Genomic DNA, 115,343 nt, shown 5'->3' with positions numbered 1-115,343 from the left:
CTGGCCGCCCATATCGGCCACATACATATGGTCCGCAAACCCATCGTTATCCCTATCAATAACTGAAATTCGCCCTGGAACGCTGTATGTCATATTCGTTAAGTTTAAATCCGCATCTTCATTACTTGCATGCCACAAAAGGCTGCCAGTATCAGCGTCGAACATAAACACAGCATTGCCAACGACATCATTTGCTCGAATAGCACGATCATCTTGTGCGTCATCGTAGCCACCGCCAACAATCATGACATTTTTAACTTGTCCGCCCATGTTCACTTTAGTGATTGTTGGTCTCGACCACGTCTGGCCCAACTTTGTCAGCGTCCCCGCCCCGCCTTCAATTTTGAATTTCAGCGTGGGTGAGGTCTTTTGCGTCACATCAAAGACATAATAATTACGTCCCCCCCTGCGCATACCAACATAAAGGTACTTGTTGTCTCCAACTGTTCTTAGAATCATGTCACCATCTAAGCCATATTTGTGCTCTAGCGATGATGTGTCTTTATAAAAATGATGTAGATTCTGCAGCAATGTTTTAGGCATGATGGCAAAGTTCTCTTCGCCTGTTGAAGTGTCGAATGAATGCAACATTCCTTGGTTGGTGGCGACAAAAATGGCCGAGTCGTCAGTACCGTAGTTAACAATTATAGGCTGAGAGTGAATGGGATCGCCCATTTGAGAGCGATAGTCAGTTGTACTTCCATCGCCGTTACTGTCTTTTACGTCCACGCCTCGAGTCCACTTTAAGATGGCATCTCTTAGTGCATTCGCGTCAGTTTCATCCTGAATGGCAAGGTCAGCATTCGTTATATTCGTATTGTTTTCGTGTAATTCATTGGCACTTCTTACAATGCTACCCGTATCATTGAACACGTATATATTTCGGTTCCCGCCCAAGCGACTGGCTGCTCCACCTTCACTCACCTCGCTGCCGTCAGCAAGGGTTGACCAATAGCTGTGTGCATTTTCAGCGAAGAATCCCGTAACGCTATCCACCGCATTTAGGCTGTTTTTATCGAGAATTTCATCACCACTTAAGCGATAACGTTTAAGGTTCCCAGGCCAAATCGCCCCTTCGCTCGGCTTAAACAATGCGAAGTATAATTCATCTCTATGGGTTAGACGGTTTAGCTGGTTAACCGCCACACCAGGCGACACAAAGGTTGCATTAATATCTTTTACAGAACGCAAAATAGTATTAAACGCCTCGAGCAAATCCGTACTGTTATCAGCCTGATAGAAACCACCACCACTTTGCAAAGCAAGCTGATTAAGGAAGTTGTTGGCGTTATTGTTCGCCGCAAACCCGATGGTGTGTGTAATAACCCTTGGGCCTATTACTGACGTTGACGCTTCACTGATATTTCTCACTAAATCTAGGCCGCACTTCTCACCGCTACTTCCGGTACAGCTTTTACCAAGTAACGTCTGAATTTTCGAAACACTGTGGTTGTTGTTCGCTTCACCGTCGGACAATAAAACAATGTGGTTGTTCGTTTGGCACTGTAGGTCAGACACTGGCGAAATGTAACTTGCCGGCGTTGGGATCTGCTCAGTGATACAGTCGCTGTCTGACAAGTTGTCTTCCGAGCAGCCCGAAGGCAAAATTGAATCTGCACCTATGTAAGAGCTTCTGTGGCTCACACGAGTACTTCTTCGCACAGAGCTGCTAACGTCACTTTCCCCACGTTTTCGCCCATAATCTACGTCTCTACCGCCATAATAGTTAGCCGCTTCCAACAATGTGTCTACTATAGGGGTTAGACCGTTGGCGCTAAGCTCATCTATTTTACTGATTAAATGTTCACGGACCGTTGCTGAAGCGCCAGGTGTCGCCGAGCCGTTAAACTTCACAATAAGCTTCGGTGCTTTAGATGGCGAGTTGTTATACGTATGCGCACCGCGGTACGACACAAAATCATCAAGAACAAATGCCATATCGTTACCTGACTGCCACCCTGAACGATCAACAATTTGCTTAACAATGTTGCTCACGTCAGGCGTACGGTAGGTATAATTGTTGTAAAAATCAGGCATGGACCAAGTAATACCCGATGTTTTAGGCAAATTTCGTAAGCGGTTACGACGGTCTGGATGAAAATCAGACGCATCATCATCAGCTACGCCCCTAATGCGCATGCTCGGGTTACCATAGGTCACCGTACTGTAAGCAGTAAACTCAAGATACGCTTCTGTTACTACCGCCCCTTGAGGAATGTTCACATTGCGAAATCGAACGCCTATGTAATCATTGTAAGATGGGTGGAAGGTCAGTTCACTGCCGGTATTCGGGTAGCCGTTTACGTTCTCTTCCAAGTTATCTCGTGAACTGGCTACTTGATAAATTGCTTCGCCTTGAACACAGCCCGTAGCGGTAGAGTCATCATAAGTTACCACCAACTGTGGCGCACCACTTTGGCCTACGTCACTGGCTCTTACCTCACGAGAGCTTGCTGAATCGGTGCTAGAGCCTTCTATTAAAATATTAAGGTTCTTGCCGCCACACCATGCCGATAAATCGACGACTTCTTGAATGACTGCACTTATATCAGGTGTGGTTATCACCTCGCCTGAGGCGGGAAAGCTATTATCGGTTGCCCACTCAACGTTAGCCGCGGTCTTCGTTCGCGCACTCAAATTGTTCGAAGACGAAGCAAAGGCTGTACTTGATGCCGATGCTTCAGCTGATATGACAAGGGATGTACCCGCCACATTGAATTTTTCTGAAGTAAACCTAATACTGGCATTAACGATTGTCGCGCCTTGAGGTATGTTTAACTCGGTAAAACGCAGACCAGAGGTTACGGTTTGGGTACCGCTGCTTAATACAAGGTCATTGCTGTCAGTGGTAACGCTACCGTCTATTTCATGTGCGTCGTGATCGTCGTCGTTGGTTGAAATGATAATTTCAGGTCTTACCGCTTCATCTATATTGCGAACCGGATAGAGGATTGGGCCACCGTAATCCGAAAAACGCATCAAACCTGCGTTAATATTGGTCGCCGAACCGAGCGCTTCTTTTAGTGCATTCTGTACGCGCAACATTCGAGTTTGGCTGGTGTTATCGTACGATCCCATACTTCCCGATGAGTCCATGATAAACAGCACATTCGGGTTATAGGTTACGGCGTTATTTGCGTTGCCTAGGTAAATATCGAGGTCGTCACCAAACGCAGAGAAACCGATACAGCTAAATAGTGTAATAGAGGCAAGGTAAGTCGAGAGTTTCTTCATATTAATACCTATTGAGACGCAGGGCCAAATACAGAGGCAGCCAAGCTGTTCGCCACAACAGAAGATTTACCCGCCACTTTCCCACATCCTCTGATAATGAATACATGGCAATTGACGTTGCTTCCACCAATCACGTTACTCGAGCCTCGACAAGCCTGCTCTCTGATAAACGCAGTGCGCGACCAACTCTTTGACGAGGCCTCACTTTGATACGTGCCATCCACCACATGTCTGTCACCAACAGCAAGGCCGCCTTCAGTCATATATCTGTCAGTCCACTCCCCGTCATCGAAACAGCTCATTGAATCTGCTTCAGGGTCAAACACGTTACCCTGCCGAGCTTCCGAGAGCGGGTCTGTCTTGTTCGGATCGGTAAGTAAGGTTTCATCTTCAGATTCAAAGAAAACGCCCGCGATCGCCGCTTCAGCAGCATCAAAAGCCAAACCACTTTGCTGCATAGACACTGCCATTTTAGACTGAGACAAGCTACTGGTTACCGCGCTTACCCCTAAAACAGTGATTGAAAGCAACACAAGAAGTGCGAATACCATCACTAAGCCTTGTTGTTTCATCGCGAACTCCTGACAAAATTTTTCATATTTCGAAGTGCCAACGTTTTTGAGAACACTTGATAATAATGGGCCGTGTCCATCGTTTTAGATGCTTCGTTTAACAGCGCATATTTCTGAGACTGTGTTTGTCTCACTTCATTTTGATAGCTTTTAAGCATTAGCGCCCAGCGCAGTGACACAACTTGTTGATTAAGCGCCCTTAAATCTTCAATTTCATCTGCGGTTACATACGAAACAGCTTGCCCTTGAGAATTGGTAATGCTGCTTGAAACGCCGAACTGCACTTGGAAACTTTCGACGTTATCGAGCAATGTTACGGTAAGGGGCGACACTGTCTGCACCTTTAGGCCACGAAGTACCCGACCATCATATCCTGTGCACTTAAGTGTACTGCCGCTTACAAAGTAGTGATTAACAACGTGAAACTCGAGACCGCCATAGCCGTGCTGGTTTCCAGTACAATCTTCGTCACTTAGTAGACTCACAACCAGCTTATCACTGCCGCCACTAGAGGTTTGTATACTGCCTAGTGTCGCGTTGGTAGCGAAATCCCCTGCTACAGCGATGGGGTGATTTTCCACATAGGCCGCTTCGGCAACGATATCAACGGATGTATCCACATCCGCGACTATCTGATCATAACGGCCGACTTCATAGAATTCTGCTGAGAGGCGAGCCATGATAAAGCGGCCTGACTCTTGTACTTGAGCCACGGCCTGATTGAGCTTATTCGTCACGCTACTACTGACGAGCACTTGAATAATCGCGCCTGATATCACTAACCCCAGCGTTAACGTAATCATTAACTCGACAAGGGAGAAACCCTGCTGTGGGCGGTGGCGACGTGCATTCATAATGTAATGTCCTTAAACACACATGCGTTACTGTCACCTTCAGATTCGTTACATCGCGCATTAAGGGTATAGGTCTGATTTCCCGAAGAAGCGACAGGCCACGTCAACAACACTTCTACACGAGAACCTGCACTACAGCTGTAAATATCTGCCGTATTGTTGTCGTCACACGATACCGACACTTTAGTTTGAGGATTGGTTTGTACCGCTGAACACGATAGCGCCCAACCATCGTACTCAGCCATCTGTGCTTCAGTACAGGCCTGGCCTTCGCAATTTGGGATCCCTGCCGGCCTTGCCAGACAGTAGCAGTGATAAGGATGAGACGAGCCAGAACAACTTAACGTGGCAAAATTATAGGTATCGCTAGAGAAGTACGCATTGTTGACTACCATGCCGTCTCCCACTGTTGCTGGGCGAGCGGCGGCTCTCAATCGTTCTGCAACTTGTGCTGCCACCATTTCGGCCTGAGTTCGGCTTATTGCGTCTTTATTGGCAAAAGAGCCCGTAAACTGGAGCGCAGCAACACCCAGTAAGCCCACAGCTAATATAAATAAGGTGATTAAGATCTCTATAAGACCTGCACCGCGTTGTGCGCGAATATGACTTCCCTTCACTCGCTTCATTATCACCTTTTCAGCAATCATCTTTTTTTGCCATATACCTAACATTCAAATTGGTGTTATCACCAATGTAGTATAGTAAGACAAAAGCGTATAACACTGGGTATCAATGGTTATTAAAACGTATAATTTTCTGTGACCTGTTCTAGCAAGCAAGTACAAGGCAGACTGTTCAACCATTTTATCTTTAAAGTAGCAGGCTCTAAATGGTTAGCGTGCAATAACACCGCTTTACAATGTACGTTTACGGCATAAAAGGTGCTACCTTAAAGCCGAACCGTGTAGCCTGTTCATGTTAAAATACCCAGTTCTAAAGGTATTATTATCCATTCGCAACTTGTTGAATTTCCAGTAGACAAAAGCATAAAAAAACACCGCAACTAAGTGCGGTGTTTTTTTATTTTGATAGTGCGGATAAATTAAACGACCTGTTTAACACGCAGCTCTTTAGGTACAGCAAATTCCACATTCTCTTCGCGTCCAGCACGCTCAGAAGCTGAAACAGCACCCCACGCTTTGAGCTTGTTTACCACACCTTGCACTAACACTTCCGGTGCAGACGCGCCTGCAGTAACGCCAATATGCTCTACACCTTCTAGCCATTCCTCTTGAATGCAATTAGCGTCAGCAATCAAATACGCTTTTGCGCCAATTTTTTCAGCCAACTCGCGAAGACGGTTCGAGTTTGAGCTATTCTGTGCCCCAACAACCAGTAAAACCTGACAATCTTGGGCTAGGTCACGCACCGCGTCTTGGCGATTCTGCGTGGCATAGCAAATGTCGTCTTTTCTCGGACCATTGATTTTGGGGAACTTAGCGCGAAGTGCATCAATAACATCGGCGGTATCATCAACAGACAGCGTAGTTTGGCTGCAATAATAAAGGTTGGTCGGATCTTTAACTTCAAGCGTTGCCACATCAGCTTCAGATTCAACTAAATAAATACCGCCATCTTCATTGCTGTACTGCCCCATGGTGCCCTCTACTTCAGGGTGACCAGCATGACCAATCAAGATACATTCAGTGCCCGTTTTGCTAGCGCGGGTAACTTCCATATGTACTTTCGTCACTAAGGGGCACGTGGCATCAAAGACCTTTAAACCGCGATTTTCCGCTTCTTTTCTTACCGCTTGCGATACGCCATGGGCAGAAAATATTACTATGCTGTCGTCTGGTACTTCGTGAAGCTCATCAACAAATAGCGCACCACGCTCACGTAGCCCATCTACCACAAATTTATTGTGTACCACTTCGTGGCGTACATAAATGGGCGGCTCGAACATTTCAAGCGCGCGTTCAACGATGGTGATAGCTCTATCAACGCCCGCGCAGAAGCCACGAGGGTTAGCTAAATGAATTTGCATAACTAGTTTCCACCTTGTGCTGACACGCCAGGTTTAACATCAATAATTTCAACGTCAAAGATAACCGTTTGCCCTGCTAGCGGGTGATTGAAGTCTACCGTAACAGAATCTCCAGCAGCACTTCGAATAATCCCCGGAATTTCTGAACCGTCAGGCTGAGCAAACGCTAAAATCATGCCTTCCTCAACCTGTAAATCTGCACCAAAGCGGCTTCTATCCATATAGTGAATATTATTCGGATCAGACTGGCCGAATGCATCTTCAGGGCCTAATTTAAATGACTTTTTGTCACCTTTTTTAAGCCCAAGTAAACACGCTTCAAAATTCGGCGTAAGGCTACCGTCACCCATCACCATTTTGGCAGGTTTGTTGTTTACACGAGTACTGTCAGCGGCAGAGCCATCTTCTAGCTTTAAATCAAAGTGAAGAATAACTTCGTTGTCAGCACCAATTATCAATGAGTCTGTCATAACCTTTCCGAATACTACTTAATGGTTTCGCTATTGTCCGCGGCACTGGCTCGCGCGTCTGCACCGTTCCCTTCACTTTTTTTGTCGCCATTTTTAAACATGTCGATAATAAGTAAGGCAGCGCCTATAAATATTGCGCTGTCAGCAATGTTAAACGCTGGCCAGTGGTAATTGTTTACGTAAAAATCTAAAAAGTCGATGACATAACCATGGACTAAACGGTCGTAAACATTGCCTAATGCACCACCTAGAATAAAGGCAAACGCTACGGGCAGCATTTTTTGCGAACGGGGTGACTGCTTCAGCCACCACAAAATCACTACACTTACAACAACAGCAATGGCAGTAAAGAACCAGCGCTGCCAGCCACCTGCATTTTCTAAAAAACTAAATGCGGCGCCGTAATTATGTACGTAAGTAAAGTTAAAAAACGGCAATACCTGTATCGACTGATACAACGACATGCTGTCGATAACCGTGTACTTACTCCATTGGTCGAGGATAAACGCAATTGCGCTTATCCACAAAAAACGCAAGCCTGTATCGCGAAAAAGCTTAAGCATAGTGGCGTTCTTCTCCATCACCATCAATGTTTGTCACACAGCGACCACAAAGCTCTTCGTGGCCTTCATGTGAGCCCACATCTTCACGGTGATGCCAGCAGCGAACACACTTTTCACCGCTTGCTTTATTAACGCTCAACCATAAACCTTCTACGTCTGTGGCTTTCGCATCAGACGGTGCACTGTCAACTTTCGTTAGCGTAACGCCTGATGTAATAAGTACGAAGCGTAGCTCGTCTTCAAGCTTTGCAAGTACGTTGTACAACGACTCGGTAGCATAAAGCGAAATACTCGCTTCTAGTGAGCCACCTAGCTCGCCATCTTTACGCGCCTGTTCCATCGCCTGGTTTGCGGCATCTTTTACGCTTAGCACTTGATGCCATAGGGCATCGTTAAACGTATCGCTTTGCGTGAAGTTGTTAAACCCTTCGTACCAGGTTTCAGTAAATACAAACTCGCTGCGCTCACCTGGTAGCGTTTCCCAGATTTCTTGTGCAGTAAAACTGGTAATAGGCGCCATCCAGCGAACCAAAGCTTCGATGATGTGGTACATCGCCGTTTGGCATGAACGACGGGCTAGCCCATCTGCTTTAGCGGTGTACTGGCGGTCTTTAATCACGTCTAAGTAGAATGAGCCCAGCTCGATTGAACAGAAGTGCGTAAGCTTCTGTGACACTACCAGCAAGTCGTAGTTGTCATACGCATCGATAAGCTCTTCTTGAAGTGCCTTAGCACGAGCAACAATCCAGCGGTCGAGCGCGACCATATCTTCTTCTGCAACCGCATCTTCAACAGCGAAACCATTCAGGTTCGCAAGCAAGAAACGTGCGGTGTTACGTACGCGGCGATAGCCATCTGCAGCACGCTTTAAAATTTCATCCGATACCGCAATTTCACCGCGATAATCAGTAGATGCCACCCATAAACGAAGGATGTCTGCGCCTAATTTGTTAGTCACTTCCTGAGGTGCCACAACGTTACCTACCGACTTCGACATTTTTCTGCCGTGGGCATCTACCGTAAAGCCGTGTGTTAGCACTTCTTTATAAGGCGCGTGACCGTGCATGGCAGTTGATGACATAAGCGAAGACATAAACCAACCGCGATGCTGGTCAGAACCTTCAAGATATAAATCGGCAGAGGCCGGAATGTCATCGCGACGATCGACAACGAAGTAATGCGTTACGCCTGAGTCAAACCAAACGTCTAGGGTATCTGTCACTTTTTCATAGTTGTCTAATTCGCTACCAAGCAGGGCTGCATCATCAAGATCCCACCACGCTTGAATACCTTTAGCTTCAACTTCTTGTGCAACCTTTTCCATTAACGCCGCAGACTCTGGGTGGATTTCACCGGTAAGTTTGTGCACATACAAAGGAATAGGCACGCCCCACGTACGTTGACGTGAGATACACCAGTCTGGACGACCTTCAACCATTTTCTCAATGCGGTTTTGGCCCCAATCTGGGATCCACTTGGTTTGCTTAATTTGTTCAAGTGATTCAGCGCGAAGGCCTTTTTTATCCATGCTTACAAACCACTGAGGCGTAGCGCGGAAAATAATTGGCGTTTTGTGGCGCCAGCAATGCGGGTAGCTGTGCTCGTATTTTACGTTTAGGACAAGGTTGCCCTTCTCTTTAACCGTTTCGATAATTTCATCGTTGGCTTTAAATACAAACTGACCTGCAAACAGCGGTGTGTTTTCAAGGTACACGCCATTGTTGCCTACCGGATTGTACACTTCGATATCGTATTGCTTGCCCACGTTAAAGTCGTCAACACCATGAGCTGGCGCTGTGTGTACACAACCTGTACCAGATTCAGTCGTAACGTGGTCGCCTAGAATTAACGGAACTTCAAGGTCTAAGAATGGGTGATTGACGTTAAGCTTATCAAGCGCAGCACCAGTACAGGTTGCCACTTCACGGAAATCTTCAACGCCGTAACGGTTCATGCAGCTTTCAAGCAGGTCCTGCGCTACCACTAGCCATTCATTTGAAGGCTGAACTTCAACAATCGCATAGGTAAGCTCTGGGTGTAAGCTGATTGCACGGTTGGCTGGCAGTGTCCACGGTGTGGTAGTCCAAATAACTACACCTGCTTTGTGTGTGGTTAAATCACCTTCAGGCACACCAAACGCTTCTGCAATAGCGGCCACATCAGCCACTGGGAACTTAACGTCGATTGCCGGTGATACTTTGTCTTTGTATTCAACTTCTGCTTCAGCAAGTGCTGAACCACAATCTGTACACCAGTGAACAGGTTTGAAGCCCTTTTCTAAGTGACCAGAGTCTACAATTTTACTTAATGCACGAATGATGTCGGCTTCAGATTTGAAGTCCATTGTTTTGTATGGGTTATCCCACTCACCAAACACACCTAAGCGTTTAAAGTCAGCCATTTGGCCGTCAATTTGCTTTTGTGCATATTCGCGACACTTTTGACGAAATTCAGCCGCCGTAACTTTCTTACCTGGCTTACCAACTTTCTTTTCTACCATCAATTCTATCGGCAAACCGTGGCAGTCCCACCCAGGAACGTACGGAGAATCGAAGTCAGAAAGGTTTTTCGACTTTACAATAATGTCTTTAAGAATTTTGTTAACCGCGTGACCAATGTGAATATCGCCATTTGCATAAGGAGGGCCATCGTGAAGAATAAACGGCTTTTTGCCTTTTTTCGCTTCACGAATTTTGCTGTATACCCCTTTTTCCTGCCAGTCTTTAAGCATTTTCGGCTCGCGCTGAGCAAGGTTACCGCGCATCGGGAACGCAGTTTCTGGAAGGTTCAGTGTGGCTTTGTAATCACTCATAAAATTGTATTATCCGGTTACCTTAATTTTCACCCAATGCACTAACACATTGTGAAGGCGATATTCATTTTGCGATGTTCAAATTAAAACGCTGAATGTAAAAGGTTCAACGTAAAACTGTGTGTCGTTCTTACTAGCGCAAGGCTGACGTTATATGTTCTAGCACAGTGACTTACTTACGCGTTTCGCGAACAAGGATCCACGCTTAAAAAATCAAGCTCAATAAAATTAATACGCGCAGAAACTTCTCGTGACTTTATCACGTTTAACTATGCTAATAACAGACGCGCTTGTGCTGCATCTGCTTGAATTTGATCTTTCAACGCCTCAAAAGAATCAAATTTAATTTCATCTCTTATTTTTGCCATCGGAAACACCGTAATAGGCTTGCCGTATAGGTCAGATGACAAATCAAAAATATGGACTTCCAGCTGGTTTCTTACCCCGTTAACAGTAGGGCGGGTGCCAATGTTCGCAACGCCGTTATAGTGTTTTCCATCTACGTCGACACGAACTGCGAACACGCCGTGAATTGGCGTTTTTTGACGTTTTAGCATGACATTCGCGGTGGGAAAACCAATGGTGCGACCTTTTTTCTCGCCGTGAACCACCCTACCGTGAATAGCAAACGGGCGCCCTAGCATTTCGGTAGACAAACCGAAGTCGCTGTCAGCCAACGCTTCTCGCACCGCGGTAGAGCTTATTCGATGGGCATGCATGGTAAAACTGTGGGTGCTTACTACTTCGAAACCGTATTGGCGACCTGCCGCCTCGAGCATTTCGAAATCCCCTTTGCGGCCATTGCCAAAACGGAAATCGTCGCCAACAACAAGAAATTTAACACCCAGTTTGTCCACCAATAAATCGTGAACGAAGGTATCGGCACTTTGCTTAGCAAACTCCGCGTTAAATCGCACAGCAAGCAGTCTGTCGACACCTTGTTGGCGCAGCAACTCGTACTTTTCGCGAAGAGGGCTTATACGCGCTGGCGCTTTGTCAGGCATAAAGACTTCTTCAGGCTGAGGTTCGAACACCATTACGGTGGCAGGAAGTGATAGCGATTTCGCTTTTTCAAGCACGTTAGCCAACACAGCTTGATGACCACGGTGTACGCCGTCGAACTTGCCAATAGTGAGCACACACCCTTTATGGTGCGGTTTTACATTGTTTAGCCCGCGGATAAATTCCACTGTTAGCCACTACCTTTTAACTGCTAGAAAATCAAAGCTCGCGATTATAGCCGACCGCGAGCACAATACCAAGCACACGGGCCATTCTGACTCCATGCGCTATTTCGCATCTATTGAATACTAATCGCCGCCGCTTCTGAAATGTCTGGGTCGCATGCCCAGCACCACCATGGTGGTCACAAACAATATAACCGACAGCGAAATGGTTATTCCTACCTCTACCATTTGGGCGGAAAGAGACAATTCAAAGAAAGCTAAGCCTTGATCGCGATAATAAATAAGCCCGCCCATGGCAGCACTTGCAATAACCACACGGGCAATAAACAAAACCGATGTGCGGCTTAACGCAAATACACCTTGTCTATGCAGTGTTATATAAAGCAAAGCGGCGTTAAGCGTAGCTGACATACTGGTAGCGACAGCAAGCCCTACATAACCAAACGGAATCGCTAAAATAAGGTTAAACACCATGTTTGCGACCATACACCAAATACCAAATTTCACTGGCGTCTTGGTGTCTTGGCGGGAGTAAAACCCTGGCGCGAGAATTTTTACCAGCATAAAGCTGAGCAAGCCAAACGAGTACGCGGTAAGCGAGTAAGACGCCATAATAGCGGTTTCAGCAGTAAACGCGCCGCGCTGAAAAATAACGGTCAAAATAGGCCTTGCCATCACGCCAAGTCCCACTGCAGCAGGTATGCCCAATAAACACACCATGCGAAACGCCCAATCGATATTCGCAGCAAACGCTTTGGGGTTATTACTGACGTGGTTTCGGGATAGCGTAGGTAAAATGACTGTTGCGATGGCAATACCAAACAACCCTAGGGGAAATTCAAGCAGCCTGTCTGAATAGTATAACCAGCTAATAGAACCGGTAACTAAAAAGCTGGCGATGAAGGTATCAAACAACAAATTGATTTGCCCTACTGACACACCGAATAAGGCAGGGATCATCAGGGTGCGTACTTTTACCACGTTTTCGTCATGCCAGCCCCACTTTGGCTTTACCAAGAGCCCTGCCCTGAACAAAAACGGTAGTTGAAACAAGAACTGTACGATACCGCCGATAAACACACCCCACGCTAGCGCGTATGCGGGTTGCTCCAGCGTAGGTGCTAAGTATATTGCGCATGCAATAATGCACACGTTAAGTAAAACAGGGGTAAAGGCAGCAACCGCAAACTTATTGAGCGTATTGAGTATCGCCCCTGCCAACCCAGTCAGAGAGATAAACGCCAAATAAGGAAAGGTAATTTTTAACATGGTCGACGCGAGCACAAACTTATCTCCGGCCTCGTCCCCTTCGAGCCACGCCACAAACCAGCCTGTACCAAATAAAGCCGCCAAAACAGGAGATGCTATTACCCCTATAATAGAAACTACAAAAACAATAGCGCCTAATGTACCGCTGACTTTTGCAACGAACTCTCTAAGCTGCTTTTTATCGTCGTTCTCGTGGACTTCGGTTAATACCGGAATAAACGCTTGTGCAAATGCACCTTCAGCGAATAGACGACGAAGAAAATTAGGAATTTTGTTAGCAAAGAAAAATACGTCAGCGGCTGCTCCATCGCCCATAAGCTTGGCAACAACAACATCACGTACCAAGCCTAATACTCGCGAGACCAAGGTCATAATACTGACGATAAGACCAGATTTTATTAACTTCCGTGACACGTCACACTTCCAATAAGAGGTAAAGAATAGGCTGAATAGCATCAGCCATTTGAAAGATAGTCAAAGGCGTCTGCTAACCGCAAAGCGGCAACGCTAGGTTGCAAGCGAGCCATAATAACTAAAGGCTATCGCAGGCGAAACGATTTCTTCAAAATAGTTGTGCATCTTTAACAACTTTCTTGTTATAATCCGCGCCCGGTATGGGGTGCTGTCGTTTATGCATGTCTATCGCTAAAATGTCTTGAAAGAATATCACTACGAATCTCTTTCAAAAAATGTCGCAGAGAAATGTCGCAAAGAATGTGCAACGTGTTGAGCATACTTTGTGTTCAATAGCTTGCGCGTTTTAACGCGGAACGATTTAAGTTTTAAATCGTTTGACATTTGGGCGTTTGGTAGGCACAATCCGCACCCTCGTTTTTGACATGAATTTATTTTGGGAGTTACACCTTGGCTAACATTAAGTCTGCTAAGAAGCGTGCAATCCAAGCCGAAAAGCGTCGTCAGCACAACGCTAGCCGTCGTTCAATGACTCGTACAAGCATCAAGAAAGTTATCGCTGCAATTGCAAGCGGTGACAAAGAAGCGGCACAAGCTGCACTTACTGCTGCTACTCCAGTACTTGACAGAATGGCTACTAAAGGCTTGATTCACAAGAACAAAGCTGCTCGTCATAAGAGCCGTCTAGCTGCACAAATCAAAGCACTAGGTTAATCTTTACGATTAGTAGTTAAAAAAGCGCCCTTCGGCGCTTTTTTTGTATCTGTAATCGACGCTAATTAGCATGGGTTACTGATTTTAAATTTAGACTTACAGGCATAAAGCCCACCACTAGGCGAGCTTTGTCACTAGATAAAAAATCTTTGCGGTGTATTCCTCCCCCAGCTATCCACTTATCAGCTCATCTTCCTTATTGAGCTTGCCGGTGCGATACGCATGATCCAGTGAAGGATGGCCCACGGCCAGCTTGGCACAAACGCATTCGCTTTTTCTTTATTGATTGCATTGACCATCGCGCGACAGCCCACATCGGTATCAACAATAAACGGTACTTTCTCTACTTTTTCGTTTATTTCGCTGCGAATAAAACCGGGGTGAATACAGGTGACATTAATCGGCGTATTCATTACATCCATTCGAATGCCTTCGGTCATTGATGTAAGCCCTGCTTTTGTTGCCGCGTATACAGTCATGGCGCGCCTAAACCCGCGCACCGCACTGATGGACGAAATCGTCACAAGATGACCATTATTTTGCGCCCTGAAGATGGCCATTGCCGCCTCACATTGCGCTAGCGCCGACACAAAGTTAGTCACCGCCGTTTGCTTGTTAGCGTGGAAATACCCAGTGCCAATTGACGCGCCCTTGCCCATTCCTGCGTTCACAATAACTCTATCAAGAGTTCCCATGTCATCTTTGAATGCGTCAAACACTTCAAACACCGCATCGTGATCATTGACATCCAGCGAGCGAATATACACGTCAATGTTTGGGTTAATTGAATGCAATTCGTCTTTCAATTTTTCTAAATTCTCAAAGCGTCTTGCGCATAGGGCTAGGTTACAACCCTGTTTGGCAAACTCAATCGCCATTCCCTTGCCTAGGCCTGAACTCGCGCCTGTGATCAGAATATTGCGTCTTGTTGTCATTATCGTTTTCCTGATGCTTTTATGGCCTTATTACAACGCCACATTAAGTAATGAATGAAGATCCAAAAGTTTTTAAACGCTGGATTATTGGTTTGCTTGTGGTGGTATCGATAGTAGATTTGCTGGGCAATACCGGCTAAACGGAAAAGCCCGTATACCTCGTAAAAGGTAAAATCATCTACATCTATTTCCATCTCTTTGCAGTAGTACGCAACCACCTGCTTTCGAGTTAGCATACCGGGTAAGTGAGTAGGCTGGCGGCGCGTTGATTGGGCCAAAAAGTCATCATCCGCTTGTACCCAATACGCCAAGGTATTACCCAAGTCCATAAGCGGGTCCCCCAAGGTCGCCAGTTCCCAGTCCAACACACCAATAATTTGCGTATAGTTATCTGGCTTTAACACCACGTTGTCGAATCGGAAGTCATTGTGGGTAATACAAATGCGTTCATTAGCGGGCATGTGGTTTTCTAGCCAGCGCATTATTTTTTTACCCGAGGGGACATTCCAGGTTTTTGCTTTACTATAGCGTTCGCTCCACCCGCTTATTTGGCGTTCTATATAGCCAGCACCTTTACCTAAGTGCTCAAGCCCCGCTTTCTTATAATCCACTTTATGAAGCTCGATTAAGCTATCAAGTACATTAGTGCAGAGTTGTTTGGTTTGCTGCTCAGACGTGTTTAAGCCTTTGGGTAAGTTCTTACGAGGTATCACGCCGGTAAACTTCTCCATTACGTAAAACTCTGTGCCTATAACGCTCTCGTCTTCACAAAGTCCAAGCATTTCTGGCACATAGCGGTAAACAGGTTTTAACGCATGCTGTAATCGGTACTCCCGCCCCATATCGTGAGCACCTTTCGCTTTAGTACCTGCTGGTGCCCGACGCAAAATTAACGACGTTTTTTCGCTCTGGTTTTGTTTACTGCCTTGATAGTCCAAGCAGTACGTCCAATTAGACGCGCCCCCAGAATACTGGGTGACTTGAGGCAAGCTATCGCTACTTTGTATCGTGGCCTTCAATGATGGACTCGAGGCACTAATATTTTCCTTAAGCCAATTGTGTACAGCGCTGACGTCTAGCTCTTCGCCAGCACGTACGCTGTCAGCTTTATCTACGACCTGTTGTTGCATATCTCATTCTTCTTGTATTTCTGTTTCAAAGGGCCTATTCAAAGTGCTAACTCACAATCTTTGGCTAGAAGATACTTCTGTTTGTGCCTGTACAAGAGCAGCTCGACAATTATCTTCAGATAGCTTGGCGACAAACAAAGGTGAGCGCGTTTCCGTTTTACCTAATTTTGCTTTTCCATTGCACGCTTCATCATCTTCGTTTGATTGAGCATATTTTTGATATAGCGCTGGGTTGGCAGCAGCTTCTTTAACAGGAAAGCGCGTTTACCCAGTTTATGGGTAAGAATAAGAAACTGCTTTTTATCGACTTGCTGAAATATGGACTCAGCCACGTCTTCTTTCGTCATGTCTGCTTTAGCAAAGAATTTATTGAGCATCTTGTGCGACGCTGGGTTGCTGCTTCGCATCGACTCATCTAAATTCGTTTTGAAGAAGCTTGGACAAACTACACTAACGTCAATATTGTCAGGTGCTAATTCCAACTTCATGGTTTCAGAAAACGACACGACAGCGGCTTTAACCGCGTTATAACTTCCCATGTAAGGGATAGGCGTTAGCCCCGCTTGTGATGCAATATTAATGAAATAGCCACCGCCTTGCTCTCGCATTATAGGTAAGAGGGCACGACTGACTCGCACCATGCCTAACACATTAATATCAAACACCCACTGCCACTGCTCAATGCTCTCATCTAAAAGACTGCCACCAGAAGCAACACCCGCATTGTTAAACACGGTGTCAACACCGCCCCAGCGAGTTTCCAAGGTGTTCGCTAACGTTTGAACATCATTTTCAGAGGTTATATCGCAATGGATGTAAAACGCATTGGCACCTTGGGCGGATAGCGTATTTACTGTTTCTTCACCTCTTTCTTGGTTAATGTCGGCAATGCAAATATCTAAGCCCTCGTCTTTGCCTGCCCACTTTTCCGCCCACTTAAGGGCAATGGCCTGACCTAAGCCGGTAGCGCCACCGGTAATCAATACGCGCATGATGTGTTTCCTAACTGTTCTTGTTTCATTATTCTTGTATCGGCGTTTATGTTTAGTTGCGCTTTATTGTGTTGAGCGCTAATCAGTACTTCACTATTCTCTTTAATTGACCGCCTTATCAATCCAATCAAACTGATTCCGTCTTTTGCAGTGGCACTGATGGCTGTTCGTTACGCATTTTTCGCTTTGCCCACAGGGCCAATAGTGCGGGCCCGATGTACATTGCTATGCCATATACACCAGGTGCAATCGCGTAATCAGGCGCATCTAAAAAGGTAATACATATCAGCATTGCAAGCGCCGCGTTTTGCACGCCTATTTCAATGGCCAGCGTGAGCGAGTCTTTAAATGCTAGGTTTGAAAGCTTAGCAAGCCCGAGTCCTAACAATACCGATGATAAATTTAACGTTAAGCAAACCAAAAACGCGCTTTCAAAGGACGCGGCTAAATTGTTTCTTTCTGAAACCAGCACGCCCACAATCATAAGCAACATGAAGTACATAGAAAACTGCCGGAAGAAGCTTTCAGTTTTAGTGGCAAACCTGCTGTTAAAGCGACGAATGGTCATGCCTAAAATGACCGGTACAATTGATATACCAACCAGCCCGATCACTGTTTGAATAATAGAAAAGTCTGGCGCGTTTTCTTTTACAAAGTAATCAAGAGCAAATTGAATGATAAAGGGCGTTGAGAAAACGCAAGCGATGGTAGAAATAGCGGTTAAGCTTACTGAAAGGGCCAGATTTGCTTTTGCAATGTGGCTGATTAAATTACTGGTCGTTCCGCCTGGGCATGCCGCTAAAACCATGACACCAACCGCAATATAATCGGGTAGACCAAAAACAAAGCACAGTCCTAGCGCTAACATAGGCAGCAATATAATTTGCCCTATAAAACCCGTTATTACTGCTTTAGGTGCTTTAAGTAGTCGGGCAAAGTCTGCAAGGGTTAGCGTTAGCCCCATACCAAACATAACAAATGCCAACGCTAGAGGTAACAACACCTCGGTAAGTACAGATGCCTGCATGCACACGCCCCTTACAAAAGAAGCCTCTATAAAAGAAACCTTTTATTAACATTTAAGCCAGTGTACCCTGTTTAATAATAAATAAAAATGATGCCTTATTATGGAAACCCATAAATGATATGCATGGAAAATTAGACCTAAATTTGTTTGTTGTGCTGCGCGCGGTCTACGATCAGGGCAGCATTACGAAAGCCGCCAACGCACTGCATATTACTCAGCCTGCGGTGAGTCACGCCTTAGGTCGCCTGCGAGAGAAATTTGATGATCCGCTGTTTATTCGTCATGGACGACAAGTCGTGCCTACCCCATTTTGCCAAGGCATTATTGCATCGGTTGTGAAATCAATAGAAACCCTTGAAAGTACGTTAAAAGGTAAAGTGGGCTTTGATATAAGTGATAAACCCCGTCAGGTGAACCTTGGCTTGAGAGATATTTTAGAATCTATATTTTTTCCCGTGCTTATTCCTCAGCTTGTTAAACATACTCCCAATATCACGGTGAATAGTAGACAGGTTACCTGGCCCGAGCTTGCTCCCGCGTTAGCCGCTAAAGATCTTGATATCGTAATTGACGCATTAGTTCCCACCAGCCGTGACATTCGTTCACAGTTTATCTGCGAAGAAACGTTTGTCGTGGTATGCGCGCCTAGCAATAGCTACGTAGATAACCCGAGTATCAAGAGCTACTCAGTTGCACAGCATGCGCTTGTATCTTTAAAAGACTCTAAATTAGATACGGTAGATCTAGCCCTTGCTCAGCACAATTTACATCGCAACATCGCATTGCAGTGTGAACACTACTTTGCCGCCGTTAACGTAGTTAGCCAATGCGATCTTTTGCTGACCATGCCAACGCGATTCGCCCAACAATTCAGTAATAAATTCGATATCGAAATTCTGCCCCTTCCATTTGACGTCCCCCCACTCCCCGTGCACATGTACTGGCACAAACACGCTGATGAGGATTTAGTGAATGTATGGATGCGGGATAAACTCTTAGAAGTGGTAAATAAGTTGGAACTATAAAAAAGCCGATACATTTGTATCGGCTAACATTTATATAAAAAGGCTAATATTAAAGAATGGGAAGCGTTAACTTTCCGGATGCATTTTCACCAGCTTTCGTTTGATATTCATAACTAAAAGTCACACTAACTGGGCTTTCAGCGGTATTATCCTCTAAATATAGGCCAGTACTATCTCTGTAGATGTACTCACCGTCGGCAACTGTAGACCCACGTAGATAAGATATACCAGACTGATTAGAGATACTTTCATTTTGAGCTACATTTATTGCAAGCATACGCTGCATAAAAATGTTTTCATCTCGAACTAGCTCATAGCTGTTAACAAACGCGTATTGATTTCCATATTCAGTGTAACTTTCAAAATTAATAATAAGGTAATTAAGCGACTCGACTGATGTTGGCAGCAAGATACTCACTGAATTCCCATAATTATTTGCTGAATTTGAAACCCCTGCAGTATTTTCACTAACGATAACTGAACCATTAGAATAGAAATTACTGTTATCTAATTTTAGCGCGTTTATATCGAACTCTGCCGTTTCATCTGTGGGAGTAGTGAATGAATAATCGTCACCATAGACATTTGCTGAAACGCCACCAGAAATTGGGGAAACTTCTCCAACTGCAAAACGGTAATTAGTATTAGTTAGTAATTCTGTAGCTGGGGTAAACGTGTGCTTAACACCGCTTAATCCAACACTCTGGCTTAGCTCTACATTCGCCTCTTCGCTTAAAATATAAGTGTAACCGTTAGGAACACTATCATCAGCAGACTCGTTTCCGCGAACAATTGAAACCTGGTCATAAGTTAGGCTGACCTCGTCCAATTCTATATCCACAGCTTCGCTGTAATACACAGAATAAGCAAAACTAGACGGGTTAATATTCGTAGTAATAACTTCGACAGTTGCTAGGGGCTCAACTTCAGTGGGAACTAGTACTAAATTAATCACCTCAGAATCGGCTACTGTGTAATAGTTATTTGATTCAAACCCACTCGTATTAACGTTAATTGAAGTTTCTCCCGTGGCGTAACGTGTTGAACGACTGAGGTTAACACTGCCCGTCGAGTAAGTGATATCACCTACCTGGAAAGAAGACATTTCAAACGAGATACCACCATCAAAAGGAATGACCAACTCATAAGAGCCACTTTCTTCGTCATATTCAGAAATATACGTCTCATCAAACATATCCATCATGAACTCAGCGCCAGCGATAGGCTCGCCCATATTGTCGATAAGGCTAATTACAACAGTTTTCTCCTCTGCAGCCTCACCCTCGTATTGACTAAGGCTAATTTCCTCTTCCGTAAACTCACTTGCATCGTAAATAAACAGTGTATCACCTGATATATTTACATTGCCGTTGTTGGTGAAATCGAAGTCAGCTTCACCGTCGCTATCTATGTCGATATTCGCGCGCAACGTAACGTTCAAGTCTCGCGGCAAAGTGATTTGATAAGTTTGTGTTTCGTCATTGAATTCGCTTTCATGGGCAAAGTCAAACACGCTGCTAGTAGATGAACCGGAATAAGAGAAACCGACAAAGCTAAGCCCGCTTATCGCTTCCCCACTTTCTGCGTCCGTAACGCTAAACGTCACTTCAACTGGCGCAGAAACCCCAATAATACCAATGTCATCGTAACCTTCGCCTGCACTCACAGGGCCGGTAGTTATGAAAAATGCGCGCTCAAGATAGCTTTCATCAGTGGATGAAACTACAACGGTCAGGTCTGCGCTTGCTGGTAACCCTTCTAAGTTGAAACCGCCATTCTCTGAGGTTACACCTTCAGCAATCACTGTATTCCCTTGATAAACAGCGACATTCAAGCCCACTAAAGGAATATCAGTGCGAGTATCAACCACCGCGCCTGCCAGCGTAACCGAAGTTTGATTATTTTCGATTTGCTCTGCAAGGAGGTTATTTTGTTCAGTAAGTACAGCATTTTGTTGATTAAGCGCGTCAACAACTCCGTCATTACTATCGTCGTCAACTTCAATACACCCTGTAAGAGCGAGGGATACAAACAGTGGGATCGGGGCGAGCTTTTTATTTATTTTCATGAGTGGCCTCTTAGTTTTTACGTTACATCACAATAGAAACTAAGGACGAAGAGAGAACGAGAGGATATTAATAACGGTCTGAATACTGAGACTGAACTACCTTGTACGTTACGAAACTTCATCCTTGAAATACCAGAGTATCCGATACGAATTTAATTTGCATGTAATTTATAACGATAATTCTCGCCCTTTCCTTATACTTTAGGTTAAGTTTGTAACACAATAGTCAAGCAAGCGTCACGGTAGTGTCAATTAGCAAACCTATAGTGATGGTCCAAGGCATCGCTTTGGAAAACCGCTATGAAAAAGACACACTATCGTACGCTTTGGCTTTCAGATATCCATTTGGGAAATCGCGACTGCAAAGCTGAATACTTACTTTCCTTTCTGGATAGCATAACCGTAGATACCCTCTATTTGGTGGGTGATATTGTTGATATGTGGCAAATGACCAAGCAATTTCGCTGGCCACAGGCGCACAATCAAGTCATGCACAAATTCATGCAAATGAGCCAAGACGGCACGCGTGTGGTGTACTTACCCGGCAACCACGATGAACCAATTCAGTCTTATTCTGGTATGGCTTTCGGTGATATAGAAATAGAGCGAGAGTTGGTTCACACCACAGCACAAGGGAAGCGTTATTTAGTCTTACATGGCGATCAGTTCGATGGCGATGTAACTATGGGCAAATTCCATGCGTGGATTGGCGATAAAGGTTACGACCTTTTGCTTTTTCTAAATAGAGAGTTTAATCGCCTACGCGCGTGGCGCAAGCGAGAATACTGGTCACTTGCGGGCTATATTAAAAAACACATTAAAGGAGCGAATGAAGCCATCGCCCGTTATCGAGAAGCATGCTGCAGGCGCGCCGATGAAATGGGGCTCGACGGTGTTGTGTGTGGCCATATTCATCACCCTGAAAGCAGCTTTGAAAACGGCATTCACTACATTAATGATGGGGACTGGATAGAAAACTGCAGTGCACTGTCAGAAGACGTGAACGGTAACTTATCTCTTATTCATTACCTTGATTCATTAGAGTCAGCCACCGTAACACCAATTACAACCAAAACCTCTCGCTCAGAAGCAGCATAGCTGGCATTACACAAATGGGGCTGTAACGGCCCCTGACTTTTGCTATTCACCAAGCAACAGGTGAATTCCAACCCCATCCATCAAGGTTAGGGCCTGCTGACCTGTGCCCCACATCATAGGTTAACAGGTCATAGTTACAACTTTTTAACACTGTCAAATAACTGCCATGAAACTGTGTGAAAAGCGTCACATTGCCCTGCTATTGTTCGCCAAAACCGGAAGAGAAACAGGTTCTATGTTTACTGTAAACGACGTACTGAACAAGCATTACCCTCAAGTAGCAAATAACCCCATTCTATTTAAGTCGCTGTCTTTCGTATTAAGGCACCTTCTTCACGAACGTGAAATTACCGAATTTGGTGAAACCTATCCGCATTACGAAGATATCGATTTCGTAGAGCAAGTGCTTGAATATTTTAATATCAGCTACTCCACGCGCGATGTAGAAAAAGAACGCATTCCAAGTGAAGGCAGAGTGGTGATTATTGCTAACCATCCGATTGGCTCACTCGACGCACTTGCGCTTATAAAGCTGGTTAGTGAAGTACGTCACGACTTGAAAGTGGTCGCCAATGAAATGCTTATGGCCATTGAACCGCTTCACGATATGCTGTTACCTGTAAACAATATGCAGGGAGGCACACCAAAACAGCATTTATCGGCAATTCAAAAACACCTTAACAGCGACGGCGCCATATTGATTTTTCCTGCCGGTGAAGTTTCTCGATTACGCCCGCAAGGTGTTCGCGACACCAGATGGCACACAGGTTTTTTACGCATTGCAAAGCAAGCAAAAGCACCCATATTGCCGGTTTATATAGACGCGAAAAATAGCCCGCTTTTTTACGGCGTGTCCATGGTGTACAAGCCATTAGCCACCGCGCTGCTCGTCAAAGAGATGTTCAAACAGCGTAAGAAGCATTTACCTATGCGCATTGGCGAACTTATTCCATTTGAAGCGTACCAGCAAACCAATATACCCCTAAAAGAGCAGGTAAAGCTGTTTAAGCGCCATCTGTATCGCATTGGCAGTAACAAGAAAGGCGTATTTGAAACCCAGGCTTCTATTGCCATGCCAGAAGACAGAAAAGAACTGGCCCGCGCTATGCGAGACTGCGAACATTTAGGTGAAACTGGCGACGGAAAATCTATTTACCTATACCAACACAAAAGCTGTTCACCGATTATGCGAGAGATTGGCCGCCTGCGCGAAGTGGCGTTTCGAGCCGTGGGCGAAGGTACCAACAAACGTAGAGACATCGATCAGTACGACTCCCACTATTATCACCTTGTACTTTGGGATGACAACGATTTAGAAATTGTGGGTGCCTACCGCTTTGGCGATGCTGAGCTTTTGACAGCGCCAGACCACCCTACCGGACTCTACTCTGCCACCTTATTTAATTACGGTAAGGACAACGATAAACTCTTCAAAGAAGGCTTAGAGCTAGGGCGAAGCTTTGTCCAGCCTCGCTATTGGGGAAAGCGTAGTTTAGATTATTTGTGGTTTGGTATCGGGGCATTTTTAAGCCGCTACCCAAAGTATCGCTATCTGTTTGGTGCGGTGTCACTCAGTAATGCCTACCCTGAACCCGCTAAAGATTTATTGGTACAATTCTATTCCACGTACTTCCCTGCCAAGTTTGGCGAAGCGACCTGCAAGCGACCTTATCAAATGGCGAACGACGCGTTACATCAATTTACAGGTAACGATTATAAGGCTGAATTTACCCAGCTAAAACACTTACTGGCTAACATGGGCGTAAACGTACCAACACTGTACAAGCAATACTCTGAAGTGGCTAAAGACGGCGGGGTGGCATTTTTAGGCTTTAATGTCGACCCAGATTTTAACGACTGTATCGACGGACTGGTGGTGGTTGACATGCAAACACTTACTGAGAAAAAGCGCAAACGCTATCTAACCGATATTCAGCTTAAAGCCACAGCCTAAGCGAAGAGGGAGCTTCTGACAAACGCTCCCTTTCTCATTCTACGGCCTTCCGCTTTACTGAAAATTTCAGAAGTCGTTATCGCTCGCCAACATACTTAAGAATGTCGGTATAAATATCTTCAAGAGTGAGCAAATCAGACACATGAATGTGTTCGTTTATTTGGTGAATGGTGGTGTTTGGCACACCCACTTCAACCACTTGTGTGTGCTCACTAGCAAAAAAACGCCCGTCAGAAGTACCACCAGATGTACTGATAACAGGGTAACGCCCTGTAGCGCCCTTTATCGCTTTTTCTACGCAGGCAATTAAGCAATGCTCCGCATTACTCTTAGGCTTGCTCAAGTAAGCTTCACAGGGTCTTGAAAAGCTAACTTTGGCTTCTGTATCAATGCTATTGATAATACTGCGCAGCAATACCGATAAACTGTTTTGATTAAACTGCCACGAATATCTGACATTAAACTCTATACGAACAGCACTAGGCACTATGTTATCTGTGAAGCTTCCCGTGTCCATGTGTGTTATTTGAAGCGTAGTACCAGGGAAATCATCACTCCCCTTGTCAAATGGGTACTGTGTTAGCGCATTAATCACGTTACTCGCTTTATGGATAGCATTTACCGCTGTCTTTGGATAAGCCACGTGACCTTGCTTTCCTGCAATATGGATAGTGCCGGAAAGTGAGCCCCTGCGGCCAATCTTAATTGTATCGCCGGTTGATGCAGATGCAGAAGGTTCACCGACTAGGCACATATCAAGCTGGACATTTTTAGATGCCAAATATTCAGCTATCCATTTAGAGCCCCACTCCGCCTCCCCTTCTTCATCACTGGTGATTAGCCACCAGAAAGAGACCTTTTCCTTATCTAACGAGGCAATGGTTCGCTCTGTTGCCGCTAGCATGGCTGCGATGCCTGTTTTCATATCGGCAGCACCACGTCCATATAATTTATTTTTGCTAATTACGGGACTAAAAGGCGGTGACTTCCACTTATCAAGAGGACCTGGGGGCACAACATCAGTATGGCCGCTAAATGCAAAGTGATTCGTGCCCTGCCCCCACCTGGCGATGAGGTTGCTCACTCCATTAATTGTGTATTTCTCACAAAAGAAACCGAGCTTTTCGAGCTTGTATATCAGGTAACTTTGGCAACCAGCGTCCTGTGGGGTAATCGACGCTCTTGCCATAAGCACTTCGGCAAAATAAATACTGCGAGCTGGCGCTATGGAAGGTAAAGGCTGAATTGACATGCATAAGAAACCTTTATGAAACGTGGGTCTATTACACAAATGTAAAGTGACACGGCAATAACAGATTTACGACAATGCCATGACAGCCGACAAAGTAACCTGAAGCTAAAAATAATAAAGGGTGATAACAAGGAAGGCGACAATGGGTGAGTTGGCGACTGGGACTGGCTCGTTAAGATTTGTCTAAATCGACGCGCGTTGTTATAACTAGAACATAACTTAAAGAAAGGCATTACTGTGTTAAAAATCATTGTTTTAATACCCCTTATTTTGTCACTACTCTGGTTTGGCTATTTACAAGCCAACAAATACACTCTGGAGCAAGGCAAGCAAGGGTTTCTGTACATATTCGTGTTATCTGGTGTTATTGCGGCATTTTATACACTGATGCTGTTCTTAACGAACTAACGCACTTCAAACAAACACCCCACCACTGTGTTGTATAAAAAAAGCCAGCATCTATGAAAGAGGCTGGCTTTTTAGTAATTACCGGTGTCACTGCTAGTCGCAGCGACAGCTTTTACGCAGCAGTGCTTATAGCGTCTGTGAGATAGTCACTTCTGCATTTGCGCGAAGCGCATCAATATATTGTTGATAAACGCGCTGGCCTTGTACCTGAGCAAGGCGCTGCTTCAGGCTTTCACCCAACTCATTCTCAAGCTCTGGTGCTGCGTTAACGTTTTCAAGCATAACAACAGCAACGTCACCGTTTACCGTTGTTGCAACATCAACTTTATCTTCGCCTTCAAGGGCAAGAGAGAAAAGCGTGTCAACGAGTGCACGTGCAAGTGTACCGCCCGCTCTCGGAACAGCAGCTGCTGTCTCCCAAGACACAGACTTTTCAGCTAGCTCGCTTTCAACGCTTTCTCCAGCACGCACTTTTTGTGCGATATCAAACGCCCAAGCTTCTGCAGCTTCTTTTGACTTTTCAGCCTTAACAGAGGCTTCGATGCCTTCGCGTACTTCTTCAAGAGATTGAGTACGCTGAGGCTGATGCTCAATAACACGCGCAACAACAACGGTTTCGTCGTCTAGTTCTATAATATCGCTATTAAGCCCTTCATCAATAAGTTCAGAAGAGAAAGCAACGTCTAGTAAACCAGGGAAGCTTAGATCAGCGGGTGCGGTGTTGCGACTAAATACCACTGACTCTTGCACAGGCAAATCAACCGCGTTCGCTGCATCTTCTAACGTATCAGGTACTTCAAACGCAATTTCAGCTAACGTATTTTGAAGCTCAAAGTACTTTTCCATAGCTGCGTCATAAAGAAGCGTATCGCGAATCTCACCCGCTACTTCATCGAAAGATTTAACTTGTGCTTCTTTTAAGTCTGTTAACTTGATGATGTGAAAACCAAACTCGGTTTCAACTACGTCGGATACATCACCAACATTTTGTAAAGCAAAAGCTGCTTCATCAAACGCTGGGTCCATCATTTCTGGTGTAATGAAGTCTAAGTCACCACCGTTTTCGGCAGAGAATGTGTCATCAGAGTTTGCTTCTGCAAGAGCCGCAAAGTCTGCACCGTTGTCGAGTTCTGCTTTTAATGATTCTGCTTTTGCTTTCGCTGCATCGGCATCATCGCCCGCTTCGATAAGAATATGAGAAACACGGCGCTCTTCTTCTTTGCCGTAGCTTCCCAGGTTATTTTCGTAGTACGTGCGAACCGCTTCTTCATCAACCGAAACGCGATCTTTCAAGTCATCGACACTTAACTTAACGTAAGCAAGTTTAACCTGCTCGTCAGTATCGAAAGAGGCGATGTTGTTATTATAAAAAGCTTCAACATCCGCATCTGTCACTTCGATTGAGCCGGCAAACTCATCAGAGCTCACTAGCACGTATTTCGCATCACGAGTTTGGCGCTGTAGCGCATTCGCTTGCTGTACTTCACCGTCCAACGCAAATGAAGAATTCGTTAGCGCTGCAGCCAACTGGTTTTGTGTCATTTGAACGCGCAGATAATCGCGGAAATCGGCTACTTGAAAACCGTTTTGACGAAGAATGGCTTGGAAACGTTCGTTATCGAACTGACCTCCAAACTGGAATTCAGGCATTTGTGTTATGGTTTCGCGAATTTGTTTATCACTTACGCGCAATCCCATGTCCGTCGCTTGTTGCTGAATTAATTTTTCAGCAATAAGTCTGTCCAGTACATTTCTTCTGAAATCTGCGAGGTATTGCTCACTAGAGAAAAGCTGTGCGATGCTTTCGCCGTATTGTGACTCCATTTGTGCACGCTGATTCTGATATGCACGCTCTAGTTCTTGTGCCGAAATTTCTTCGCCATTAACAGTAGCTACTGCAGTAGTACCTGATGATGTTAGGTAGCTACCTACACCTGCGAATACGAAACTTAAAACGATAAGCGCGATAATCGCCATCGCCCATGGGCCTTGAGAACCTTCTCTGATTCTTTCTAGCATGATTGTTCTTCAACTCCGTTGCTTACTACAGTTACCTCAAACCATCACAAATCCGTGAGTGCGAGATAAAATAAGCGCTGATTATAACCCAATGCTGCCGAATATAAACGACCAAAACACACTATTTGTACTGTCTTTCGTTAAGTTCGAACGTTGCGAGGACATGTATAAAACTCATCAAGCCTCGTAGGGTTATTTCTACTCTTAAAATATTGGGGTCAGAGTCATTACTCTGACCCCAATATTGAATTCTTTGTTTTAGAAATAAAAAAGGCGATGGACTAGCCATCGCCTTTTTCTATAATTTTTGTGCTTAGTTACAAGCGTCTTTCAGTGCTTTACCAGCTTTGAAAGATGGAACTTTCGCTGCTGAAATCTGAATAGTCTCACCAGTTTGTGGGTTGCGGCCACTGCGAGCTGAACGTTCGCGAACTGAGAAAGTACCAAAGCCTACTAGTGCAACTTGGTCGCCGTCTTTAAGCGCCGCAGTTACTGAGTCAGTGAATGCGTCAAGAGCGCGGCCAGCAGCTGCTTTAGAAATGTCTGCACCAGCAGCGATTTGGTCGATAAGTTGAGACTTGTTCACAATTATGATCCCCTTCGATTGTTATTATACTGTTTGTCCAAAACGATTTTGCTTGAACGTTATAGCAAGCTTGATTGTTAACATCAAGCTTCAGTCACAAATAATTAACTTTATTAATGAATCGCTGCAATCCCTTTTGTGGCAAGGCTTCAAGCGAATACCACTTAAAGGTAACACAACTTTTGCGACTTGAAAGCCCTAATTTTAAAAAAATCAGGTTTTCTTTCGCTCAATGCACATTTTTTGTTCAATTATTGCAATTTTATAGCAAAAAAACGGCTACACGCCTTTAAAAACAAAGGATTGTAGCCAGTCGATTAAGTTATTTTTTAACCACCTTGACGCTTTCTACAGGTTCCTGCAGTGCAATATCAAGAACTTCATCAATCCACTTAACCGGATGGATTGATAAATCTTTCTTCACGTTGTCTGGAATTTCTTCCAAATCACGCTCGTTATCTTTTGGAATAACGACAGTTTTAATACCGCCTCGATGCGCAGCTAATAGTTTTTCTTTAAGTCCACCAATAGCAAGCACCTCACCACGTAGGGTGATTTCACCGGTCATGGCTACATCGCACTTCACAGGGTTACCCGTAAGTGACGAGACAAGTGCAGTACACATAGCAATACCTGCGCTAGGGCCATCTTTCGGCGTAGCACCTTCAGGTACGTGCACGTGAATATCACGTTTCTCGTAGAAGTCATCGTTTATGCGAAGCTTTTCTGCACGACTTCTTACCACCGTCATAGCAGCCTTAATAGACTCTTGCATGACATCACCTAAAGAACCCGTTGATGTCATTTTGCCTTTGCCCGGAACCGACGTTGTTTCAATGGTCAGTAAGTCACCACCTACCTGCGTCCAAGCAAGTCCTGTAACTTGGCCAATTTGATTGTCTTTGTCCGCTTTACCGTAGTCAAAGCGTTGAACGCCAAGATAGTCCTTAAGGTTATCCTGTGTTACGACTACTTTGTCTTTGCTTTTCTTAAGCAAAATATCTTTCACGGCTTTACGGCATACTTTCGACACTTCGCGCTCTAAGCTACGAACCCCGGCTTCACGGGTATAGTATCGAATCATACCGATAACGGCAGAATCGGTAATTTCCAACTCCTTCGCTTTAAGCCCATTGCGTTCCATTTGCTTACCAATTAAATGGTTCTTTGCAATGTTGAGTTTTTCATCTTCTGTGTAGCCAGATAGACGAATCACTTCCATACGGTCAAGTAATGGGCCTGGAATATTCATGCTGTTAGAGGTGGCTACGAACATAACGTCTGACAGGTCGTAGTCGACTTCCAGATAATGATCACTGAAGCTATTGTTTTGCTCTGGATCTAGTACTTCAAGCAGCGCTGACGCAGGGTCGCCTCGCATATCTGATGACATCTTATCGATTTCATCTAACAAGAACAGTGGGTTTTTGACCCCAACTTTCGCCATTTTTTGAACTAGCTTACCTGGCAATGAACCAATGTAAGTACGACGGTGACCACGGATTTCAGCTTCGTCACGTACGCCACCTAGTGCCATACGCACATATTTGCGACCTGTCGCTTTAGCTATCGACTGGCCTAATGAAGTTTTACCTACACCTGGAGGACCAACAAGACACAGAATTGGACCTTTTAGCTTCTTAACACGCTGCTGAACGGCTAAATACTCAAGAATGCGCTCTTTCACTTTCTCAAGGCCGTAGTGGTCTTCGTTAAGCACACCTTCTGCGCGGGAAAGATCTTTCTTCACCGGCGAGCGCTTGTTCCACGGCACGTTAGTCAACCATTCAATGTAGCTTCGAAGCACGGTAGCTTCTGCAGACATTGGTGACATCATCTTAAGCTTTTGAAGTTCAGCTTTCGCTTTATCTTCCGCTTCTTTAGGCATTTTAGCGTCGGCTATCTTTTTAGATAACGCTTCAAATTCGTCAGGTGCGTCATCCAGTTCACCCAACTCTTTCTGAATAGCCTTCATCTGCTCATTCAAGTAGTACTCGCGCTGGCTCTTTTCCATTTGCTTTTTAACGCGAGTACGAATTTTCTTTTCGACCTGCAGCAAATCAATTTCGCCTTCCATCAGCGCCATCAGATATTCAAGACGCTCATTGACGCCCTGCATCTCTAACACTTTTTGCTTTTCAGTAAGCTTAAGAGGCATATGTGCAGCCATGGTGTCGGCTAAACGAGGCGCATCTTCAATGCCATTTAGTGATGTCAGTACTTCTGGTGGAATTTTTTTGTTTAGCTTTACATAGCCTTCAAACTGAGAAACCGCAGAGCGAATAAGCACTTCTTGTTCGCTCTCATCAATCTCTTCATCAGTTAGTTTGTCTACATTAGCAACAAAGAACGGCTCTGATTGCTTATAGCTTTCAATTTCACCGCGAACACTACCTTCTACCAGCACTTTAACCGTACCGTCGGGTAGCTTTAGAAGTTGTAGGATAGTAGCAATAGTACCGACGGTATAGATGTCGTCCGCTTCAGGCTCATCTACGCCAGCGTCTTTTTGTGCTACTAGAAAAATTTGTTTGTCATTATCCATTGCCGCTTCTAGACAACGAATTGATTTCTCACGCCCAACAAATAGGGGTATGACCATATGCGGGTAAACAACCACGTCCCGCAAGGCAAGCACAGGAATTTCAATGCGATTTTCACGCTCAACTGTCATACTTGTTCTCAATTAGTTTGAAATGTCATTTTTATATGGGGATGCAAGAGCAAAGTTCAATCGAAACTTATTAAAGTGCGTTAATTCCTTAACCTTACCTTCCCTGCTCTAGGGCCTGTTGACCTTAATATAACCATTATCGATTTTGCCTCGAATGGCAATACTAAACGCAAAAATCTAGTAGAAAGGATAGCGAGATTTGTTTTAACCGCTCAAAAATCACCCATTTTCAAGGTATACCCTTTTGTTAGACGTAGGTCAGATTAGACAGCGAGATCTGAAACTTTGGATGTTAAAAACAAAAAAAAGGCCCTGAAGGGCCTTTTTTCACAAAACCAGCATCTATTCAGAGGCGGCTTTCTTTTCGTTGCTGTCGTAAATCAAGATAGGTTTTGATTCACCGCGAATAACGGTTTCATCAATAACAACTTTGCTCACGTCTTCCATTGAAGGAAGGTCGTACATAGTATCAAGCAAAACCGCTTCAACGATTGAGCGAAGACCACGTGCGCCTGTCTTACGATCCATTGCCTTTTTAGCAATAGCATTAAGTGCATCGTCACGGAACTCTAGCTCTACATCTTCCATCGAGAACAATGCACCATATTGCTTGGTGATTGCATTCTTAGGCTCGCGTAGAATTTGAATTAGTGCTTCTTCATTCAACTCTTCAAGGCTTGTTACTACCGGTAGACGTCCAATGAACTCTGGAATCAACCCATATTTCACTAAGTCTTCAGGCTCAACTTGCTTAAACAGTTCACTGATTTGTTTGCTGTTGTCTTTCGACTTAACCGTAGCACCAAATCCAATACCCGTGTCTTTTTGTGCGCGTTGCTCAATAACTTTATCAAGACCAGCAAACGCACCACCACAGATGAACAATATCTTAGAGGTATCAACCTGCAGGAATTCCTGCTGTGGGTGCTTACGTCCACCTTGCGGAGGAACAGACGCAACCGTACCCTCAATCAGCTTTAGAAGCGCCTGCTGTACACCTTCACCCGAAACGTCACGAGTGATAGATGGGTTGTCTGACTTACGAGAAATCTTATCAATTTCATCGATGTAAACAATTCCGCGCTGCGCTTTCTCTACGTCGTAGTCGCACTTCTGCAGTAACTTCTGGATGATGTTCTCAACGTCTTCGCCCACGTAGCCAGCTTCAGTTAGCGTGGTTGCGTCAGCCATGGTGAACGGAACATCAAGCAGGCGCGCTAGGGTTTCCGCTAGCAGCGTTTTACCACTACCGGTAGGTCCTATTAGCAAAATATTACTTTTGCCAAGTTCTACGCCTTCGTGAACGTCGCCATTGCGCAAGCGCTTGTAGTGGTTATATACCGCTACTGATAATACCTTCTTTGCATGTTCTTGCCCGATAACGTAATCGTCTAGGTGAGCATGAATTTCACTTGGTTTAGGTAAAGCGTCCTGCTTTTGCTTAGGCGCGATTTCCTTAATTTCTTCGCGAATGATATCGTTACATAACTCAACACACTCGTCGCAAATGAATACCGACGGGCCTGCTATTAACTTTCTTACTTCGTGTTGGCTTTTGCCACAAAACGAACAGTACAGTAGCTTATTATCACCGTCACCGCTTTGCTTATCACTCATTACTTTTGCCTCTGCCTTGCCTGAGCCGAAAACCAAAACGTGCTATGCACTGGCTCAGGTCTACTATAACTATACTACTTAGTTGCGGCTACGTCAGATCGATTTGCTAAAACTTGGTCAACAAGGCCATATTCTTTTGCCTCAGTTGCACTCAAGAAGTTATCACGGTCTGTGTCACGCGCGACTTTTTCATAGTCTTGACCAGTATGGTCCGCCATAAGGCGATTCAATTTCTCTTTAATAGACAGAATTTCTTTCGCGTGTATTTCAAAATCAGATGCCTGACCTTGGAAGCCACCAAGCGGTTGGTGAATCATTACGCGCGAGTTAGGTAGACAGTAGCGCTTACCTTTTGCTCCTGCAGATAGTAGAAATGCGCCCATGCTTGCAGCTTGGCCCATACATACTGTACTCACGTCTGGCTTGATAAACTTCATCGTATCGTAAATTGCCATGCCAGCAGTTACCGAACCGCCTGGTGAGTTAATGTATAAGAAAATATCTTTCTCTGGGTTTTCAGCTTCTAAGAACAACATTTGAGCAACGATGAGGTTGGCCATGTGATCTTCAACTTGTCCTACCAAGAAAATTACGTTTTCTTTCAATAGGCGAGAATAAATGTCGTATGAGCGCTCACCTTTAGAGGTTTGCTCAACAACCATAGGAACAAGTGCATTCATTGGGTCAAACGGGGTATTAGTCATAGCTACCTTGATTATCTAGCGTTAAAAACAAAAATGCTCGGAAGGCTCCGAGCATTTAAGCAGTTGCTGACAAGTAATGTCAATCAGACAGTAAAAAATTACGCCTGTTTGTTCATAACCTCGTCAAAAGCTTTAGTTACTTCGGTAACTTTTGCTTGCTCAAGAACCCACTCAATAGCTTGTTCTTCTAGTGCAACGTTCTGCATTTGTTGCATAAGCTCTTGGTTGTTGTTGTAGTAATCAACAACTTCTTGCGGATCTTCATACGCTGAAGCAGCAGTTTCGATCATCTCGTTAACTTTAGCTTCGTCTGCTTTAAGTTCGTTCTGCTTGATCACTTCACCTAGAAGAAGACCAATAGATACGCGACGTTTAGCGTTGTCAGTAAACAACTCAGCTGGTAGGTCTGGAAGGTTCTGACCACCGCCTTGCTGGCTGAAACGTTGCTTAGCTTGCTCGCGAAGTGCATTCACTTCTTGATCGATAAGCGCTTGAGGAATATCAATCTCGTTAGCTTCAACTAGCTTAGCAATAACGTCTTCTTTAACTTGCGCTTTTAGCGTCTGGTTTAGTTCACGCTGCATGTTCTTACGAACTTCTGCTTTAAGTGCGTCAACACCGCCTTCTTCAACACCGAATAGTTTAGCAAACTCTTCGTCAACTTTTGGAAGGTTTAGGCCTTCTACTTTCTTAACGGTAGTTTGGAAAACTGCATCTTTACCTTTTAGGTTTTCTGCGTGGTAGTCTTCAGGGAAAGTTACTTCGATAGTCACTTCTTCACCCGCTTTCGCGCCAACAAGTGGCTTTTCGAAACCAGGGATCATGCGATCTTTACCTAGCTCAAGAGCGAAGTCTTCTGCTTTACCACCTTCAAACTCTTCACCGTCGATAGAACCAACGAAGTCGATGATAACTTTGTCGTCTTTCTTCGCTTTACGCTTAACTTCTTTCCAAGTTGCGTGCTGCTTCTGAAGTGTTTCCATCATGTTATCTAGATCTTCGTCAGTAATTTCTACTACTGGCTTTTCGATTTCGATATCGCTAACACCTTTCACTTCTACTTCTGGGTAAACTTCGAAAGATGCTGTGAATTCTAGGTCCTGACCGTCTTCGTCTTTAGTCAGTTCAAACTTCGGCATACCAGCAGGCTGAATTTTTTCTTGAATCACTGCTTGGTAGAAGTTTTGCTGCATAACATCGCCAGCAACTTCTTGGCGAACAGCTTGGCCGAAACGCTTTTTGATTACGTTTACAGGAACTTTACCTGGACGGAAGCCGTTGATGCGTTGTGTTTTCGCCAATTGCTGTAGACGTGACTTAACTGCTGAATCAACCGTGTCAGCTGGAACGGTGATAGTAAGACGGCGTTCTAAACCCTGGGTCGTCTCGACTGAAACTTGCATTATGTTACCTCAACTATACGCCTTTACAGGCGTTTTGTTCTCAATCCCCTCTCCCGTCATGCAAGAGTTGCATATCACTCCGGGGTAGAGGTCGTTATTCGACGTTTATAAAATCAAAGTTAGGACACGAAATTGTGTCAAAAAGCCAACCTGAAACAAACGTACTGGTTAAAAAAAGACGCGGTAGTATACAGCCGCATACCACAAGAGTCGAGAGGCAAACACAAGTTTGTAACAACCATTTGAACGCATTTTGACCAAATAGCGAAACTAATAGCCTAAATAGCGAAAAAGACGGAATCTATGCGAATTTATTGAGCAATGAATAAAGAGGAGAGAAAGATAATGGTCGGTGAGACAGGATTTGAACCTGCGACCCCTTGTACCCAAAACAAGTGCGCTACCAAGCTGCGCCACTCACCGACAGATATATCTTTTTGAAAAGCCCTGCGAGAGCTTTAAATATGGTGCGGAAGGAGAGACTTGAACTCTCACGCCGTGAAGCACTGGAACCTAAATCCAGCGTGTCTACCAATTCCACCACTTCCGCGAAAAAGTGGGGTGGACGATGGGACTTGAACCCACGACAACCGGAATCACAATCCGGGGCTCTACCAACTGAGCTACGCCCACCACAGTAATCCTGTTCAGTCTTATGTGTGAATTGATAAACACATAAGCGCCTACCGAGCTGTCAGGATCTTACATAGCTACTCGATAGTTAAAGTCGACTCATACCCTAGCCCACAGATGATTTATCACTTTTAGCTAGAAGTATTTACTGAATCGAAGAAAGCATAAATGGTCGGTGAGACAGGATTTGAACCTGCGACCCCTTGTACCCAAAACAAGTGCGCTACCAAGCTGCGCCACTCACCGACTGGAATGCTTACATTAAGCTTTTGATAAAGCTTGAAAATATGGTGCGGAAGGAGAGACTTGAACTCTCACGCCGTGAAGCACTGGAACCTAAATCCAGCGTGTCTACCAATTCCACCACTTCCGCAAAAAAGTGGGGTGGACGATGGGACTTGAACCCACGACAACCGGAATCACAATCCGGGGCTCTACCAACTGAGCTACGCCCACCATAGGGTGTGTTTGCAATTTACACGTTTTATTTTAGCAGTGTAAATACGAAAATTCAGCCTTGCTATCAGGACCTACCTGACTCGCATGGCGCGCCCGGCAGGATTCGAACCTGCGACCCACGGCTTAGAAGGCCGTTGCTCTATCCAGCTGAGCTACGGGCGCTTGGCGAATCTTCGCTGCAAAAAGTGGTCGGTGAGACAGGATTTGAACCTGCGACCCCTTGTACCCAAAACAAGTGCGCTACCAAGCTGCGCCACTCACCGACTGTCGTACCGACCTTGAAGCGTTAGCCTCTGTGCCGTTACGGGGTGCGAATATTACTGACATCCCCCCACCTCGTCAAACACTTTTTTAAATAAAATTATCAACCGCTCACAAAGCATCCATTCTCACGTTTTTTTGAACAATTACCCTTGTATTTGCCTGTCTTTAGCCTAGGTTTGCGCTTCTTTTAAAGGGTAAGCATCAGGCTTTCCATTAACGGTCGTTTACGTTGAACATTTGTGGCGAATAATTGCAGAGTAATAACTACTAGAGTATTAGTCCTATTTTATGAAACAATATAGGGCACTTGTTGACCACCAAACCATATAAGAATCGTACAAGACTATGACCGCCCATCTTATTGACGGCAAACTAATTGCCAAACAAGTTCGCCAACACGTAACCTCCTATGTTGAATCGCTTACGCAAGCAGGTAAAAGACAACCAGGCCTAGCCGTTGTCCTTGTTGGCAGTGATGCAGCTTCTCAAGTTTATGTTTCCAATAAACGTAAAGCGTGCGAAGAAGTGGGGTTCGTTTCTCGCTCTTTCGACCTTCCTTCTGATACCACAGAAGAGACCTTGCTAAATTTAGTGGACGAGCTAAACGAAGATAAAGAGATCGACGGAATTCTGGTACAGCTTCCTTTACCTGCAGGGTTAAATGCAGAAAAGGTACTTGAACGTATTCACCCTCATAAAGATGTCGACGGATTTCATCCATACAATATTGGCCGCCTTGCACAGCGTATTCCTGCACTACGTCCCTGCACGCCAAAAGGCATCATGACCATGATAGAGTCAACCAAGCGCCCTGTAAAAGGTTTAGACGCGGTCATTGTAGGTGCGTCGAACATTGTGGGGCGCCCTATGAGCCTGGAACTGCTTTTAGCAGGCTGCACCGTTACTACCTGTCATAAGTTCACTCAGGACCTTAAAAGTCACGTTCAACGTGCAGACCTACTGGTAGTCGCAGTAGGTAAACCGAACTTTATTCCTGGTGACTGGGTAAAGCAGGGCGCGATTGTCATTGATGTAGGTATTAATCGCGTTAATGATGGTTCACTTGTTGGCGATGTTGATTTCGAAAAAGCGAAAGAGCGCGCAGGCTGGATAACCCCCGTTCCAGGCGGAGTTGGGCCGATGACAGTAGCCAGTTTGATAGAGAATACGCTGGAAGCTTACGTAAAATATCATTCTTAAAGTACAAATAGTTCAACCTAAATGTTAGGCAGAAATCAAATTTCTGCCTTTTTGTTTTATACTCCCCTCACGTTGAACACAGACTCAAACTGACCTACACCTTTTATGGCAGAACCAACATCTCCTTTATGGGAACAGCACGTAATTGATGCAACGCTTAAATGGGTTGACGACATTGTGATAAAACACAACTTTTGTCCCTTTGCGCGCTATGTAAGAACACCTCATCAAATTCGGTGTGTGGTAATTGAGGGCGATGCGGGAAATGTCGTTCAATCGCTATACGATGAGTTGCGGCATTTAGAAGAGAATGACACCACCGCTACAACACTAATTGCACTCACGCATTCAACCCTTGCTGATTTCAACGAATATCTCGATGTATTGGCTATTAGCGATAATATGCTGCACGACTGGGGATACAGCGGCACTTACCAACTTGCCAGCTTCCACCCCAATTATGTATTCGACGGTAGCGACGTAGACGATGCTGAAAACTATACCAATCGTTCACCCTACCCGCTTTTGCATTTGATTCGTGAAGCTGATATCACACGCTACATGAAGAAAGAAGAAGATGCCGAAAAGATATTCAGCCATAACATTGCAAAAGCACGGACGCTTGGGTGCCCTTATTTTGAGAGTGTGTTAGACACGCTTAAAAAAAATAAGCCCGCTCGATAAACACGGGAAGCTTGCTTTTTTGTGCAATGTAAAAAACACGCACTAAAAAGAGAATAAGCTCGTGATGCGAGCAGGCCTAAAGTATTGGATTACTCCAGGGAACCCAAATAAGCAGCTCCTTTTAACAAGCAGGATGTTTATTTGACTCAAGCTTTCACTTGAAACGTCACTTTACCTGCAAATTATGTGAGTAATATGACAACGTTACACATTTTTGACTTCGTTAAGGCTAAAACGTGAATACCCACAATTCATTTTCTCTCGAGGCTATAGCGACTGTCGCTACGCCTTTCAAGCAAAAGTTTGCTATTCCAAGACAGCCCAACTTGGCTAACGCCCAAGGTGTTATCACCTTCAAAGAAGGCTTTAACGATATCAATATGCTCAAAGGGATAGAGAATTACAGTCACCTATGGCTGCTTTTTATCTTTCACCAGAATATTGAACGCGGTTGGAAAAATACGGTAAAAGCCCCTCGTCTAGGTGGTAATGCAACTATGGGCGTATTGGCAAGCCGCAGTACCCACCGACCTAATGGAATTGGCATGTCTGTGGTGAAAAACAAAGGTGTAGTTAGCATTGACGGACAAACACAGTTAGTGGTTGAAGGAGTAGATTTAGTCGACGGCACACCGCTTGTCGATATCAAGCCCTATATCGCGTACGCTGATAGTGTTCCTAGCGCCAGCGATAATCTTGATAACATTAACCCCATACCCAATCGCGACGTATCATTCGCCGATACAATCCAGCCCACACTTGCTGAAATAGAGAAAAAGCACCGTGGTTTTTCTGCCTTGGTGACTGCGGTACTGTCCCAAGACCCTCGCCCAGCCTATAAACAGCATATTGAAAATGATGAGAAAACCTACCGCGTGACGCTATACGATATTGATGTAGGGTTTGAAATAAGAGATGCCGCCGTTAAGGTGACCGAACTGGTTCATTTAGGATAATTACACTATTAGTGTTAACAGTCTGTGGCGAAATAGCTCACAGTTAATTAGAATACGCCCAAACGTGTGACACCTTATCTCGGTTCAAGCATTTCGCAATGTTTTGTTTTGCGAATTGCCGTTTGCGAAAGAGCATCACACTAACCGTCATAAATACATTTATAACAGGATACCTGCTTTACATGCGCACTAGTCAATATTTGCTTGCCACGCAGAAAGAAACACCTGCAGATGCAGAGGTTATCAGCCACCAGCTTATGCTAAGAGCTGGTATGATCAGAAAGCTTGCCTCGGGTCTATACACATGGTTGCCATCTGGTCTTCGTGTACTTAATAAAGTAGCCAATATTGTTCGTGAAGAAATGAACAAAGCAGGCGCGATTGAAGTGCTAATGCCCGTTGTTCAGCCCGCAGATTTGTGGGAAGAATCTGGACGATGGGAAGAGTACGGCCCAGAGTTACTTCGTATTAAAGACCGCCACCAGCGAGATTTCGTATTAGGTCCAACGCACGAAGAAGTTATTACCGCGCTTGTGCGTAATGAAATTAGCAGCTATAAGCAGCTTCCGCTCAATCTATACCAGATTCAGACTAAATTCCGCGACGAAGTGCGCCCCCGTTTCGGTATTATGCGTGGTCGTGAATTTACCATGAAAGATGCGTACAGCTTCCACTTAGAAGACAGCTGTTTAGAAGAAACGTATCAAAAAATGTACGACGCTTACTGCAATATATTCTCGCGTATGGGCTTAGACTTCAGAGCAGTCATTGCCGACTCTGGCTCTATTGGTGGTAATCACTCTCACGAGTTCCACGTACTTGCCGCATCAGGTGAAGACGATATCGCTTTCTCAAGCGACAGTGATTACGCAGCCAATGTTGAAATGGCTGAAGCTGTTGCGCCTGAAAAAGCTGTCGCATCGGGCGCTGCAGTTGAGACTAAAGATGCCAAAGGCAAAGATTTCAATGCTATCTTAAAAAGCGTAGAAGCCGAAGTGACAAACGCGGTCAAAGTCGTAGTAGTGAAAGCCGCTAATGAAGTAGACAGTAAAGGCGAAGAAGTAGTTTCTGATAAATGGGTAGCCCTTGTACTTCGTGCTGATCATGAGCTTAATGATGTAAAAGCAGAGAAGTTATCCAGCGTTGCAAGCCCGCTTGTTGAAGCATCATTTGAACAAGCAAAAGATATTCTTGGCGTGTCACCATTGTTTGCTGATGCAACCAACCTGCCTGTACCCGCTTTTATTGACGCCAGTGCAGCTGCCCTTGCTGACTTCACTACAGGCGCAGGCGCAGGCGGTAAGGTAAATATTAACGTAAACTGGTCTGAAGATATTACTGGCGTTGATATTCGCAACGTTGTAGCAGGCGATGCATCTCCTGACGGGAAAGGCACGCTAGATATTAAACGCGGCATCGAAGTGGGTCATATCTTCCAGCTTGGCAGCAAGTATTCAGAGGCCATGAACTGCGGCGTACTAAGCGAATCAGGTAAGCACCAAACCTTAACTATGGGTTGTTACGGTATAGGCGTATCTCGAATTGTTGCGGCAGCTATTGAGCAAAACCACGATAAATTTGGCATAAAGTGGCCAGATCCTATTGCACCGTTTAAAATTGCATTAATACCAATGAATATGCATAAGTCTCATCGCATTAAAGAAGCAGCGGAAGCGCTTTATGAAGAGCTTGTTGCCCTTGGCGTAGAAGTGTTGTTTGACGACAGAAAAGAGCGTCCGGGTGTCATGTTCAATGATATGGAATTAATTGGCATACCTCACAGCATTGTTATTGGTGAAAGAAACCTAGATAATCAACAGGTTGAGTATAAGAATAGACGTACTGGTGAAAAGCAGTTGTTAGATATTAGCGCAGCAAAGGACTTTGTAGCCGCACTCTAGCGCCTGATCTCGCCGATTAGATTAGAAAAGAGGACGTATGCGGTTAACATTTTATGGCGTAAGAGGGTCAATCCCTACCCCGGGAGCAGCTTACGTCCGCTATGGTGGTAATACTGCATGCGTTCACATTGAGCTTGAGGATGGTACCGATATCATCCTCGACTCTGGCACAGGGATTCGCGTGCTTGGCGAGCGCCTTATTCAAAAAGATACTCCCATTAATCTGCTGTTGAGCCACAACCATTGGGATCATATTCAAGGCTTCCCTTTTTTTGCGCCTATCTATCAGGCTTCACGCGAAATCAACATATACCCGGGTCAAACCCTCCTTGATGAACCTGATCAAATTTTAAAGCAAATGGAAGGGTCGTTATTTCCAGTCCCCCGAAGTGCGCTGAAAGCTAACATTTCTATTGTCGATATTCCCAAGTCTACAAGCCGATTTTCAGTAGGAAGCGCAACCATAACTCGCTTAGCCATGAACCACCCCGGTCGTGGCAGTGCCTATTGTATTGAAGCCGATGATGCAAAGGTGGCTTACATAACAGATAATGAGCTTTACCCCCCCTACAAAAAAGAAACAGACTTTATCGATTTCGCAAAATTTGCACAAAATGCCGATCTGCTAATACACGATGCACAGTATATGTTGTCTGACATGCCAGCGAAGAACGGATGGGGTCATTCGGTCGCGGAAGAAGCGGTGAAACTAGCAATGGCATGTAACGCAAAAAAATTAGCTTTATATAGTCATGATCCAGAACGGACTGATGACGATATAGATGATGTTGTAAACCATTGTAATGTATACGTCACAGTGGCAGAGTCTAATCTACAAGTATTTGCATCTTCAGAAGGCCAAGCACTGGACTTCAGTTAAGCATAACAACAACCCCACGTTACGGAGAATTAAAGGTGTCTGTGTTAAAGCCTTTTGTATTTTTAGCAGCATTTGCTGCTTGTACGCCTGTGTGCGCTCAACAATCACAAGAAGTGGTAAGCGAACAAGCGTCATCTTTAGAAAATAGTGAACAAGAGCGCACTGTTGAAAATGAAGAAAATCAATCGTCTCAGGAAGAAAGCGGTATTGAAGTTATCGATATCATCAAACGTGACACCATCACGGAAAGTGCACTGGATAACCGATTAGAAGGCGATAAAGAAGCACTGGATAATGTGTTTGCTATCACTCAGCATAGACAAAACTATCTACTTCCAATCACTTACGTTTCCAACCCAAGCTCTGTGGCCAGTGAAGAACTCACAAACGAGAACATAGACAATAAAGAAGCCAAATTTCAGGTAAGCGCAAAGCTGCCACTTTATTTGGAAGATACAGGATTCGACGGTGTTTACTTTGGCTTTACGCTTACCTCTTTCTGGCAGCTTTATAACAGTGAAGCGTCGAAGCCGTTTCGCGAGACCAATTACGAACCAGAAGTCTTTTGGCAAGAAACAGCCGATTATTCCGTACTTGGCTACAAATTTAATACCTTTCAAGTTGGTTTCAATCATATGTCTAACGGTCAAAGCGGGCTGCGCTCTCGAAGCTGGAACCGTATATTTGCCTCTATTGTCTTTAGTGACGATGACGATATCTACTACCTAAAGACGTGGTACCGTATTCCTGAAGACGAGAAAACAGACCCGCTTGATCCTACCGGCGACGATAACCCTGATATACAAGACTATTACGGTAGAATGGAACTTGGTTATGGAAGGAAAATTGGCGCGTTTAAAGTACTGGCGCTTTTACGAAATAACCTCGACGTAGATGAGAACCGAGGCAGCATCCAGCTAGACTTCACCTACCCTATCTCTGACCGCTATGAAGTCTTGCTTCAATACTTCAATGGCTATGGCGATTCGCTTATCGACTATAACCGCTCACAAGAACGTATTGGTATCGGTTTTCAGCTGCACTTTTTGTAATAAATAACCACGTAGACACAGGATGGGCACGCCAAACCGCTTTTGCATGGCGTGCTCTTCTCAATTCGACATCACTGTATGCTAATCAATCACGCCTGCCGCGCGATAAAGCTGAATATGCACATCTACCAGTGCTGCAATATCTCTTTGGTAGCCTCCACCAATTACCGCAGCAATCGGAACGCCTAAACGCTCGGCTAACGCAAAAACTTGCGTATCTCTTTCGTACACGCCTTGCGTAGAAATATGCAAATGACCAAGGTCGTCGTTTACATGCACATCAACGCCTGCGTCATAGATGATGGCATCGGGCTGAAATTGTCTCATTACCATCGTTAGCGCTTGTTCTAGCGTAGTTAGATACTCATCGTCTTCGGTGCCCTTATCGAGCCCTATATCAATATCGGAACGCTGCTTTCTGTGGGGAAAGTTCTTTTCACCATGAATAGATAAGGTAAAAATATCACGGTCGTTTTCGGCAAGTTTTGCTGTGCCATCGCCTTGATGCACATCTAGATCGACAATAAGCACATTTTCAACGGACGGGGTTTGCTGCATAGTTTTCGCTGCCAAATATAAATCGTTGAACAAGCAAAAACCTGAACCAAAATCAGCAAACGCGTGATGATACCCGCCCGTTAAATTCAATGCTTTTCCATGCTCTAGCGCTAGCTTGGCTGTTAAACAGGTCCCAGCAACGGCAGTACGGGTACGCTCAATCAGCTGCTGCGACCAGGGAAAGCCTATGCGGCGCATGGCTTTCTTATCTAATGCGCCAGTACTTAGTGCATCAACATAGTCCGGATCGTAATAGGCAGTGAGAAAAGAAAGATCAACCGGTGATGGAGTAACAAAACGCGATGCTTCCACACCACGATTTAACAATTCATCGCGAATACCTACGTACTTCTCGATGGGAAATCGGTGTCGCTCAGGAAGATCTAACTGGCTATAAATAGGATGAAATACGAGTGGTGTTGTCATTATTATCAATACTAGTTTAGGCCGCGCGCATCTATAACAGATAAAAGAAAAGGGGCGTGAACATTGTTCAAACACTCCCTTTTAACGTGTTTATACTGACAAAGCACAGTTAGCGGGTCAAACTGTTCACCACCTTTTCAACATTTTCTGACATACTTTTCATTGAGCGTGACATGTCATCACGCTGAGCAAGTTGATGATATTTTTCAGATGATGTGACCACATTACTGATAATTGTTTCCACCTGCTGAAGTACAGCCTCTTGCTCATCTGCGGCTTCGTTAAGCGCCACAACTACGCTGGCCGTTTCTTGAATATCCCTCACCACGTTATTGAGTGTTTCAAGCGCTGTCGCTGCTTCTGCTGCGTTTGTGTCTGACAGCTGCTTGCCTGACGACATCGCCGCAACGGCCCCTTTTGCTTCAGCTTCAAAACTACTTAAAATGTCGTTAATTTCCTTGGTCGACTGCTGTGTTTTAGCTGCAAGTGCTCGAACCTCGTCGGCTACCACGGCAAAACCACGGCCATGCTCACCTGCCCTAGCAGCTTCAATTGCTGCGTTTAGAGCCAGTAGGTTAGTCTGATCGGCAATTTCATTAATAACATTTACCACTTTTAGAATATTGGTACTGCGGCTTTGCAGTTCTGACACGATATTACTTGATTCGGTTACCGTTTTAGCTAGCTGCTTAAAGCCTGCATTGGCGCTTTCAAACGTGGCATAACAACTTGCCACGTTCTTTTCGGAGTTATTTGTCGCCACAGCAACTTGGTCAGTGATTGCCACTAAATTTTGCACAATCTCTTTAAGTTTATCCGTACTGCTATCAAGCGAGCGCGACGCATCCCGTTGTCCATTGGCGCCTTCCATAATGGATTGGCTGACGTTACCGAGGGTGCCAAACGCCTTTTCCATTTCGGTCTCCGCTTGTTGAAGCTGCGCAACCGAATCTTTTAATTTGTTTTGTAATGCCCTGGCTGATTCTGCCAGCATGCCCAATTCATGGTCGCTGGAATACGTTAACGCGTAGTCGTAACGGCTATGAGCCAAGTTGGATATACACGCCGCAACCTGCTTCGTTGGTTTAATAACCTGAGAGCGTAAACGAGCAATCACATAAGCAACAGAAAGCACAGAGAGCGCAATAGCCGCCAGTAGAATTATCCAGAGCATAGTGCGCGTATTGGCTTTAAGCTCAGCAATCGCGTTCGCTGAATCGGCTGCAATTTCCGCCGCGATACCTGAGAGGAGCTTAGCAGGCTCTCTATCAATACCTCGAACAAAGCTATCTCCAACCTTTGGATCAAACCCTGAGTTAATAAATGCGTCGTATCCTTCACGGTATTTCTCGGCCATGACTGCATGGGCTTTTTGAAATTGCCTGATATCTGACTTCACGCTTTCACTTATCACACTACTTGATAGCATCAGGTCAAACTGGCGAGTGATATCGGCCTCTCTCTGCTTGAATCGCTCCCAGTATTTTTCTCGGTCGTCTTTTTTGTGGCCACGCAACAATACGTTCTTCCACTCTTGCACTTGAGTTTTGAAAGTACTTAGCGTGGTATTGACGTCTCGTTCTGACTGAACAAGGGTGTTTTCTAACTCATCGAATGAATTAAGTAACGAGAAAGACTTTAGAATTGAGGCACCGTTTAATAGTACAAGAATTAAAAAGCTGGCGAGAACAGGCGTCATCACCAAACGGCTGATGCTTGTGTAATTGAACACGGCTTAACCTTTAGTATAAATTTAAAGAAGGACGTCGCCATTAAATGATATTTTTATGACGGTATGGTTACAAATTTGGTATGAATCAACATACCAATATATGCGAAAATATACACCCTTATAGTAACAGGCTTATTAACTTGCTCTTTTTTAAGTAGATACAAAAAAAGAGCCCGAAGGCTCTCTTTTCATTTCGGTAAATTTACACCCGTTTATTCCCACTCAATCGTAGCAGGTGGCTTACCAGAAATGTCGTATACTACGCGGCTAATGCCGTCAATTTCATTGATAATGCGATTCGACACTTTACCTAGGAAGTCGTAGGGTAAATGTGCCCAGTGAGCTGTCATGAAATCGATGGTTTCTACTGCACGAAGGCTTACTACCCAGTCATATTTACGCGCATCACCCATTACGCCAACTGAGCGCACTGGAAGAAATACGGTAAACGCTTGGCTTACTTTTTGGTATAGGTCAGCTGCATATAGCTCTTCAATGAAGATAGCGTCTGCACGACGTAGTAAGTCGCAATATTCTTTCTTAATTTCACCAAGTACACGAACACCTAGACCCGGACCAGGGAACGGATGACGGTAAAGCATGTCGTACGGTAAACCTAGCTCAAGGCCGATTTTGCGTACTTCGTCTTTAAAGAGTTCACGCAGTGGCTCAACAAGACCTAGCTCCATATCTTCTGGAAGACCACCCACGTTGTGGTGCGATTTGATTACGTGCGCTTTACCCGTTGCAGAACCCGCTGATTCAATAACGTCTGGGTAAATAGTACCTTGCGCTAACCACTTCGCGTTTTCACGTTTGCCCGCTTCTTCGTCAAATACACGAACGAACTCATTACCAATAGCTTTACGTTTCAGCTCAGGATCTTCAATGCCTTTTAGGCGTTCAAGGAAACGCTCTTCAGCGTCTACACGGATAATGTTAAGGCCGAAATGGTCACCAAACATTTCCATTACCTGATCAGCTTCATTTAAGCGAAGCAGGCCATTGTCTACAAACACACAAGTAAGTTTGTCACCTATCGCGCGGTGAAGCAGCATGGCTGTTACTGAAGAATCTACACCGCCTGAAAGGCCAAGAATAACTTCTTCATCGCCCACCTTCTCTTTTATGCGCTCAATGGCATCGTCAATAATTGCGCCAGCTGTCCAGAGCTTTTCACACTTACAGATGTCCATCACAAAGTGAGTTAATAGACGCATGCCTTGGCGAGTGTGAGTCACTTCAGGGTGGAACTGCACGCCATAGAATTGCTTCTCTGCGTTATACATTGCAGCATGTGGGCATGAAGCGGTTTGCGCGATGGTTTCAAAACCTTCGGGAATAGCTGCCACTTTATCGCCGTGGCTCATCCATACATCAAGCAGCGCCGCGCCGTTATCGCCTATCGCATCTTCAATTTTATCCAGCAGCGGGCTTGGCTTAATCACTTCTACTTGCGCATAACCAAATTCACGCTTGTCTGAACCCAGTACGCCACCACCTAGCTGTTGTGCCATGGTTTGCATGCCATAGCACACGCCTAGCACTGGCACGCCGGCTTCAAATACGTACTCGGGCGCGCGTGGTGAACCTTCTTCGGTTACTGACTCTGGGCCACCTGACAGAATAATCCCTTGAGGATTAAATTCGCGGATTTGCTCTTCGGTCACATCCCAAGCCCAAAGCTCACAGTAAACGCCTATTTCGCGAACACGACGTGCTATCAACTGCGTGTATTGCGAGCCAAAATCCAAAATAAGTATGCGTTGGTCGTGGATATTTGTGGTCATGTTTTATTTTTACCCGTTAAATAAAAGAACAAAGGCTGGTGTAGTACCAGCCTCGCAGTCGTCGGTCGCCTTAACCTAAACGGTAGTTTGGCGCTTCTTTGGTAATGCTTACATCGTGAACGTGGCTCTCGCCCATTCCGGCTGAAGTTACGCGCACAAATTGTGCCTTGGTATTGAGCTCTTCAATCGTTGCGCAGCCCGTTAAGCCCATGGCTGAGCGCAAGCCGCCCATTTGCTGATGGATAATATTAGCAATTGGACCTTTGTACGCTACGCGGCCTTCAATACCTTCTGGTACTAATTTCTCAGCGTTATCAGAATCTTGGAAGTAACGGTCTGACGAACCGTGGCTTTGATCCATAGCGCCTAGTGAACCCATACCGCGATATGACTTGTAATAACGGCCTTGGAAAAGTTCTACTTCCCCTGGCGCTTCTTCAGTACCTGCTAGCATGCTGCCAACCATTACGCAGCTTGCGCCAGCAGCCAACGCCTTAGCAATGTCACCCGAAAAACGAATACCGCCGTCAGCGATTACTGGAATGTCGGTATCTTTAAGTGCTTCTACTGCATCTGATACCGCAGTAATTTGAGGCACACCGCAACCGGTTACGATACGGGTAGTACAAATTGAACCAGGACCAATACCCACTTTAACAGCATCTACGCCGGCATCGGCAAGTGCTTTCGCGCCATCGCCCGTCGCAACGTTACCCGCAATAATTTGTACATCTGGATAGTCTGCACGTACCTTTTTCACGCGATCAATAACGCCTTGTGAGTGACCGTGAGAGGTATCGATAAGTAGAACGTCAACGCCTGCATCTACAAGTAGTGCAATACGTTCGTCAGTACCTGGTCCAACGCTTACCGCAGCACCAACACGTAGGCGACCAAGCGAGTCTTTACATGCATTAGGCTTGTTTTCTGCTTTCTGGAAGTCTTTAACAGTGATCAGGCCTGTAAGCTTAAACGCGTCGTCGACGACAAGAATTTTCTCAATGCGGTGTTCGTGCATTAGGTCTAACACCACATCAGAGCTTGCACCTTCTTTAACGGTAACCAGATCATCCTTACCGGTCATTACGTTTCTAATAGGCAAATTCAAACGCTTTTCAAAGCGAAGATCGCGGCCTGTCACAATACCAATTAGGTTATTATCTTTGTCAGTCACCGGGAAGCCAGAGTAACCAAGACGCTTAGAAAGCGCGATAACTTCACCGATGGTCGCATTCTCTTCAACCGTTACCGGGTCAGATACCACACCACTTTCGTATTTCTTAACTTCACGTACGTGTTTGGCTTGCTCTTCGGGCTTCATGTTTTTATGAATGAAACCAATACCACCCTCTTGGGCTAGCGCAATAGCTAGACGGGCTTCAGAAACCGTGTCCATGGCAGCAGACACCATTGGAATATTTAACGTTACGCCACGCGTAAGGCGTGTTTGTAAGTTGGCTGTGTGAGGGAGGACGGTCGAGTGGCCGGGAACCAGCAACACATCGTCGAACGTCAGGGCTTCTTGGATGATACGTAGCATGCAACAACACCTATTCAGTTGAGGGTTAATTGCGGCGCAATTGTAGTGTTTTTTAGTTTTCAGGTAAACTCTAAATGTATTAAACCCAGTGATTTTTTTTATGTTTACAAATTCGCCATCTACGTCTCGACAAATTTTAACAGTTACCAAGCTAAATCGCTTAGCCAGAACCGTACTGGAAGGCGAAATTGGCCTTATTTGGCTATCTGCCGAAATATCCAACTTTGTGGCAGCCGCATCAGGGCATTGGTATTTCACGCTCAAAGACAACAAAGCCCAAGTTCGCGCGGCCATGTTTAAGGGATCAAACCGCAATGTTCGTATCCGTCCTAAAGAAGGCGACAAAATTTTAGTGCGAGCGTCGGTTGGCCTTTACGAAGCACGCGGCGACTATCAACTGGTTGTCGAACACATGGAAAGCGATGGCGAAGGTGCGCTTAAGCAAGCGTTCGAAGCCTTAAAGTTCAAACTCAACAATGAAGGCTTGTTCGATACTGCTAACAAGCGTGCGCTACCTGAACGTATCAATCGCATCGGCGTAATAACTTCATCAAGCGGTGCAGCGCTTCACGATGTATTAAGTGTATTAAAACGACGCAGCCCACAAACCGAAATCATTGTTTATCCGTCGATGGTTCAGGGTGAAACTGCACCTTTACAGTTAATTAATGCGTTGAGAACGGCTAACCACCGCGCAGAAGTGGATGTGCTGTTACTTACGCGAGGCGGCGGTTCATTAGAAGACTTGTGGTGTTTTAATGATGAAAGCTTAGCAAGAGAAGTCGCTGCAAGTGCCCTTCCCATAGTTAGCGCCGTAGGCCATGAGGTAGACTTCACCATTAGTGACTTCGTCGCCGATGTTCGCGCCCCTACCCCATCTGCTGCTGCCGAAATCTTAAGTCAGGATTCTGCCGCTCTCTACCAAACGCTAAGTCAGCAAAAACAACGCTTAGCAAGGGCAATACTTCAGTACCTTCAAGCGAGTAAACAACAGCTTGCTTTAAAGAAACAACGGTTAAATGCGTTGCATCCACAAAGCCGCATTCAATCGCAGTGGCAAACGTTAGACAGACTACAACTTCGTTTAGCGCATAAAATGCAAAACGACTTGGCAAAAGCAGAGAAGCAATTACAAGGTCTTGATTACAGACTAAACAAACAATCGCCATCAGCAAACGTAGCGCGTGCAAAAGACAAACTGAATTACGCTAGCACCAAGCTCTTATCAAGCATGAATACACTCATTAGAAGCAAAAAAAATGAACTTGGTGGTAAAGTTAGCCTCTTACAATCCGTAAGTCCTCTTTCAACGCTCGCCCGTGGTTACAGCATTACTTTGTCCGACAAAGCAGCCATTAATAGCGTGAATAAAGTAAATGTAGGTGATGAGATAAAATCTCGGGTGACTGACGGAGAAATAACCAGTACAGTGACACACATTCAGCGGCAATAGGTAGCCTTAAGTATTATGCCCGTTCATGTAAACGCGTTTTCCTTTTCCAGTATTTACCAGCGGGCCTGTGCATTTTGGAGCCTAAAGTCACAGCGGTTCGCTGTACCCAAAATTTTGACATCTTTGTGCGTTTTTGTTCTGTTACTAGTGCCTGACTTCACCTTTGCTTCTATGGTCAATCAACCTGTCTCTGTTTTTTCTACCTACCCGAGCGAGACGTTACTCAGGGCTTGTGGAGCCCAACGAGCATTAAGCGAAGCTAATTCTTCTCAATCCACTAATTTGTGTTTTGAAGATGCGATTTCGCCCGACAGCTTTATTAAACTCCTAAGCGAATCAGGAGAGTTCAGTCATTTGTTCCCTTATGGCGAAGGAAACGACTACGAACTATTGATTGCTAATGTTGGCGCAGCGCCTGGCATGCATCGACAGCACGCAAAACAATTTGCAGAATTCACTTTACAATGGCGAGGGATAGAAATTGACTCATCTTCATTTGATGCGAGTGCCGCAGAAAACACAGATGTGAAAACGGAAACCGCTTTAGCCGAAGAAGAAGCTCAATCGTTGATTGCCCGCTGGATTCAACATGCCAAACATTCTGGATTATTTACCAGCCAGTTTTTGTTCGATGCGCTAGAAGCTAGCGACTATAAGGGTGGATTACAGGTACCAAACGCCATTGGCGACTTCACTAAATTAGATACTCAGTTATATCCAGACCCGTTTAACGGTGCAATTACTCGCTATATACACCCTGAGTTTGAAGATGCGCTCGTTGATGTCACCGTATATCCCTTTTTAGATCAGCTTTCTTCAGATGAAAACGAGCTACTTCCTAAGCAACTAGAAAGTGATCTGCAAAGAGCTAGTGCTACAGCCGATTTACAACAGTTAACATTGTCTCAAATCAGTCCAGCCTCACGCTATGAGGTTAACAGCGCATTAAGAGGATGGAGATTGGGGCTGAGCGCGGCATCTGAAACATCACCAACAATTTACGCGACAACCTATGTCTTTAAGCTACAAGATAAAATCGTAAAAGTGTCTACGACTTTTCCTCCTGACTTTTCAGACAATATTGTTAATCAATTGATTGTTAACGTAGAAGTTCCGCAAGAGTCTGAAATGATGAAAAAGGTTCGCTCTCTGCTTTTGGAAAGCGCGCATTAAGCTTTTTTCGCAGAACGTCGTTTAACTAGCGGCAAACTCAACGTTGGCTTTTCTTCTGTTTTGGCGGTGAGAATATATACTTTTTGCTGCTCTTTTGGTTTATACCTATCAAACCAGTTATACATTTGATTTTTTTGAAGTGGTGAGGCGACTTTAACCAATTTTTCTACTGACACTTTATCTCCCAAAAACACTGCTGGCTGTCTGCTAAACAGGTAGTGTCTGCAAAAACAGCTCCAAATTTCACATCCGTGGTAACCTCCCGAATTCAAAGGTACGTACCTATAAATGACTGAATATGTGAACAAAGAGAAAGTGGTACTAGCAGGAAAAGAATACAATCTAAGTGTAATAATGACCTAGCAGATTAAATCAAGAAAACCGTAGAGTTGAATACGACTGGCAAAATGCAATTCACGCTAAAGCGAGTCTAATTGGGGATTTCATCATGCCACAATAGTGGGGAAATTGAGTAATGTAAAAGCATGGACGCTATCGCCACTTGGTCAGAAATAGCGCCCTATCCTAAAAAAGGCTACTTTTTATCTTTGTAATAAGACATCATACGACGGCGCTTGCGCTGCTGCGCCAAGGTCAAATTAGCCTTCTTACCTTCAAACGGGTTGTTGCCTTCTCTGAATTCTATCTTAATAGGCGTGCCCATAATTTCTAGCGCTTTTCTGAAATAGTTCATCAAGAAACGTTTATAAGAGCTTGGTAAGTCATCCACTTGATTACCGTGAATAACAATAACCGGTGGGTTGTAACCACCTGCGTGAGCATACTTCATTTTAACTCGGCGACCACGCACCAGCGGAGGTTGATGGTCATCCTGAGCCATTTCCATAATTTGTGTAAGCAGCGCGGTATTAATACGCTTGGTCGCGCTCATATACGCTTCTTGTACGGACTCAAATAAATTACCAACACCCGAACCATGAAGCGCAGAAATAAAATGAATTCGAGCGAAGTCGATAAAGCCTAAACGACGGTCCATCTCGCGCTTTATGTCGTCTTTCACGTCAGTACTTAATCCGTCCCATTTGTTCACGGCAACTACTAATGAACGACCTGAATTAAGTACAAAGCCTAATAAGCTGAGATCTTGGTCGGTAATACCTTCTCTGGCATCAATGACCAATAGCACTACGTTAGCTTCTTCAATTGCCTGAAGAGTTTTAACAATAGAGAACTTCTCTACGGCTTCACTAATTTTCTTGCGCTTTCTCACGCCCGCGGTATCGATTAGGATATATTCACGCTCATCCCTTTCCATTGGAATGTACACGCTGTCACGGGTGGTGCCTGGCATGTCGAATACTACCACGCGCTCTTCACCTAAAATGCGGTTTGTCAGTGTCGACTTACCCACGTTGGGCTTACCTACGATAGCAAGTTTGATAGGTAACTCTTGAAGGCGTTGACGCTGCGTTTCAGCATCCTCTTCTTCTTCAGGCTCCTCATCGACAATTTCCATGTCCGGGAAATCAGATTCAAGTGGCTTTAAGGCGTCCTGCAGCAATTGGCTAACACCGCGACCGTGGGCCGCAGCAATTTGCTTAATATCACCTAAGCCTAAGGAATAAAATTCCGCACTTTCGCTATCGCCGTCAATTCCATCAACCTTGTTCGCCACAACAAACACTTTTTTGTTTATGCGTCGAAGATGATCAGCAATACCTTGGTCGGCTGGCAGCATACCTGCTCTGGCGTCAACCAAAAACAATACGACATCAGCCTCTTCTATAGCTAACAAAGACTGTTGTGCCATTTCAGCATCAATGCCCTCTTCATCGCCCGTAATACCGCCGGTATCCACTACTATGAACTGGCGCTTTTCAAATTTCGCTTGGCCGTATTTACGGTCGCGAGTTAGCCCCGGATAGTCAGCAACTAGTGCATCACGGGTATTTGTAAGGCGATTAAACAAGGTTGACTTACCAACATTAGGGCGGCCAACCAAAGCAACAACGGGTAACATTTATCAGATCCTAGGGGTCATGAAAGCTAAAAAAGCACAAGCCGCATACACCATCTATTACAACTAACGTTCGGGAGCTGTATTCTCTAACGAGAGGTGAATTACTATGAGGCTTTTGAGAATGGGCGCATTATACCTTGTTCACTACCTAATACCAATGGCGTTCAATAACACGAAGAGAAACCGTCTACCCATTGATAATGGCCAAGTTTAGGCCCGAAAAAACCGCGGGGTATAAAAAAAGGCGCTTTAAGCACCTTTTCTGTTTAAATATTAGCGAAACGTTCCTGTTACTTTGGAACTTGCACCGACGCTATTACGCCATTACGTGTTACCGCTATAATCTTATCATCAACCTTCAACGGCGCAGCATAGATTGAATCATCTTCGTCATCACCGCCAACATCTAGACGTGCAACAACTTCACCTGATTCTTGTTCAATCCAGTGTAGAAAGCCCCAGTTGTCACCAACAACCACATGGTCGCCTACTGGAGTAGCAGCCGTTAATGAGCGATGCTTAAGTGAACCTTGAGACCAAAGCTCTACGCCGTTTCGTCTATCAAGGGCATAAACGTTAGAGTTGTTGTCTACAACAAAAATCTTATTGCCGTCGATATTCAAATTGCGAAACGATGCATATTCACGTTTCCAAATTACACGACCTGAACGTAACTCTACAGCAGCTAATGTTCCGTTGTAAGAAACCGTGTAAACCGTGCCGCCAAATAAAACAGGCGTTGTGTCGATATCAACAATACGCTCTAACTCTGTTGCACCAGAAGGCGTTGCAATTACCGTTTCCCACGCAAGTACACCTGTTTCGATAAGATTAACCTGAATTTTACCTGTAGGTGTGCCGATGATAGCACCACCGTTAGATGCGATTGGGCCAGAAATACCACGTAGTGTTAGCGGAGGAGTATCACCTTCGTGTCTCCACAACTGTTCACCAGTGCGGGTATTGAAACCAAATAAGCTACCAGCACCCGTGTTAACCACTAAGATACCTTCATCAGCTGCCGGAGCCGCTAAAATCTCACCGGGAACAGACGCATCCCAAACTAACTCTCCGGTTTCTGCATCCATTGCAGCTACATAGCCGTTTTCTGTACCAATGAATACGTGTCTGTCTGCTACGGCGATACCACCAATACGTGCAGTCTCACCGCTACGCCACAAATTAGTGACTGAGCTTAGCATGCCCTCAGAGCGAAACTGTGCGAAATCTTTCTCCCACAACACCTTACCCGACTCAGGGTCCATCGCAACAACGGCGCCATGGCGATCGGCAGCATAAAGCTTGTCATAGGCATAAACAGGGCGAAGACGAGAGAAGTAATGATTAACGCCATCACCAATATCGCGATCCCACACTAATTTAGGTGTGAATTTAGCCTCAATAGGCTTTAAACGACGAATCTCTAATTCTTCATCATCTGCAAACCAGTCTGAAATAGTTGAGCAGCCAGACATTGTGATAGACACCGCGAGTGCCATACCTATCGTGCGAGCAAATCGACCTTTACGGCCACACGTGTTGTGAAACAAATTGCGTACCTCTTTATTATTTATACCAGCCCTAAGGCTTTCGCTTATTGCGCAGCAGATACCGATAGGTTATCTAACTTCATTTGTAAAAGCGGATTGTTGGCATTTTTTTCTAACGCATTTGAATAAGCTAAGCGAGCATCATCAAACTTGCCTTGTTTTTGATACACATCGCCTTTCAATTCAGAAATTTCTGCTGAAAATGCGTCATTTGTTACATTGCTAAGCGTAGACAACGCCGCGTCCAGCTGGTTCATTTCAATTTGCACACGCGACAAACGAAGTGAGGCAAGCACTTTCAATTCATCATTTTCGGCAAAGGTTACTACGCTATTTAGGTGAGAAGCTGCAGCGTCTAAATCACCCGCATCTACCGCTTGCTTAGCAGCAAGAAGGCTGGCAATGCTCGCATAACCACTGTTTTTGTTCTCTTCGATAAAAGCTTTAACTTTTGCGTCGCTGCCTTCTGTACCGAATGTTTCTACGGCATTTTGATAGGCAACCGATGCCGCTTCTTTAGTTTCAATTTGCGCTTCTGAATACGCTCTCCAGCCCCAAAGGCCACCTAGACCAAGCGCTGCACCGACAATAATTGCAGTACCGTGCTCTTTCCAAAAACGTTTAATCGCTTCTACTTGTTGTTCTTCTGTTGCGAACTGTTCCATGATGTCCTCTTTTTATTTTGCGCTCAGCATCTCTGCAACCTTATCAGATAAGGTATCGAAGCTGACTGTAACTTGTTCTTGACCATCGCGCAGTGGTTTAACACCTACTTCGCGAGACTGCATTTCGTCATTGCCTAAAAGCAGCGCTAAACGTGCGCCTGTTTTATCTGCACGCTTTAGTTGTTTTTTAAAGTTGCCGCCGCCACAGTGCATCATTATGCGTGTATTAGGAAGCGTATTTCGAAGATGTTCTGCTACCTCAATAGCGTATGACTGTGCCTCTTCGCCCATCGCCGTTACGTAAACGTCTGCGAAACTTGAGTCCTGACCTTCTTCGGTTAACGTGGTTAGCAACAGTACCAAACGTTCAATACCCATAGCAAAACCAACCGCAGGCGTTGCTTTGCCCCCGAGTTGCTCTACCAAGCCATCGTAACGGCCTCCAGCACACACTGTACCCTGGGCTCCCAAGCTATCTGTCACCCACTCAAACACAGTACGGTTGTAGTAATCTAATCCGCGCACTAGTCGAGGATTTATTTCAAACTCAATGCCTGCTTGCGTTAAGCGCGAACACAAGGTTTCAAAATGTACTTTAGATTCTTCATCAAGATGATCGATTAGCGCTGGCGCATCGGCAATCGCAGCTTGAACATCAGGGTTCTTTGAATCGAGTACGCGAAGTGGATTCGTTTCAAGTCGACGCAGTGAATCTTCATCGAGCTGGTCTGCACGCTGTTTTAAGAATTCAACCAGCGTATCGCGATATGCAGCGCGAGCTTCGTTTGAACCTAAGGTATTAATTTGAAGTTTTACGTGCTGCTCAATACCAAAAGCTTTCCAAAAGCGTGCACTAAGAAGAATCACTTCTAAGTCGATGTCAGGGCCGTCCATACCGTAGGTCTCTACACCGAACTGATGGAACTGGCGATAACGCCCTTTTTGTGGACGTTCATGACGGAACATTGGCCCCATGTACCACAGGCGTTGCTGCTGGTTGTACAATAAGCCGTGCTCGTTTCCTGCGCGCACGCAACTTGCCGTACCTTCTGGACGTAGCGTTAAGCTGTCGCCATTTCTATCTTCGAAGGTATACATTTCTTTTTCAACGATATCGGTAACTTCACCGATAGAGCGCTTGAACAAGTCGGTGCTTTCAACGATGGGAGTACGTATTTCCTGGTAACCATAACTCGCCACAACCTGACGAAGTACAGATTCTACCTTCTGCCATGTACCGGAAATCTCCGGTAGGCAGTCATTCATGCCTCGAATTGCCTGAATAGTCTTAGCCACGTGAAATTCTCATACTGCTAAATAGTGAAAAGCCCCGCATTATAGGGGCTTTGGGAATAAACAACAATGAACAAAAAATGTCTCAGTCTTTAACCGAGACCTGAATTTTATTTTGTTCACTCATACGCGATGCTTTGGCGCGAATCTTAGCTTCAAGCTTATCCACTAGATCGTCGTTAGGAAGACGTTCTTTAACGCGCTTACCGTCTTCATATAGGCCGCTCATGTTACGTGCGCCAGTGAGGCCCAAATCAGACACTTCTGCTTCGCCTGGGCCGTTAACCACGCAACCGATGATAGAGACATCCATTGGCGTAAGAATATCTTCCAATCGCTGCTCAAGAGCATTCACTGTGCCGATTACATCGAATTCTTGTCGTGAACAACTCGGGCAAGCAATAAAGTTTATACCGCGCGAGCGAATACGCAGTGACTTCAGAATATCAAAGCCTACTTTGATTTCTTCCACCGGATCTGCGGCTAACGATACGCGCAACGTATCACCAATACCTTCAGCCAATAGCATACCTAAGCCAACTGCACTCTTCACGGCGCCGGCGCGCTGGCCACCGGCTTCGGTAATACCTAAGTGAAGCGGCTGGTCTATTTTTTGTGCCAATAAACGATAGGCGCCAACAGCTAAGAAAACATCTGACGCTTTAACGCTGACTTTGAATTGATCAAAGTTAAGTTTGTCGAGAATATCCACATGACGCATTGCGGATTCAACCAGCGCTTCTGGCGTTGGCTCACCGTACTTCTCTTGTAAGTCTTTTTCTAACGAGCCACCGTTCACACCAATGCGAATAGGAATATTTTTGTCTTTTGCACAATCGACCACAGAGCGCACACGCTCCATATTACCTATATTACCTGGGTTAATACGCAGACAATCTACGCCGTATTCAGCAACCTTAAGTGCGATACGGTAGTCGAAATGAATGTCTGCAACGAGTGGCACACTCACCTGCTTTTTAATTTCTTTAAATGCTTCAGCCGCTTCCATCGTGGGCACAGATACTCGAACGATCTCCCCACCCACTGCAACAATACGGTTTATTTGATCGACGGTCGCTGCCACATCAGTGGTCCGCGTATTCGTCATAGATTGAACAGCAATGGGAGCGCCATCACCAATGGGGACGTTACCTACATTAATACGCGTAGACTTTCTGCGCTTAATAGGGCTTTCTGCAAACATCTAATTACCTATAAAGGAAGTGCGAAGCGAGCTGTTTTACCGTTTTGGTATGAAGAAATATCAACAGACTCGCCGTTAACTGAGATGCGCACATTATCCGGTGCACCGAGCGTAACTTCAACAGGAGGAACGCCTTGAATTTCCATAACTCGTCCTTTTAGCTTTACCCCATAGGCAATAGCTTCTCCAGACGCGTCTTTAATATTAACCCAACAGTCATCGTCGAAAGTGAAAACCATAGCAATTGGCGCTGCATCAGACTGACTATTCACATTAAGGTTGGGTTGGGGTTCGTTACTATTCGCAGAATCAACCAGAGCGGTTAGGTTATTGCTATCATTCACCTCTGTATCGGGTGCTGAGATTGCACCATCATTCAAGCTACCGTCTTGGTTAAAACCGCTATCTTGGTCGCTGAATGCACCGCTGGTTTCTGAGCTTGTACTATCGCTCACGCCCGTGTCTAGCTGATTGTTTCCAGCCGTATCACCCTGCGACGACGAGGCGTCAGTAATTACATTGTCGGTATCTGTGCCCGCCGATGGGACAGGCGTATTAGCGGCTTCTCGCTTAACAGCCTCACTAAGTGGCAGTTCAGCTACCGTGTCGTCACTAGGCTGTTGATACCACCACACGACAACGGCGGCAATAATAAGAAGTAAAATAACATAAGTTACCATCATCCACCTGTCATCGTGTGTCTGTTTTGCGACACGCTTTGAAAAGCTCTGTAATTTCTCAGAAGATGGTACAGATGTTTGATTGTGGAAGCGTTCGAATGCCTCAATAACTTCTTGAGAATTCATGCCTAATTGCTTGGCATAATTTCTCACGTATCCTTTTGTAAAAGTCACCGAAGACTTTTCATCAATGACATCATTTTCTAAATCATTGATTTGTTTAGCTTTCAAAAATAATTTATCAGCAATATCTTGTTGAGACAAACCTAGCGTTTCACGGCGCGCTTTTAGCATTGCCCCTGGACTTGGCGTGTTTTCTTGTTGTTGCGAAGTAACTTCTTGATTCGCTTTTTCTTCCGACACCATTAAACCTTATTCCTCCTGCATACTCGGTGGTACTAACCAAAGCGTCTGACCAGCAATAATAGCGCCAGTATTTTCAAGGTTATTCCACTCTTGCAGTGTTGCCATTTTGATATTGTGCAATAAAGAAATACGATATAAGTTTTCACCTTCTTTTACTACATGGAATTTATCACTTTGCACAGATAATTCAGTATTTTGTACTTTTTCCGGTGTGTTAGCTGTGGCTGTAGGAGCGTTGTCGGAGTTATTGCTCTGAGATTGACGCTGAGCGTCGTTGTCTTGGGCGACGCTCTTTTCATTTTCTTTATCGTTTGATGATGTTTGTGCAAGCCCGTCGGTATTTGTTTGGTTTTCGCTTATTTCTGTTTCAGAATCGTTTGGCTGTGTAGATTTGACGGTCTTAACCACTTTGTTTTGCATACTTTCACGTTGCACTAAGTAACGTTTAGTAAGCTCACTTTCAGGGAACAATGACATCATCATTTCGCCATAACCCTTTGCAGTCTCTAGGTCCCCTTTCCCTTTGGCTATTTCATAAGCTAACCACAATGAATCAGGCGTAACTTTGGCAACACGTTCGTATTTTCGTAACGTAGATTCAGCCAGTTCCCATTGTTCTGAAACCGTGTAAAGTTCACTGAGTAAGAACAGACTTTTGCCCCGGGCAGGCTGATGTTTTAATGCGTCTTGAAAATAGCCGATCGCTTCATCTAGCTTACCTTGACTTTGCGCGCACAATGCCAAGTTCTCGTAGGTTTGCGCTGCGTTAGCGTAAAGCCTGTTATTTATCGCATCAAAGAAATACGCTTTGGCTTTTTCGTATTCGCCGTTTTGGCACTTAAACGCGCCATAACTGTTGGCAATATCGCCACTGTTAGGCGCTAGGTCGATAGCAGTTTCATAGTACTCTTCCGCTCGAAGGTTATCGCCCACCAGCTGATAGTAATATGCCATAGCGAACTGAACGTCTGCAGAGCGTGGATTAAACTCAAGCGCTTTGTCGAGGTTCTTTTTTGCCTGCGTGTAGTTGTTATTTTGAAGGTAGGTAAGACCAAGGGACATGCGTGTTTTGGCGGCTTCTTCGTGATCGAAGTTACCGCCATACAACCCTGACTGGCTATTACTGACACAGCCAGAAGTGAAAATAATCGCGCTTAAAAAGCCAATTTTAAGTGACGTTCGCAATCCCGCAACCATAGTCTTACCCTAATATCTTAATGATTATTGGGCCATTTTTACTGAAATTGCTTCGCCCTTCACCTGTTTTTTTAACATTCTTTTCGTTCTGTCTACCACATCACCCACTAATTGACCGCATGCTGCGTCGATATCATCACCTCGTGTTTTACGCACAACGGTTGTAAACCCATATTCCATAAGCACTTTTGCGAATCTATCAATACGCGAATTGCTCGAACATGTATAAGGCGAACCCGGGTAAGGGTTAAATGGTATTAAGTTTATTTTACTAGGTGTGTCTTTCAATACCTTTGCCAACTGGTGCGCTTGTTCAGTGCTGTCATTGATGTTTGAAAGCATAACGTATTCTACCGTCACACGGCCTTGGTTCGCTTTAGATTTGGCCAGATAACGACGTACGCCTGCTAAGAAGGCTTCGATATTGTACTTCTTATTGATAGGCACGATCTCGTTGCGCAACTCATCGGTGGGTGCGTGTAATGAAATAGCTAACGCTACGTCTATTTGGTCACCCAACATATCTAGCGCAGGTACTACACCAGATGTACTTAGCGTAACGCGGCGTTTAGACAGGCCGAAACCGAAATCGTCCAGCATAATATCCATGGCTGGTACAACGTTTTTAAGGTTAAGCAGTGGCTCACCCATACCCATCATTACTACGTTAGTGATAGGGCGTTTGCTTGAGTCTTTTGAAAGACCAAGGAAAGTAGCTACACGCCATACCTGACCAATAATTTCACTCACGCTTAAGTTACGGTTGAACCCCTGTTGCGCGGTTGAACAGAAAGTACACTCTAGCGCGCAACCTACCTGTGATGACACGCAAAGCGTTGCACGGTCAGTTTCTGGGATCCAAACAGATTCAACTTCCTGACCACCTTCAAGGGTAAGTGCAAACTTAATCGTGCCGTCGCTCGCTTCTTGAAAGTATGCAATTTCAGGCGCTTTAATTTCGCAATTTTCAATGAGCATCGCGCGAAGGTTTTTATTGAGGTTACTCATTTCCTCGAAATCGCTGATACCGTGCTGGTAAATCCATTTCATCACCTGATCGGCACGAAACGGTTTCTCGCCCATTTCTTTGAAGAAATTGCGCAAGCCTTCGCGATTTAAGTTTAATAAGTTAGTTTTTGCCATGAATAAGATGACCCTTTTACCTTCGAGGGATGCCCCTCTTACTACTGAATACGGTGTAAAAACCAGCGATTCGACTATGTCTTGAACGAGATTTAAGAAAAAGAAAAGCGCTGATTAAAATTTGCGCGGATTTTACCACAGATGAGATTTGAGAAAAAGCCGATTTAACGCAGAGAAACGTTAAGTTTGGCGATGCGCGAGAAGCGTGGTTTAGCTTGCCTAAATGAGCGCCGAGCAAAGCAGCATAAAGCGTGCTCAGACGCTCAGAAACAAAAAACGGGGCTTATAGCCCCGTTAATTCTACCTACGTAATCTTAGCGAGTACGTGGGCAGATTTCTTCTTCAGAGAAGAAGTAAGCAATTTCACGTGCTGCTGACTCAGGTGCGTCAGAACCGTGAACTGCGTTTTCGTCGATTGACGCAGCGTAGTCTGAACGTAGTGTACCTGCAGCTGCATCAGCTGGGTTAGTTGCGCCCATGATTTCACGGTTAGCTAGAACTGCGTTTTCGCCTTCTAGTACTTGAACCATAACAGGACCAGACGTCATGAAGTCTACAAGTGCGCCGAAGAAAGGACGCTCTTTGTGTTCTGCATAAAAGCCTTCTGCTTGCTCTTTGCTCATGTGGATCATCTTAGATGCCACGATGCGAAGACCTGCAGATTCGAAACGGTTGTAAATTGCACCGATTACGTTTTTAGCTACCGCATCAGGCTTGATAATCGAAAAAGTACGCTCAAGAGCCATGTTCTCTCTCCAAACAAATAGTGTGTGTATCTTTAAAATTTTGGCCGCGAATTATAGGCAATAAATAGCAGCTTGACCAGAGCCTTTATCAAATCAGATATAAAGTACTGTTTTTATGCGCAAATGTAGAGAAAGGTTAGCCTGTTGGCGATGACAATATGATGACAGCGTACAGATTATTTTGCACAGAACTAATTATCGAGGACTCACCTGCCCCACTGCCTTTACTATGGACCCCTAAAACGGCTTAAAGAAACCAACGCTTAAAAAATTAAGCGTTGGCTTTTGCTAATTCTTGGATTTTACCCACAATGGCACGTAAGCCATTACCGCGAGTTGGCGTGATATGACGCTCTAGGTCTAGTGCTTCAAAATAGCCGTCGATATCAAACGCTAAAATATCTGTTGGCGTTTTGTCATTATAAGCGGCAAGTACTAACGCAAGCAGTCCTTGAACGATAACTGCATCGCTGTCTACGTCAAAGTTGATTTTATTGCCATCGTAAGACTCCACCAACCAAACGCTGCTCTGACAACCTTTAACCAAACGCTCGGGGGTTTTAGCATCTTCAGGCAAGCCCGGAATAGATTTCCCTAAATCAATGATGTACTGATAACGCTGTTCCCAATCGTCGAAGAACGCTAAATCATCAATAATTTCGTCACTGCTAGGTAGTTGCATTGCTATTTCCGCTTAATTTGTTTGAAAAATTGTGTGATTAAATTTCACTGCGTGAATGACTAGAAGAACAGACCCGCTTCAAGCTGTGCTTCTTCACTCATCATATCACGGGACCATGCAGGGTCGAATACAAGCTCTACGTTAACGTTTTTAACATGGGGAACCATGGCAACGCGGTATTCAACATCACCCACCAACACTGGGCCCATGCCACAGCCTGGTGCGGTCAGGGTCATATCAATATTAACGCTGCTAGTATCTTGATCAATTTCCACTTTGTAGATAAGACCAAGGGATACGAGATTAATAGGGATCTCAGGGTCAAAAATAGTTTCTAACGCGTCCCACACTTGCTGCTCGCTAATGTTGCCGTCTTCTGGCGCGTCAAAGCTTAGTGTCATCGCTTTACGGCCAATAGCACCTGCATCAGTACCGTCGATGCGATACATGTTGCCACGCCACGTTACCGTGTAGTTACCACCGAGCTCTTGGGTGATATTCACAAACTCGCCTTCAGGGATCACGGTAGGATTGCCCGCAGGAACTAAGCGCGCTTTACAATCGCGCTCGGTGGTCACCATTTTTTGCTTCATAAACTACTTAGTACTCTTTGTTCTACCACTGATGGCCTTTGACGTGGCACTTAGCCTACGTTAAAGCTTTCACCGCATCCGCACTCATCAACCACGTTGGGGTTGTTGTATTTAATGACGCCGTTAACACCTTCTGTAACGTAATCAATTTCTGTATTACGCAGTAGGTCGGTGGCATCTGCAGCCACGGCTACGTTAAGTAGTGGCGAAATTTCAACAATTTCGTCATCGGCTTGCGCGCTATCTGCGAAATCAAGCACGTAGGCGTAACCTGTACAGCCGCTTACTTTTGTCGATAAACGAATTAACTGACCAGGCTTGTCTTTAAGCTTACTTTCGAAATGCTTAACGGCACTGTCAGTTAGCGAAATGAGTTTTGTACTAGGTACGAAAGTTTCAACACTCATAATGCCTCCTTAGGCCAACATCATTTTTGCTTTTTTAAGCGCAGCAAATAAGCTGTCGACTTCTTCAAGCGTATTGTAAATTGAGAACGACGCACGAGCAGTACCCGGAATACCAAAGCGCTTCATTAGCGGCTGTGCACAGTTATCACCGGTACGAATTGCAACGCCTTGTCTATCGAGAATAAAGCCCACGTCCGCCGGGTGCGCGCCTTCCAGTAGAAAGCTCAGCACGCCTACCTTTTTAGGTGCCGTACCGATTATCCGCATACCGTCAAACGCTTCGGCCTGCTCGGTAGCATAGGCAAGCAGCTTTTGTTCATGTTCATGCAATGCATTGACATCAAGGGCACTAAACCAATCTACTGCAGCGCCCATACCAATGGCACCTGCGATGTTTGGCGTACCGGCTTCTAAACGATTTGGCAATGCACCCCATGTGGCTTCATGGTAGGTCACGTCTTTGATCATCTCGCCGCCTACCTGCCAAACAGGCCAGGTTTCTAGCACCTCTTTTCTGCCCCACAGACAGCCAATGCCTGTTGGACCGAATAGCTTGTGCCCTGAAAACGCATAAAAATCACAGCCAATGTCTTGTACGTCAACACCGCCATGAGCAATACCTTGTGCGCCATCAACCAGCACCCATGCGCCAACCGCTTTCGCTTTTTCAGTAAGCAGTTTAATTGGGTTCACCGTACCTAATGCATTCGATACGTGTGGAAACGCCACTAGCTTAGTGTTTTCAGACAGCAATCTGTCAAACGCTTCAACATCAAGCTCACCGCTATCAAAAATAGGCACAACATTGAGCGTTGCACCAGAACGGCGACACGCTTGTTGCCAGGTCACCAAGTTTGCGTGGTGCTCCAGCTCGGTCACCATCACTTCATCACCTTCACTAAGAAGTTGACCAAGGCCATTAGCCACAATATTAATGGCTTCTGTGGTGCCCGACGTCCAGATAACTTCTTCACGCGCTTTCGCGTTAATGAACTTTGCAACGCTGGTACGTGCATTTTCGTAACGGCGCGTGGCTTCATCCGATAAATGGTGCGCACCGCGGTGCACGTTTGCATTCGTCCCCGTGTAAAAATCTACTAAGGCGTCGATAACGGCCTGAGGTTTTTGTGTTGTTGCCGCATTATCTAGGTAGACCAGCGGCTTGCCGTCTACCGTTTTAGATAAAATAGGAAACTGGGCACGAAGTGCTGCAACGTCTAAGCTCATTTCACCTCCATTTGGGCGAAGCGCTCACTTAAAATTGGTGCTAGCCATTCACGGACTGCCGCATTAGGCACGTCATTTATAAGCTCTTGAATGAAACCAAAGTTGAGCATTACCAGTGCTTTACTGCGAGAAACGCCGCGGGTAAGCATGTAATACAAGGCTTCTTCTTCAATTTCAGCAACCGTTGCACCGTGGGCACATTTTACGTCATCAGCATAAATTTCAAGCTCAGGCTTGGTATTGATAACGCCGCGGCGAGATAGCAACAAGTTGCGGTTGTTAAGTTCAGCCAATGTCTTTTGCGCGTCGCGATGAATATGAATACGCCCGTTAAATACTGCTCGGGCCTTATCACCAACTATACCGCGCGCATTTTCTTCTGTTGTACCGTTAGGCATGGCGTGCTCAATGGTAGAGTGAAGGTCAAATAACTCGCCTTCCGCCAGAAGATAAATGGCGTTCATTTTCGCATCGGCAAATTCGCCGGCGTGATGAATATCTACATCTAAACGCGAAAGCTCACTTCCATAGCCCACCATGGTGCTGTTAAGCGTGGTGCGGTTATGTAGCTTAAAGTGGCTGCCGCCTAATTGCTTAGCTTTGCCAGTAAACATAGCAAAACGATAGTGTTCTAGATGTGCATCATCAGCCAGGTCATATTCAGCAAACGCTGTGGTTAAGCTTTCCGTATCGCCAAAACCTTGCTCAATAACGGTGGCGCTTGCGCCTTCAGCTAGTTTTACCACCACACGCGTATGTGCATCGACATTTTGCGAAGCCATGTTCACAATGCGCACTGGCGTGTCGATTTTCGCGCCAGCTTCAACATTAATAAATATACCGTGTTGGCACAGCGCATCGTTAACTAGACCAAACATATGACGGGTTGGCTTAACTTGACCGTATACACTGCTGATCGCTTGCTGCGTAGCAGTATCATCATTATTAAGCGACGTGATGCTCATGCCCGCTGGCACATCTAACGTGTTAACCTGCGTAACCAATACACCGTCTACAAATACAAGGTCGATAGCATCTAGGTTATCGATAGCGGGTACCGGTAGACTATCTGCCTGAACCGCTTGCTTCGCTTCACGCTTCTCAAGTGGCGTTAACGGTGTAAAGCGCCAGCTTTCGTTTCTACGGGCTGGCCAACCATCAGCTTTTAACTTTTCTAAGGCCTGCTGACGCACGGGCGCTAAGTAATCGGAGATTTGCGCCGCATCAATGACCTGTTCTAGCCATTGACTCATGCTTCAGCCTCCTCGTACGCTTTACCTAGGAATGCGTATCCGCTCTTCTCTACTTCTAGCGCTAGTGACGCGTCACCGCTTTTCACGATTTTGCCGTCGGCAAGAATGTGAACAAAGTCAGGCTTGATGTAATCTAGAAGACGCTGGTAGTGGGTAACAACGATGAAGCTACGCTCACCGTCGCGCTGGCTATTAACACCATCGGCAACGACCTGAAGTGCATCAACGTCAAGGCCAGAGTCTGATTCATCTAGAATACAAAGCTTTGGCTCTAGCAAAATCATTTGCATGATTTCGTTACGCTTCTTCTCACCACCAGAGAAACCTTCGTTCACACCGCGCTTCAAGAAATCCAATGGAAGCTGTACCTGCTTGCACGCTTCTTTTGCTTTCTTTAAAAACTCAGCAGCAGTTAACGGCGCTTCGCCGCGCTGTTCGCGCATAGCGTTAACTGACTCTTTCATGAATTCCATATTGCTTACACCAGGAATTTCAACTGGGTACTGGAACGCAAGGAAAAGGCCTTCGCGGGCACGTTCTTCTACTTCAAGTTCTAATAGGTCTTTACCGTTAAGCGTGGCTTCGCCTTCGCTTACTTCGTAACCATCACGACCAGATAGGACGTAGCCTAGTGTACTTTTACCGGCACCGTTGGGGCCCATGATAGCGTGTACTTCACCAGGTTTAACTTCAAGGTTAAGACCTTTAATGATGTTCTTCTCTTCCACGCTGGCATGTAAATTCTTGATACTAAGCATTGATTACCCCACTGAACCTTCAAGACTAATTTCGAGCAGCTTGCCGGCTTCTACGGCAAATTCCATTGGCAGCTCTTTGAATACTTCTTTACAGAAACCGTTAACTATCATAGAAACGGCCTTTTCTGTGTCTAAGCCACGTTGCTGACACAGGAATAATTGTTCGTCGCTCACCTTCGATGTTGTTGCTTCGTGCTCAACAATGGCTGAAGGGTTGCGGCTTTCGATATACGGGAATGTGTGCGCGCCACATTTGTCACCGATAAGTAGCGAGTCACACTCGGTGAAGTTACGTGCTCCGTCTGCGCGAGGGCCCATTTGAACCAGCCCGCGATAGGCGTTGTTACTGTTACCCGCTGAGATACCTTTAGAGATAATGGTCGACTTGGTATTTTTACCCACGTGGATCATCTTAGTTCCGGTATCAGCCTGCTGGCGACCGCGCGTTAGCGCTACTGAATAGAATTCACCTACACTGTTATCGCCTTTAAGTACACAGCTTGGGTACTTCCACGTAACCGCAGAGCCGGTTTCAACCTGTGTCCACGAGATTTTGGCATTAGTATGCGCTACACCACGTTTTGTCACGAAGTTGTAGATACCGCCTTTACCGTTCTCGTCACCTGGGTACCAGTTCTGTACCGTTGAGTATTTAATTTGCGCATCGTCCATTGCCACTAGCTCAACCACTGCCGCATGCAGCTGGTTTTCATCGCGCTGTGGCGCGGTACAACCTTCAAGGTAGCTTACATAGCTGCCTTCATCAGCAACAATCAAGGTACGCTCGAACTGACCGGTGTTCATTTCGTTAATACGGAAATAAGTAGAAAGCTCCATTGGGCAACGTGTGCCTTTTGGAATATAAACGAATGAACCGTCAGTAAATACAGCGCTATTAAGCGCAGCAAAATAGTTATCTGTGCGCGGCACTACCGAACCGATGTATTTCTTTACAAGGTCTGGGTACTTCTGTACTGCCTCAGAAATTGGGCAAAAGATCACTCCCGCTTCTTCAAGCTTATCGCGGAACGTAGTTACAACCGATACCGAGTCGAATACCGCATCTACCGCAACGCCTGCCAGCATTTCCTGCTCGTGTAGAGGAATGCCCAGCTTTTCATAGGTGCGAAGTAGCTCAGGGTCAACTTCATCTAGCGACTTAGGCTTATCTTTCATACTCTTTGGTGCCGAGTAATAAGAAATGGCCTGATAATCGATTTTCGGATAGTCGACATGCGCCCAATCAGGCTCTTCCATTTCTAGCCATGCATGATAAGACTTCAAACGCCATTCAAGCATCCATTCAGGCTCGTTTTTCATTGCTGATATGCGGCGGATAACCGACTCGTCCAGGCCGCTTTCAAACGTTTCCGATTCGATTTCTGAATAGAAACCCGCATCGTACTTTCTTTCTAACGCCTGTTCGATCTGTTCACTCATGTTGGGATCTCACTTGTTTGCCTGCATTTGCTGCCACTAACCTTTCTATTTAACTGGCAAATAAATCACCCCACGGTCTTGGTAATTTATATCGACTTTCAACTTCAACAACGTCATTTATTTGGGTTTACGCCCAAAAGAGTTGCCAAAACTGCCAGTTACATTGCGGACAGCCTAAAATTTTGGTGCCGTAGTATATAATACCCGACTATTTCACTCAAATATTCAGCCATTAATTTATGGCCACTTACGCGTTTTAAACGCTGCTTAAAGGTCAATTTCCTTCAAACGCGCATTAATTTTCTTCCACATTCACTAAAATAAAAAAGAATGCGCTAACACTAACTACGCTTTGCCTGCTACAAAAACCCGCGCTCAACGACGGTATAGGCGTTTATGCTGAAACCGCTTGGCGTAGTCTTGTTGTTACATCCACTACTTTTTGTATTACGTAATCGATGTCTTCTTGGGTCGTAAAACGCCCCACGCTGAATCTAATTCCTGCATGCGCCAATTCGTTGCTGCGGCCAATCGCTTTTAACACATACGAAGGCTCTAAACTCGCTGACGTACATGCCGACCCTGAAGATACGGCAATATCATTTAAGCCCATCATCAAGCTTTCGCCGTCTACACCCGCAAAACTCACATTTAGAATGCCTGGGATTCGCTGTGTAGCGTGGCCGTTTAAATAGACATCGTCGAGCTGCTGAAGGCCCTGCCACAGCGATTCACGCAGCGCTAATATGCGCGCACTGTCCTCTTCCATTTTTGAGGAGGCTAGCGCGATGGCTTCACCCATTCCAACAATTTGATGGGTGGCTAATGTACCCGACCGCATGCCGCGCTCGTGGCCACCGCCATGAATTTGTGCCACCAGATTAATTTTGGGACGGCGACGCACATATAGTGCCCCCATACCTTTCGGGCCGTATATCTTGTGCGCCGATATAGACAGCAAATCTATAGGAAGCTCAGCTAAATCAATGGCAATTTTGCCCACACTTTGCGCACCATCCACATGAAAAAGAATGCCTTTGTCACGACAAAGCTGGCCAATAGCTTGAATGTCTTGGATAACCCCAAGTTCATTGTTAACGTGCATCACCGACACCAAAATAGTGTCGTCGCGCAACGCATTTTCAAGCGCATATAAATCAATTAACCCGTTCGGCTGTACTTCAAGATACGTAACCTCAAAGCCCTCGCTTTGTAAGTACTCACAGGTATCTAACACCGCTTTGTGTTCGGTATTAACGGTAATGATATGTTTGCCTTTATTGGCATAACCTTGGGCGACGCCTTTTATAGCAAGATTGTTCGATTCAGTGGCCCCCGAAGTAAAAACAATTTCTCTAGGGTCGCAATTAAGCGCGTCGCTGATTTGATTTCTAGCAACATCAACCGCTTCTTCTGCCATCCAGCCGAAGCGATAGCTACGAGAAGCTGGGTTACCAAAGTTGCCATCCAGGGTTAGGCATTTTGCCATTGCCTCGGCCACATTCGGGTCTACTGGTGTTGTTGCTGCGTAATCTAAATAAATGGGTGTTGATAAAGCCATGCGTTACTCAATACCAATTTAAAGTTGAATACTAACTTCGATATCTTTGGTGATATGACGAAGTGATGCATTACCGTCTTGACGGTCGGCTACCTCTTGCACATCACGCTTTGCCATTAACTCGCCCAACGTAATTGAATTCAAAAACGCCGCAATGCGATCACTTAGGTCTTGCCACAAGCTGTGCGTTAGGCAGCGATCGCCGCCTTGACAGTCTGCTTGTCCTTGGCAACGTGTCGCATCAATGGACTCGTCGACGGCGCGAATGACTTCGCCTATCGCAATTTTGCTTGCTTCACGGCCTAACAAATAGCCGCCGCCAGGCCCGCGAACACTGTCTACTAATTGCTCTTTACGCAATCGAGAAAAAAGCTGTTCAAGGTAAGATAAAGAAATTTCTTGTCGTTCTGAAATGTCGGCAAGAGGCACTGGACCACGCTTTGAATGCAAAGCGACATCAAGCATTGCGGTAACCGCATAGCGCCCTTTCGAAGTGAGTTTCATTGGATTCTCCCGCCGTTTTATAGTGCGGGAATTTTCACATACCCGACTAAAATGGTCAAGTATAAGACCCAGTAAATTAGTCAGGTATTATTGATTCGAGTAATCGCTTTTGTACATCAAGGCTTTCGTTTCATTTTAGCCCGATCCAAATAAGCACTAATAGACGCTAATAGGTGCCGAATTAGAGTGGTTACTTCTACGCTAAATGCTAAGAAATCGTTTATTCTGCAAATGAATGATAACGTCGACCATAAGCGCTATTTGTTTGTATTTAAGTGAATATGAGCAAGAATACTGTCTGCTATCCGATGTGATTGAACGGTATCTATTTGATGGCGCAACCCGCGCAATATTTGATGTTTAGCACCTGATATAGCCCTGGCTGTCGCAACACCGCCACTGGGATGCACCATGTGATCAACATCTCCGTGTATCACTAATGTTGGGGCTTTGACATTTTGAAGCATTGGCGTTCGGTCCCCGGATTTCAAAATAGCACCGATTTGCCGGAACATCGCTTTTGCATCACTTTTGCCACCATTTCGCTGCCATGCCAAACGCGCGTACTGATGCCATTGATTTACGGCTCCGTTTGCAGCTACATCGCCAATATGCGTCATCATTGCCTGATAGTTTTTTACTGCGTCTTTTTCGTTCATTGGCGCTTTAGCTCTTGCCATTCGCCATAGCGTTGAATAAGAGGGTTGCCCTACGCGGCGATTCCCTGTCGTTGAGAAAATAGACGTCATAGATATCACTTTTTCAGGATGCAGACTTGCAAGAGTCTGTGCAATCATCCCTCCCATAGACATTCCTGCGATATGTGCGCTTGATATATTTAGCGCCTCTAACAACTGTGCAGTATCTTCAGCCATCCGTTCAAGTCCATATGCACCTTTCGGCGACCTTCCTCTTAACTGCTGTAATAGGCTGGGATGCGGTGTGTCGCTGCGTACTGACCTTCCTGCATCACGATTGTCAAAGCAAATAACGCGAAATCCACTAGAAACTAAACGCTCAATAAGCGCGTTTGGCCAATAAACCAACTGAAGACCTAAACCCACAATAAGTACAATGGTGTCGGTATTTCCGACACCATGTTCGGCATAGCAAAACCTATCACCGCTTTTAAGCGTTACGTATTGCTCATGATGCTGGGCTAAACTCATTTAAAGCTCTCGTGATTTAATAAAAGTAAGTGTGCGTCTATTAAAATTTCTATTCAAACTTAAGCGCTGGATCGTCTACACGGCCTTTCCGAAAAATTTTCACGTCTTGTGCATAATTGAACGACATAGACCAAGGAAACTGCATGCCTTGACGTGGCAACTGTTCTAAAGAGCGTTGGATGTAGCCAGCGCCAAAGTTTAGCAACGGTTGTGTTTCCATATTTGGGTCTGCTACAGGTGTACACTGTGTAAAGCCGTGCTCTTCCATATGATTGAGCAATCGCGTGAAATGTTCACATAGAAGGCCAATTTTTAGTGTCCACGATGAAGCTGTATAGCCCACCGCAATAGCAAAATTAGGCACACCACTGAGTAACATACCTTTATACGTAACACATTCTGGAAGCGAAATAGCTTCACCATCAATTTTTGGCACTATCCCTCCTAAAGGCAGAAGGTTTAATCCAGTGGCTGTTACTATAATATCTGCTTCAATATGCTGGCCCGAATCAAGTTTAATTCCCGTTTCAGTAAACGTATCTATAGTATCTGTTGCAACCGACGCCTTACCTTTCGAAATTGACTCGAATAAATCTCCACCCGGAACTGCACACAGTCGCTGCTCCCAAGGATTGTAAGGTGGGTTAAAGTGTATATCTACTGGATACCCTTCGGGTAACATTTTTGCATTAAGACTGCGTATTATTTTGCGCGCACGATGCGGAAAGCGCTGACAAAATGCGTACACCCAACGCTGTTTCGCTATGTTAAACCAACGCGCAGCTTTAAACGCTGTATCCTCGCTAAACCACGCGCGTAAATGTTTTGCGATTGGGTCATCTACGGGCACAGGCAATACGTAGGATGGCGTTCTTTGCAGCATAGTCACGTGCGATGCGCTTTTCGCTAGTGCGGGAACCAGCGTTACCGCCGTTGCACCGCTTCCGATTACCACGACGCGTTTGTTTTTGTATTCCAGATCTTCAGGCCAATGCTGAGGATGTACAATCTGGCCGTTAAATTGTGATTGCCCTTTGAAATGTGGTGCATAACCTTTATCGTATCGATAATAACCCGAAGCGTTAAATATCCATCTGGCGGCAATGTGCTCATGCTGCCCACTCTCTTCTGACTTTAACGTAACCCGCCAATAGTGTTTATCGCTTTGCCAATCTATATCTACCACACGAGTTAAAAAACGTATGTGCTCTTTAATACCGTTTTCAGCCGCGGTTTCTTCTACGTAAGCCTTTATTGAACGACCATCAGCAATGGCCTTTTTCTCTTTCCAAGGTTTGAATTCGTAGCCAAAGGTGAATAAATCAGAATCTGAGCGTATTCCCGGGTATTTGAATAAATCCCATGTGCCGCCCAAATCACCGCGGGCTTCTATAATAGAATATGAAAGGTCAGGACATTTTTTTTGAATGTGGTAGGCGCAGCCGATACCCGAAATTCCGGCTCCAACAATTAGTACGTCGAGTAATGGCGCTGTTTCTTGCATAACGTCCCTGAAAAGTGATAATCAACCTTCCATCTCAATGTATGTTGGAGTTATGCATGAGTCAATGTGCTTGTTAATGTTTTGTAAAAACAAGCCTTTGTGAATTTTTACTATATAAGGGTGAAGGTTCTCGGCCTTAGCACCCGAAAATAGTATGCGAAATTAGAGTTAAATAGCGGGGTCGAAAGAAGAATGAGCCTTCTCTCGCTCTTGGGTTTCCGTTAGGTCGAAACCCGTTTCTGCGAAATCTTCAGCGCTAATATTGTGTAAATTATCGGTACACACATCGCCACCTAGTGACTGAATGACCTTGCACATCTCTTCCACTTTGGTGTCCATTTGGTGCATATGCTCTAGCATTATGCCCATCGCATTGGCCACAGGATCAGGGTTATCTGGCGCGACAGCATAGGCATCAAAACCATATTTCTGGGCAATTTTATCTCGCTCGGGGTTTACCGAGGCATTCATCTCTTTTTGCTTCGAGATAATGATACGACCCGGGATCCCCACTGCCGTAGCACCATCAGGAATATCTTTTACGACCACAGAGTTAGACCCTACTTTAGCGTTTTCACCTATAATAATAGGCCCCAACACTTTGGCACCAGCCCCAACTACAGCGCCTTTTTTAAGGGTTGGGTGGCGCTTACCTGCTCGCCAGCTAGTGCCTCCAAGAGTAACGCCGTGGTAAAGGGTGACATCATCGCCAATTTCTGCTGTTTCACCAATGACCACACCCATACCGTGGTCGATAAATACCCGTCGTCCTAACGTGGCACCAGGATGAATTTCAATCCCCGTAAGCCAGCGGCTAAAGGTTGATAAACTGCGTGCCAACCATTTCCATTCAGCCTTCCATAGTTTGTGACTAATGCGATGCAGCCACACCGCATGAAGGCCAGGATAGTTGGTTAGCACTTCAAAGGTGTTTCTGGCCGCTGGGTCGCGATGAAATACACCTTGAATATCATCTTTTATACGGGCGAACATAGTGTTTACTCTTTTTCTTCTATCGCTGGTGCAGGGTCTGCATCGCCTGAGTTAGCATTCTTCACCGATTTATCGATAGACGCCAATATACCGCGCAATATATTAAGCTCTTGAGACTCAGGGCGCGCTCGGTTAAACAAGCGGCGCAGCTTAGTCATAACCACACCCGGGTGACTTTTGCGAATGAACGACGTGCCTTCCAGCGTGGTTTCCAAATGCTTATAAAAACGCTCTAAATCGTCATTTAGTGGATATTCTTCCTCAACACTTGGATATGTTTCGCGATTTAGATAGGCCATGCGAATTTCATAACAAAGGGTTTGCACTGCTGCTGCTAAATTAAGTGAGCTATATTCAGGGTTGGCTGGAATACACATATGGAAGTGACACTGCTGCAGCTCTTCATTAGTTAAACCACTGTTCTCACGCCCAAACACCAAAGCTACCGGGTATTTTTCTACTTCTTGGACCAGCTTTTCGCCACAGTCGCGCGGGCCTAACATAGGCCATGAATGAGTGCGAGAGCGTGCAGACGTCCCTACTACCAAGCCACAGTCTTTAACTGCCTCTTCCAGAGTGCTTACAATTTTCGCGTTAGCAAGCACATCACCAGCCCCTGCAGCCAATGCACTGGCTTGGCCGTCTGGCTCATTTACTGGGTCGACAAGATATAAGCTGCTCAGTCCCATGGTTTTCATAGCTCTTGCTGTCGAACCGATGTTTCCCGTGTGAGACGTGTTAACTAAAATAATGCGAATATTCTCGAGCATGCGTGTAATACCTACGTACTTATTTGGATAGCGTCTTTAATTCGATATTACGCGCTTTTGGCGTACTATCTTACAGACCTTAATAGCGTTAAGTTTAACACAGCGGCAGTATAGATGGCTATTCACGCTATTGTGCTGGGAATTCATTTGCATCGCGCATAGATTCTGGTAGACTCCGCCCGTTTTCGAAAACAACTAGCTATTTTTTGTACAGTTAGTTTGTTTCATTGGTCTTTTACAATTGGTGGTTTATCTATGCATCCTATGCTGAATATTGCGGTGCGCGCTGCGCGTGCGGCTGGAACAGTTATTGTTCGTGGTTTTGAAAAACATAATGAAGTAGCAACAGAGTCAAAAGGCTTAAACGACTTCGTTACTCAAGTTGATAAAGAAGCAGAACAAGCAATTATTGCCAAAATTCAGCAGTCTTACCCGAACCATTGCTTCCTAGGCGAAGAATCGGGTGAAGTGTTGGGCACAGAAACTGATTATCAGTGGATCATCGATCCACTAGATGGCACCACTAACTTTGTAAAAGGCATTCCTCACTTTGCCGTTTCAATTGCACTTCTTCACAAAGGTCGCTTAGATCAAGCGGTTGTTTTCGACCCAATTCGCAGCGAACTATTTACTGCGAGCCGAGGTCAAGGCGCACAGCTTAACGGTTATCGTATTCGTGCTTCTAAGCCTCGTGACCTTTCTGAAACCATTATTGCTACTGGCTTACCGTTTAAGAACAAGTCTCAATTTGGCGAGTATGCACTAAGCCTTAACAAAATTTTCCACGAAGTGGGCGACATTCGCCGCGCAGGTAGTGCAGCGCTAGACCTTGCTTACGTTGCAGCTGGCCGCCACGACGGTTACTGGGAGCGCGGCATTAAATCTTGGGATATCGCAGCAGGTGAGCTTATTGTTCGTGAAGCTGGCGGATTGGTAACAGACTTTAAAGGCGGAAACGACCCGCTTCACAAAGGTGAAATTGTTGCTGGTAGCGTGAAGGTGGTTCAAGGCCTAGTTAAGCATCTTAAATAAGAATAATCTTAAGTAAGAGCAGCTTAAATAAATCGCTCGTAAGCACATAAACTGAGCCGATAAACCAAGCACAGTTAAACAGTAAAGGCGCTATGACACGAATGACGTGACATAGCGCCTTTTTCTTTTTCTCACTTATTGGTTTCGTTATACCTGCGGTAACACACCGCGATTACGCACACTTTACCTCTCGCTGAGTGGCTAGTGAGCTATGCGGACTGGTGTTTAACTTTAGGCCAAATAAAAATCTAAGTATTAAAAAGCGCTTGGCAACTTCGTATGTCAGTGCGCACCCCACAACGGTTATTAGCGTTATTAAAATAAATTCTCCGAGTGTCGACGATACACGGGAGCTCAAAAAGAACGCCGCCACCACAATTATCGTTTGATGCACCATATAGTAAGGCAACACGCCTTTGTTCAAATAGCTCACCACCTTACTCGGGTTAGACAAATATTTTCGACCAAACCCCAATATTGCTGCCAACCATGCCCAGTGATTAAGTACAACGATTACACCAACCAAAACACGAAACCCATGAGACGACTCCATCAACTGCCCTGTAGGGCCTAGCAAGTCGTGTCGGTCTAAAATTATGACGCTGTAAAGTGCTATCGCAATGGTTAAGCTTACGTAACGGGACCTCATAATTGCAGCATACAATGCGGGTCTAAGCGCGACCACAATACCTACCAGCATCACAAAAAAGTACTTTGCATGACTATACCAATCATTAAGCAAGTCGTGAGACGTGGGATATGCTACTCGTAGCTCCAGCCATATGGCAGTCATGAACGTAACCACTAACACGCTAAACAGCGCCAAGCTATCGAGTACTCTCAACGCCCTTACTTCCACAAATCTGATAAGCGGGAAAAACAGCAATATAAAAGCGCTATACACAAAAAGGTAAGGTAAAAACCAAAGGTGATTCCATGTCAGTAAGCCAATTACCGATTGTTTGTCGATAAACAAGTCAGTATTTGGATTGATGTAAGCAACGTAGAACTCGCTAAACGGCATGGCTAGTGCTCCGCTGACTGTCCACTCTGCATAAACTTGTGGCGCGACGATAACAAACATACCGAATACAAGAGGAATTAATATCCGCAACGCCCTCTTCCCCAGTAGTGAAAGAGATACACGCCAGCGAGAGGTCGTTTGGCCATAAGCGCGGCGCAGCACGACGGTAAATACCATGGCAGAGATCAAAAATAATAAAGACATACGCCATTGGTTGGTCAATATCATCACATCTTGTAGTAGTGGAAATTGCACGTCGCTTTTTATATGCCAGCCCCACTCTAAAACGTAATACATTCCGATGTGATAAAAAATGAGTACACCAAACGCGATGACACGCAGTGCATCCAACTCGAAATAGCGCTGAGTGACAGGACTCTCGACCACGGCCTTCTCTCTCGCCTCCCCCTTTGAAGTTCTGTTAACAAACGTTGCTTCTTGATCAACATATGCTTGCGTCAATGTCCTCACTCCTATTCAATAGTGTTTAACTAACGTGTTGCATCTAATGCGATAGACGTCCGACAGCAAACGCCTAAGTGACGAGAATTAAGGGAAAAAGGGTTAAGCGGTGAATAACTGGGATGAAAAATGGAGTCAGTTTCTTAGGGATTCTGAATCAAAACATAAATACGCTGCATTTGTTTTGCTTACAGCCTATTTGTTTATAAACAATTCAATCAATGCTGCGTCTAGTTGGACTGAATTTTCTCGAAGCGACAATAACAGCGTAGCACTTTGGGAGCCGTACGTTTGGGAATACTCGAGTGCTTTGAGCACCGCTTTGCTCGTCATCCCATTAATTATCGCTATACGTATACTCGATCAGAAGGTAAAAGTGGGAGCGACATGGCTTGGGTGGCATTTTGCCTTCGCCAGTTTATTTTCAGTAGCCCATGTATCATTAATGGTAGCATTTCGAAAGCTCGTCTATTTATTCTCTGAACGCAATTATGACTTTGGGATATGGCTCAATGAGTTCATCTACGAATATCGAAAGGATGTATGGGGCTATATTACTCTGATTACTTTTTACTATATTGCACGGTTTGGCTATCAACGCTTAATTGGTGAAGCATCACCTATTAGACGCGACACATCACAGATAACGAATGACAACGTGGCCAGCACCTTACCTGACTATTTATTGGTAAAAAAGCTCAATAAGGAGTTTTTGGTTCAAGTCACTGACATACAGCGAGTAGAAGCCTCAGGAAATTACATTAACCTCCATACTCACGTGGGCGTTTACCCCTTGCGTTATACCCTTGGCCGGTTTTGTGAAGAAGGAGCGCATCAAGGCTTTATGCGAGTGCACCGGTCGCACGCAGTGCGAATACCTGCCATTGTGTCTATAAGTTATGAAGAAACAGGGGATGGAACAATAATGCTCAATAACGGTCAATCAGTAGCGCTTTCCAGGCGATATAAAGATGATCTGAAACAAGCATTAGCCCCCAATCAATAGTAAATTCCACTTTTGATAAAGCATAAAAAAACCGCATCGTAGATGCGGTTTTTGTACGTTTCAAGCGTGTAAAACTAAGGCATAGGATCTAAATCTGCGCCTTCCTTTTCCACTTGTGGTGGCATTAGGTCTTCTTTACTAATACCCAATGCAAGTGCCACTGAACTTGCGATATACACCGATGAGTAAGTACCAACCACTACACCGAACAACAAGGCGGTTGCAAATCCGTGAATAAGCGCCCCACCCTTGTAGAATAGTGCAACCAATACCAACACCGTGGTTAATGATGTGATGATAGTACGGTTTAGGGTTTGCGTTAGCGAGATGTTGATAATCTCAACAGGCTCACCTTTACGAATTTTGCGGAAGTTCTCACGAATACGGTCACACACAACGATGGTATCGTTAAGTGAATAACCAATTACCGCTAGTACCGCTGCAAGTACCGTAAGGTCAAACTCGATTTGAAGTACTGAAAACAAACCCAGCGTAAGTATAACGTCGTGAGCTAGTGCCGACACTGACCCTAGAGCGAATCGCCATTCAAATCGCATCGCGACATAAACTAGAATACACAAGAGTGCGACTAGCATCGCAAGGCCGCCCTGTTCGGTAAGCTCTTCACCTACGTTAGGACCTACGAACTCGATACGACGCATATCAACCTCAGTACCGTCAGCGCGCAAGGCAGCTAGTACCTGTTCACCAATAGTCACGGCTTTAACGCCATCACGAGGAGCAATGCGGATAAGTACATCTTGGCTGCTGCCAAAGTTTTGCACTATAGCATCTTCAAAGTTCGCTTCGTTTAGCTGGGCGCGAATGCCTTCTAAGTTAGCAGCGTCCTCATAGCCAACTTCAATTAGCGTACCGCCAGTGAAGTCTAGCCCCCAGTTAAGGCTATTAACGCCTAGCGACACGAACGAACCTAAAATGAGTACCGTTGATAACACCATCGCAGGAATGCGAAGGCGCATAAAATTGACGGTATCGGATAGTTTTAATAATTGCATGTTACTTCCTTAAATCGCCAATTTCTCTACGCGTCGACCGCCCCATACTGCGTTAACAATAACGCGCGTAACAAGGATTGCGGTAAACATCGAGGTTGCTATACCAATCATCAGTGTAATCGAGAAGCCTTTAATTGGGCCTGTGCCCACGGCAAACAGGATTAAGCCTGCAATGAAGGTGGTAATGTTAGCATCTAGAATGGTAGAAAAAGCACTGTCGTAACCTTGATGAATGGCATGCTGTGGGCTGCGGCCATCACGTATCTCTTCTCGTATACGCTCAAAGATAAGCACGTTTGCATCTACCGCCATACCAACGGTCAGTACAATACCTGCCATACCCGGTAGCGTAAGCGTTGCACCAGGGATCATCGACATAATGCCCACAATCATAACTAGGTTTGTAATCAGAGCGATGTTCGCTACCACACCAAACGCTTTGTAGTAAATCAACATGAAAACAAGTACCGCTGCCAGACCATACATAATAGCCTGCATGCCCAGCTCAATGTTTTCTTTACCCAAGCTTGGTCCAACCGTACGCTCTTCAACAATTTGAATTGGCGCAATCAATGCACCTGCGCGAAGTAGCAACGCTAAGTCACGGGCTTCCTTCGGTGAATCAAGACCTGTGATTTGGAACTTGCTACCCAGTTGCGCACGAATAGTCGCAACCGAGATCACTTGCTCGTGTTTTTCAAACACTAGCTTGCCGTCTTTGTTACGTTCGCCAGTCGACTTGTATTCGATAAACACCGTAGCCATTGGTTTACCAATGTTCCCACGAGTTGAGCGAGACATCTTATTACCGCCTTCAGAATCAAGCGAGATGTTTACGTTCGGAAGTCCGTACTCATCAACACCGCTATTCGCATCAATAATATGGCTACCGGTAAGCATAATACGCTTTTCAAGTAGCTGAGGAATGCCTTGCTGATCTTCAATCACTTGAGAGCCAGGAGGAACGCGGCCGTTCAATGCATCACGGATATCGTTCTTCTGATCTACCATGCGAAATTCTAGTGTTGCTGTGGCATTAAGAATCTCTTTCGCACGGGCGGTGTCTTGAATACCTGGAAGCTGCACAACGATGCGATCAGCACCTTGCTTTTGTACAAGCGGCTCAGCCACACCAAGTTGGTTTACACGGTTACGAATAATGGTAATGTTTTGCTTAACCGCGTTGTCGCGAATTTCCTGAAGCTTGCTTTCAGCAAAAATAGCGCGAAGTGTTAAGTCGTCCACCTGGTTAAAGGTAAGGTCGCGACTTTGGTTGCGCAAAAAGAACTCTGCCTTGTCTAGCGCATCTTCATCACGGAACGTAATGTCGATATGATCGTCAACCTGTTTTACACCGCGATAACGAATGCCTTCTTCACGCAGTGATGTACGGAAACCACCCTCTGCGTCTTCTAGCGACTTAGCAATCACTTCGGTCATATCCACTTCCATCAAGAAGTGAACACCACCGCGAAGGTCAAGACCTAGCTTCATTGGCGCGCCACCTAGGCCTTCAAGCCATTCTGGCGTGTCAGGGGCAAGGTTCATAGCCACGTAGTAGTCATCACCAAGCGCCTTTTCAAGCGTTTCGCGCGTTACAAGCTGGGTGTCAGAATCCGAAACGCGAACTAATATTTGTTCGTTCTCAAACTCAACACGTTTTGGAGAGATATTCTTTTCACTTAGCGCGGCTTTTACTTGTTCCACTGTGGCGTCAGTTACCACAGCGTCACGGCCTGCTGAGATTTGTACGGCGTGATCTTCACCGTAAATGTTAGGAAGCGCATAAAGTGCACACATTGCAACCACAATGAGTGCACTCAGTACTTTCCAAATAGAGTTTTTGTTTAGCACTGGATAATCCTTTCGTGCCAGTACCGGGAAGCGTCCCGGCCCCGGCTTTTGTTACTTACAGTGACTTCATCGTGCCTTTAGGCAGCACAGCAGTTACTGAAGACTTCTGAACAACGATGTTGTTTGAATCGTTAAGTGCAACTTCAATGAAGTCTTTTTCTTCTGACACTTTAGTGATTTTTCCAACCAAACCACCTTGTGTTAACACTTCATCGCCTTTGCTTAGTGACGATACTAGGTTTTTATGCTCTTTTACACGCTTAGCCTGTGGACGGTAAAGCAAGAAGTAAAAGATTAAACCAAATACAGCTAGCATGATGATCATTTCCATGCCGCCACTTTGCGGCGCACCAGCAGACTGTGCGTAAGCGTTAGAGATAAATAGGCTCATAAAATTCCCCAAATATTATCGTTGTTATAGTGCCGGAACCGGCAACCCTTTTTGTTCATAAAATTCTTGTACAAACTCATCAAGCGTACCTGCGTCAATCGCATCGCGAAGACCCTGCATCACGCGCTGATAGTAGCGAAGGTTATGGATGGTGTTTAAGCGCGCACCCAAGATTTCGTTACACTTGTCCAAATGATGTAGATAAGAGCGAGAATAGTTTTTACAAGTGTAGCAATCACAATTCTCATCTAATGGCGAGGTGTCGTTTCTGTGTTTCGCATTGCGAATCTTCACTACGCCTTCAGTCACAAACAGGTGACCGTTTCGGGCGTTACGCGTGGGCATTACACAGTCAAACATATCGATACCGCGACGCACAGACTCTACCAAATCTTCAGGTTTACCCACGCCCATTAAATAGCGAGGTTTATCTTCCGGAATTTTAGGCGCGGTATGATCGATAATGCGGATCATATCTTCTTTCGGCTCACCTACTGAAAGACCACCAATGGCGTAACCGTCGAAGCCAATAGCTTCAAGGCCAGCAAGTGAAACGTCGCGCAGACCTTCGTACATACCGCCTTGAATGATACCAAACAGTGCCGCTGGGTTATCGCCATGGGCTTCTTTACTACGTTTGGCCCAACGTAGCGACATTTCCATTGAAACGCGCGCTTCTTGTTCAGTAGCGGGATACGGCGTGCACTCATCAAAAATCATCACGATGTCAGAGCCCAAATCGCGCTGAACTTCCATCGATTTTTCAGGCGTAAGTAAAATCTTTTCGCCGTTTATCGGAGAGCGGAATGTTACACCTTCTTCGGTAATTTTACGCAAATCACCCAAGCTAAACACTTGGAAGCCGCCCGAATCCGTAAGGATTGGCTTGTCCCAATTCATGAAGTCGTGCAGGTCGCCATGCTGGCGAATAATGCCCGTACCAGGACGCAGCATCAGGTGAAACGTGTTTCCAAGACAGATGTGTGCACCGCTGTCTTTTAATTCTTCAGGGGTCATTCCCTTAACGGTACCGTATGTACCTACGGGCATGAACGCTGGGGTTTCTACAACACCGCGTTCAAACACCAAACGACCGCGTCGTGCTCGGCCTTCGGTTTTTAACAACTCAAATTGCATGTGAAAGCATTCCCACTTTGGTGCGCTTTTGCGCTGGGTATAAAAATAAATTGGCGGCGATTATACCAGTAATTCGGCTGAGATCATGCCCCGTATCTATGTTTATCTGTAACTAAGCTAGAAAGGCCTGCAAAACACCGATTTAAACGCCTAATGTCCTTGGGCGGATGTGCTTAGGCGCGTTTAATAAACATAGAATCTCCATAGCTAAAGAATCGATATTCTTTCTCTATCGCTTCTTGATACGCCTTCATGACATTCTCTTTGCCAGCAAATGCGCTAATTAACATCATTAGCGTGGACTCTGGAAGGTGAAAGTTAGTGAACATTGCGTCTACCACTTTAAACTCAAAACCAGGGTAGATAAAAATCTCAGTATCTTCGTTAAATGGCGCAATAACTTCCTCGTCACCGCGCTCTGCACTTGCCTTTGCCGCTGACTCCAAAGAGCGTACAGAGGTTGTACCCACTGCAATAACGCGTTTACCGTTGGCCTTTGTGGTTAAAACAGCGTCAACAACGTCTTGTGGTACTTCGGCGAACTCTGCGTGCATCTTGTGCTCTTGAATATTATCAACGCGCACAGGCTGGAACGTACCCGCGCCAACGTGCAAAGTTACAAAGGCCAAATTCACGCCTTTTTCTTTTAACGCAGCCAGTATTGCATCGTCAAAGTGTAGTCCTGCAGTAGGCGCCGCTACCGCGCCCGGCTTTTGATTGTAAACGGTTTGATAGCGCTCTTTGTCTGAACTTTCATCGGGACGGTCGATGTAAGGAGGTAGCGGCATGTGGCCATGGGCTTCTAGCAGCGTTAATACGGTCTCATCGTGGTCAAACTGTAAAATAAATAGCGCATCGTCTCGCCCTGTCACCGTAACATTCACTTTTTCTTCAAGAATAAGCGTAGTTCCAGGTTTAGGTGCCTTGCTCGCGCGAACATGCGCCAACGCTGTATTGTCTGATGTTATACGTTCGATCAGAACTTCAACCTGTCCGCCCGTTTCCTTTTTGCCCAGTAAACGTGCAGGAATAACCCGCGTATTGTTGAACACCAAGAGGTCGCCTGGCTCTACAAATTTCAGCATGTCAGCGAACATCGTGTGCGCTACATTGCCAGTCTTCCCATCTAAATGTAACAAGCGACTCGCTGTACGTTGCTGAGTTGGGTATTTGGCGATAAGTTTTTCGGGTAGCTCGAAGCTAAAATCTGATAGTTTCATAAATACAACTAAATTACGGCATAAAAGTTAGACAAAAGTAGAATATTAAGTGTTATTTAAGTTGCAACTAAAGGCTAATAAAAATAGATCTACAGATTAAGCTAAAGTCAAAATAAAAACAAAAAATGTTTATTATCAACAAATTAAAAATTAACGTATATTATAAAATAACTTTATATTGAACAATATACGTACAATTCAATTTATTAAATAGCACTTAACTCCTTAAACGGTTAAGATACCTGCAGATAGTGATGATGTTCTCCCATAAACATTCCTTATCATTCGTACCCAGCACTTGCTGGGTATTTTTTTATCTGCTTATTTTCCCTGCCTACCTTCACTCATCGCAACGTTATTGCGAAGCTTCGATTCCTCTGCGCGACAGGTTAGTTGAATATCGATATCTTATAAACGGCGGTATTTTACGCTGTTTATTGCTGAAGATCAGTTAAGATTTCCTCTAAAAGCGCCGCATCTAATGGACGCGCCTTCAATACGTACAAAATCTGCAGAAGTAAATCGGCGCCCATAATACCTTTATTTACCTTATTTCTAAGATTATCTGCGCTTTGCTCCACGCCAATCTCTTCCAGCCTTTGGCTTAACGCTTGATATTTTACGCCGCGCACAGACATCTCAGATTTCACGACTCTTGCTACCGTTTGCCGCCACGCATTTTTAGCACCTTGCGTATTTCCAGTGTTCACACAGCCTCCAAAAACCACACAAATGTGATATATATTTTACAAAAACACACTTTTTTACACTTATAGCATGTATTTAATGTTGACGATTATGGCACAACAGGTCTACACTGCAAGTCTAGATATTGGCGAAGATGAAAATAGTCGTTACAGTAACTTCGGTGGTTAATACAGCAAAGTATCTGTTTTCAATAAAGTGCAGTTGTATAACACACTACTTACACGACATTCATTTTCACAACTATCGCTTCAATAATTAAAGGAGAAAGGTATGAGCTGGGAACTGGAAAGCATCGAAGCCTTATTTAAAGAGCATGATGACTTTGTGGTAACACGTGAGGAAAACTGCTTACTTATTGCTAATCAAGACGGCATAGATGCCTGGCTTGCTATCAGCGGAGAGCAGATCTTAGTAGAGAGTCTTTTGTTTGCAGCGTCGGAAGTAAAAGATAAGCCAGCGCTAGATCATGAAATATTGTCTACTCATATGGTGTTCCCTTTGACCACGGTAGGCATTTCAAACATTGGTGGTGAAGAGTACTACACTGCCTTTGGTGCGCTAAGTGCCCAGTCAAAAGCCGAAAGTATCGTTATTGAAGTGGAAACCCTGTTTCAGAATGTTGTATCTTTCTTAGATGCCTACGAAACACACCTTAACTAAAATTTACTTCTAAGGAGAAGCGAATGTCAGTGTGGAAAAAATTAGTAACTGCAGTAAAAGGTGGTGCAACCGAAGCTGCTCAATCTGTCGTAGACAGTCAGGCTATTCGAATTCTGGAACAAGAAATTAGAGAAGCCAAAGAAGAATTGCGTAAGTCAGACCATGCACGTACCCAAATCTTGGCAAAGTGTAAACTTTCTCAGCAAAAAGTGGATAGCTTCAATTCGTCAATTGCGGAATACGAAGCTCACGCGCGCAAGGCCATCGATAGCGACCGCCAACTCGCGCTAGACTGTGCGCAAAAGGTGTCTGAACTTAAAGAAGAACGAGACCAAGAACAAACATATCTTGATCAGTTCCAGCAGTCAGAAAAGCAGCTGGCACAAAATATCCAACAGGCGAAAGCGAATTTACGTCGCTTAGAGCAGCAAGTGGATATGGTAAAAGCCACTGAAAGCGTTCAGAAGGCGCAAGTAGCGGTTTCTTCACGCCACATGGGTGCGAATAGCAAAATGAAAACGGCGACAGAGTCACTGTCACGTATTCAAGATAAGCAAAAGATGCGCAATGCTGAACTACAAGCTGCAGAAGAGTTAGCAAATAATGAATCGAGCAGCGATCTAGAAAAACGTCTAGCCGAAGCGGGCATTAAAGGTGGTAAAACCTCGGCCGATGACGAGCTAGCGCGAATTCTAGGCAAGTAAGTTAGAAAAATGGGAGCTACGCGCTCCCATTTTTAATTCTTGTTACAATAATTTCCTGCGTAAATTACCGTTAAGTAAAGCGCTAACCTAGACAAATCAAGTACTTCAAGGCAGAGTAAGGGCACGCATAACAAGGGCTGTTTCTTTTATGTCTCCATGGATAAAACTGCGAAAAATCATGCTGCAATATTTTGCAGAATCACGCTGGTACACTATTGTCGGTGCCACCGCCTTTTACGCAGTAACAAGCTATTGGCTACTTTACGCTGCAGACGAGCACGATTTAATTACCAACGCCGACTTTATTTACTGGCTGGCGGTCACCGCCTCTACAGTGGGCTATGGTGATTTATCTCCCGTCACGCCAGCGGGAAAACTGGTTGTAGCGCTTTACGTCATACCGCTTGGTTTGAGTATCTTCGCCATGGTAATTGGCCGGATTGCAGCTTGGGTTTCATTAACGTGGAAGAAAGGATTGTTGGGTATGAATAGCTTGATGCTAGATGAACATATCTTAGTAATTGGGTGGAATGAGCAGCGTACTATGCTACTGCTTGATTTAATACTTCAAGAACGCGATGCCATGCCAGAGCGCCCTGATATTGTGCTGTGTGTGAAGGCCGATATCACTAACCCCATGCCTGGCGTGATTGAGTTCGTGAAGGTAGATTCGTTTAACAAAGACGAAGATATGGATCGCGCCTGCGTGTCCACCGCCCGAACTATTCTTATCGATAACCCACAAGACGATGTCACCATGACTACCGCGCTGTATTGTACTAAGCGTAATCCTGATGCACATCAGGTGGCTTATTTTGATGATGATAGCCTAGTCAGCTTACTTCAGGATCACTGTCCTAAAGTGGAGTGTACACCGAGCGTGGCAATAGAAATGTTAGTTAAAGCCGCTTTTGATCCTGGTTCAAGTATGCTTCATCACGACTTGCTGAGTATTGAAGAAGGCCAGGCGCAATTTTCAGTAAAAATCCCAGAAAGTAGCCACGCCATCTCTGTTGCTAAGTTATTCATTAATTTGAAACGTAAACACGATGCCATCTTTATTGGTTATGCGCCAAATGGCCTTGTGAAAGAAATGGTGGTAAACCCACCGTTGGACGTTACGTTAAACCCGGGTGACACTTTGTTCTACATTGCTGAGCGCCGCATTAACGCAATTAACTGGTCTTCCCTAGACGCTGATTAAGAGGCGTAAACATGTTTAGTAAATTATTTAAAAAATCAGAACCTAAAAAACCTAAGTCGCCAGAAATAATGGGGCTTTATTTAGGTGGCTCTTTCGAGTTAGATAACTTGAAACTTTCGCTATTAGAACCTGAGCTCACTATTGAAGGCGCAGCCCGTTCTCAATTAATTCAAGCGGTAGGTGAAGCCCCCTTAGATACAGGTGGCACTCTGCTTCGCTTTTACACCGACGACGATGGATTTTTACAGGTGGTCACCGACGGCGGCTTGTCTGAGAATCACATTACCGATGTTAAGCTGTGGCACTTTTATGAAACGAAAACCATTGGTAATACTGCTCAGTGGAACGAATGCTTGAAAAACGTTATCAGCCAGCCCACCTATGAGCTTGACGGCAAGGTCTATACCCGCGTGTGGGGGGCAGTGGGCGATGAGTCACCGCCTGTTGCCGTCACTGAAACTACCTATGAAGAAGATGGTGATGTGAGTACCACCGATCAGTTTATGATGCTGTATGAACGCCCAATCAGTAATGACAGAGTTGAAACCCTGCTTGTTGTGGGTGAAGAAAAGCAAGTAGGTAATAATTTAGATAGATGTTTGGTGATTTCAACGGGGTTTGATGTTGAACCTGCAGATATCACTATAAACGGTTAATAAAAAGGGAATAACTATGGATACGATCATGCAATCTTTGGCTGGCCTGGATAACTTTGCGCTTTACTTCGGCTTGTCGATTGTTTTTTTGTTTATCTTCAAATTGGTGTACGCCTTGGTCACACCTCACGATGAATGGAAGCTGGTAAAAGAAGAGAAAAACGTTGCCGCTGCCATCGGCTTTGGTGGTGCTATAATCGGTTTTGCTATCGCCCTTGGCAGCGCAGCTTCAAACTCGGTTGCTGTAGTAGATTTTGCTATTTGGGCGCTTGTTGCTGTGATTGCACAATCCCTAGCGTTTGCCATTTTGCGTTTCAGCTTTATGCCGAAAATCGCTGAGCGCATAAACAATAACGAAGTTTCTGCGGGTGTTATGCTTGCCAGCATGTCTATTGCCGTAGGCTTACTCAATGCCGCTTGCATGACCTATTAAGGGGGCAGCGATGACTGATAAACGAAACACTCAGCTTGATGTTGTTGATAGCGTGCAAGGTGAGAAGCCCGCATTAAAACGCACCAAACATATTGACCTTGGTCGCATGCGCAAAGGTTTTAGCGTGAAGCCTTTAGCATTGGGTGTGGCCAGCGTTATTTTAAGTGGTTGTGGCGGCGAAAAAGAAGACGCCACTATTTACACCTCGCTAGAAGACTGTAAACAGGATTTTCCTGATGCAGTAGAGCGTTGTGAAGCTGCCTACCAGACAGCGGTCGACGAGGCCATGCGCACCAGTCCGCGCTTTAGCTCTGAGTACGACTGCGAACATGAATTTGGCCCTAACCAGTGCCAATATGTGAATAATAGTAGCGGCAGCTTTTTCATGCCGTTCATGGCAGGCTACATGGTGAGCTCTCTGCTATCGCCAAATCGCTATTACTCACAGCCCTTATATACTTCCTATTCATATAATTCACCGTTTCGTTCACGCTGGATAACGGCAGACGGCTATGTGTTCGACGGTGACATTCGCAAAAGAAAATATCGCGTAAACAAAGACGTTTATAAGCCTAAGCCTACCGTGAACCGTACAATGAAACGAGGCGGGTTTGGTAGCAGCGTTCGTGCAAAATCGTCTTGGGGTAGCAGCAGCCGTAAAGGCGGCTGGGGCGGATAACTATGTTTAGAATGCCTTGCCAGCCTCGCAAAGGCTGGCAGCAGTTGGCTAACGAGTTTGGTTTTCATTTCCACACCATGTATGGTGAGCCGTATTGGGATGAAAGTGCCTACTACCAATTCACGCTAGCGCAAATTGAAAACGACATTGAAGACCCCACAGCCGAACTACATCAAATGTGCTTGGCAGTGACCGAAGATGTGGTTAATAGTGAGGAATTACTTACTCGTTTTCGAATTCCAGAGCAACATTGGGACTTAGTAAGAAACAGCTGGCAGGAAAGAGCCCCCAGTTTGTATTCACGCCTTGACCTTGTCTACAACGGCAAAGGGCCTGCTAAGCTGCTAGAAAATAATGCAGATACGCCCACCAGCTTGTATGAATCTGGGTTTTGGCAGTGGCTGTGGCTTTCACAAAATGTGGATGCCGGCAAACTCGCCCTGCACGCTGATCAGTTCAATAGCTTGCAAGAAAAACTAGTTCATCGCTTTCGCGAAATAGCATTGCACTACAACATTAATCAACTGCACATGGCGTGTTGTAAAGATACCGTAGAAGACCGCGGAACAGTGCAGTACCTACAAGACTGCGCTACAGAGGCCGGGCTTTTAGCTGACTTCATTTTTATTGAAGACATTGGGTTAGCGGACACGGGCGTTTTTACCGATCTTCAAGACGCGCCAATTACAGACTGCTTCAAGCTTTATCCTTGGGAGTTTATGCTGCGCGAAGAGTTTGGCGATGTGTTAGAAGATGCCCAAGTTAATTGGATAGAGCCCCCATGGAAATCGATAATTTCCAATAAAGCCTTGCTTCCTCAGCTTTGGAAGAAATTTGAAGGCCACCCTAACCTGCTTCCCGCTTATTTTTCAGATGAAATAAACACGAACACACTATCAGGAAAGTGGATTAAAAAGCCTCTATTTTCTAGGGAAGGCGCGAATGTTTCAATCATTGAAGGTGGAATTGAGAGTAGGCTTAGCGATGGTCCTTACGGCGAAGAAGGCTATATTGTTCAAGCATTTGAACCTTTACCCGTTTTTGAAGGTAACCATACACTCATAGGTAGTTGGTTGGTAGATGACATGCCAGCAGGTATTTCAGTAAGAGAAGATGGATCTGCTATTACCCAAGATCTCTCTCGCTACCTTCCTCATATTATTTTGTAATCTACTTTAGGGGCGTTCGATGAAGCCGCTTTCTTTCCAAATTCGCGTTCTACTGACGCTAGGTGCATTGTTAATCGTAATAGAAGTAGCAAACTTACTTACCGGCAATGCACTTAATCAGTTTGGTGTAGTGCCTCGTACACTTTCAACCTTGCCATATATATTCACAGCCCCTTTCCTTCACGGTACACCCACGCATTTGATGGCTAACTTGGTGCCTCTTTTGCTGTTCATGTGGCTTACTATGCAGTGGGGAAAACGCACGTTTCTTATCGCTACGCTAAGCGCACTGCTTATAGGTGGTTTGGGCGTGTGGCTGTTCGGTAGAAGCGCTACGCATATTGGCGCGAGCGGCATGGTATATGGCTACTTCGGCTTCCTCGTGCTAGCAGGGTTTAGAAGTAACAAAGTGCGGTATTTGCTTATTTCACTAGTAGTTGCAGCGCTATACGGAGGAATGCTGGTTGGTGTGCTTCCCACATCCAAATTTATTTCCTTTGAATATCATCTGTTTGGCTTTATTGGCGGCTTATTTGCCGCATGGCACTGGGCACGCTAATTAGTTTACGTATAATTAGCCTCAAGATAAGACGTTGTAATTAGATATGTCAGCAGTACAAGAACCTACACAAAAAAACCAAGGCTTTTTCGGCAACCTCGCGTTTAACATTGTTATTCCTGTGGTGCTAATGAGCTATGCAAGTTCGGAAGATTACCTAGGCCCTGCGTGGAGCATTGTGGCGGCACTCAGCTTTCCTATTGGTTATGGCCTATGGGATTTAAAAGAGTCGGGAAAGGTCAACGGCTTTTCCATTTTAGGCATTATCAGCGTACTACTTACCGGCGGGTTTAGCTTACTTAAACTGCCCGCAGAGTATATTGCGATAAAAGAAGCCGCTATCCCAGGCATTATCGGTATTGCTGTACTGGTAACCCAATACTCCAATAAACCCTTGGTCAAAATGCTTATTTTGAACGACCAAATCATAAACTGGCCACACCTAAACCAAGTTCTTGATGCGAAAGGAAAGCAGAGCGAGTTTAAAAAGAAAGTCGCGGTTAGCTCTTACATCGTAGCCAGTTCGTTTTTCCTCTCTTCTGCACTTAACTATATTTTAGCTAAAATGATTTTGGTCAGTGAGCCGGGCACTACGGCATACACTGAAGAGCTTGGCCGAATGACTGCGCTTAGCTATCCAGTCATTGTGATCCCGAGCATGATTTTGCTTATTGCAGCGCTCTGGTATTTATTCGCTCAAATCAAAAAAATTACTGGCGAAGAACTCGATAACTTTATTAATCAGTAAAAAGACAATCGATAAGGGGCTTAACGCCCCTTTAACATGCCCTTCCCTACGACTGAAGCTATTACATAATCTGTAATTTAGGCGACTAAAGCAATTTCCTGAAACGCAGAAGAATACTAGCCATCAAATTCCCACACCGCTTTTAACCAAAAAGCGTGAGTATTACGTATACTCTCAATGATAAAAATAACCCATTCTATTAGAACATGTTGGCGCTAATTTAAAGCGCGCATTGCGCCTCTAGCATTACGCCATGAGCCTGAATATTGCCTATTGCATGCATTCTCGCTCCTTCATGTTCACACTAAGACGGTTCAATACAAAACGGCGAATTATGCTGACAATAAAAGACTTAAAGAAATCTTTTTCAAAGACAGGGGCTCCACTCATCAACAACCTTAACCTTACCGTAAAGACAGGCGAATCGGTGAGTATTCAGGGGGCTTCAGGCTGCGGTAAATCTACCTTGCTGTCGCTTATTGCTGGATTTGAGACGCCCGACGGAGGAGATATTTCGGTAAATGGATTGTCGATCGCTGGCAATAGCAAACTCGATAATACATTTAAAGCGAAGGATATTGATAGTTTTCGCAAACAGCATTTAGGTATTGTGTTTCAAAGCTTCAATTTATTCGACTGCTTTAATGCGTGGGACAACATTGCCTTTACTGCGAGGCTAAAAGGTAATGTAGATAACGACTACCAATTAGCGTTAATGGAGCAGCTTGGGATATTACCCCTAGCGCAAAAGCCGCTAAGTCAGTTATCTGGCGGTGAACAGCAGCGCTGTGCCATTGCTAGAGCACTTGTACATCGCCCCTCGCTTATCTTGGCCGACGAACCCACCGGCAATTTAGACGAAACCACTAGCGAAACCGTGTCTGACTTACTCTTTAAAACTTGTAAAGAGGCCAATACTTCTCTTGTTGTGGTAACTCATAGCCAAGACGTCGCAGTAAAAGCAGACGCCGCTTTGCGACTACATAAAGGGGTATTAGAGAGTGTGAAATATAAAACTAAAGAACAAACCTTATCTACACCAGTAGCAGCAAGCTAATTGTAGGTGAAAAATGTTAGCGATATGCGCCCTGTGAAAAAGACACCGAAAACAGCAAGTAGGAAAATAACGTGCTACGCACTCTACTGTTAACACTTTCTAGCTTACTTGCAATGGCAAGGCACAGGCCGTGGGAGCCATTGCTCATTATGGCCGCAATTATACTGGCCAATGCTGGCTTGGTTACCGTTTTGCTTATAAACGAAGGCGCTACACAAGGTGAACTGCTACAGTCGAAGCAAGGGCTTACCTTGGGCAGTATCATCACCCCAGCAGACAGCAGAACTCGCTTTGCACAAAGTGATTATTCCACGCTTCGCAAGCAGGGTTTTACCCAGCTTGTTGCGATAGCTGAACGAGACGTTACCCTATCGTGCAATGGCAGCGAGCCCACAGCAACAACTCTCAAATTACTTGGTGTTGATACTCAGCCTCTTTTAGGAAGTGCATTTAGAACGAGAGGTTTTGAAGCCCCAGCGGAAAACGATAGTGCTTTTTCGCTATCCTATTTATCGCCAAATGCGAAGAAATTTAGTGAAATGGAAAACCAGCAGACGCCAGCGGGACGCGAATTGCGCTCAAATTCTGGGGGCGACTTCGCTGTAAATGGGCTTATTCACCCCTTAACGAACGCAAAACTGGCCTGTCACGACACGCTCAATGAAATCGATAGAAAATCCACGCCAAGTCCCTATTGGCCTGCAACGGTAAGCGCGTATGTGAGCAGCTTTGCTCCGCAAAATACAATTTTGATCTCTATCGATGAGTTTTACAGAGGCGGGGTAACGATTGAGAATGATGAACCTGTTAAGCCTGTTATTCGTGACAATGCTAAACGCGCGCAAGAGAAACAAGCAAAGCAACAGAAAGCTTACGTCCCACTTTCCGGGTTTATTGCACTTTCACCGCTATCACATCAGCATTTAACCCAAATAGAAACCCTACTTGGAATACCTGTAAAGCAAACCACTAGCAATACAGACAATGACACCGGTTCGTTGCCAGATAGTTTTAGACTAAATCTTTGGGCGATGAGTGGACTGATGGGCGTTGTGGCGCTTTTTATAGTACTTAACGCGCTAAACTTGATGTACCGCACGCGGCTACCCAATATCATTCGTTTACGGCAGCTGGGCATATCTCAGCGAATTTTAAGCATTGCCCTATTCACCGAGTTGCTTGTTTACTGCGTAATAAGTATTCCAATTGGCATGTTCATCGGTTTTCAAGCGGCGTCATGGTTGTCACCTGTGATAAACGGTACATTTACGTCGTTGTTTAACGCTGTATTTGTTAAACCAGACGTTAATCTGCTTTTCACCTTCGGCTTCGCATTAACAACGACCTTTATATCGCTGGTTGTTTTTTCGTTAGTTTCTATAGTTAAGCTTTCAAATGCCCTAACCGTAGCGCCTGTCAAAAAAGAAAATGCGTTAGGCCAATTTGCCGTAGGTCTTATCTCATTATGTGCCCTACTACTGTTATTTATCGCTGAGGGGTTAGCGTCTTCTACGGCTTCAGCACTTTTCTTTGTTGCACTGTTACTCCTTACCAGCTGCGCGCTTATTCTTCTTTGGTTACCTATTTTGTCTAAGCTACTGACTAGATTTGTACCAAGACAGTGGCCCGTGTTCCACTACGTCATTGCTAATATGCACTTACTGTCTAGCAAAACCCGTCTCGCCGTTTGTGCATTCTTTATCGCGCTAACCGCAAATATTGGTATGAATACCATGACGGACAGCTTTAGAGACGCCACTGAACAATGGTTAACGCAAAGGCTTTACGCGCCTTTCTATCTGTACACCGACGCGCCACTTAGTCGTATCGAAACGTTATCTACCAAATCGTTACCTCCGCTTGCTTTAACTCCTTTACTTAAGGCCGAGGGAGCTGTCATTAGCTCACATGCTCAAGAAGAGACACATAAAGAGACACGTGAAGTCAGTAACAGCTCGCCCACTTACGTTTCTATCAGTAGCTACCCCGTTCACCAAAACGGTAAAAAGGCGCTTGTCCTCGATGATGTAATAAACAACGACCTCAACACAGTGTGGCGTGAGTTTACAGAAGGGAAAGGGGTATTCATCAATCAGCAATTAGCGTTTGCCCTTAACGCAAAGTTAGGACACACGCTAGATATAGAAAATATTCGCCTTCGTAAAACTGCGAATTCAAGTTCTTCGGCGATTAATACATCTAACGAGGCTTATAGCTCGCCACAAGATAGAACTACTGACCCAACACAAGGCTCACAAAGCAGTTCGTCGAACTCAAACGTATTTGCAGCGACGCCTCAATGGAAAGTACTGGGTATTTATCCTGACTACGGTAACCTGAACGGGCAAATATTAGTGCCTCTTCCCTCGTTTAATCGAAACGATGTCCTTATCAGGGATCAACTTTTTTCCGGTGTAGTGGCTATTTACCCAGAGCCGCCTATTGAGACTAACGTGATAGGCGACAACAAACAAAGCACCTTTGGAAAGGACATCCTCGAACAGCAGCTAAAATCACAGCTAGGGGAACACCGCGAAATTGCCCTTTATACCCGACAAGCGCTGTTAGATACCTCTATGCAGACCTTTGATCGTACCTTTGTATTAACCGACGGCCTTAATATTACCACCCTATTGGTGGCGGGCGTCGCCTTCGCTGTTTCGCTGACGGTACTAACCATAGGCAGCGCAGCGCAGTTATCTGTATTGCGTGCCCTTGGCGTTAGTCAGCTTAAAGTAAAAGCATCTCTGTTTGCGCAATATCTGCTGCTTTGTTTTATCTCAGCCTTGCTCGCCATTCCTTTTGGCGTGTACTTGGCCTATGTCTTTATTCAACAAGTAAATCGGCATGCATTTAACTGGGTGTACCCGCTTTCACTTAATGTACAGGTTATTCTCTCTAGCGTGGGGTTATCGCTGCTTATCGTTTCACTGGTGCTGTTGTTACCTTTAGGAAAACTAAAGCCGAAAATTGATTTAAGGCAGGAAGTTCAGCTATGACAAACCATTTAGGTAGCGCCAACACTAAGTTTTTGCGATTTAAAGCCAACATCTTTTTAGTACTTGTAGCTGTTTGTTTCACTTTGAATGCATGTACTGAAAACCCAAAAGATGAAAACGAAACTCTGGGAACCTCCACGCCAAACGGCTTTTTTGGAAACATGCAGTCGAGCGACGCCTTTACGCCAGTAAAGCGGGGCAATACTGTTGAATTACCGCGCGATCACATGAGTCATCCCGATTTTCAGTTAGAGTGGTGGTACCTCACGTTTGTGTTAAGCGCTGAAGATGGGCAAGAGTTCGGCCTTCAATATACGCTTTTTCGTTTCAATACTGGGCTAGACGCCCCTCAAAGCACTAAGGCTAATGCTGAAAATAGTGCTGAAGTTAACGCCAACAACCATATCGAAAAAAACTGGAGCAATGGCCAGCAATGGATGGGACATGCTTCGCTACATACCGCTGAACAGCATTATTTTGAAGAACGATTTGCAAGCGGTGGTGTAGGTAATGTCTATGTGAATCAACAACCCTTTACAACAGTTATTGACGATTGGGTTTGGAAAGCGGCACAGGCGAAGGTCCAAACAGGTGCAGAAAGCAAAGCCATGTTCCCGTCCGTGTTAAAAGTCGCTTTTGGGCAAAGCAGCACGCATCATTCGGTCAAAATAAATGGAAAAATCCCCGCTACCGCCGCAGACAGCTTATCAGAATTAAATGATACACTGGGCGTTAGCGCCGTCAAAGTCTCGCTTAATCTAGATACCTATGGGCCTTTCATCAAACAGGGTGATAACGGCTACAGTAAAAAAACACAAGACGAACGCCTTCGCTCCTACTATTACAGCCAGCCGTTCATTAACGCGGAAGGTACGTTAAACATAGAGGGCAATAGCGTAAAAGTTACGGGTAAAGGCTGGTTTGATCACGAATGGACGAGCCACTTAGCCAACAGTGAAGCCATGGGATGGGATTGGTTCTCGCTGCATTTAGACGATGGAAGTAAATTGATGGCGTTTCGCATGCACGCCATGAATAAAAACATGAAAAATAGCAAAAGCAAACACAGCGAAATATTCACAACGGCTAGCTATATAGCGGAAAATGGCACGAAAGAAACTATCGACCAAGCCAACGTATCAATTACGCCAACGGCCTATGAAACAATCAACGAGGGAGAGTCAGCTCGCTCTGTTCCCACCGCTTGGCGCATTCAAATACCAGAAAAAGATATCGACCTATCCATTCGCCCGTTCAAGGAAAGCCAATGGAATAACAGCTTATTTCCCTATTATGAAGGGCGAGTGGATATAAAAGGCTCCCATTCTGGGAGCGGCTTTATGGAATTGACAGGCTACTAAGGCCTGTTGACCTTTGATATACAGCGAAGCGTAATAGCCCCTAATAAATAGACCAATTGATGCGTTCACTTAGCGATGTCAAAGCCGCCACACCTAGCTGAGAATTACCCACGCTATTAAGCGCTGGCGAAAATACGCATATTGAAAAGCGTCCTGGTACAACAGCCACTATGCCTCCACCTACGCCACTTTTACCCGGCAAGCCTACTTTAAAAGCAAAGCTCCCAGCTTCGTCATACATACCACTAGTCGCCAGAAGCGCGTTCACTTGTTTGGTTTGATAAGGCGTTAGCACCTTTTCATTTGCGCAAGTAGAAAAACCTGCGTTAGCAAGAAAGCTCGTTGAGCGCGCCAAGTCCTCACAACTCATTTCTAGCGCACAGTTGTGAAAGTAATTGCGAAGCACATCTTCCACTTCGTTTTCAAAATTTCCGTAGGCTTTCATCAAATATGCCATTGCTGCATTGCGAGAGCGGTGCTCGTATTCAGACTCCGCCACCACCTTATTTACCACGATATCGCCGTTACAACTTAAACGTCTTACGAAATCTCGCATGGCAATATAAGGGGAAGCAAACCGAGATTGCACCATATCACTAACCACCAGCGCACCGGCATTAATGAAGGGGTTGCGGGGAATACCGTTTTCATATTCCAACTGCACAAGAGAATTAAACGGCAGGCCGGATGGCTCGCATCCAACTCGCTCCCACATGGTTTCACCGTAGTGATTGATAGCTAAAACAAGATTAAAGACTTTTGAGATACTTTGAATAGAAAAAGGAACGCTCGCATCGCCTATCGACGTTATTTGACCGTTTGTATCGCAAATTGAAATGCCAAATTGCCGTGGATTAACCGTGGCCAACGCAGGGATGTAGTCGGCAACTTTTCCCATGCCCAACATGGGCTCAACTTCATCATAGATATCTTGAAGTAGTGCCAGCATTTCGTTTTTCATAGTTCCCCTTTCCTGCTTACCACAGATAAAAATAAAGCGCCTTGTTATAAAAACGCTGGCGCTTTAATTTCTATACAAACAATGTAGCGATTAGTTACAGCGCCAATCTTCCTTAAAGTCACACAAGCCATCATCATCTTCGTCTGACGTAAGCTCAATGTTTGTCGATACCTTTTCTGATACTTTATTTGAATCGGAATCGATTATTACTGGCTGTTTTTTATCGATAAAACTGAATATTGTTTTTGCAATATCCGTGTTATCAATTTGCCCCATAAGCGATTGATAACCAGCGCCAAAAGCAAATACTTCAACATCTACACCAGTGTGACCGCCTGTTGTCCACCCCGTGTTCGTTTTGGTGTCTAAGAAGGTTTTTACTGCCATGAAGCGAGTTTCATCATCTTGGTTTGATACGCTATCTAGCGTGGCAAGCTCTTCTTCACTCAACGACAAGCCAAGCTTCTGCGCCACAAATTCGCCAGGGTTCTCTTCATTTGCCATCTCTAAAGCAATTGTCATTACCGAGGCTGACATAGACTTAAGATGTTCAGGGCTCCAGCGGTAGTCGCCGTTTGCGCCAATGGTTAAGCCACCTGTGCTGTGATCCGCCGTCAAGATAACAAGAGTGTCAGGGTGTGCTTTTACATAATCTCGCAAATATTCCATGGTTTGCGCTAAATCGTGCATCTCAGCCATGGCAGACGCGATATCGTTTGCGTGACCAGCCCAATCTACTTGGCTTGCTTCAACGAGAAGAAAGAACCCATTGTCGTTTTCTAAGTGTTTAATAGCATGTTGAGTTAGGTACTCAAGACGATTTTTGCGCTTGTCATCCAATACCGCAGGCAGCGCTACTGGAGCAAACAGACCGAGAACATTACTTCCCGCAGGCACTGAAGCCAGACGGTTATATGAATCGGCATATTCGTAGCCAGCATCAATAAACTGCGCCAAAATATCTCTGTCATCGCGTCCAAAGTAAGACGTTCCACCGCCTAGCATCACGTCAGCGACAAACTTACCATCCACGCGAACATCAAAGAAATCTTCAGCTATTTCGTTGTAGTTCTTACGGCTTTCGTTATGCGCAATGTATGACGCAGGTGTCGCATGAACAATTTGAGACGTTACTGCCAAACCAGTACGCATGCCTTTACTCTTAGCATGGTACATAACAGAGTTTACTGGTTGTTTATTTACATCAACACCAATTGCACCGTTGTATGACTTAACGCCAGTAGCAAGAGCGGTTGCAGCTGCGGCTGAATCGGTAACGTAACCAGATACTTGCGCAGGATACGTTGAAGCATTGCCCACTAAAATATCGTCAAACACAACCGATTCGATTTTCGGTGTTGACGGGTCATCTACATAATTACGATAAGCCGTGGTATAGGCAGGCCCCATACCGTCGGCTACAACCATTATTATATTTTTCGGTACACCTTTAGTTTGCGTACCGGTTGCACTTGCTGATTCGGTCATAGATTCAGTGATACCACAACCCGCAAGAACAGCAATAGACGCACAACTTAGTAGTGATGTGCGAACAAATTGTTTAATCATTTAAACTTCCCTGAGTAAGTAAGGTACCTACTGGCCTGGATACCCGCAGATACAACAATAACGACACTATCGCGAATGATTCTTTGGTGATCATAATGGTGTTAGCAAAGCGATAAGATGCAATAGTGTAAAGCAGGCTGGCAAGATGCTCAAAGCTTTTGGACAAAATAACGCAAGCATGAGATGACCATCTGGTCATCTCATTAAATTAGCAACTTTTAAGAAGGAAGCGACTACTTATTTTGTGATGAGAGGTATTCGCGCATGCGCTGTTGTGCCACGTCAACGAGCATGTCGGGCTGGAATTTGGAGATAAACCTGTCACATCCAACTTTTTCTACCATGGCGTCGTTGAAGCTTCCGCTTAATGATGTGTTGAGTGCTATAAATAAATTGCTCATACGAGGATCGTTACGCACTTCAGAAGTAAGCCGATAGCCGTCCATTTCTGGCATTTCTGCGTCGGTAAACATTAGCAAAATTTCGTCGGTTGGGTTCTTCCCCTCATCGGCCCACTTCTTCAGCAGCGCTAACGCTTCAGCGCCGTTTTTACGTTCGATGATTGTTATACCTAGCTGCTCTAACGTATCTTTAATCTGTTTTCTTGCTGTGCTTGAGTCATCTACTATCAACACTTTCTTGCCTAAGAAGTGGTTAACAATGTCTTTATCTAGCACTTCTTCAGAGATAGATGTGTCGTAATCGATGATTTCCGCGAGTACTTTTTCAACATCGATGATTTCTACCAGCTCTTGTTTACCCTCAACATTCACCTGAGTTATGGCGGTTAAATAATTGGATTTTCCAATGCCGCTAGGGGGTGGCTGAATGGTTCCCCACGATGTATTCACTATGTTTTTCACTTCACCAATAATGAAGCCCTGCACGCTTCTGTTATATTCAGTGATAATGACATTCTTCGCTGTTGCTTGCGTAGCTGCACCGCGCATTTTGATTGCCTGACGCAAGTCTATAATTGGAATGGAGCTTCCTCGGTAGTTCATCACGCCTTTCAGGTTGTGATGTGAACCCGGCATTATATTGAGCTTGGGTACGTTTATAACTTCTTTAATTTTAAAGACGTTCATGGCAAAAATGTGTCGCGTTCCCAGTTGAAACATCAAAAGCTCAAGCCTGTTTTCGCCAACAAGCTTGGTTCTTTGGTCAACTGACGACAATACACTACTACTCATAACACCCACTTTTCATATTATATATCAACAAGCTAAAACAAAAGCGCCCTCGTATCGGACAAGACTATTTAGCGTGAAGCTCTACGCCTAAATTTACCTTGCTCACACCGGCAAAGCTATTACCCTTTTAGCTAATAGACAGACGAAATAGTCAACACCAGCAAGCATTTGCAACCTACGTAAGTTATTTATTACCGACCACTTCTTGCCCCACTGCTGCCCCATTGCCTTAAAACCATCAAACATAGGTGTCAAAGATTTACAGTATCTAGACTTCTCTCGGCGCCAGTCATTCACAAAATAAATGACCGCAATGCAAAATATATATTTCTATTATTCCAAATCCGGCACTAGGATGAAATGGAATCAACGGGAACGCCCTACAGCGTAAACATAAACAACGTTAAGTATTTTAATTATAGTCGGGAGAGACGCTCATGTCGCAATATCAACAAGACATTGATAACTTCGCCACATTAAAGGCAGCACAAAACGGAACTTGGGAAGGTATCAACCCAGAATTCGCTGCACGCATGAAGGTTCAAAACCGTTTTAAAACAGGTTTAGACATTGCTCGCTACACTGCAAGCATTATGCGCAAAGACATGGCTGAATACGACGCAGATTCGTCTCAGTACACACAGTCACTAGGCTGCTGGCATGGCTTCGTAGGCCAACAAAAAATGCTTTCAGTTAAAAAGCATCAAGGCACAACTAACAAAAGCTACCTTTACCTTTCAGGCTGGATGGTAGCAGCACTTCGCTCTGAATTTGGTCCTCTTCCTGACCAATCAATGCATGAAAAAACATCAGTGTCTGCGCTTATCGAAGAACTTTATACTTTCCTTCGCCAAGCAGATGCGCGTGAATTAGGCGACCTTTTCCACAAGCTAGACGACGCTAAGAAAAACGGTGGTGATGTAGCTGCGATTCAAGCTGAAATCGACAATTACGAAACTCACGTAGTTCCAATTATCGCAGATATCGATGCGGGCTTTGGTAACGAAGAAGCAACCTACCTACTTGCAAAGCAAATGATTGAAGCAGGTGCATGCTGTATCCAAATTGAGAACCAAGTATCGGACGCGAAGCAATGTGGTCACCAAGACGGTAAAGTAACCGTGCCACACGAAGACTTCCTAGCGAAAATCAATGCAGTACGCTATGCATTCCTTGAACTAGGTGTTGATGAAGGTGTAATTGTTGCACGTACTGACTCACTAGGTGCTGGTCTTACCCAGAAGATCCCAGTATCTACATCAGAAGGCGACTTAGCTGCCCAGTACAACGCTTTCCTTAAAACGACTGAAGTTGCGGGTATTGAAGACCTAACTGAAGGTGATCTAGTGCTTAAGCAAGGTGGCAAGCTGGTTAAACCTGAGCGCTTACCAAACGGTCTGTTCCGCTTTAAAGACAACACAGGTTTTGACCGTGTAGTACTTGACTGTGTAACGTCACTTAAGCACGGCGCTGACTTGCTTTGGATTGAAACTGAAAAGCCTCACGTTGGCCAAATTGCTGAAATGGTTAACGCTATTCGCGAACAAGTACCAAACGCAAAGCTGGTTTATAACAACTCTCCATCATTCAACTGGACGCTTAACTTCCGTCAGCAAGTATTTGATGCCTGGAGTGAAGAAGGTAAAGACGTTTCTGGTTATGACCGTGCGAAACTTATGTCTGCTGACTATGACGACAGCGAACTTGCAGCAGCTGCCGACGAGAAGATTAAAAGCTTCCAGGCTGATGCAGCGCGTGAGGCAGGTATTTTCCATCACCTTATCACGCTACCGACTTACCACACTGCGGCACTGTCTACTGACAACCTTGCAAAAGGTTACTTCGGTGAAGAAGGTATGCTTGCTTATGTACGCGGTGTTCAGCGTCAAGAAATTCGCCAAGGTCTAGCGTGCGTTAAGCACCAAGCGATGGCAGGTTCTGACCTAGGTGATACACACAAAGAGTACTTCTCTGGCGAAGGTGCACTTAAAGCGTCTGGTGAAGATAACACCATGAACCAGTTTGACGTATAACGTAAACAGGCAATGAGTTAAACGGAAAGCATCCCAACCTTTCCTACAGGGCACCTTCGGGTGCCCTTTTTTGTGCGCGTCATTCACTTCACTTATGCTTTTTGCATAAAACAAAAAAAGCCATATTTTCCTAAATTTCATAAAAAACAATATACCAACTATATTTCAATACCTTATAGGTATAACGGCGACTAATTTAAGACTAAACGCTTATCTGACATTGAAATAAAAAAGCTTTATAATAGCTATGTTTAATTAGGTTTAAAAAGAGCATTAGAATAATGAATATAGCGAAGGTCGACCTGAATTTATTGGTTTATTTAGATGTGCTGTTGCGCGAAGGAAGTGTAACGAAAGCTGCAAACCAGCTAAGCATTACTCAGCCAGCAATGAGTAACGGCCTGAAGCGCCTTCGCGATCTATTTAAAGATCCACTTTTAGTTCGTACCAGCGATGGGATGACCCCCACCAAGCGCGCGCTTGAGCTACAACCCATTATTCGCGATGTGCTTAGTCGATTGGAAAGCTCTATTCAGCCCGAGACTGATTTCGATCCGTTAACCAGCGACAGAACCTTCCGCATTATGACCAGTGACTATGCAGAGAGTACCTTGTTACTTGAACTTGTTGGAAGACTGGCGGATTTAGCGCCCAATATTACGCTTGACCTTATTACGCCGAGTGACGTGACGTTTCACGATGTCGAGCAAGGTAAAGTGGACATGGCAATTAACCGCTTCGATGAATTGCCTTTGTCGTTTCACCAAAAAGTTATCTGGTATGACACCTTTAGCTGCGTAATGAGTTCCGACCATCCGCTAGTAGAAAAATGCAACCTAGAAGGCTACTTGAGTGCCCAGCATATTTGGGTGAGTAAAACTGGGTTTGGCGTAGGTGTAGGTATTGATCCAAATGAAGTACAAAAACTGGGTTGGGTTGACGCTGAGCTTACAAAAATCGGGAAACAGCGTGCTATTCGCGTATTTACTCGTCATTACCATGCAGCGCTTCAGATTGCGAAAAAGCAAAAACTTATTGCTACCTTACCAAGCAAAGCGGCGCGTTTGTTCAAACACGACCCAGATGTGGTGATTAAAGAGCCGCCTTTCGACATACCACCTATTGCGCTAAAAATGGCGTGGAGTGCCTTACTTCACCACGACGCAGGTCACATTTGGTTGCGCCGCTTAATCAGCGATGTAGCTAGCGAAATGAATGCGGGCTAAACATTCACAAAATATATGGCAGAAATACAAACCATAAATTAAAAAACTATCTCTATACACACTACACTGGGTGAACAGACAAATGTATAGAGGTAGTTATGCAAGGATATATTACTAGAGGCCGACTACAGGTTGCCGAACAACTCGATAACTTTATTAATGAACAGGCACTTCCTGGCACAGGCGTAGATAAAGACACCTTTTGGCAAGGTGCAGAAACCCTCTTCGAAAAATTCATTCCTCAAAATCGCGCACTATTAGAAAAGCGAGAACAGCTTCAGCGCGCTATCGACGATTATCATAAAGCTGGTAACCCGGTAAACGGAAACGAATATACCGACTTCCTAAAAAGCATTGGTTACCTTGTTGAGCAGCCGTCACAAGTAAGTGCACAAACACAAAATGTAGACGCCGAAATAGCAACAATGGCAGGCCCTCAGCTAGTCGTGCCAATCAACAACGCTCGCTATGCACTTAACGCGGTAAATGCCCGTTGGGGTAGCCTTTACGACGCACTATACGGCACTGATGTCATCAGCAATGAAGGTGGAGCAGAAGCGGGAAAAAGCTACAACCCCGTACGCGGCGCCAAAGTAGTTGCGAAAGCGAAAGACTATCTAGATAGCATGATACCGCTTGCGAAAGGCAGCCACACTAACGTTACTGAGTACAAGATTGAATCGGGTAAATTGGCGATCACTCTTGTCGACGGCGATGAGACCACCTTAGCAAACACAGAGCAATGGCAAGGATACCAAGGTGACATTAGCGCACCGTCAAGCCTGCTATTTGCACACAACGGTCTGCATTTTGAAATTCAACTAGACCCGACTCATCCTATTGGCGAGAGCGATGCCGCAAACGTAAAAGACGTACTGGTTGAAGCTGCATTAACCACCATTATGGACTGCGAAGATTCCGTTGCTGCTGTTGACGCTGAAGACAAAACCTTGGTGTATAGCAACTGGTTAGGCTTAATGAAAGGCTCGCTAAGCATTGAAATGACAAAGGGCGGCAAGCAGCTTGTTCGCGCTATGCATGACGATAGAAGCTACCAGCCGTCTAAACACGCTTCACAAGACAAGCTAAAAGACGGCGAACTAGTACTTTCTGGTCGAAGCCTTATGTTTGTTAGAAACGTGGGCCACCTTATGACTAACAATGCTATGCTCTTTGACGGCGAAGAAGTGCCAGAGGGGATCATGGACGGTTTAGTCACTTCACTTATCGCAAAGCATGATCTTTTAGGAAACAGCAAATTTAAAAACAGCCGCGAAGGCAGTATTTATATTGTTAAACCTAAAATGCACGGGCCAGAAGAAGTTGCATTCTCTAACGCATTGTTTGGTGCTATCGAAGCGATTATCGATGTTCCAGCTAACACCCTTAAAATGGGCATAATGGATGAAGAGCGCCGTACGAGTATTAATCTACAAGCTTGTATTGCAGAGGCTACTTCACGCGTTGTGTTCATTAACACGGGTTTCTTAGACAGAACCGGTGATGAAATTCATACCTCAATGCTTGCCGGCCCTTTTGCAGAAAAAGCCGCGCTCAAGTCTATGGCGTGGATTAAGGCTTATGAAACTGCAAACGTCGCAGTAGGCCTTCGTTGTGGTCTTTCTGGCAAAGCTCAAATTGGTAAGGGCATGTGGCCAATACCTGACGAAATGCAAAATATGATGACCGCCAAAATAGGTCACCCTAAGGCTGGCGCTAATACTGCTTGGGTTCCCTCACCTACTGCAGCAACACTGCACGCGCTTCATTACCACGATGTAAATGTGTTTGACGTTCAAAAGTCGCTAGATGAAAACTTTAGTGGCCTTGCTGACATACTTACCATTCCATTGTTAGAAGATGCCTCTACTCTGACGCGTGAAAGTATTAAGCGTGAAATCGACAATAATGTTCAGGGCATTTTAGGCTACGTTGTACGCTGGGTTCACCAAGGCGTAGGCTGCTCGAAAGTTCCTGACATCAACAATGTAGGCTTGATGGAAGACCGCGCGACGTTGCGTATTTCATCGCAGCATATCGCTAACTGGCTAGAGCACGGCATTGTAAGTGTAGATCAGGTAAAAGAGTCTTTGGCTCGTATGGCTGTCTTAGTAGATGAGCAAAATGCGGGGGATCCTGAGTATATCCCTATGGCACCTGATTTAGACAGCTCAATTGGCTTCTTAGCCGCAAGCGATCTAATCTTCAAAGGTAAAGAGCAGCCTAGCGGTTACACAGAACCTTTACTGCACGCCCGTCGCCGCGAAATGAAGGCAAAACTTGCGGCGAGCTAGCACAAAATATGAGGGCTAAGAATTGGAAACTAAAAGCTATATTCCAAACGGTAAAATATCAAAGAATTAGCTAGATAGTTTCAAGCCTCATCAGACGCATTTGAATAAGGCTCACTCTGTTAGTAAACAGCAGTGAGCCTTTTTATTTATTGCTGGTGTATTACTAATGCGTTTGCATTTATTGTCGCGACACGTGAAATCAATTCGCAAACACACTCAAAGCGAATTGTGTAGCAATATGGCAACACTTTAGACTAAAGATATCGCTTATCTCCCCCTTGATACTTTGCTGATAATGCATGAGTAAACTACGCTTTTATAGTGTGGGGCGCAGCGTTTGTTATTCCGTTGGAACTAAACACTTAGCGCAAAGCCTCCTTAGTTTGGAGTATGCACATGCAGATAGCCTCGGCAGCAATACCGAATAATTTATTACAGGCGAACGTCACGCAAATTGTGCCCATCTTTTCAGGTGGAGGAACAAGATTGAGCGCCCATATCGGCATCATTAAAGCGCTGCAGGACATGAACGTAGGCTTCGACACTTTAGTGGGTGTATCAGGTGGCTCGATTATCGCTTCGCTTTACGCCAAAGGTTACACAGTGGAGCAAATGCGAGAGCTCGCACTGGTTACTGATTTCAAGCAATTCACTGAATTTTCACTCGTAAGATTACTCCGGGAAGGCGGGCTGTCTTCTGGCGACGTATTTCAGCGATGGATTGACGAACAGTTGGAAGGCGCAGTGTTTGCCGACCTCCCGCTCAATCTGCATATTCTCGCTACCGACGTAAACGGCGGCGGACCAGTTTTGTTCAACAAACAAACCTCTCCAGATATGAAGGTGTCAGAAGCAGTGCGGTATTCTATGTCGATACCGCTCATCTTCTCGTTTAAACCGTTTAAAGAGCACTTGCTAGTAGACGGCGCTATATTGTCTGAAGATGCGCTGTTTGAAGATTGGCGAGGCGATGGCACGCCATCAGTATGCTTCAGACTGCAAAGCACCGAACAAAAACGTAAAGCCATTAAAAAGAACTTACTTCAACTGCCGCAATACGTCAGCATGCTTATTCGCACGTTTATGACGGCAATATCCAGGGAGTACGTCAATGCGAAGTATTGGCACAATACGGTGGTGGTGAATACCGGGGAGATTTCCGCGGTAGATTTTTCGCTTACACCTGAAATTAAGAACACACTTTTTGAGCTCGGTTATGCAACCACGAAAGAGTTCTTGCCCAAAAAGTGTGCGGGATTTATGAGAAGCAGTGCACTTTAACGGCTTCAGAAGGTAATTATAAGTCGCTAGCGCTTACACTTTATAAAAGTCACGATACCAGTCGACAAACGCTTTTACGCCTGTTTCAACATCGGTAGATGGCTGGTACCCAGTATCTTCAACGAGCGACGACACATCAGCATAGGTGTCAGGCACATCGCCCGGCTGCATAGGAAGAAGTTCTTTCTTTGCCTCAATGCCCAATGCACTCTCAAGGGTTTCAATAAACTTCAAAAGGTGCACTGGTGTTTGCGCACCAATATTGTAAACCTTATAGGGCGCCTTACTCGTACTTGGATCTGGATTGCCGCCGTCCCAATTCTCATTAGGTTTAGCCACATTATCCAATGAGCGAATTACGCCTTCAACGATATCATCGATATAAGTGAAGTCACGACGGTGGTTACCATAGTTGTAAACCTGTATTGTTTTACCTTCCAAAATAGCCTTAGTGAACTTGAAAAGCGCCATGTCTGGACGGCCCCAAGGCCCGTAAACAGTGAAAAAGCGCAGCCCCGTTGTAGGCAAGTTATACAGGTGACTATAAGTATGAGCCATTAGCTCGTTAGCTTTTTTAGAAGCCGCATACAAGCTAACTTGATGATCTACGTTATGCTGTTCTGAAAACGGCATAGTTTCATTCGCACCGTAGACTGAGCTAGATGACGCGTACACCAAATGCTCGACGTTATTATGGCGACACCCTTCTAGAATATTCACAAAGCCAACAATATTTGAGTCGACGTAAGCGTTAGGATTTTCAAGTGAATAACGCACACCAGCTTGAGCAGCCAAATGCACCACTCTATCAAATTTGTGCTCTTCAAAAAGCGCAACCATTTTGTCGCGCTCTTCTACCCCCATCTCGATAAATGAAAATAAATCAGCTGCAGTAGATGATTTAATCTCGTCTAGACGTGAGTGCTTTAAATTCACATCGTAATAATCGTTAATGTTGTCAATCCCGACAACTTGGTCACCACGATTGATAAGGTATTGCGATACAGCTGCACCAATGAAACCAGCTGCTCCGGTGACTAAGATTTTCATTTATTAATCCTTAACATCTTTTCTTTGGACATGATGACGATTTTCAACATCTCCTGTAACTGATTTAACTATGCTTCGCCAAAGCTTATAAGCAGTATGTTTCACTAATATATTAAATGGCATTTTTAATAAGTGTCCGCGAACGAATGCCAACCACTGTGCTAGACCCCGAAACTTTACATCAACTAAGCGATGATTTGCAGCAAGAACCTTACCAAAAATAAAGTCAGATAATAATAACCTAATACCTGTTGGTAGTGGCTGTTTGAAGCGTTGATAAATATGCGCTGAAATTTGCTTGTTAAAAATCTTTTCTAGATATCTAAATGCTAAAAATAATTCATTTTCAAAGCCGGTGTTTTCCGCAAGGCTAAACAAATAACTTAATTCGACATCGTCATATATGATTTCATCCAGCAATAATGACAAATCTGACAAATCTCTAAAACCGTTGGTAAATTCTTCTGAGAAAAACAAATGTATAGCAGAATGAAGAAACATGGCCGCAGGCCGAAGCACTTCAACACCGTATTCTGTATCTTTCGTTGAACTTAGAAAAAGATCCATGTCTGGTGCTCGACCACTTACAATGGGAATAATATTGTGGTGAACATCTAAAACCGTCCCCCTCTGAAAATGACGTAAAGGAGGAATTTCGTGGGCCCACTCTCGGTAATACTTTTGGTCATATTCAGAGTCTGTATCTGAGACGAAACCAAACAAGTGAAGTGCTCTTTCAACTTTCGGAATATCACTTTTAAGCACCAAAAGGTCGATATCTGAAAAAATTCTCCCCGTTGCAGCGCTGCTGCCAGAGACGACGTACCCCGCTCCCTTTAACACTATTAATTTTCTGTTTAATGTTTTAGAAATTCTTGAATTTACGACTCTTATTTCACTTATAACTTGATTGTGAAAAAGGGCTTCATGTCGAGTGCTCGCAACCAAGTGAGCATGTACGTTAGGCGGTATATGAAAATCGTTTTCAACGTTATTCAGAAGTATGGAAGCAACTCTGGGTAGCAAAGAGTTTGCGCGGGCAACTAAAACTAAGTCACGCCATTCGGCAGTGGAAATCGAATCAGAGAATCTTTTTGTGAGAATACCAATTAAGATACTCTGTATACAGCAAGCCACTAATTATTTACCTCGCTTTCTAAGATATTCCTCAGTTCGTCCACGTTACTGTATGTGGCCTCTAGCAAAAGCAAGTCAGATAGTTTTCTAGATATGAATTCAAAGCCTTCATGACCGAACAGATCAAAATTAAAAGCATTTTCAATTAGCATATTTAATGTGGAAATTTGAGTCAGCGAAAAGACATTTGTAGAGCTACCAGCGACAAATTTTGGAAAAACTACAGCAAATAACTCAGCATCTTCATTACAACGCCTAACAGCGTCAGTTGGAGGCCTCACATGTGCTACGTCTCCTTTTTGAGTATCCGTTGCAATATCAGAGATAAAGGCTTCCGGAAACCAGTCTTTGACGAGTGAGATAGAGTTATTTTTTAAACATATAGGTCGAACAAAGGGTAAAACTCTTCCGGTTTCGATGTCTAACACCGCCATTTCATCGGACAGTAGCCGCCAGCCAGAAAGTGCGAGACTAGCGCACAAAGTGCTCTTTCCAGAGCCTGGAGGTGCAGGGAAAATTACGGCTTTGCCATTTTTTTCCAGTACGGCAGCATGGAAAATTAAGTATTTATGGTAAAAATTCGCTACACACCAGTTCATCCCCCACTCGAATAGTGGATACGAATGCGCAGATGGCAACGGCTTGAATGGAATATGCCCGTCTAATTTGAACACTGCTTGTGTTTTGAAAAAGCGACGGAAGTTTGAAGGCCTCTCAACTGAAATATTAAAGTCAAACCAGTCTGAGTTTAGTGAGACATTATAATCCCGATAAAGCTCTGAAACTGTTTTTGTGACTTGTGAGAAGGAAGAACTTACATTAACTGAAATTAAGCCGAACTCGATATTCAATTCAGACTTTTTAACAGCATTTAAGTATTGAGCTTCGGCTAGCTCTGACAATAACAAACCATTACGCCTTAGAAAACTATTAATCTATTAGGTTATTTTCAGCAAGTAAATCTGTGACTTCAGAAATATCGTCCTCAGAAAGACCAAATCTGCGCTCACCTATCTTAGGTAATTCAGGAAAGCTAACTGAGGCCTGCCAAGCCCTTGCAAGCCTCTCGTATTTTAAAGGAAGAAACAATATTCGGTATGACGGGATATGCTGAATAGCTACTCCCGAGTTATCAGGGGCTATGTAGATGCTGATAGATGAACCTTTATTCAATTTAAATTCTAAAATGTGGCTTCAACTGCATTAATCAAACGCTGTTCACTGTCACTACCGTAAACACCATAACTAACATCATCGTATAGTCCCTGAATGTAGCTCTCGGCGTTTTGACCACCTGGTAAAGGATATTTTCCGCTCTTGGCATTAAGATATGCCACAATCAACGCTTCGTCTAAAGTTAGCGAGGAATCTCTATTTAAGAAACTTCGCAATCTATGGTTAGATTCTGAGTTGGCCCCATTAGGTTGACGCGAACCAAACACTTCGCGCCATCTACAGTTGCTAACATTGTTACGTCGACAGTAGTTCTTATTCTTCAAGATATCTTTCCAATCAGATGGTCCGAGGCCACTTATGTTGGCAACGCTACATTCATGATTGTTTGAAAGGTTTCCTGACAGGTTGCCAGAAACAGAGCACCCAGTCGCAGAACTCCCTCCAGCCCATGCCGTTTTTGAAGCTAGTGCAGCAACTACGCCACCGGCAGCAGCTTTAGTAATAAACTGACGGCGTGAATTCATACCTTTACTAATGTCCTTATTAACATTCGAGTGCTTCATAAATTTCTCAGACTTTGTTTATAGTAGCGTTAGATAAATAACAAGCAAAAATAAAGCCAATTATAAAACCCTTACAAGTCAAAGATTTAATTGACCGTACAACCTGAATCGTCAAAGATCCTGACAGAACACTCATTCAGGTTACCACATTTGATTCGAGTATAGCTCAAACAGAAACCGAATTACTACTAAGGAGAAAACAATTCACACCAAGTGTGTCCATACTAGAACAGCTAGTGTTTCAACTTTTAACTTCGCTGATAAGTTTATGAACATGCTTAACAGGAATAGCGTAAGAAATCCCTGTTGGCGAAGACAAAGCACTTTCCTTTGTGTCCTTTACTAAAACTTTATTGATAACGCCAACCACCTCTCCCGATTTAGGGTCGTACATAGGGCTTCCACTATTTCCGGGGTAAGCAATAGCATCCAGTTGATATATCAGACTAACGCTATCTAACCTCTGCATCATCTTTAAGTTTAATTGTTGCGAATTCATTGCTGGTATAGCGTCAGGTGTTATTGCTGATATGTAGCCACGGTGAGTCGCAGGGTAAATCCCCAGTATCGCTCCAATGGGAAAGCCAGTAAACGCTATGTCAGTGCCTGGTCTCAGCATGTTTTTAGAAGATAGTGCTACAGGAGTCAAAATACTATCTAGCTTTAACAAAGCTAAGTCGTGCTTAAGATCTATTTTAATAATCTCTGCTTTTACTTTTTTAACAACCGTACCTTCACCACTAAGCACTACGTAATTTTCAATATACTTCGGATCTAGCTGTTCAGATACCACGTGATAATTAGTAATAGCATAAGACCCATCATCAACTATGAAACCTGTTCCTAAGACCCTAGGAGATGCATGCTTATAAGGAGCATCCAACGCTATCGCAACGGTACTCTCTGTAACGCTCTCAACTACATCAACAAATTGTTGTTCTGCGCGCAAATGAGTTGATGTGCTCAACAAGAATATAGTACAAAACCCCATTAGCTTATTTAAGCTATCTATTATCTTTAAAAATCGAGCTAACACTAGGACGTTGCTAACTGTGCATCTTTTACGAGAGCTGTTTTTCATTATTTCTTCACCATTAAGCTTAATGTGCTTGATTTTAGCGATTACCTTAATTCTGAGGCAGTTTAATTTCAAACGATTATGCAAAGCATGCTTGTATAGTGTTATATCACTAGCGTTGCTAACAACACAGCCTTACTTTGCAGATCTACTTTTATATCCTCTGGAACATGAAATAGCATACTCAGAATCATTAGTGGAGTTCGAAGGAACAGACTTTATCGTCACTCCTGCTTGTTATTACTCTACCGTCGGCAAGGTGTCAGAAATATCAAGATGGAGCCATTGCTCCCTACAAAGACTAGTTCAAGCAAGCAAGCTTTCAAAGGAACTAGATAAACCAATTTTGGTGACGGGGGGAAATTTTTTACATGACCCTAATACAAACTATTCCCAAAAAGCGTTTGACTTGCTTCTTGACCTTGGCGTTCCGCGTAAAAATCTAATTTTGGTAGCTAAAGGTATCGACACTGCAAGTGAAGTAGAGTCGATAAAAAGCTATATAACTAAAAAAAATGTTATTCTCGTTACGTCAGCTACACATATGAAAAGAGCTTCGCTACTCCTCTCCGAACATTGTAATGAGATTAATATTTTCCCAGTTGATTTCCACAGCTCGGGAAGCCTAGCTCCCTACCTCAAGATACCATCTGTAAGCGCTATGCGCAGAGTGGAGATAGCGCTATACGAATATGGAGCTCGCGTAAAGTATTTCTTGTTTAGTTAAATTGCTTTGAAAAGCAGAAAATAAGTGCGTAATGTTAGCGAAACAAAGGAAATGGATTCAACCATGAATAAAAAACAAATATTACTTTTAGGCTTAACTGGACTTCTGTCACTCGGGTGTACACAAGAAACTGAGCAAGATAAATTTTTACTAGCCGAGAAGGACTTTGAAGCTAGGGCCTACGAAAAATCAATTATTCAGTTGAAAAGCTTAGTCCAGGAAAATGAAACGTTTTTGGATGCTAGACTTCTGTTAGCAGACGCATATTTGAAGACTGGTCAGATATTAAATGCAAAGAGGGAATACACTCGCATACTCGAAAGTATTAATGAAGAGAATGCTGACAAAGCCTTTTCGGCGGTAGAAAACTACTTTTTACTGAGTTTTTTTAATCAGGAATTCGAAGATATCGAATCTTTCGCAACTACTTTTCCAGACTTACAAACGAACTCAAAAATTAATAGACTTAACGATAGATTCTTGATCCTCTTGGGAAATTCCGAGAAAAAAAGCGCCAAAACCCAAGATTTATTAGACCAGGCTCTTATCGCATTAGAGAGTAATGTTTCAAACCAAAAACTGAAGCTATCTCAACAGGAAACCACTGCTATCGAAACCAAAAGCGATGGTCTTTTCTTACCCATGTTAGGGCACTATTATCTAGCTAGCGGTGAGGCTACAAAGTGTATTGATACCTTTGAAAAAGTGAATGAGCAGCTTTTTACTCACCCATACTCTACCCTACGGTTGGCGCAGTGCCATTACAATATTAAAGAATATGACAAAGCTCTGTTGTACTCCGATGAAGTTTTGTCTCGATTTCCCGAGCAACCATTGGCGAACAGGTTGAAAGGAACGATCAATTTTCTTAACGGCTCTCTTGATGAAGCTGAACAATATCTACTTAAAGCTACAGATTTTTATCCCAATGACAGCTCCCTTAAAACTTACCTTGGAACGCTATACCTTCAACAGGGATATTACGAGAAGGCATTTCAACAGCTAAAAGGGGCGAGCTCAGTATTTCCAAAAGGACACCCTGCCAGAAAGGTACTCGCTATAACCGAGATAAAACTTGGGAATTACGAGAGAGGGATCGAGGTATTTAAAAATAGCTTAGTTGATAGCGACGAAGCTAATCTTTCGCTATTTGCTATTGCCGCCAACGCTGCTCAAGCAGAAGGCGATATCAATACAAGAAATCAACTCATCCAAAGTATTGCTTCGATCGAAACCTCTTCTTTATCGTCTGAATTTCACAAGTTTTCTCAATTAAATAAATTTAAAACAAATTCAGAGGGAATGAATTTTGATTTCATTCCTTTAGTAGCACCTGAGAATGGTGCTTTAGCGCAGGTAATGATTGGAACACTTTATCAGTACAATCAAGTAGAAAAGTTAAAACAGATAGCTGAAACATGGCAAAGCAAAAACAAAGAGGCAGCAATATTTGCGAGCAGCGTCGCAAGCTATCTGGAAGGCGATTACAACACCGCTCTTGATAGTCTTCAGAAAAATAAAGTCGTTAACCCTCTAAAACATACGCTAATCGTTGAGTCACTCTTAGCGACTCAAAATGCTAAGAAAGCAAGTGAATATCTAGAGGAAGCAATATCAACTG

General features: G+C 44.7%; 97 protein-coding genes and 8 tRNA genes (2 of these 105 running past the window's edge). 32 read left to right on the top strand and 73 right to left on the bottom strand.

What is annotated here, in order from left to right; genetic code table 11:
- The 10 genes from AWH61_RS11040 to murJ all read right to left on the bottom strand — a co-directional run.
- Positions 1-3,234: the 5' portion of a PilC/PilY family type IV pilus protein gene (locus tag AWH61_RS11040; protein WP_039228311.1), read on the bottom strand. The gene continues 837 nt to the left of window position 1, outside the view; the window shows 3,234 of its 4,071 coding nt (coding positions 1-3,234); the start codon lies at positions 3,232-3,234; its stop codon lies beyond the left edge, outside the window.
- An 8-nt stretch (positions 3,235-3,242) separates the two neighbouring features.
- Positions 3,243-3,806: a PilX N-terminal domain-containing pilus assembly protein gene (locus AWH61_RS11035; RefSeq protein ID WP_014950125.1), complete on the bottom strand. Its 564-nt coding sequence runs from the start codon at positions 3,804-3,806 to the stop codon at positions 3,243-3,245.
- On the bottom strand, positions 3,803-4,660 hold the full coding sequence (locus tag AWH61_RS11030) for a PilW family protein (protein ID WP_014950126.1): 858 nt from the start codon (positions 4,658-4,660) through the stop codon (positions 3,803-3,805). The genes AWH61_RS11035 and AWH61_RS11030 overlap by 4 nt, the downstream gene beginning before the upstream one ends.
- Complete coding sequence (locus AWH61_RS11025) at positions 4,657-5,307, bottom strand: PilV family protein (RefSeq protein WP_080590400.1); 651 nt, start codon at positions 5,305-5,307, stop codon at positions 4,657-4,659. Before AWH61_RS11025 ends, AWH61_RS11030 begins: the two co-directional genes overlap by 4 nt.
- 395 nt (positions 5,308-5,702) lie before the next feature.
- Positions 5,703-6,647 carry a 4-hydroxy-3-methylbut-2-enyl diphosphate reductase gene (ispH, locus tag AWH61_RS11020; protein WP_014977011.1) on the bottom strand — a complete coding sequence of 315 codons (945 nt, stop codon included), beginning with the start codon at positions 6,645-6,647 and terminating at the stop codon, positions 5,703-5,705.
- Positions 6,648-6,649: 2 nt separating this feature from the next.
- Positions 6,650-7,117: an FKBP-type peptidyl-prolyl cis-trans isomerase gene (fkpB, locus tag AWH61_RS11015; protein ID WP_014950129.1), complete on the bottom strand. Its 468-nt coding sequence runs from the start codon at positions 7,115-7,117 to the stop codon at positions 6,650-6,652.
- A gap of 14 nt (positions 7,118-7,131) precedes the next feature.
- Positions 7,132-7,680 carry a signal peptidase II gene (gene lspA, locus AWH61_RS11010; RefSeq protein WP_049586575.1) on the bottom strand — a complete coding sequence of 183 codons (549 nt, stop codon included), beginning with the start codon at positions 7,678-7,680 and terminating at the stop codon, positions 7,132-7,134.
- On the bottom strand, positions 7,673-10,492 hold the full coding sequence (gene ileS, locus AWH61_RS11005) for an isoleucine--tRNA ligase (protein WP_075177077.1): 2,820 nt from the start codon (positions 10,490-10,492) through the stop codon (positions 7,673-7,675). The genes lspA and ileS overlap by 8 nt, the downstream gene beginning before the upstream one ends.
- Positions 10,493-10,761: 269 nt before the next feature.
- The gene (gene ribF, locus AWH61_RS11000; protein WP_014950132.1) at positions 10,762-11,682 is read right to left on the bottom strand and encodes a bifunctional riboflavin kinase/FAD synthetase; all 921 of its coding nucleotides are present in this window, start codon (positions 11,680-11,682) and stop codon (positions 10,762-10,764) included.
- A 120-nt stretch (positions 11,683-11,802) separates the two neighbouring features.
- On the bottom strand, positions 11,803-13,362 hold the full coding sequence (gene murJ, locus AWH61_RS10995; protein ID WP_075177076.1) for a murein biosynthesis integral membrane protein MurJ: 1,560 nt from the start codon (positions 13,360-13,362) through the stop codon (positions 11,803-11,805).
- A gap of 450 nt (positions 13,363-13,812) precedes the next feature.
- On the opposite strand from murJ, the gene rpsT reads away from it, so the two are divergent.
- Positions 13,813-14,076 (top strand): 30S ribosomal protein S20, encoded by a 264-nt coding sequence (gene rpsT, locus AWH61_RS10990; protein ID WP_014950134.1) that lies wholly within the window; start codon positions 13,813-13,815, stop codon positions 14,074-14,076.
- Positions 14,077-14,258: 182 nt separating this feature from the next.
- On the opposite strand, the gene AWH61_RS10985 is transcribed toward rpsT, so the two are convergent.
- From AWH61_RS10985 to AWH61_RS10970, 4 genes are all read right to left on the bottom strand, one after another.
- Positions 14,259-15,011, bottom strand: a complete 753-nt coding sequence (locus tag AWH61_RS10985; protein ID WP_014977015.1) for an SDR family oxidoreductase — start codon at positions 15,009-15,011, stop codon at positions 14,259-14,261.
- Positions 15,011-16,141 (bottom strand): phosphotransferase family protein, encoded by a 1,131-nt coding sequence (locus AWH61_RS10980; protein WP_075177075.1) that lies wholly within the window; start codon positions 16,139-16,141, stop codon positions 15,011-15,013. The genes AWH61_RS10985 and AWH61_RS10980 overlap by 1 nt, the downstream gene beginning before the upstream one ends.
- Positions 16,142-16,302: 161 nt before the next feature.
- Positions 16,303-17,133 (bottom strand): SDR family oxidoreductase, encoded by an 831-nt coding sequence (locus AWH61_RS10975; RefSeq protein WP_075177074.1) that lies wholly within the window; start codon positions 17,131-17,133, stop codon positions 16,303-16,305.
- Positions 17,134-17,260: 127 nt separating this feature from the next.
- On the bottom strand, positions 17,261-18,160 hold the full coding sequence (locus tag AWH61_RS10970; protein WP_075177073.1) for a bile acid:sodium symporter family protein: 900 nt from the start codon (positions 18,158-18,160) through the stop codon (positions 17,261-17,263).
- 119 nt (positions 18,161-18,279) lie between these two features.
- Here AWH61_RS10970 and AWH61_RS10965 point away from each other — a divergent pair, with 119 nt between their 5' ends.
- The gene (locus tag AWH61_RS10965) at positions 18,280-19,185 is read left to right on the top strand and encodes a LysR family transcriptional regulator (RefSeq protein ID WP_075177072.1); all 906 of its coding nucleotides are present in this window, start codon (positions 18,280-18,282) and stop codon (positions 19,183-19,185) included.
- Between the two features lie 49 nt (positions 19,186-19,234).
- Here AWH61_RS10965 and AWH61_RS10960 read toward each other — a convergent pair whose 3' ends face one another.
- On the bottom strand, positions 19,235-21,253 hold the full coding sequence (locus AWH61_RS10960) for a hypothetical protein (RefSeq protein WP_075177071.1): 2,019 nt from the start codon (positions 21,251-21,253) through the stop codon (positions 19,235-19,237).
- A gap of 300 nt (positions 21,254-21,553) precedes the next feature.
- On the opposite strand from AWH61_RS10960, the gene AWH61_RS10955 reads away from it, so the two are divergent.
- Complete coding sequence (locus AWH61_RS10955) at positions 21,554-22,351, top strand: UDP-2,3-diacylglucosamine diphosphatase (protein ID WP_075177070.1); 798 nt, start codon at positions 21,554-21,556, stop codon at positions 22,349-22,351.
- Positions 22,352-22,586: 235 nt separating this feature from the next.
- Positions 22,587-24,305: a bifunctional ornithine lipid synthase OlsF gene (gene olsF, locus AWH61_RS10950; RefSeq protein WP_044583878.1), complete on the top strand. Its 1,719-nt coding sequence runs from the start codon at positions 22,587-22,589 to the stop codon at positions 24,303-24,305.
- A gap of 76 nt (positions 24,306-24,381) precedes the next feature.
- Here the strand turns inward: olsF and dapE are convergent, their stop codons facing one another.
- The 15 genes from dapE to AWH61_RS10875 form a co-directional block, all read right to left on the bottom strand.
- Positions 24,382-25,557, bottom strand: coding sequence for a succinyl-diaminopimelate desuccinylase (dapE, locus tag AWH61_RS10945; protein WP_075177069.1), 1,176 nt, complete (start codon positions 25,555-25,557; stop codon positions 24,382-24,384).
- Positions 25,558-26,091: 534 nt separating this feature from the next.
- Entirely contained in the window at positions 26,092-27,984 is a 1,893-nt protein-coding gene (locus tag AWH61_RS10940; RefSeq protein ID WP_049586561.1) for a SurA N-terminal domain-containing protein, read from the bottom strand.
- A 313-nt stretch (positions 27,985-28,297) separates the two neighbouring features.
- Positions 28,298-28,570 carry a nucleoid-associated protein HU-beta gene (gene hupB / locus AWH61_RS10935; RefSeq protein WP_012518978.1) on the bottom strand — a complete coding sequence of 91 codons (273 nt, stop codon included), beginning with the start codon at positions 28,568-28,570 and terminating at the stop codon, positions 28,298-28,300.
- Between the two features lie 322 nt (positions 28,571-28,892).
- On the bottom strand, positions 28,893-31,244 hold the full coding sequence (lon, locus tag AWH61_RS10930; RefSeq protein WP_039228334.1) for an endopeptidase La: 2,352 nt from the start codon (positions 31,242-31,244) through the stop codon (positions 28,893-28,895).
- 342 nt (positions 31,245-31,586) lie between these two features.
- On the bottom strand, positions 31,587-32,861 hold the full coding sequence (clpX, locus tag AWH61_RS10925; protein ID WP_014950146.1) for an ATP-dependent protease ATP-binding subunit ClpX: 1,275 nt from the start codon (positions 32,859-32,861) through the stop codon (positions 31,587-31,589).
- Positions 32,862-32,935: 74 nt separating this feature from the next.
- Positions 32,936-33,565: an ATP-dependent Clp endopeptidase proteolytic subunit ClpP gene (gene clpP / locus AWH61_RS10920; RefSeq protein ID WP_014950147.1), complete on the bottom strand. Its 630-nt coding sequence runs from the start codon at positions 33,563-33,565 to the stop codon at positions 32,936-32,938.
- Positions 33,566-33,663: 98 nt separating this feature from the next.
- Positions 33,664-34,968, bottom strand: coding sequence for a trigger factor (gene tig / locus AWH61_RS10915; protein WP_014950148.1), 1,305 nt, complete (start codon positions 34,966-34,968; stop codon positions 33,664-33,666).
- Between the two features lie 346 nt (positions 34,969-35,314).
- Positions 35,315-35,391, bottom strand: a tRNA-Pro gene (locus AWH61_RS10910).
- 42 nt (positions 35,392-35,433) lie between these two features.
- A tRNA-Leu gene (locus AWH61_RS10905) sits at positions 35,434-35,518 on the bottom strand.
- 7 nt (positions 35,519-35,525) lie between these two features.
- Positions 35,526-35,601: transfer RNA gene (locus tag AWH61_RS10900), tRNA-His, on the bottom strand.
- Between the two features lie 169 nt (positions 35,602-35,770).
- Positions 35,771-35,847 (bottom strand) — tRNA-Pro (locus tag AWH61_RS10895).
- Positions 35,848-35,889: 42 nt separating this feature from the next.
- Positions 35,890-35,974: transfer RNA gene (locus AWH61_RS10890), tRNA-Leu, on the bottom strand.
- 7 nt (positions 35,975-35,981) lie between these two features.
- Positions 35,982-36,057 (bottom strand) — tRNA-His (locus tag AWH61_RS10885).
- A gap of 88 nt (positions 36,058-36,145) precedes the next feature.
- A tRNA-Arg gene (locus AWH61_RS10880) sits at positions 36,146-36,222 on the bottom strand.
- Between the two features lie 24 nt (positions 36,223-36,246).
- Positions 36,247-36,323, bottom strand: a tRNA-Pro gene (locus tag AWH61_RS10875).
- A 346-nt stretch (positions 36,324-36,669) separates the two neighbouring features.
- Between AWH61_RS10875 and folD the strand changes: the two genes are divergently transcribed.
- From folD to AWH61_RS10845, 6 genes are all read left to right on the top strand, one after another.
- Positions 36,670-37,524 carry a bifunctional methylenetetrahydrofolate dehydrogenase/methenyltetrahydrofolate cyclohydrolase FolD gene (folD, locus tag AWH61_RS10870; protein WP_014950149.1) on the top strand — a complete coding sequence of 285 codons (855 nt, stop codon included), beginning with the start codon at positions 36,670-36,672 and terminating at the stop codon, positions 37,522-37,524.
- A gap of 105 nt (positions 37,525-37,629) precedes the next feature.
- Positions 37,630-38,208 (top strand): DUF1415 domain-containing protein, encoded by a 579-nt coding sequence (locus tag AWH61_RS10865; protein WP_075177068.1) that lies wholly within the window; start codon positions 37,630-37,632, stop codon positions 38,206-38,208.
- A 236-nt stretch (positions 38,209-38,444) separates the two neighbouring features.
- Positions 38,445-39,164, top strand: coding sequence for a tRNA (N6-threonylcarbamoyladenosine(37)-N6)-methyltransferase TrmO (gene tsaA, locus AWH61_RS10860; protein WP_075177067.1), 720 nt, complete (start codon positions 38,445-38,447; stop codon positions 39,162-39,164).
- A 182-nt stretch (positions 39,165-39,346) separates the two neighbouring features.
- The gene (locus AWH61_RS10855) at positions 39,347-41,065 is read left to right on the top strand and encodes a proline--tRNA ligase (RefSeq protein WP_075177066.1); all 1,719 of its coding nucleotides are present in this window, start codon (positions 39,347-39,349) and stop codon (positions 41,063-41,065) included.
- Positions 41,066-41,102: 37 nt separating this feature from the next.
- Positions 41,103-41,945, top strand: coding sequence for an MBL fold metallo-hydrolase (locus AWH61_RS10850; RefSeq protein WP_014950153.1), 843 nt, complete (start codon positions 41,103-41,105; stop codon positions 41,943-41,945).
- A 35-nt stretch (positions 41,946-41,980) separates the two neighbouring features.
- Positions 41,981-42,997: a phospholipase A gene (locus AWH61_RS10845; RefSeq protein ID WP_075177065.1), complete on the top strand. Its 1,017-nt coding sequence runs from the start codon at positions 41,981-41,983 to the stop codon at positions 42,995-42,997.
- 81 nt (positions 42,998-43,078) lie between these two features.
- Here AWH61_RS10845 and AWH61_RS10840 read toward each other — a convergent pair whose 3' ends face one another.
- The 4 genes from AWH61_RS10840 to guaB all read right to left on the bottom strand — a co-directional run bounded on the left by AWH61_RS10840 (position 43,079) and on the right by guaB (position 49,043).
- Positions 43,079-43,981 carry a histone deacetylase family protein gene (locus tag AWH61_RS10840; RefSeq protein ID WP_075177064.1) on the bottom strand — a complete coding sequence of 301 codons (903 nt, stop codon included), beginning with the start codon at positions 43,979-43,981 and terminating at the stop codon, positions 43,079-43,081.
- A 109-nt stretch (positions 43,982-44,090) separates the two neighbouring features.
- Positions 44,091-45,713 (bottom strand): methyl-accepting chemotaxis protein, encoded by a 1,623-nt coding sequence (locus AWH61_RS10835; RefSeq protein ID WP_014950156.1) that lies wholly within the window; start codon positions 45,711-45,713, stop codon positions 44,091-44,093.
- 212 nt (positions 45,714-45,925) lie between these two features.
- Complete coding sequence (gene guaA / locus AWH61_RS10830) at positions 45,926-47,503, bottom strand: glutamine-hydrolyzing GMP synthase (RefSeq protein ID WP_061095505.1); 1,578 nt, start codon at positions 47,501-47,503, stop codon at positions 45,926-45,928.
- 70 nt (positions 47,504-47,573) lie between these two features.
- Complete coding sequence (gene guaB / locus AWH61_RS10825) at positions 47,574-49,043, bottom strand: IMP dehydrogenase (RefSeq protein WP_014950158.1); 1,470 nt, start codon at positions 49,041-49,043, stop codon at positions 47,574-47,576.
- A 100-nt stretch (positions 49,044-49,143) separates the two neighbouring features.
- Between guaB and xseA the strand changes: the two genes are divergently transcribed.
- Positions 49,144-50,496, top strand: a complete 1,353-nt coding sequence (gene xseA, locus AWH61_RS10820; RefSeq protein WP_075177063.1) for an exodeoxyribonuclease VII large subunit — start codon at positions 49,144-49,146, stop codon at positions 50,494-50,496.
- Positions 50,497-50,511: 15 nt separating this feature from the next.
- Positions 50,512-51,669 carry a hypothetical protein gene (locus AWH61_RS10815; protein WP_075177062.1) on the top strand — a complete coding sequence of 386 codons (1,158 nt, stop codon included), beginning with the start codon at positions 50,512-50,514 and terminating at the stop codon, positions 51,667-51,669.
- On the opposite strand, the gene AWH61_RS10810 is transcribed toward AWH61_RS10815, so the two are convergent.
- The 23 genes from AWH61_RS10810 to trmJ all read right to left on the bottom strand — a co-directional run bounded on the left by AWH61_RS10810 (position 51,666) and on the right by trmJ (position 75,355).
- The gene (locus AWH61_RS10810; RefSeq protein WP_039218122.1) at positions 51,666-51,845 is read right to left on the bottom strand and encodes a hypothetical protein; all 180 of its coding nucleotides are present in this window, start codon (positions 51,843-51,845) and stop codon (positions 51,666-51,668) included. The two genes, AWH61_RS10815 and AWH61_RS10810, sit on opposite strands and share 4 nt — an antisense overlap.
- Before the next feature lie 359 nt (positions 51,846-52,204).
- On the bottom strand, positions 52,205-53,650 hold the full coding sequence (gene der / locus AWH61_RS10805) for a ribosome biogenesis GTPase Der (protein WP_014979823.1): 1,446 nt from the start codon (positions 53,648-53,650) through the stop codon (positions 52,205-52,207).
- A gap of 290 nt (positions 53,651-53,940) precedes the next feature.
- Positions 53,941-55,200, bottom strand: coding sequence for an outer membrane protein assembly factor BamB (gene bamB, locus AWH61_RS10800; protein ID WP_083605916.1), 1,260 nt, complete (start codon positions 55,198-55,200; stop codon positions 53,941-53,943).
- Positions 55,201-55,244: 44 nt separating this feature from the next.
- The gene (locus AWH61_RS10795; protein ID WP_075177061.1) at positions 55,245-55,865 is read right to left on the bottom strand and encodes a YfgM family protein; all 621 of its coding nucleotides are present in this window, start codon (positions 55,863-55,865) and stop codon (positions 55,245-55,247) included.
- A gap of 12 nt (positions 55,866-55,877) precedes the next feature.
- Positions 55,878-57,161 (bottom strand): histidine--tRNA ligase, encoded by a 1,284-nt coding sequence (hisS, locus tag AWH61_RS10790; protein ID WP_075177060.1) that lies wholly within the window; start codon positions 57,159-57,161, stop codon positions 55,878-55,880.
- Positions 57,162-57,243: 82 nt separating this feature from the next.
- Positions 57,244-58,362: a flavodoxin-dependent (E)-4-hydroxy-3-methylbut-2-enyl-diphosphate synthase gene (gene ispG / locus AWH61_RS10785; RefSeq protein WP_014950167.1), complete on the bottom strand. Its 1,119-nt coding sequence runs from the start codon at positions 58,360-58,362 to the stop codon at positions 57,244-57,246.
- Between the two features lie 8 nt (positions 58,363-58,370).
- Positions 58,371-59,408, bottom strand: coding sequence for a RodZ domain-containing protein (locus AWH61_RS10780; protein WP_075177059.1), 1,038 nt, complete (start codon positions 59,406-59,408; stop codon positions 58,371-58,373).
- Positions 59,409-59,414: 6 nt separating this feature from the next.
- Positions 59,415-60,605 carry a type IV pilus biogenesis/stability protein PilW gene (gene pilW, locus AWH61_RS10775; protein WP_075177058.1) on the bottom strand — a complete coding sequence of 397 codons (1,191 nt, stop codon included), beginning with the start codon at positions 60,603-60,605 and terminating at the stop codon, positions 59,415-59,417.
- Positions 60,606-60,629: 24 nt separating this feature from the next.
- Positions 60,630-61,748, bottom strand: coding sequence for a dual-specificity RNA methyltransferase RlmN (rlmN, locus tag AWH61_RS10770; protein WP_014977032.1), 1,119 nt, complete (start codon positions 61,746-61,748; stop codon positions 60,630-60,632).
- 314 nt (positions 61,749-62,062) lie between these two features.
- Positions 62,063-62,494 (bottom strand): nucleoside-diphosphate kinase, encoded by a 432-nt coding sequence (gene ndk / locus AWH61_RS10765; RefSeq protein ID WP_012519000.1) that lies wholly within the window; start codon positions 62,492-62,494, stop codon positions 62,063-62,065.
- Between the two features lie 271 nt (positions 62,495-62,765).
- On the bottom strand, positions 62,766-63,176 hold the full coding sequence (locus AWH61_RS10760) for a SufE family protein (RefSeq protein WP_014950170.1): 411 nt from the start codon (positions 63,174-63,176) through the stop codon (positions 62,766-62,768).
- A 59-nt stretch (positions 63,177-63,235) separates the two neighbouring features.
- Positions 63,236-63,769: a putative Fe-S cluster assembly protein SufT gene (gene sufT, locus AWH61_RS10755; protein ID WP_014977033.1), complete on the bottom strand. Its 534-nt coding sequence runs from the start codon at positions 63,767-63,769 to the stop codon at positions 63,236-63,238.
- 50 nt (positions 63,770-63,819) lie between these two features.
- Positions 63,820-64,176 (bottom strand): HesB/IscA family protein, encoded by a 357-nt coding sequence (locus AWH61_RS10750; RefSeq protein ID WP_014950172.1) that lies wholly within the window; start codon positions 64,174-64,176, stop codon positions 63,820-63,822.
- Between the two features lie 9 nt (positions 64,177-64,185).
- A complete protein-coding gene (locus AWH61_RS10745; RefSeq protein WP_075177057.1) occupies positions 64,186-65,403 on the bottom strand; it encodes an aminotransferase class V-fold PLP-dependent enzyme in 1,218 nt (405 codons plus the stop codon).
- Entirely contained in the window at positions 65,400-66,656 is a 1,257-nt protein-coding gene (sufD, locus tag AWH61_RS10740; protein WP_075177056.1) for a Fe-S cluster assembly protein SufD, read from the bottom strand. The genes AWH61_RS10745 and sufD overlap by 4 nt, the downstream gene beginning before the upstream one ends.
- Entirely contained in the window at positions 66,653-67,414 is a 762-nt protein-coding gene (sufC, locus tag AWH61_RS10735) for a Fe-S cluster assembly ATPase SufC (RefSeq protein ID WP_014979831.1), read from the bottom strand. The genes sufD and sufC overlap by 4 nt, the downstream gene beginning before the upstream one ends.
- 3 nt (positions 67,415-67,417) lie before the next feature.
- Positions 67,418-68,854, bottom strand: coding sequence for a Fe-S cluster assembly protein SufB (gene sufB, locus AWH61_RS10730; RefSeq protein ID WP_014950176.1), 1,437 nt, complete (start codon positions 68,852-68,854; stop codon positions 67,418-67,420).
- A 394-nt stretch (positions 68,855-69,248) separates the two neighbouring features.
- A complete protein-coding gene (locus tag AWH61_RS10725) occupies positions 69,249-70,415 on the bottom strand; it encodes an IscS subfamily cysteine desulfurase (protein ID WP_075177055.1) in 1,167 nt (388 codons plus the stop codon).
- A gap of 18 nt (positions 70,416-70,433) precedes the next feature.
- Complete coding sequence (gene iscR / locus AWH61_RS10720) at positions 70,434-70,919, bottom strand: Fe-S cluster assembly transcriptional regulator IscR (protein ID WP_014950178.1); 486 nt, start codon at positions 70,917-70,919, stop codon at positions 70,434-70,436.
- A 257-nt stretch (positions 70,920-71,176) separates the two neighbouring features.
- Complete coding sequence (locus AWH61_RS10715) at positions 71,177-72,088, bottom strand: alpha/beta fold hydrolase (RefSeq protein ID WP_075177054.1); 912 nt, start codon at positions 72,086-72,088, stop codon at positions 71,177-71,179.
- A 49-nt stretch (positions 72,089-72,137) separates the two neighbouring features.
- Positions 72,138-73,592, bottom strand: coding sequence for a flavin-containing monooxygenase (locus AWH61_RS10710; protein ID WP_075177053.1), 1,455 nt, complete (start codon positions 73,590-73,592; stop codon positions 72,138-72,140).
- Positions 73,593-73,760: 168 nt separating this feature from the next.
- On the bottom strand, positions 73,761-74,585 hold the full coding sequence (gene cysE / locus AWH61_RS10705; protein WP_014950181.1) for a serine O-acetyltransferase: 825 nt from the start codon (positions 74,583-74,585) through the stop codon (positions 73,761-73,763).
- A 5-nt stretch (positions 74,586-74,590) separates the two neighbouring features.
- Positions 74,591-75,355 carry a tRNA (cytosine(32)/uridine(32)-2'-O)-methyltransferase TrmJ gene (trmJ, locus tag AWH61_RS10700; RefSeq protein ID WP_014999064.1) on the bottom strand — a complete coding sequence of 255 codons (765 nt, stop codon included), beginning with the start codon at positions 75,353-75,355 and terminating at the stop codon, positions 74,591-74,593.
- Between the two features lie 255 nt (positions 75,356-75,610).
- On the opposite strand from trmJ, the gene suhB reads away from it, so the two are divergent.
- Positions 75,611-76,387: an inositol-1-monophosphatase gene (suhB, locus tag AWH61_RS10695; protein ID WP_014950183.1), complete on the top strand. Its 777-nt coding sequence runs from the start codon at positions 75,611-75,613 to the stop codon at positions 76,385-76,387.
- 172 nt (positions 76,388-76,559) lie between these two features.
- Here the strand turns inward: suhB and AWH61_RS10690 are convergent, their stop codons facing one another.
- Positions 76,560-77,882 carry an acyltransferase family protein gene (locus AWH61_RS10690; protein WP_249922639.1) on the bottom strand — a complete coding sequence of 441 codons (1,323 nt, stop codon included), beginning with the start codon at positions 77,880-77,882 and terminating at the stop codon, positions 76,560-76,562.
- A gap of 100 nt (positions 77,883-77,982) precedes the next feature.
- Here AWH61_RS10690 and AWH61_RS10685 point away from each other — a divergent pair, with 100 nt between their 5' ends.
- On the top strand, positions 77,983-78,879 hold the full coding sequence (locus AWH61_RS10685) for a LytR/AlgR family response regulator transcription factor (RefSeq protein WP_039228379.1): 897 nt from the start codon (positions 77,983-77,985) through the stop codon (positions 78,877-78,879).
- Between the two features lie 74 nt (positions 78,880-78,953).
- Here AWH61_RS10685 and secF read toward each other — a convergent pair whose 3' ends face one another.
- From secF to AWH61_RS10655, 6 genes are all read right to left on the bottom strand, one after another.
- Positions 78,954-79,895: a protein translocase subunit SecF gene (secF, locus tag AWH61_RS10680; RefSeq protein ID WP_014977044.1), complete on the bottom strand. Its 942-nt coding sequence runs from the start codon at positions 79,893-79,895 to the stop codon at positions 78,954-78,956.
- 9 nt (positions 79,896-79,904) lie between these two features.
- Positions 79,905-81,749 (bottom strand): protein translocase subunit SecD, encoded by a 1,845-nt coding sequence (gene secD, locus AWH61_RS10675; protein ID WP_014950187.1) that lies wholly within the window; start codon positions 81,747-81,749, stop codon positions 79,905-79,907.
- Between the two features lie 55 nt (positions 81,750-81,804).
- Positions 81,805-82,140, bottom strand: a complete 336-nt coding sequence (gene yajC, locus AWH61_RS10670) for a preprotein translocase subunit YajC (protein WP_075177052.1) — start codon at positions 82,138-82,140, stop codon at positions 81,805-81,807.
- Positions 82,141-82,164: 24 nt separating this feature from the next.
- Positions 82,165-83,277, bottom strand: a complete 1,113-nt coding sequence (gene tgt / locus AWH61_RS10665; RefSeq protein WP_014950189.1) for a tRNA guanosine(34) transglycosylase Tgt — start codon at positions 83,275-83,277, stop codon at positions 82,165-82,167.
- A gap of 173 nt (positions 83,278-83,450) precedes the next feature.
- Positions 83,451-84,497 (bottom strand): tRNA preQ1(34) S-adenosylmethionine ribosyltransferase-isomerase QueA, encoded by a 1,047-nt coding sequence (queA, locus tag AWH61_RS10660; RefSeq protein ID WP_075177051.1) that lies wholly within the window; start codon positions 84,495-84,497, stop codon positions 83,451-83,453.
- A gap of 434 nt (positions 84,498-84,931) precedes the next feature.
- Positions 84,932-85,207 (bottom strand): DUF6471 domain-containing protein, encoded by a 276-nt coding sequence (locus AWH61_RS10655; RefSeq protein WP_014950191.1) that lies wholly within the window; start codon positions 85,205-85,207, stop codon positions 84,932-84,934.
- A 268-nt stretch (positions 85,208-85,475) separates the two neighbouring features.
- Here AWH61_RS10655 and AWH61_RS10650 point away from each other — a divergent pair, with 268 nt between their 5' ends.
- From AWH61_RS10650 to AWH61_RS10595, 12 genes are all read left to right on the top strand, one after another.
- Positions 85,476-85,865 carry a DUF2170 family protein gene (locus AWH61_RS10650; protein ID WP_075177050.1) on the top strand — a complete coding sequence of 130 codons (390 nt, stop codon included), beginning with the start codon at positions 85,476-85,478 and terminating at the stop codon, positions 85,863-85,865.
- Positions 85,866-85,888: 23 nt separating this feature from the next.
- Positions 85,889-86,569 (top strand): PspA/IM30 family protein, encoded by a 681-nt coding sequence (locus AWH61_RS10645; protein ID WP_014950193.1) that lies wholly within the window; start codon positions 85,889-85,891, stop codon positions 86,567-86,569.
- Between the two features lie 148 nt (positions 86,570-86,717).
- Positions 86,718-87,773 carry a potassium channel family protein gene (locus AWH61_RS10640; RefSeq protein ID WP_170826512.1) on the top strand — a complete coding sequence of 352 codons (1,056 nt, stop codon included), beginning with the start codon at positions 86,718-86,720 and terminating at the stop codon, positions 87,771-87,773.
- Positions 87,774-87,784: 11 nt separating this feature from the next.
- Positions 87,785-88,429, top strand: a complete 645-nt coding sequence (locus AWH61_RS10635) for a YjfK family protein (RefSeq protein ID WP_014979843.1) — start codon at positions 87,785-87,787, stop codon at positions 88,427-88,429.
- Positions 88,430-88,445: 16 nt separating this feature from the next.
- Positions 88,446-88,862, top strand: a complete 417-nt coding sequence (locus AWH61_RS10630) for a DUF350 domain-containing protein (protein ID WP_014950196.1) — start codon at positions 88,446-88,448, stop codon at positions 88,860-88,862.
- 10 nt (positions 88,863-88,872) lie between these two features.
- Complete coding sequence (locus tag AWH61_RS10625; protein ID WP_014977050.1) at positions 88,873-89,541, top strand: DUF1190 family protein; 669 nt, start codon at positions 88,873-88,875, stop codon at positions 89,539-89,541.
- Between the two features lie 2 nt (positions 89,542-89,543).
- Positions 89,544-90,710, top strand: coding sequence for a glutathionylspermidine synthase family protein (locus tag AWH61_RS10620; protein ID WP_075177049.1), 1,167 nt, complete (start codon positions 89,544-89,546; stop codon positions 90,708-90,710).
- A 19-nt stretch (positions 90,711-90,729) separates the two neighbouring features.
- Positions 90,730-91,269, top strand: a complete 540-nt coding sequence (locus AWH61_RS10615; RefSeq protein ID WP_014950199.1) for a rhomboid family intramembrane serine protease — start codon at positions 90,730-90,732, stop codon at positions 91,267-91,269.
- A gap of 46 nt (positions 91,270-91,315) precedes the next feature.
- Positions 91,316-92,017, top strand: a complete 702-nt coding sequence (locus tag AWH61_RS10610) for a VC0807 family protein (RefSeq protein WP_014950200.1) — start codon at positions 91,316-91,318, stop codon at positions 92,015-92,017.
- Positions 92,018-92,351: 334 nt separating this feature from the next.
- A complete protein-coding gene (locus AWH61_RS10605; protein ID WP_075177048.1) occupies positions 92,352-93,074 on the top strand; it encodes an ABC transporter ATP-binding protein in 723 nt (240 codons plus the stop codon).
- 71 nt (positions 93,075-93,145) lie between these two features.
- Positions 93,146-96,073 carry an FtsX-like permease family protein gene (locus AWH61_RS10600; protein WP_075177047.1) on the top strand — a complete coding sequence of 976 codons (2,928 nt, stop codon included), beginning with the start codon at positions 93,146-93,148 and terminating at the stop codon, positions 96,071-96,073.
- Positions 96,070-97,434, top strand: a complete 1,365-nt coding sequence (locus AWH61_RS10595) for a lipocalin-like domain-containing protein (protein ID WP_075177046.1) — start codon at positions 96,070-96,072, stop codon at positions 97,432-97,434. The genes AWH61_RS10600 and AWH61_RS10595 overlap by 4 nt, the downstream gene beginning before the upstream one ends.
- A gap of 40 nt (positions 97,435-97,474) precedes the next feature.
- Here AWH61_RS10595 and glsB read toward each other — a convergent pair whose 3' ends face one another.
- From glsB to AWH61_RS10580, 3 genes are all read right to left on the bottom strand, one after another.
- The gene (gene glsB, locus AWH61_RS10590) at positions 97,475-98,383 is read right to left on the bottom strand and encodes a glutaminase B (protein WP_014950204.1); all 909 of its coding nucleotides are present in this window, start codon (positions 98,381-98,383) and stop codon (positions 97,475-97,477) included.
- Between the two features lie 102 nt (positions 98,384-98,485).
- Positions 98,486-99,964: an alkaline phosphatase gene (locus AWH61_RS10585; RefSeq protein WP_075177045.1), complete on the bottom strand. Its 1,479-nt coding sequence runs from the start codon at positions 99,962-99,964 to the stop codon at positions 98,486-98,488.
- A gap of 233 nt (positions 99,965-100,197) precedes the next feature.
- A complete protein-coding gene (locus AWH61_RS10580; RefSeq protein WP_069944630.1) occupies positions 100,198-101,157 on the bottom strand; it encodes a chemotaxis protein CheV in 960 nt (319 codons plus the stop codon).
- A 437-nt stretch (positions 101,158-101,594) separates the two neighbouring features.
- Here AWH61_RS10580 and AWH61_RS10575 point away from each other — a divergent pair, with 437 nt between their 5' ends.
- The 4 genes from AWH61_RS10575 to AWH61_RS10560 all read left to right on the top strand — a co-directional run bounded on the left by AWH61_RS10575 (position 101,595) and on the right by AWH61_RS10560 (position 107,991).
- The gene (locus AWH61_RS10575) at positions 101,595-103,190 is read left to right on the top strand and encodes an isocitrate lyase (RefSeq protein WP_075177044.1); all 1,596 of its coding nucleotides are present in this window, start codon (positions 101,595-101,597) and stop codon (positions 103,188-103,190) included.
- A gap of 281 nt (positions 103,191-103,471) precedes the next feature.
- Positions 103,472-104,416: a LysR family transcriptional regulator gene (locus AWH61_RS10570; protein WP_014950208.1), complete on the top strand. Its 945-nt coding sequence runs from the start codon at positions 103,472-103,474 to the stop codon at positions 104,414-104,416.
- A gap of 98 nt (positions 104,417-104,514) precedes the next feature.
- Positions 104,515-106,710 carry a malate synthase G gene (locus AWH61_RS10565; protein WP_075177043.1) on the top strand — a complete coding sequence of 732 codons (2,196 nt, stop codon included), beginning with the start codon at positions 104,515-104,517 and terminating at the stop codon, positions 106,708-106,710.
- 396 nt (positions 106,711-107,106) lie between these two features.
- The gene (locus tag AWH61_RS10560; protein ID WP_014977059.1) at positions 107,107-107,991 is read left to right on the top strand and encodes a patatin-like phospholipase family protein; all 885 of its coding nucleotides are present in this window, start codon (positions 107,107-107,109) and stop codon (positions 107,989-107,991) included.
- Positions 107,992-108,024: 33 nt separating this feature from the next.
- On the opposite strand, the gene AWH61_RS10555 is transcribed toward AWH61_RS10560, so the two are convergent.
- The 6 genes from AWH61_RS10555 to AWH61_RS10535 form a co-directional block, all read right to left on the bottom strand.
- Entirely contained in the window at positions 108,025-109,041 is a 1,017-nt protein-coding gene (locus tag AWH61_RS10555; protein WP_075177042.1) for an NAD-dependent epimerase, read from the bottom strand.
- Between the two features lie 3 nt (positions 109,042-109,044).
- Positions 109,045-110,178, bottom strand: a complete 1,134-nt coding sequence (locus AWH61_RS10550; protein WP_075177041.1) for a nucleotidyltransferase family protein — start codon at positions 110,176-110,178, stop codon at positions 109,045-109,047.
- Positions 110,178-111,086 (bottom strand): HprK-related kinase A, encoded by a 909-nt coding sequence (locus AWH61_RS10545; protein WP_075177040.1) that lies wholly within the window; start codon positions 111,084-111,086, stop codon positions 110,178-110,180. The genes AWH61_RS10550 and AWH61_RS10545 overlap by 1 nt, the downstream gene beginning before the upstream one ends.
- 22 nt (positions 111,087-111,108) lie before the next feature.
- Positions 111,109-111,351: a hypothetical protein gene (locus tag AWH61_RS20030; protein WP_139308987.1), complete on the bottom strand. Its 243-nt coding sequence runs from the start codon at positions 111,349-111,351 to the stop codon at positions 111,109-111,111.
- 8 nt (positions 111,352-111,359) lie between these two features.
- Entirely contained in the window at positions 111,360-111,878 is a 519-nt protein-coding gene (locus AWH61_RS10540) for a twin-arginine translocation signal domain-containing protein (RefSeq protein WP_170870505.1), read from the bottom strand.
- 280 nt (positions 111,879-112,158) lie between these two features.
- Entirely contained in the window at positions 112,159-112,998 is an 840-nt protein-coding gene (locus AWH61_RS10535; RefSeq protein ID WP_249922638.1) for a S1C family serine protease, read from the bottom strand.
- Between the two features lie 193 nt (positions 112,999-113,191).
- On the opposite strand from AWH61_RS10535, the gene AWH61_RS10530 reads away from it, so the two are divergent.
- Positions 113,192-113,722, top strand: a complete 531-nt coding sequence (locus AWH61_RS10530; RefSeq protein WP_170870504.1) for a YdcF family protein — start codon at positions 113,192-113,194, stop codon at positions 113,720-113,722.
- Positions 113,723-113,785: 63 nt separating this feature from the next.
- Positions 113,786-115,343: the 5' portion of a tetratricopeptide repeat protein gene (locus AWH61_RS10525; protein ID WP_170870503.1), read on the top strand. 956 nt of this gene lie beyond the right edge of the window; 1,558 of the gene's 2,514 nt are visible here — the first part of the coding sequence; it begins with the start codon at positions 113,786-113,788; its stop codon lies beyond the right edge, outside the window.

The sequence above is a fragment of the Alteromonas sp. W12 genome (assembly GCF_001924945.1).
GTDB lineage: Bacteria > Pseudomonadota > Gammaproteobacteria > Enterobacterales > Alteromonadaceae > Alteromonas > Alteromonas macleodii.
The sequence above is the reverse complement of the archived record's forward strand: the minus strand, read 5'-3'. Positions and strand labels throughout refer to the sequence as shown.

Excerpts from the sequence above, each read along its gene's own strand:
- AWH61_RS11035 (WP_014950125.1), bottom strand. The coding sequence starts at position 3,806 with ATGAAACAACAAGGCTTAGTGATGGTATTCGCACTTCTTGTGTTGCTT.
- AWH61_RS11030 (WP_014950126.1), bottom strand. The coding sequence starts at position 4,660 with ATGAATGCACGTCGCCACCGCCCACAGCAGGGTTTCTCCCTTGTCGAG.
- AWH61_RS11025 (WP_080590400.1), bottom strand. The coding sequence starts at position 5,307 with ATGATTGCTGAAAAGGTGATAATGAAGCGAGTGAAGGGAAGTCATATT.
- ispH (WP_014977011.1), bottom strand. The coding sequence starts at position 6,647 with ATGCAAATTCATTTAGCTAACCCTCGTGGCTTCTGCGCGGGCGTTGAT.
- fkpB (WP_014950129.1), bottom strand. The coding sequence starts at position 7,117 with ATGACAGACTCATTGATAATTGGTGCTGACAACGAAGTTATTCTTCAC.
- lspA (WP_049586575.1), bottom strand. The coding sequence starts at position 7,680 with ATGCTTAAGCTTTTTCGCGATACAGGCTTGCGTTTTTTGTGGATAAGC.
- ileS (WP_075177077.1), bottom strand. The coding sequence starts at position 10,492 with ATGAGTGATTACAAAGCCACACTGAACCTTCCAGAAACTGCGTTCCCG.
- AWH61_RS10985 (WP_014977015.1), bottom strand. The coding sequence starts at position 15,011 with ATGACAACAAGACGCAATATTCTGATCACAGGCGCGAGTTCAGGCCTA.
- AWH61_RS10980 (WP_075177075.1), bottom strand. The coding sequence starts at position 16,141 with ATGCAACAACAGGTCGTAGATAAAGCTGACAGCGTACGTGCTGGCGAA.
- AWH61_RS10975 (WP_075177074.1), bottom strand. The coding sequence starts at position 17,133 with ATGCGCGTATTGATTACCGGTGGCGCTACCGGCTTAGGTCAGGCCATT.
- AWH61_RS10970 (WP_075177073.1), bottom strand. The coding sequence starts at position 18,160 with ATGCAGGCATCTGTACTTACCGAGGTGTTGTTACCTCTAGCGTTGGCA.
- AWH61_RS10965 (WP_075177072.1), top strand. The coding sequence starts at position 18,280 with ATGCATGGAAAATTAGACCTAAATTTGTTTGTTGTGCTGCGCGCGGTC.
- AWH61_RS10960 (WP_075177071.1), bottom strand. The coding sequence starts at position 21,253 with ATGAAAATAAATAAAAAGCTCGCCCCGATCCCACTGTTTGTATCCCTC.
- AWH61_RS10955 (WP_075177070.1), top strand. The coding sequence starts at position 21,554 with ATGAAAAAGACACACTATCGTACGCTTTGGCTTTCAGATATCCATTTG.
- olsF (WP_044583878.1), top strand. The coding sequence starts at position 22,587 with ATGTTTACTGTAAACGACGTACTGAACAAGCATTACCCTCAAGTAGCA.
- dapE (WP_075177069.1), bottom strand. The coding sequence starts at position 25,557 with ATGTCAATTCAGCCTTTACCTTCCATAGCGCCAGCTCGCAGTATTTAT.
- AWH61_RS10940 (WP_049586561.1), bottom strand. The coding sequence starts at position 27,984 with ATGCTAGAAAGAATCAGAGAAGGTTCTCAAGGCCCATGGGCGATGGCG.
- lon (WP_039228334.1), bottom strand. The coding sequence starts at position 31,244 with ATGACAGTTGAGCGTGAAAATCGCATTGAAATTCCTGTGCTTGCCTTG.
- clpX (WP_014950146.1), bottom strand. The coding sequence starts at position 32,861 with ATGAGTGATAAGCAAAGCGGTGACGGTGATAATAAGCTACTGTACTGT.
- clpP (WP_014950147.1), bottom strand. The coding sequence starts at position 33,565 with ATGACTAATACCCCGTTTGACCCAATGAATGCACTTGTTCCTATGGTT.
- tig (WP_014950148.1), bottom strand. The coding sequence starts at position 34,968 with ATGCAAGTTTCAGTCGAGACGACCCAGGGTTTAGAACGCCGTCTTACT.
- folD (WP_014950149.1), top strand. The coding sequence starts at position 36,670 with ATGACCGCCCATCTTATTGACGGCAAACTAATTGCCAAACAAGTTCGC.
- AWH61_RS10865 (WP_075177068.1), top strand. The coding sequence starts at position 37,630 with ATGGCAGAACCAACATCTCCTTTATGGGAACAGCACGTAATTGATGCA.
- AWH61_RS10855 (WP_075177066.1), top strand. The coding sequence starts at position 39,347 with ATGCGCACTAGTCAATATTTGCTTGCCACGCAGAAAGAAACACCTGCA.
- AWH61_RS10850 (WP_014950153.1), top strand. The coding sequence starts at position 41,103 with ATGCGGTTAACATTTTATGGCGTAAGAGGGTCAATCCCTACCCCGGGA.
- AWH61_RS10840 (WP_075177064.1), bottom strand. The coding sequence starts at position 43,981 with ATGACAACACCACTCGTATTTCATCCTATTTATAGCCAGTTAGATCTT.
- guaA (WP_061095505.1), bottom strand. The coding sequence starts at position 47,503 with ATGACCACAAATATCCACGACCAACGCATACTTATTTTGGATTTTGGC.
- guaB (WP_014950158.1), bottom strand. The coding sequence starts at position 49,043 with ATGCTACGTATCATCCAAGAAGCCCTGACGTTCGACGATGTGTTGCTG.
- xseA (WP_075177063.1), top strand. The coding sequence starts at position 49,144 with ATGTTTACAAATTCGCCATCTACGTCTCGACAAATTTTAACAGTTACC.
- AWH61_RS10815 (WP_075177062.1), top strand. The coding sequence starts at position 50,512 with ATGCCCGTTCATGTAAACGCGTTTTCCTTTTCCAGTATTTACCAGCGG.
- der (WP_014979823.1), bottom strand. The coding sequence starts at position 53,650 with ATGTTACCCGTTGTTGCTTTGGTTGGCCGCCCTAATGTTGGTAAGTCA.
- AWH61_RS10795 (WP_075177061.1), bottom strand. The coding sequence starts at position 55,865 with ATGGAACAGTTCGCAACAGAAGAACAACAAGTAGAAGCGATTAAACGT.
- ispG (WP_014950167.1), bottom strand. The coding sequence starts at position 58,362 with ATGTTTGCAGAAAGCCCTATTAAGCGCAGAAAGTCTACGCGTATTAAT.
- AWH61_RS10780 (WP_075177059.1), bottom strand. The coding sequence starts at position 59,408 with ATGGTGTCGGAAGAAAAAGCGAATCAAGAAGTTACTTCGCAACAACAA.
- pilW (WP_075177058.1), bottom strand. The coding sequence starts at position 60,605 with ATGGTTGCGGGATTGCGAACGTCACTTAAAATTGGCTTTTTAAGCGCG.
- rlmN (WP_014977032.1), bottom strand. The coding sequence starts at position 61,748 with ATGGCAAAAACTAACTTATTAAACTTAAATCGCGAAGGCTTGCGCAAT.
- ndk (WP_012519000.1), bottom strand. The coding sequence starts at position 62,494 with ATGGCTCTTGAGCGTACTTTTTCGATTATCAAGCCTGATGCGGTAGCT.
- AWH61_RS10760 (WP_014950170.1), bottom strand. The coding sequence starts at position 63,176 with ATGCAACTACCTAGCAGTGACGAAATTATTGATGATTTAGCGTTCTTC.
- sufT (WP_014977033.1), bottom strand. The coding sequence starts at position 63,769 with ATGAAGCAAAAAATGGTGACCACCGAGCGCGATTGTAAAGCGCGCTTA.
- AWH61_RS10750 (WP_014950172.1), bottom strand. The coding sequence starts at position 64,176 with ATGAGTGTTGAAACTTTCGTACCTAGTACAAAACTCATTTCGCTAACT.
- AWH61_RS10745 (WP_075177057.1), bottom strand. The coding sequence starts at position 65,403 with ATGAGCTTAGACGTTGCAGCACTTCGTGCCCAGTTTCCTATTTTATCT.
- sufD (WP_075177056.1), bottom strand. The coding sequence starts at position 66,656 with ATGAGTCAATGGCTAGAACAGGTCATTGATGCGGCGCAAATCTCCGAT.
- sufC (WP_014979831.1), bottom strand. The coding sequence starts at position 67,414 with ATGCTTAGTATCAAGAATTTACATGCCAGCGTGGAAGAGAAGAACATC.
- sufB (WP_014950176.1), bottom strand. The coding sequence starts at position 68,854 with ATGAGTGAACAGATCGAACAGGCGTTAGAAAGAAAGTACGATGCGGGT.
- AWH61_RS10725 (WP_075177055.1), bottom strand. The coding sequence starts at position 70,415 with ATGGCTTTATCAACACCCATTTATTTAGATTACGCAGCAACAACACCA.
- iscR (WP_014950178.1), bottom strand. The coding sequence starts at position 70,919 with ATGAAACTCACTTCGAAAGGGCGCTATGCGGTTACCGCAATGCTTGAT.
- AWH61_RS10715 (WP_075177054.1), bottom strand. The coding sequence starts at position 72,088 with ATGAGTTTAGCCCAGCATCATGAGCAATACGTAACGCTTAAAAGCGGT.
- AWH61_RS10710 (WP_075177053.1), bottom strand. The coding sequence starts at position 73,592 with ATGCAAGAAACAGCGCCATTACTCGACGTACTAATTGTTGGAGCCGGA.
- cysE (WP_014950181.1), bottom strand. The coding sequence starts at position 74,585 with ATGTTCGCCCGTATAAAAGATGATATTCAAGGTGTATTTCATCGCGAC.
- trmJ (WP_014999064.1), bottom strand. The coding sequence starts at position 75,355 with ATGCTCGAGAATATTCGCATTATTTTAGTTAACACGTCTCACACGGGA.
- suhB (WP_014950183.1), top strand. The coding sequence starts at position 75,611 with ATGCATCCTATGCTGAATATTGCGGTGCGCGCTGCGCGTGCGGCTGGA.
- secF (WP_014977044.1), bottom strand. The coding sequence starts at position 79,895 with ATGCAATTATTAAAACTATCCGATACCGTCAATTTTATGCGCCTTCGC.
- yajC (WP_075177052.1), bottom strand. The coding sequence starts at position 82,140 with ATGAGCCTATTTATCTCTAACGCTTACGCACAGTCTGCTGGTGCGCCG.
- tgt (WP_014950189.1), bottom strand. The coding sequence starts at position 83,277 with ATGCAATTTGAGTTGTTAAAAACCGAAGGCCGAGCACGACGCGGTCGT.
- queA (WP_075177051.1), bottom strand. The coding sequence starts at position 84,497 with ATGAAACTATCAGATTTTAGCTTCGAGCTACCCGAAAAACTTATCGCC.
- AWH61_RS10650 (WP_075177050.1), top strand. The coding sequence starts at position 85,476 with ATGAGCTGGGAACTGGAAAGCATCGAAGCCTTATTTAAAGAGCATGAT.
- AWH61_RS10645 (WP_014950193.1), top strand. The coding sequence starts at position 85,889 with ATGTCAGTGTGGAAAAAATTAGTAACTGCAGTAAAAGGTGGTGCAACC.
- AWH61_RS10640 (WP_170826512.1), top strand. The coding sequence starts at position 86,718 with ATGTCTCCATGGATAAAACTGCGAAAAATCATGCTGCAATATTTTGCA.
- AWH61_RS10635 (WP_014979843.1), top strand. The coding sequence starts at position 87,785 with ATGTTTAGTAAATTATTTAAAAAATCAGAACCTAAAAAACCTAAGTCG.
- AWH61_RS10630 (WP_014950196.1), top strand. The coding sequence starts at position 88,446 with ATGGATACGATCATGCAATCTTTGGCTGGCCTGGATAACTTTGCGCTT.
- AWH61_RS10625 (WP_014977050.1), top strand. The coding sequence starts at position 88,873 with ATGACTGATAAACGAAACACTCAGCTTGATGTTGTTGATAGCGTGCAA.
- AWH61_RS10620 (WP_075177049.1), top strand. The coding sequence starts at position 89,544 with ATGTTTAGAATGCCTTGCCAGCCTCGCAAAGGCTGGCAGCAGTTGGCT.
- AWH61_RS10615 (WP_014950199.1), top strand. The coding sequence starts at position 90,730 with ATGAAGCCGCTTTCTTTCCAAATTCGCGTTCTACTGACGCTAGGTGCA.
- AWH61_RS10610 (WP_014950200.1), top strand. The coding sequence starts at position 91,316 with ATGTCAGCAGTACAAGAACCTACACAAAAAAACCAAGGCTTTTTCGGC.
- AWH61_RS10605 (WP_075177048.1), top strand. The coding sequence starts at position 92,352 with ATGCTGACAATAAAAGACTTAAAGAAATCTTTTTCAAAGACAGGGGCT.
- AWH61_RS10595 (WP_075177046.1), top strand. The coding sequence starts at position 96,070 with ATGACAAACCATTTAGGTAGCGCCAACACTAAGTTTTTGCGATTTAAA.
- glsB (WP_014950204.1), bottom strand. The coding sequence starts at position 98,383 with ATGCTGGCACTACTTCAAGATATCTATGATGAAGTTGAGCCCATGTTG.
- AWH61_RS10585 (WP_075177045.1), bottom strand. The coding sequence starts at position 99,964 with ATGATTAAACAATTTGTTCGCACATCACTACTAAGTTGTGCGTCTATT.
- AWH61_RS10580 (WP_069944630.1), bottom strand. The coding sequence starts at position 101,157 with ATGAGTAGTAGTGTATTGTCGTCAGTTGACCAAAGAACCAAGCTTGTT.
- AWH61_RS10575 (WP_075177044.1), top strand. The coding sequence starts at position 101,595 with ATGTCGCAATATCAACAAGACATTGATAACTTCGCCACATTAAAGGCA.
- AWH61_RS10570 (WP_014950208.1), top strand. The coding sequence starts at position 103,472 with ATGAATATAGCGAAGGTCGACCTGAATTTATTGGTTTATTTAGATGTG.
- AWH61_RS10565 (WP_075177043.1), top strand. The coding sequence starts at position 104,515 with ATGCAAGGATATATTACTAGAGGCCGACTACAGGTTGCCGAACAACTC.
- AWH61_RS10560 (WP_014977059.1), top strand. The coding sequence starts at position 107,107 with ATGCAGATAGCCTCGGCAGCAATACCGAATAATTTATTACAGGCGAAC.
- AWH61_RS10555 (WP_075177042.1), bottom strand. The coding sequence starts at position 109,041 with ATGAAAATCTTAGTCACCGGAGCAGCTGGTTTCATTGGTGCAGCTGTA.
- AWH61_RS10540 (WP_170870505.1), bottom strand. The coding sequence starts at position 111,878 with ATGAATTCACGCCGTCAGTTTATTACTAAAGCTGCTGCCGGTGGCGTA.
- AWH61_RS10535 (WP_249922638.1), bottom strand. The coding sequence starts at position 112,998 with ATGAAAAACAGCTCTCGTAAAAGATGCACAGTTAGCAACGTCCTAGTG.